The sequence below is a fragment of the Nostoc sp. CCY 9925 genome (assembly GCF_963920935.1).
GTDB lineage: Bacteria > Cyanobacteriota > Cyanobacteriia > Cyanobacteriales > Nostocaceae > Nostoc.
This window is the reverse complement of record NZ_CAWUDO010000002.1, coordinates 115,344-230,686: the sequence shown is the minus strand read 5'-3', so window position 1 is coordinate 230,686 and position 115,343 is coordinate 115,344. Positions and strand designations below refer to the sequence as shown.

The following is a 115,343-nucleotide window of genomic DNA, read 5'->3' as shown; positions in this document are numbered from 1 at the left end:
CTGCCCGGATATAGTCCCACAATTACATTCAAACCACTATCTTTTAAGTTGAGAGCGTGGGCATGACCTTGGGAACCATAGCCGATGATAGCAATAGTTTTTCCAGCCAAAAGGTCTAAATTGGCATCTTCGTCATAATACATCCGGGCCATAGAAGCATCTCCTGTCAGCAAGCATCATTAAATTGGCAGGCTTATGATTGTACCTCAAATTGAGTAGCTAAAAACTAGGGATTGGGGATTGGGAATTGAGAAAGTTTTCTCTAGTCTCCAGTCCCTTGATTTTTAAACTTGCATAAATACGCCATCAATCACCGATAAATCTACACAATAAATATTTTCAGTATTTTTAGGAGATGAAAGTTACTTTACTAACAAAATATTTCTTTCCCAGTCCCCATTCACCAGTCCCCAGCGATGCACTGACTTGTACTGAGCGCAGTCGAAGTAGCTTGTCGTACTCCTACGGGGAAGCAAGCTACGCGGAGCGTCTCGTAGAGAAGAGAAGTGTCCCCAGTCCCCATTCACCAGTCCCCATCATTGTAAATGTAAAAAACAATACAAAATTTTTGATGACAAGTTTGAGACAAATTTGTTAAGAATAGTTACAGCACTCGTCATCTAGAGAAATATTTCTTATGGTAAACTCACTTGACAAAAACCCAATCCATCAAGTTGTTATTGTTGGCGGTGGTTTTGGTGGACTTTATGCAGCAAAAACACTCGCCAAGGCAGCAGTAAACGTTACTCTGATCGATAAACGCAACTTCCATCTATTTCAACCCCTCCTGTACCAAGTCGCTACAGGTGCTTTATCACCAGCTGATATTTCCTCACCGTTGCGTTCTGTACTCAGTAAGAGCAAGAATACAAAAGTGCTGCTGGGAGAGGTAAATAATATCGATCCAGAAGCACAAAAAGTGATTGTGGGTGACGAAGCAATACCTTACGATACATTGATTGTTGCCACAGGTGCGAAGCATTCCTATTTTGGCAAAGACAACTGGGAAGAATTCGCCCCTGGGTTGAAAACTGTAGAAGATGCTATAGAAATGCGTCGTCGGATTTTTACGGCATTTGAAGCAGCGGAAAAAGAAACCGACCCAGAAAAACGCCGTGCCTGGTTAACTTTTGTGATTGTTGGCGGTGGCCCCACTGGTGTAGAATTGGCGGGAGCGATCGCAGAACTCGCAAACCAAACTCTCAAAGAAGATTTCCGCAACATCGACACCTCAGAAGCTCAGATTTTGCTATTAGAAGGACTCGATCGGATTCTGCCACCTTTTGCACCAGAGTTATCACAAGAAGCCGAAGCATCTTTGACGCGCTTGGGGGTGGTTGTCCAGACAAAAACATTAGTAACCAATATTGAAAATGATATTGTTACCCTCAAACAAGGGGATGAAGTCAAAGAGATTGCCTCAAAGACGGTATTATGGGCAGCAGGTGTGAAAGCTTCGGCAATGGGAAAAGTGCTAACAGAACGCACAGATGCCGAATGCGATCGCGCTGGACGTGTTATCGTCGAACCTGACTTGAGTATTAAGGGATATCCAAATATTTTTGTAATTGGCGACTTGGCGAATTTCTCTCATCAAAATGGCAAGCCACTACCCGGTGTTGCACCTGTGGCCAAGCAAGAAGGCGAATATGTTGCAGAACTAATTCAACAGCGACTAGTAGGTAAAACTTTGCCAGCCTTTGCTTATGTCGATCGCGGTAGCTTAGCGATGATTGGACAAAATTTGGCTGTGGTAGATTTAGGCTTTCTCAAGCTGAAAGGCTTCTTTGCCTGGGTGTTTTGGCTATTAATTCACATTTATTTCTTAATTGAATTTGATAACAAATTAGTGGTAATAATTCAATGGGCATGGAACTATTTCACCCGTAATCGTGGAGCTAGATTAATTACAGGTCAAGAATCAGTCACGCAGTTAGAAATTAGCGATCGCAACACTTATTACACATCAGAGGCTAATAAACAGCCAGTAAATGTCTAAATCGATCGTTGCATAAAGGGACTGGCAAAGAGATACAGCATATTTTAGATAAATGAAGTACACTCTTAGGGGCGCATGGCTATGCGCCCCTACGATTATTTGTACGTCACGCCTGCTGCAATATGCTGTGTATATATAGCAATACAAACACTTGTAGAGACGCCGATTTATCGCGTCTGGTAAACCCACAATTTTGTAGAATTAACCTTTAACCCAAGCGTATCGATATATAAAGTGGTTGCAACCCTTTGATGGATCGGCAGATAAAGGTTAGGATAATCCATCAATTAGAGGAATATCTCGAAGCAAAGCGCGATTAAGCGCATTGCGACAAGAAATTTGCCCAAATATCAAGTTTGGGCAGGTTATTTGGGGAGGTTGCTACTCTACTATTTTTGTTTTTTAGTTAAAGAAAATTTTCGACTCAGTAAATTAAGCTATAGAGCCTTGAATAAGCTACTCTTTACAGGTAAATCTTTGAAATTTATGGCTTTTGTCCTACCGCTAGTGATGTGGTGGGGATACAAAGAAGTACAAAACCAATTTGTACAGCCGCAAGCAGTTATAGTGTTGGGTGGTTCAACCAGACGTTTAGAGCGAGAGAAGTTTACGGCAGAATTTGTTCGTAAGCATCCAAATATACCAATTTGGATTACAGGAGGTAGTCCACGAACTTATACACAACGCGTGTTTAGTAAAGCTGGCGTCGATCCTAAACGTTTACACTTGGATTATGAAGCAGTTGATACAGTTACTAATTTTACTACGTTGGTAGATGATTTGCAAGCTCGCGGTATCAAGAGTGTTTATTTGATTACTTCAGACTTTCATATGCGCCGGGCTTGCGTCATTGGGGAAATTATTTTGGGTAGTCGGGGTATTTATTTAAAACCAGTGCCAGTTCCCTCAGAAAACCCTCCTGAATCTATTGAAAAATCTATTCGAGATGGGGCTAGAGCCATACTTTGGTTAGTAACTGGTTACACTGGTGTCGATGCTGCTAAAAGTAAATAGTAAATCAAAGCAATTTTGTCATTGGTCATTGGTCATTGGTCATTAGTTATTAGTCAAAGGCAAAGGACAAAGGACAAATGACAAATGACAAATGACACCTATATAATTCGGGAAAAAAACGCCCCAACTTTCCCCACAATTTGATACCCTAGCTTAAACAGATTTGAGAAAAGTTAAAGCGTGGAAATTCAACTTGGGCGGGGAAAAACAGCTCGCAGAGCTTACGGAATAGATGAAATTGCTCTAGTCCCGGGTAACAGAACACTAGACCCCAGTTTGGCAGATACTAAATGGAGTATTGGCAATATTGAGCGAGAAATCCCGATAATTGCCAGTGCGATGGATGGCGTAGTAGATGTTCGTATGGCTGTACGTTTGTCGCAGTTAGGAGCATTAGGTGTCCTCAACCTAGAGGGGATTCAAACTCGCTATGCTGACCCAGACCCAATATTAGATCGGATTGCTTCTGTGGGGAAAGATGAATTCGTTGCCCTGATGCAAGAACTCTATGCCGAACCAATAAAGCCGGAATTAATTGAAAAACGTATTCAGGAAATTAAACAACAAGGTGGCATTGCGGCGGTGAGTGCGACTCCAGCAGGAGCAAGCAAATATGGTGAGGCTGTGGCAAAAGCCGGGGCAGATTTATTTTTTGTGCAAGCTACGGTGGTTTCTACAGCACATTTGTCACCAGAGTCTTTAGTGCCACTTGATTTAGCAGAATTTTGTCGTTCAATGCCTATTCCCGTGGTGTTGGGGAATTGCGTAACTTACGAAGTCACTTTAAATTTGTTAAAAGCTGGGGCAGCTGGGGTACTAGTCGGAATTGGACCTGGTGCTGCTTGTACCTCTCGTGGAGTGTTGGGTGTGGGTGTGCCACAAGCAACTGCGATCGCTGATTGTGCTGCGGCACGAGATGATTATTACAAGGAAACAGGTAACTATATCCCCGTCATCGCTGATGGTGGTTTAATCACTGGTGGCGACATTTGCAAATGTATCGCCTGTGGTGCCGATGGTGTGATGATTGGTTCCCCGTTTGCCAGAGCCGCCGAAGCCCCAGGACGGGGTTATCATTGGGGTATGGCGACTCCCAGCCCTGTCTTACCTCGTGGCACTCGCATTCGCGTTGCCACCACTGGCAGCCTAGAGCAAATACTCGTTGGTCCAGCAGGACTAGATGATGGCACTCACAATCTTTTAGGTGCCTTAAAGACCAGTATGGGCACCTTAGGAGCAAAAAATATTAAAGAAATGCAGCAAGTTGAAGTTGTGATTGCTCCTTCCCTATTAACCGAAGGTAAAGTTTATCAAAAAGCTCAACAATTAGGGATGGGGAAATAGAATTGGGGACTGGGGACTGGGACAGAGGGGAGAGAGGGGGGATGGGGGAGTGTGGGGAGTGTGGGGAGAGAGGGGGGAAAGATTTCTTCCCCATCCTCCCACATCTCCCACACCTCCCACACCTCCCACACCTCCCACACTCCCTTCTTGCCCAATGCCCAACAAATTATTAAAAAAATTTTCCAGGCCCCTAAACAATTCCTGGAAAAATTCTATATGTCGCCTACAATAGAAATAGCGGAGACGCATGTTTCCGTTCACTCCTCACACCACACTCCGCCCGGACTACTGTTCGGGCGGTTCCTTATGTTTATGAATAAATTCTAAAGCTTCTTTGCAAATGTACATCCTCTACTCCGAAGCAGATGTTTTTGCTATGGTAGAATTTTCACGAAGCTCAGATATATTTGGCGAAGGTTTTAGGCATGTCAGCAGCCGCACAAGTTACGGATTCTACTTTTAAGCAAGAAGTACTCGACAGCGAAGTACCCGTTTTAGTTGACTTTTGGGCACCCTGGTGCGGACCATGCCGTATGGTAGCTCCTGTTGTCGATGAAATCTCCGAACAGTACAAAGGTCAAATAAAGGTCGTAAAGGTCAACACAGATGAAAATCCTAATGTTGCCAGTCAGTACGGCATCCGCAGTATTCCGACATTAATGATTTTTAAGGGTGGGCAAAAAGTGGATATGGTGGTCGGCGCCGTGCCTAAAACTACATTAGCTACCACTCTGGAAAAGTATCTTTGAAACTCAATTGGCAACAAAATCCTCTTGAGTTATTTATGGTGTTGTAACTTTAAGTTAATTTTTGCAAACAAGTTTGAAAGGCTTAAATTCCTAGTCTTTCAAACTTGTTTATATTTGTAGATAATTTAAGCATCTTTTAATATTTAGTGGACTAATTCCGACATCGCGTCCTTCAATAATCGGCCTATCTAATTCTCCCTGAAGCATTTGCAAAACAATTAACGGTAAATAATCCTCCTGCTACTTGCAAAGATCCGATACTGATTTCGAGATAATTCAAAATTATTTGCCAAGCATTGGCAAACAGCAAAAGAACTGCGATCACCACGATAGTTGCTTTATCTATGACCTTGTTTCTTTCTTCTGGCATCATGCCCTTAGTCAAAACTAAAACAATCGGTATATTGCCTACAGCATCTGCCAAAACAAACACAGCGATAAATGTCTGAACCAGAACAGAAATATCCACAGCAGGTAGCTTTATATCAGGGTTTGCTCACAACCTAATCCCAATCCTGCTCAGTTTGCTACAACCTAGAGGAAGATTAAAATAAGCAATGGGAATAATAAGCTTGTTCAATAAAAGCAACAAGTCATGCATTTCTAATTAAGTTCCACAGATGCTGAAGTAGCGATATATTTTGATAATCTATTTCCCATAAATCAACTATTCGTTGTTGAATCTATGAAGTCTTATTTAGCCGCCGCTATTCAATTAACCAGTGTGCCGGATCTCCAAAAAAATTTGGCACAGGCAGAAGAATTAATAGATCTTGCCGTGCGTCAAGGTGCTGAATTGGTAGGTTTGCCAGAAAACTTTTCCTTTATGGGAGAAGAAAAAGACAGACTTGCACAAGGGGATGCCATCGCTATTGAAAGTGAAAAATTCCTCAAAAAAATGGCTCAACGCTTTCAAATTACTATCTTGGGTGGCAGCTTTCCACTTCCGGTAGATAATACAGGCAAAGTTTATAATACCACTCTCCTCATTGACCCAAGTGGTCAAGAACTTGCCCGCTACTATAAAGTACACTTATTTGATGTTGATGTCCCCGACGGCAACACCTATCGTGAATCGAATACTGTTGTAGCTGGTACGCAACTACCCCCCGTCCATTTTTCCGAAAAACTCGGCAATTTAGGACTTTCTATTTGTTATGATGTCCGCTTCCCAGAACTGTACCGTCATCTAGCAGATAAAGGAGCCGATGTGTTATTTGTTCCTGCTGCCTTTACCGCCTTCACTGGCAAAGACCACTGGCAAGTATTATTACAAGCCAGAGCCATAGAAAATACCGCCTACGTCATTGCACCCGCCCAAACCGGCAACAACTACGGCCGCCGTCTAACCCACGGACACGCTGTAGTTATCGACCCTTGGGGAGTAATTTTAGCCGATGCTGGGGAAAAGCCGGGAATTGCGATCGCAGAAATCAAACCCACTAGGCTTGAACAAGTCCGCCGTCAAATGCCTTCTTTACAGCATCGGGTATTTTAGGGGCTGGGGATTGGGGAGATGAGGAAGGGGCAGAGGAAATGGGGGAGTGTGGGGAGTGTGGGAAGAGACGGGGGAAAGATTTCTTCTCCACCCTCCCCATACCCAATGCCCAATTTCCAATTCCCAATTGTGATGAATAAAACAAAAACTGGGTGACCTCAATGCCACCCAGTTTATTTATCTCAATATTAAAATTCTCACTTTTCTTGGAGCATAGGAGTACTTTTGCCCCTATCTGTAAATGAAAGGAATTAGGAATTAGGAAAATTCTAGTAAAGGTTATTTTACCCAGTCCCTAGTCCCCAATCCCCAGTCCCTTTTATTGATTAAACTTTGGCAGCTGATTTGGTAACAACGTTGAGTTCACCTTTAGCATACTTAGCAGCAAAATCTTCCAAAGAAATTTGCTTAATCTTGCTTGCGTTGCCAGCCGTGCCAAATTGCTGATAGCGTTCAGCACAAACCTTCTGCATGTATGTAATCGAAGGCTTGAGGAAATGACGGGGGTCAAACTCCTCTGGTTTTTTAGCCAAAGCTTCACGTACAGCAGCAGTAATAGCCAAACGGTTATCGGTGTCGATGTTTACTTTGCGTACACCGCTCTTGATACCTTTTTGGATTTCTTCTACAGGTACACCGTAGGTTTCAGGAATTGCACCACCATACTGGTTAATCAGTGCAAGCAAATCTTCAGGCACAGAGGAGGAACCGTGCATTACCAAGTGGGTGTTAGGCAGGCGGCGGTGAATTTCTTCAATGCGGCTGATTGCCAAAATTTCGCCAGTCGGCTTACGGGTAAACTTGTAAGCACCGTGGCTTGTGCCAATGGCAACAGCCAAAGCATCTACTTGGGTTGCTTCTACGAATTCAACAGCTTCATCGGGGTCGGTGAGCAGTTGTGAGTGGTCGAGTGTACCTTCAAACCCGTGACCATCTTCAGCTTCACCAGCACCAGTTTCTAGAGAACCCAAACAACCGAGTTCTCCTTCAACGCTGACACCCAAAGCATGAGCTACGTTTACAACTTCGCGGGTAACACTGACGTTGTATTCAAAGCTAGCGGGAGTTTTAGCATCAGCTTCTAAAGAACCATCCATCATCACGCTGGTGAAGTTGTTCTTAATTGCTGAGTAGCAGGTAGCAGGCGCATTACCATGATCTTGGTGCATGACAATGGGGATGTGAGGATAGGTTTCTACCGCTGCCAAAATCAGGTGGCGGAGGAAGTTTTCTCCTGCATAATTACGAGCGCCACGAGAAGCTTGCAAAATTACGGGGCTATCTGTCTCGACAGCAGCCTTCAGGATTGCCTGAATCTGCTCCAAATTGTTAACGTTGAAAGCTGGGATGCCGTAACCGTTTTCAGCCGCGTGATCCAACAGCAGCCGCAGTGGTACAAGCGCCATAGATAGTCCTCCTAATGTGGTTGTCAGCTAGTCGGTGTGAGAGAAGCGTAATAATCACGCTAAATCTTAAGAGTTTTTTCAACTTATAGGAAATTATAACTACTGTCGTGTGCTTATGTTGAAAAAGTTTAAGCTAAAGTTACTATAAATATGCCCTATAGTACTGTGCAGTCAGCTACCTCAAGACTAAAGGCTTTGGTAGCGTTGTATGCCAAATAATCGATTAAAGGCGATCGCCTCAGCCTAAATCTGCTAATTTTTCTATAAATGCTGCAGGGTAAGTTTGTCGCCATTTTCCAACAAGGGAATTGTCCGATGCTGTGGAGGTGTTTTTACCATAACGGTGGTTTTTGGGATTAGCCTACGCCTATACTACCGAATTGGAGAAATTCTATTGTATGTGTTGTGCGATCGCCCTGGCTGCAATTAATCAACAAATGGGTAGGCATCGCTTTTGTGTTATTAGCTAAAAAAGCGATCGCTTTTGGAATTTTTCTAGTTAGAAGCTTTTTTTGTGCAACTCAAATAAAAAGCGATCGCCTGGCTCTAATAAAAAGAGGGGCGATCGCTCTTTTGGTTTGATAACACTGCGATCGTCCCTCTAAATTTTTTAAGCAAATTATCCTCAGCAGCCAATCAAGCGATCGCTATTTCATCTTTTTTCTTAACTAGATCAAACCAGCTTCAAGCACGATAACCGTTTCGCAGCATACCTTGTAACCATTTCAGAGCCTGCTTAACTTCACCGTGGGCAGGGTAAAGCAACTGCTGACTCAGGGCATTTCGATAAGCCTCCATCGCCCCTAACTCATTTCCCAATTGTTCTAAGGCTCTGCCTTGCCAGTAATAAGCTGTAGCTGGGTCGAATTCCATCAATTCTTCAGCTTGCAGACAAGCTTCTTGCCAATACCGCCGACTAGCCGCATTATTACCTAGCATTCGATAACTCTCTCCCAGCCAAACTAACCCAGGTACAGATTGCAGATAATCCCCTTTTTCTGGGAAGAACTGCCATCCTTGTACTAAAACCTCCACCGCATCTTGATGTTTTCCCGCCAGTGCCAATACCCGTCCATGACAAAACCAAGCATCAGGTAACTGAGGTTGCAGTTGCGTTCCTCGAACAGAGACTTTACATCCGCGTTCGATATCTTTAAAGCTTTCTACCAGCACTCGCCCCGCAGCCGCCCAAACACTCCAGCGTTCGGGAAAACGCTCAAGCATCTCGTCTACTAAGGGACGCAGTTGATTTAATCTGCCAGCAGCTGGCAAAATCTCACACAATGCTCGGTAAATTTCACAATCATGGGGATACAGGTGATAAGCTTTCAAAATTGCCTCAGCTGCGGTTTCGTTTTCACCTGTGTCGGCCAAGCACCGCCCATAGTAATACCAACCGCTAGGATTATTGGGGTGTTTCTGAGTAAACTGTGCTAACACTCCTACTCCTTGCGCCCAATCTCCTCGCAAAATGTGATAATATGCCAGGATTTTGTGGAATTCAGGTGCATTTGGAGCCTGTTGCAAAGCAGAGCCAATCATCTTTTTAGTCTGCTTGCCTTGTTCGCCAGATACCAATCTCATTCGGCAACGCTCATCCAACTGTCGTTGGAGTACCTGGAAATCATCGGGGGCTAACTCTATAACTCTGCTCAATTTTTGCCCAGCTGCTTGAAAGTTCCCCATAGCCATCAGGGCGTCATAGCTGAGAATCAAAGCAACAATATCATTTGGGTTGAGTGACAAAACTGCATCAAAGGCTTGCAAGGCTGCAACAGTATTCTCTATTCCCATCTGCACCTGTCCCAAAGCCAGCCAGTGAACTAGTTTGTCAGGTTCTAAGGAAGCAGCAGACTCAAAAGCGATGATTGCCGCTTGAGTGTCACCTTTACAAGCTTCAATTAATCCACTTAGATGCTGCCGAGTCGCTTCATTGCGGGACAAGGGCAAGGCATTTTCATAAACTTCTATTGCCTCTGCTTCTCGTCTCATCAGGTCCAAGATTTTTCCGAGTTGCAGCTGCACGTCAATCAATCGGGGCTGACGCTCAATGACTTGGCGATACTCGTCAATAGCCTCCTCCCATCGCCCCATTTGATAAAACAATTCAGCTAATTCCAGCCGTTTCTTCCATCCTTGTGGATACTGCTGCATGTACTTACTTAATGTTTTCAGTTTTTGGTATTGTCTAGTTGGTTTTTCATCTAAAAGTAAGTAAGCATTCATCTCCACCCCAGAGGGTTGGGAGAACTGTACCAAGAATGTGGCAAGGTTGTTAGACATATAGCAGTTAGTTTGTAATTTATTTGTTCGACAATGCTTTGGGTTGCGATCGCCGCTTCCCAGTCAGATATGATTGTTTCATCGGGTTTAGACTCTTGTACCGACGGAATCACCCATTTGCGGGGTTGTCGGTAATCCAGAGAAGTGCCATCTTCCCCCACCAGATACTTGTTTAACTGCTTTCGCAGAATGGTTCGTGCCTGTTGAACTCGTTTGTAAACGTTCTCTTCAGAGAGGACTAGTTGGTTGGCAATGTCTTTGTAAGGCTTGTCTTTGCAGTAGTGTAGGATAAAAGGATACCGTAGTCTGGGAGGCAAAGCCTCGATGGTATCGTAGAGGTATGCTCTCATTTCACGACGGCAAATGTCTGATTCAGGTGATTCGATGCTGGAAGTGACTTCTAGACCATCTGCAAATTTAATGTCTTCAATATTTTCAATGCTTTGCTCGCTTCGCTTGCGTTTTCGATGTATATCCATGCAGAGATTATGAATAAGTTGGGTCAACCAAGCTTTAGGATTGGTCATTTTCCCGGCATAGTCTGGCCATTTCTTCCAAGCTTTCAGCATTGCTAGACTTAGAGAGTCTTCTGCATCATTGCGATCGCCCCCCATCCACTGGAGACAGCGACTGTAATGGTAATCTCGATATTGCTGCCATAACAGCCAAAAGTCTGTGCGTAGGCGTAGCCCGTCGTAGACATCGCATTGAGGTGTTTGTCTCAATTGAATTGTCTCTTCCAATACGTTATGCAAAACATTTGTAGGAGCAATGCTATGGTTAATCGATGCATCAGGCATGTCTAACCCTGCATCATTAAATTGGAGGCTCGTAGAACAATTTTTCATAGGTGAAATTTAGCTTTTATTCTATAATCTTTGCTGAAGATATAGCCGTAGTCACACAGGTTAAGACATTTTGAAAGCATGAAAGCTAGGAATAGTAATACTTTTACCTCCTGCCTTCTACCTCCTGCTATAGATTTTATTGAATATTGGCAAGTTTGAATTCTAGTTAGAATCCAGTCAGATCCAAAGATTTATTTAATAGATACTCTCTAGGGTTAACTGTTTTTAATTTAGTCGTTCATTTCAGAAAATAAAACCTATAAATCTCATATAGATTTCATATATTTTTGCTAAACCTCATATTGAATTTTTCTACTCGCCCTTGTTCATCCATTTCTGAATACATCATTTTGAGCGATCGCCTTCTGTAGACTGTTTCTGAGAAAAATAGACATCATCGGCAGAAACCGATAGCCGTCTATCCTTATATATCCAAATACTTATACGTTTTTATACTATGTATAAAAATAACGCTGAATTTCAAAAGGCTGCTTATATCAAGATTTATAACTGATATTGAGAATCAGCCTCATTTATAAAAAATGGTTCAAAGTCTTTTTAATTAAAGCTTACGCATTTTTATATCAAAAAAAATATTAAATAATTTTAAATTATTCGTTAATTTTAATATTTTAAAAATTATGAGTACTAAAAAAAACGGTAATGTATGATTAATTTTGAAAAATCCACGATAGTTAGGGAAAAAAGCTCATTGTATTGGTTTTGCAAACTCTGGTTTTTTCATCACCCATTTTTATTAACTCAGAATTCTTAAGAACTAGCCTGTAAAAAAACATACAGAAACAATAGTTAAATAACTAGGAGAACCTATGATAAATAAATATATTAATTATACAAAACTCCTTACAAATTTTCAATTCTGACTCCTGAGTGTTGAATTATTACAAAATCACAGTGTTTATTAGCTTAAAAATTTATCGTCAATACTCAGATTATTCTTCGTGAATAAGATGTTTTTTGAAATAGATATTCAGGTGTAATTCCCCACAAATAGTGCATGAAAATCAAGAGCATCTCAGCTTGATAAAAATATCTAGGAATAAAGTCGGAAAAGCAACAACTTAAGTTTGTAGATTCCTCTATACCGACAAAAGTGAGATACACCCAAAAATCTCTCTTTTCCAATCTCCAGTTCTGCTTTTCAAAAAAGAAACTTATCTGTAAACTTTTATGACAATAGATTTGATCCTTGATATTATTAATCGCAATCTAGTGGAAATCCAAGATGATCCGCTCCATTCTACAGAAATTCTAGTTTTACAGGGAATCTGGCAGGATAAAACCTATGAGGAAATAGCTCAAGAAGAAAAATATAGCTGCGGCTACATTACTAATGTTGTTGCTCCGCGATTATACCAAAAACTCTCTTTGGTCTTTGGCAAGCGCGTGACAAAAAAAAATTGTCGAGTGGTGCTGGAATCTTATACAGCAGTACAAGCTACATCAGATGTCAAATCGCCGAAATTAAACTCTGGAGATTTCGATCTAGGTATTGAACAAAATACATTTCCTTGTTACCCCAGTGGTTCAGTTTCTCTTAACTCACCCTTTTACATTGAACATCCTAATATTCAGAAATCAGTTTATGCAGAAATTACAAAGCTAGGAGCATTAGTGCGGATTAAAGCTCCGAGGGAAATGGGCAAAACTTCTTTAATGGTGAGGCTTCTAGATTATGCTGAGCATATGGGCTACCGCACAGTTAGCTTGAACCTTGAGCAAGTTGACCAGACAATTTTAAGCGATCCAAATCTATTTTTACGTTGGCTCTGTGCCAATATTACTCAACAGCTTCAAATGGAGCAAAAACTAGACGAATTTTGGAATAAAGATTTCGGCAGCAAACTGAGTTGTACTTTCTATTTACGAAACTATGTACTAAAGCAAATTGATACTCCTCTGGTTTTAGCATTAGATGAGGTGAACTATATTTTTGAGCATCCGGAAGTAGCAAAAGATTTTTTCCCCCTATTACGTTCGTGGTTTGAAGAAGCTAAAAGATGCAAAATCTGGCAAAAGCTACGCTTAGTTGTGGTGCATTCAACGGAAATTTATGTTCCTTTACAACTTCAGCAGTCACCTTTCAATATTGGGTTACCAATTCAGTTACCTGACTTTAATTTAGACCAGGTGCAGCAATTAGCTCAACGTTACGATCTGAAGTGGTCTGATGGCGAAGAAGCAAAGCAATTGATGGCATTAATTGGAGGACATCCAGGACTAATACATATAGCGATCTATTACCTTAGTTGTAAGAAGATAACTTTAGCGCAACTACTGGAAACTGCTACTACATCCACTGGAATTTATGCTCATCATTTGCAGCGTCATTTAACAATGTTGCAAGAACAGCCAAAATTAGCGATCGCTCTTTACAATGTGATGAATTCTAGTGAACCTGTGCCATTAGAACCCATTATTGCTTACAAGTTAAACAGTATGGGACTGATTAAGTTAGATAACAATAAAGCAATACCTAGTTCTCAACTATATCGGCAGTACTTTCAATCAGCATCCTTAGGTGAAAAAAGACAGATAGTGAGTTTAAACTAATAGTTAAGGTAATTTTTTATGTTTCATTTTGGATTTTTATTGAGATTATTCTGTCTAGTTTCAAGAGAAATTTTTTAATAAAAAATATATCTAAAAATATGTATTTAAAATTGAGGAAAATGTTTGCGATCGCTCGATTTTAAAGTTAAATTTTTAGTTGATAATAGACTCTATTTTTTTAGTTATATTTAGTGATATAAATTCAAGTTAATAGTCAAAAAAATGCTGAATATACCGATTTTTAAACATTGTTACTCCGTTGAAACGATACAACCAGATTTGGTATTTTTATTATCTGAGAAAGATGTAACTTGGTTTAGCGATCGCATCTTTTATTGTCTAGCAACTTTAATCGATGGGCATCACGATATTGACGAAATTATCGACATAATTCAATTAGAACTACTGCCAGATGACAAATTATTTCCAGACCAGAATTCCTTTTTTAAAAACGTTCTTGATACCAGTATAAAAGCCCAACATGCTCTATTTCAAATGGAAAGGCAGGGCTATATTTTGGAACAAGATGAGGAATTGCCATCGCACTTAGCTATCTTCTGCAATCATCTTCATATCAAGCCTAGTGAAGCTCATCGAAGATTAAAATCAATTAAAGTAGCAGTAAAAGCCTTCGGTTCCGTTGACGCTGACGATTTTATTGCCATTCTCAAATCACTTCAAATTCAAGTAGCCGAGAAAGGAAATTTTACAGTAGTCTTAACTGATGATTATCTCCACCCAAATCTAGATGAATTCAATCAACAGGCGTTACATTCCCAATCTCCCTGGATGTTAGTCAACCCCTTGGGAACAATGGTTTGGATAGGCCCTCTATTTCAAGGTAACAAAACCATTTGTTGGGAATGTCTAGCCCACCGATTACGAGATAATAAACCAGTTCAAGCATTTATTCAAAGACATAAAAACATTTCTACTCCTTTATCCCCACCTTTAGGCTTCCTACCATCTACAGTGCAAACCGCTTTAGGAATAGCAGCCACAGAGTTATTCAAGTGGATTGTTCAAGGAGAAAATAAAGGTCTAGAAGAAACTTTATTGACCTATGATACTCTCACTTTACAAACCCAACACCATAACATAGTTAAGCGTCCTCAATGTCCTAGCTGTGGAGAAATATCCAATGGTTTGATAAGTAAACCCTTACCGATTGTTCTAGAACACTGCAAAAAAACATTTACCGCAGATGGTGGACACCGTTCTTGTTCACCCCAAGAAACGCTGATAAAATATCAACATCTTATTAGTCCGATTACGGGTATAGTTCGAGAACTGAATAAGATACCAGGAAATCAATTTACCCATACTTATGTTGCCAAGCATCACTTTCTGAGTATTTTTGATGATTTAAATAGCCTACGCCAAAATATTGGAGGTAGAAGTTCAGGAAAAGGTAGAACAGATATCCAAGCTAAAGCAAGTGGTTTTTGTGAAGCCGTTGAGCGATATTCTGGGGTTTTTCAGGGAGATGAAATCAGAAAAAAAGGCAGTTATCACCAACTGAAAGACAAAGCGATTCATCCCAATGGTTGTATGAATTTCAGCCAACAACAATACGAAAATCGAGAACAATGGAATACTGAATGTAAAGGTTGGTTTCAAAAAGTTCCAGAACCTTTTGATGTGCAAAGAGAAATTGACTGGACACCAGTTTGGTCATTAACTCACGAAGAATTTAAATATCTACCAACTGCTTATTGTTATTATGGCTATCCTTCATCTTTGCAACCTGATTGTTGGGCAGACTCCAATGGGTGTGCAGCCGGTAATACTCTTGAAGAAGCTATTCTTCAGGGGTTTATGGAATTAGTAGAACGCGATTCTGTGGCTTTGTGGTGGTATAATCGCCTCCAAAAACCCCTGGTAGATTTAGAAAGTTTCAATGAACCCTATTTTCTCACCCTGAAACAGTATTACCAGAGCATTGAGCGAGAACTATGGGTATTGGATCTGACCAGTGATTTTAATATCCCCACATTTGCTGCCATTACTCGCAGAATGAATCGAGAGGTAGAAGATATTATATTAGGCTATGGAACCCATTTTGATGCCAAAATTGCCCTGAGCCGAGCTTTGACTGAAGTTAACCAAATTTTGCCTAATCTTTTATCTATAAAAAATGATGGTAGTACTCAATATCCGGCATCTGGCGATCGCCTAGCAATAGATTGGTGGAAAACTGCAACTTTAGTTAATCAACCTTATCTCATTCCCGATAATAAAATTCCTGCCAAAGCCTATACAGATTATCCCCAGTTTGCCAATGAGGATTTGCTAGAAGATGTCAAACTATGTCAACAAATCGTTGAAAAAAATGATCTAGAAATGCTCGTTTTAGACCAGACTCGTCCCGACGTGGGACTGAGAGTAGCTAAAGTAATAGTTCCAGGAATGCGCCACATGTGGAGGCGTTTAGGTTCAGGAAGATTGTATGACGTTCCTGTGAAAATGGGATGGTTGAAACAGCCGTTAGCAGAAAATCAACTTAATCCTTTCCCCATGTGGATGTGAGTGTTACAGTCAAATATTTTGAGTTTTAGATTGAAATCATGCCTTTTGCCCCAGCGTTTATGCTTTCTTAAGCATTGGCTCTGGGGAAGAAACTTTCATTGTATTCAACATAAAATTTCATATTTGAAATTAGGAATTTTACACCATCTTAAGTTTATAATTTTGAGATTAATTAATCTCAAAGCTCAAATATAAATTCATTCCAATAGAATAGATTTTTCTATGCTTAAAGGATATCAAATTATTGATGCTGATTCCCATGTTATTGAGCCTCCAACTTTGTGGGCTAAATATTTAGAACCAAAATTTAAGCACTTTGCTCCTGCCGCAGATATGAAAATTCAAGGAGAAGAGATTGTTAAAAAAATTTCACAACAAGTTCGTTACCAAGGAAATCAGCAAATGATGGAGGCTCACCCCAATGCTTATTTCAAGGGTTACGATGCTGAATCTCATATCCAAGCAATGGTACAGATGGGAGTTGATATCGCATTCATTTATCCAACCTATGGGTTATGGCTTTGGGCAATTGATGATATGGCAACGGAAGTAGCGGGAGCTTTTACTCGTGCTTACAACACTTGGTTATATGAAGAATTTTGCAGCTATGCTCCAGATAAATTAAAAGGTGTAGGAGCGATTAATTTTCATGCACCTGAAGAGATGGTGGCAGAATTAAATCGCATAGCTGAGTTTGGTTGGAAGGCTGTGTTATTACGCCCTAACCCAGTTAAAGGAAGAATATTGAGTCACCCTGCTTATGAGCAATTTTGGACAGAATGCGAAGAAATGGGCATAGCAGTGGGAATTCATGAAGGAACTCATAGTCGGTTAGCAACCACAGGAGCAGAGCGGTTTAATACTCGTTTTGCTCTCCACGCCTGCTCTCATCCGATGGAACAGATGATGGCACTTTTAGCCCTCATTGAAGGGGGTGTTTTAGAGCGTCATCCGCGCTTGAAAGTAGGTTTTCTAGAGTCTGGTTGTGGTTGGTTACCTTACTGGCTATGGCGACTAGATGAAGAGTACGAAAACTTATATTGGGAGGTAAAAGATAATGTCAAAATGAAGCCCTCAGAGTATTTTCAGCGTCAGTGTTTTATTGCGATCGCACCTACTGAACCTTACTTAGCTCAAATTATCGAATATATTGGTGCCGATAACTTAATCTTCGGTTCTGATTACCCTCACATGGATCATCAACCGAACATTGTGAAAACAGTTCTAGAGCTTGAAGCACAATTATCTCAAGAAATAGTGCAAAAAATTGTTTGGGATAATCCTCGCAATTTTTATAGTTTGGCTTGACAACTTCCCAATTTTATTAACACTCAATAAGAGGACATATCATCATGGTCAATCTAGAAAAACCAAGAACTATAGATCCACTGGAACCAGGACAGTGGTATAACAACAATACTTATTATCAGATACTATTAGTTGCTCCTCGTCAACATAAGACAGAAGGACAATACATAGAAACCACAATAGTAACTAAAACTAGAGGAGAGTTTAAAGAATATGTGATTGACCAAAATACCCATGATAAACTTTTAGCTTATCCCCAACATAACTCTTCTGAACCGTCTAATAATATAGGCTCATATTTGCCCTCTCCTGGTGCAGTTTTAGCAAAAGATTTTGTTAGGGATACTTTACTTAAAAATGGATCTTTTTTACCACAATCATCAATTGAAATAAATAATTTTTATCATCCAACTCAAACTCTGCTGCAAACCCGCAAAATATCCCAGTTAATTGCCAAAACATGGCATAGTTATTTGAAAGCAAATGAAGATAATCGCCTGTGGCATAACTTCGTTAATGGTCAATGGGACGAGATTGACTCTGATATGTTAGATGGTCTCATAGCCAGAGAAATTTTCTTTTTCGATCAGATATCTTCTCCTGGGCATCTTGAACCAGATAAACTAGACATTTATTATCCACTACATAGTAAATTTGAATATAATGAAAACGCCAGATTTTTGATTTTGCCTAGCAGTGAAGCTTGGCAGGGAATTACTTTAAGCCTTTTGATGGCAGGGCAAGCATATTATCGATTAAAAATAGATGAAGAAATATACTATCACCAAATTTGTCAACCTATTTTGAGTACGGGTGATATAACTTTCAGATATGGGCTAGAAGTAGATTGGCATAGATTTAAAGGTGATATCCAAGAGAAGCAGCTAGTTCCAGGAAAGTATTCTGTTTCTAGTAAAGCTATTGTTCCCTATCCTCCCATACCTTCTGAACTAAATCTACCCCGCGAGAACATTAAAAAATGGGCTGAGGCTGAAGATGAAGAAGGAGAACTTCCATTTTATTATAAGCAACCAGACGGAAAATATTCAGTAGATGTACAATATTTTTCGCCTCCATATCCCTATTTACCGCTTAGTACCTGTTAGAAAAATTAGAAACATACTCATACCAATTCTCTGTAAAACTGCAAAAAATAAACCTGTTTATTTAGCAAGGTATACATAATTTTTAGTTTGTGTATGTTTCTATAGCTTCAGTAAACAGGAACTAAATCAATAACACTAACGATAGTGTCTCAATTATGAAGGAGAAAATTCTTATGACACAGGATGTAAGACCATTACGTGTTTGGCGACAAGGTAAACAACTTTCTCAAATTATTGCCTATATATGGCGATGGGCTGATGACGAATCAGAACCAAAGAAAAGGAAAAATGCACTAAAATTAAATACATATTTTATGAAAGATGACTCCAAATTGAGTGTCGAAGAACTTTTAAAAAGACTTGGAAATCAAACTCACAACAAATGTGATACAAATTTAAAGAAGTTGTTCAGAGCCGATCCTAGAAAATGGCTTCATGATGGTAAACCAGACTCTGATGAAGCAGCAGAATTACTAGTAGCTGTCTTTGGTGAAAAGCGGATTAACAATCCAGACAAATATCTTTCTCCTATGTTTAATAGTGTTGAACTTGGAGATGAGAAAGATATTATTAGCCCTTATTATGAGTTTCATATCGATCCAAGTTCCTTTATTGGTGAGCTTCGCGATCCCGATCTAGAAACCCCTTTTGCTTTTAGATATTACGTTTCTTTTCCTCCTCGCCCAGAATTGGGAGAAGCAACAGTTACTAAAAAGCAGTTGGAAGATTGGATAAAGGATGACAAAAACGAAGATGTTTATCCTTCCGTCCCATTTATTCCAGTGACTACTACTTAATGCTCAAGCTCATAACTGAGAGTTAAGAATAATTTTAGGTTGGGTTAAACGAAGTTAAACCCAAAAAATGCTTGAAAATGTTAGATTTTGTTCCTGAATCCAACCTACAAAATTTTTGATTTTGTTCAAATTCGCGATGCCCAGATCCCCGACTTCTCAAAGAAGTCGGGGATCTAACTTTTCACAAATGATTTAGGATTGCTATAGGGCATGAAAATATTTCTTTCCCAGTCCCCAACCCCTATTTTTAAGACAGTGAATCACTAGAAAATCCCACAACTAAACATAAAAAAAGTTTCCTCTACTCCCCACTCCCTATTTTCACGACAAGTCTAATAATGATTATCAAAGATACTCAAAAACTTTTACCAAAGCAAATTCAAGTTGACTGGGAAATGCCAGATATGGTGCTAGAGATACCACCTCATGGCATTCCGTTACATCCAAAAAGTATAAAAAGACTTATAGCAACAGCTAAATCTGCAAACAGACCAGTTGCTTTTAAACCTACCCTGTCGATTTTAGCAGAATTAGGTTTACCCCCATATCCCACTCTCGCGTATTTATATCGCCAAGAGTTAAGTAATAGTTTGAAGCAGCCATTGTGGAGACTAGAAACTAAAAATCAAGTTAATTTTTCGGGAATAATACCATTCACCTTTATTTCCCAAATTGATATTGATGAGCAAATACATTATTTTGCTGACTACTATGGAACAGCTGTGAAACCATTATATTTGAGGGCAATTCTTGGCAATAGCTGTAATCTCAAATGCATGATGTGCCCTTATCACAGTCCTTTGCTAAAGCCAACACATACAACAAACTTTTTCAAAGAAAAGAAGATGATGTCTTGGGAAATGATGGCAAAGTTAGCAAAAGAATGCGGAGAAGCAAGAGTTACAATTACTGTTGGTAGTGTTGAAGAACCAATCCTTCATCCCAAGCTTGTTGATTTTATTCAACTTTGTAGGCAATCTGGAGTTCCCAAATTTCATATAACTACTAACGGTCAATTACTAGATGAAAGTAAGGCTAAAGCTTTATTAAAAGCCGGATTAACTAGTCTTGATGTTAGCGTTGATGCTGCTGAACAAGAGACATATTTTAGAATTAGAGGAGGTAATCTTAACACAGTTGAATCTAATATTTTTAATTTTATGAGAATACGCGATCGCTTGGGTATTTCTTGTGAAGTTAGGACATCTTTGGTCCGCAATCAAAATGTTACCGCCGAAGAAGAACAAAAATTTAAAGAACGTTGGTTAGCTAAAGCTGATAGTGTATTAATTATTAATTTAGCTCAATACCAAGAGACTAATATGCGTTTAAAAAATACTAACAATACAATAGAGAATTCACTCCAATATTACATTAATAAAGCTCAAGGACGTTGGCCTTGTCTATTTCCGTTTACAGAAATGGCCGTTTTACCAGATGGTAGAATCTACTACTGTATTGAAACCCTATTTCGGCTTGGTTTTGATGGCAGTATCGAAAGCTTAGGAGATTATAATCAACAAAGTCTACAAGAAATTTGGTCTGGAAATCTATTTCAGAAGCTCAGAGGTGATTTAATACTCAATCAGTTATCTAAGCGTTCAGCTTGTCAAAACTGTGATATGTGGAAATCACAGTTTTTTTCCAGTTCTTCTAGCAATAACATCCAGGCGATAACAACAACAGTAACTGAGATTTACCAAAAAATTAAGTCTGATAAAGTTTAAACTATCTTCAAAATTGAGTAGTCAGAATACTTAACTGCTCGCCATTTTTTACTTTCTATTTTCAAAACAATATTTACAAATCATGAACGCAATCAAAAACTATCAGATTCTTGAACAAATTTATGAAAGTGATAATTCATTAGTCTATCGAGGTATCCTCAAGCCCGATCGCCAACCGATTATCTTGAAGATTCTCAAAGAAAACTATCCTAATTCCTCAGAACTCAACCGTTATAAGCAAGAATATGAAATTACGCGCTCAATTAATGCTGATGGAATTATTAAAGCATATAGCTTAGAGCGATATCAGAATAGTTTAGTGATGTTTTTGGAGGATTTTGGCGGTAGCTCTTTAAAAATTTTAATCTCAGAAGGGCAGTTTATCTTAGAAGAATTTCTGACTATTGCCTTGAAAATAACTGAGAGTTTAGCTGCTATTCACAATGCCAATATTATTCACAAAGATATTAATCCCTCGAATATTGTCTACAACCCAGAAACTGGGCAGGTAAAGATTATTGACTTTGGAATTTCTACTCGTTTATCTAGAGAAAATCAGACGATTCGCAATCTAAATCAATTAGAAGGAACTTTAGCTTACATTGCCCCAGAACAAACTGGTCGAATGAACCGGGGAATAGATTACCGCAGTGATTTTTATTCTTTGGGTATCACATTCTATCAGTTGTTAACCAATCAGTTACCCTTTGAAACAACCGATGCAATGGAATTAGTCCATTGCCACATTGCACAACAACCTGATGCACCTCACCAGCGAATTCCCTCAATTCCTTTGATGGTTTCTAACATTGTGATGAAATTATTAGCAAAAATTCAAGAGGAACGATATCAAAGTGCTAGAGGATTAAAGGTTGATTTAGAAAACTGTCTTTATCAGTTACAAACTTCAGGACAAATTCAACACTTTTCTTTAGGTCGTGAGGATATTTCTGATAAATTCCAGATTCCTGAAAAACTTTATGGACGAAATCAGGAAGTAAACCAACTATTGAATACCTTTGATAGAGTTAGCCAAGGCACAACTGAGATGATGCTGGTTTCTGGTTACTCAGGTATTGGCAAATCTGCTTTAGTCAATGAAATTCAAAGAACTATACTACAACAACACGGAAACTTTATCAGCGGCAAATTCGACCAACTAAGGCGGAATATTCCATATTCAGCAATCAGTCAAGCTTTTCAAAGCTTAATACGGCAGATATTAAGTGAATCTGAATCTGCACTACAAACCTGGAAAGAAGAAATTTTAATAGCCTTAGGAACTAATGGCCAGGTGATAATTGATATCATTCCAGAAGTAGAACAAATAATTGGTAAACAGCCATTACTTGAACATCTAGAAGCTACTCAAACTCAAAATCGGTTTAACTCATTATTTCAAAGATTTATTAGCGTATTTAGCAAAAAAGAACATCCCTTAGTTATCTTTTTAGATGATTTACAGTGGGCAGATTTATCATCTTTGAAGTTGCTTGAAGTCTTAATGTCGGCTTCTGAGAGTCAAACTCTATTGATTATAGGAGCTTATCGAGACAATGAAGTTAATTTTACTCATCCTCTAATCCAAACTATAGAGCAAATCAAAAAGGCGGGCACGGCAGTAAATCAAATCGAGCTTAAACCCTTAGAAATCAACCACATTAACCAACTTATTGCTAATACTATAAACTGTTCAGAATCAGAGTCAAAACCTCTAGCAGAGTTACTAACTGCTAAAACTCAAGGCAATCCTTTTTTCTTAACTCAATTACTCCAATCACTGTATCAAGAAAAATTATTGTTATTTGATAAAAATGCCGGATGTTGGCAGTGGAGCTTAAAACAAATTCAAACAATTCAAATAACTGATAATGTAATTGATTTAATGAGTAAGAAAATTGAAAAACTAGATAGTCAAACTCAAAAAGTTATCAGATTAGCTGCCTGTATTGGAAATCAATTTAATCTAGATTTTCTCTCAATCGTCAATAACAAATCTCAAGCATTGACATCTCAAGAACTTCAGCCAGCACTACAGGAAGGTTTGATTGTACCGCTAAATAATAATTACAAGATACCCCTACTTTGGAGTCAGGATGAAACATCGACTGATACTTCTGAAATATCTGCTGTTTTTATTCCCAAATATCCAGAATTAATCCCATATAAATTTTTACACGATCGCGTTCAACAAGCTGCCTATTCTCTAATTCCAGAAGCAGAGAAAAAAAAGGTGCATTTACAAATCGGTTACTTTTTATTAGAAAATTTTACAGAATATCAAATAAAGGAAAATATTTTTAAAATTGTTAATCAACTCAATGAAGGAGCTGAATTAATTACTAAACAGTTACAAAGAAACAAAATTGCTAAATTAAATCTTGAAGCTGGGAAAAAAGCAAAAGCATCAACAGCCTATGAAGCATCTCTCAGGTATTTAGAAACCGGGCTGAAATTATTGGGTAAAAATAGCTGGAAGTCTCACTATAGGTTAACCTTAGAAATCTATACAGAAACCATAGAAGCTTTTTACTTAAACGTCAAATACGAACAAGCCGAAGAGTTGTCTGTTATTGTTCTACAACAGGCTAAAACTATTCTTGATAAAGTCAGAGTATATCAAACAAAAATTCTTTTGCATAATGCTAAACTTCAGGAAGAAATAGCGATAGATATTGCAGTTAAAGCTTTAGCAGAACTAGGGATAAATATTGCTCAACATCCCAATGAAATATTCAATAAAATTATCGAAGAACAGGAATTTTTAAAATCTTTTTTAAAAGGAACTTCGGTTCAGGCTCTTTTGAATCTTCCCCAAATGACCGATCCATATAAGCTTGCAGCTATGTCAATATTGCAGCAAATTATGGCTTCTACAATAGTGACAAATTTTCTGTTATATCTTGAGGCTGTATTAATACAAGTTAATCTTTGCATTCAATATGGTAATTCTCCTCATGCACCTTGCCCTTATTCTCTTTACGGAACATTTATATGTAAGGGAATGAAAGGACTTAATATAGATAGAAATATTCAATTAGGATATGAATTTGGTCAACTCTCTATTAATTTAGTAGAAAAATTTAATCTTGTTAAACTAAAAGCCTTAGTGATGCATGATTATTATGGCTTTATATGGCATTGGAATTATTTAATTCGGGATAGCATTGCACAAGAAAATTTACTAGATGCTTTTCAAACAGGAATTGATATTGGCGATTATGAATATGCTTTCTTTGCTTCTGTCAGTTATTGCTTAATCAGGTTTTTTGGTGGATATCCTCTCGAAGAGGTTGAAAATAATTTTACTAATTTTATTCAATTAATGGAAAAGGGAATGCAAGAGCATTCTACCTTTTATGCTAAAAAATGCCGCCGGATGATAATTAATTTAATAAACAATTCATTAGATATTGATAAGACAGTTGAACAAAGCCATGATTTAATCAATCTCAATACTTGGTTATTATTCATTAATTATTTTACAAACTTAATTAATTTTTATATTTTTAAAGACTTTAAGCAAGCTTCACAAAACGGAATTCAAGCCGGAGAATATGTTGAAAATATTAGTTCGCATATAACTTTACCACATTATATTTTTTATTCTTCCCTCGCTTTGCTTGCTGCTTATAAAAATTCTTCTAAAAAAGAGCAAATATCAGCAATCAGACAAGTTAAAATTAATCAAAATAATTTGAAAAAATGGGTTAAAGATTGTCCAAAAAACTTTCAACATAAATATGCTTTAGTCGAAGCGGAAAAAGCGCGATCGCTAGGACAAAATTGGCAAGCTGAAGAACTTTACGAACAAGCTATTCAAGGCGCTAAAAAATACGAATTCATTCATGAAGAAGCTCTAGCCTACGAACGCGCAGCCGAATTTTATATTGCAACTGGTAGAGAAGAAATTGGTCAATTTTACTTAAAAAATGCTCACTATTGTTATGTACAATGGGGAGCAACAGCCAAAGTTAAAAGTCTCGAATCTGAATATCCGCAATTGTTGGTAAATGTAAACAGCCAAACAGGAAATAATAAAATTAGTACTACTATCTCTACAAGTAACAATGATAGCAAAAAACTTGATTTTATAACTGTTGTCAAAGCATCACAAACCATAGCTGGTGAAATCACTCTTGATAAATTACTAAAAAAACTGATGAAAATCTGCATTGAAAATGCAGGCGCTCAAAGAGGTTTTTTGATTCTTGAGAAGGACAAAAATTGGGTCATTGAAGCTGAAGGAGCAATGGATGATGATAATGTTACGGTTTTACAATCTATCGCCATAGATTCTGTAGATACTGTTCGCCATTTACCTCTTCTCTCGGCTGCTATTGTTAACTACGTTGTTCATAGCCAGGAAAATGTGGTTTTAAATGATGCAGAACATGAGGGGCAATTTATCAGCGATCCTTATGTTAGCACTGTGCAACCTAAATCGATTCTTTGTATTCCTTTACTTCATCAAGGGAAATTAAGCGGCATTTTATATTTAGAAAATAATTTAATCACACATGCATTTACTCCAGAACGCATTGAAATCTTAAAAATTCTTTCTGCTCAAGCTGCCATCTCCATTGAAAATTCCCGTTTATACGAGCAATTAGAAGAGTACAACCGCACTTTAGAACAAAAAGTTGAAGAACGAAATCAAGAACTGTTAAAAACACTAGAAGAACTCAAAATTACTCAAGAAAAACTTAGATTTGAAAACGACCTACTTAAAAGCTCAGAACAACTCTCAAGTTATGATTATCAAATTGGTGGTAGTTTGCCAATGGATGCTCCCACCTATGTAGTGCGTTCCGCAGACCGTCACTTTTATGAAGCACTCAGGCATAGTGATTTCTGTTACATACTAAATGCAAGGCAGATGGGTAAATCAAGCTTGATGGTACGCATGATGCACCATCTTCAGCAAGAAGGATTTAGTTGTACAGCAATTGATTTAACACGCATTGGTAGTGATAACATTACCCCTGCTCAATGGTATTTGGGGTTAGCAGTGGAATTATGGCAGAATTTTGATTTGTTAGACAAAGTAAATCTTCCACTTTGGTGGAATGAATACAAAGATTTGTCATCCACCCAAAAATTGAGCCAATTTATTGAAAATATTTTACTCAAGCAAGTTCAGAGTGAAAAAATTTATATCTTTGTCGATGAAATTGATAGCGTCTTAGGCTTAAATTTTTCTGTTAATGACTTTTTTGCTTTGGTACGCTTCTGTTATAACCAGCGTAGTATCAACTTAGAATATCGGCGTTTAACTTTTGCTTTCTTTGGCGTAGCAACTCCCTCAGATTTAATTTCAGACCACAAGCGAACACCGTTTAATATTGGTCAATCAATTCAACTAGAGGGTTTTAAAGAAGATGAAGTTTATCCTTTAGGCGAAGGATTAAAAGAGAAAGTTAGCGACGCGATCGCCATTCGCAAAGTCATCAGAGAAGTACTACACTGGACTAATGGACAGCCTTTCCTCACTCAAAAGCTCTGTAAGCTCATTCATAACTCTTCATCTGTGATTCCGGCAAATACTGAAGCTGAATGGATAGAAAATTTGGTAGTAACAAATGTGATAGAGAATTGGGAATCCCAGGATGAGCCGGAGCATTTGAGAACTATTCGCGATCGCATTCTCAATAGCGATTTACAAGTTAACAAACTTCTAGAGCTTTATCGACAAATTTTACACCAAGGAGAAATACTGTCCGTTGATAGTTCAGAAGAAAAAGAATTGCTCTTGTCAGGCCTAATTATTAAGCAACAAGGTTCTCTCAAAGTCCAAAACCGTATTTACCAATTAATATTCAATGGAGATTGGATTGAGCGCCATATTCAGTAGTGCTGAGTGAAAAGTTAAGAATTTTCCCCTCTGCCCCTTTGCTCCTCTGCCCATCATCTCTACGCGTCCCCGCGTCAACCTGAATCATAACTTTATGGGTCGCCCGGGATTCGAACCCGGAACTAATCGGTTAAAAGCCGAGTACTCTACCGTTGAGTTAGCGACCCTTTCGTTTATTTCGCAACTTTGCCATCATAGCATAGACATCTATAGATTTGTAAAGGGGTTCAGAAAAAATTTGCTGTTAAGCGTACAGATGCTGTGTAACTGCCCCCTGGATCTAATATAGTTAGATGTTCGCCAGTGTTTAGAGAGTTGCGAGGAGCGCTCCACGGTTCTAGACAGTAGAAGTCTTTGCCTTTGAGTGTCCAAAATACCAAAATGGGATATTCATCGCCATAATCTAGAGTCAGCTTTAGCTTACGGCTATTGTCCGTCACAGTTGCTGATTTACTAGTTAGCCGCTTAAAGGCAACATCAATTTCATCCTGGTTGAAGTCAAAATTACCGTTAAACGGGTGAACTTCTTTGGTTCTCTGGTCTTGATACTCCTGAGAGGGAATTTCAAACTCTAGCCCAGTTTTATCATGGGTCAGAAAATAGGGATGAAATCCTGAAGAAAAGGGCAATGATGCGGATGAAAGATTTTTATACTCTTGGCGAACTTCTAAGGTATTACCTTGGAGTTCGTAAGTGAAAATCACCTGAAAGTCAAAAGGATAAACAGCCCGTGTTTGCTCGTTACTGTTGAGGACGAGGGTCAGGCTAACTTTATCTTGAGTTACTTGGTCAGTGACTTGCCAAGGTAAATCACGGGCAAAGCCATGTTGTTTGAGAGTGTATTGTTTCCCGTCATAAGTGTAAGCGTTATCCGGTAAATTGCCACAGATGGGAAACAAAATCGGATTTCCGCCCCTGACACTCAAATCAGGATTAGTAAAGCGTTCAGTGTCCAGATAGAAAATTTCTTGCCCCTGTATCCGCCAACGGGTAATAATACCACCGCGTTCTGGGACAACTTCCAGTTGAGAACCAGCGGCTTCATCTGAAAGGATGTAGGTTTTGTACTGTTGCTGTTGAACTGCAATGGTAAACACAGGTTTTAGTCCTAATGGGGCATTGGGGAGCCACTGCGTTGGGCGGCTTTGCCGACTTGAAGCAAGTGGCGTCATTGGGCATTGGGCATTGGAATGGGGAAAGGGAAAGGGGTAAGGGGGAAAGGGGAAAGATTAAATTTATTCGTTTTCCCTTTAACCTTTAACCTTTTCCCCTGCCTCTCCTGCTTCCCCTGCTTCCTTATCCCCATGCGCCATGCCCAAAAATTACTCGTCTTCTGCAAAAACGAAACGATACAATTCGCTGGGGTCTGGTTCGGGGCTGCTTTCAGCGAATTTTACTGCTTCGTCGATTAGTTCTTGAATTTTACGGTCGATGCCTTTGAGTTCTTGCTCATCAGCCAGGTTTTGCTCTAGCAAATAAGCTGCCAACTTCTTAATTGGGTCACGAGCAAACCAAAATTCTTTCTCAGCTTTGCTACGTAATTCATCGGGGTCTGCTAAGGAGTGACCCCGGAAACGGTAGGTCAGCGCCTCAATTAACGTTGGGCCTTCCCCAGCACGGGCGCGGGCTACGGCTTCTTGGGCAACAGCATGTACAGCCAACACGTCCATGCCGTCTACTTCCACACCCGCCATGTTAAATACGCTGGCTTTTTTGTAAATCTCTGGTTGGGAAGTTGCGCGATCGTGAGCCATACCAATTGCCCACTTATTATTTTCTACCACAAACAGAATCGGCAGTTTCCAAAGAGCGGCCATGTTTAACGTCTCGAAAAACTGACCGTTGTTTGCTGCACCGTCACCAAAAAAGCAAGCTGTCACTTGGTCGGCACTTTCGTCTTTTAAGACTTCGCGGCGGTATTTGCTTTGAAAAGCGGCTCCGGCTGCCACAGGAATTCCCTCTGCCACAAACGCATAGCCACCCAACAAGCGATGTTCGGCAGAAAACATGTGCATAGAACCACCGCGCCCTTTGCTGCAACCTGTGGCTTTACCAAATAACTCTGCCATGACTTCCTTTGCTGGTACTCCCGCACTCAAAGCGTGAACGTGGTCGCGGTAAGTACTGCAAACGTAATCTTCACCCGGCCGCATTGCCTGGATGACGCCGCTGGACACAGCTTCTTGACCGTTGTACAAATGGACAAAACCAAACATTTTGCCCCGATAATACATTTCAGCGCATTTATCTTCAAACAAGCGCCCTAGTACCATGTCTTCATATAACCGTAACCCAACTTCATTAGTGATGCGGGTAGTGGCAGCATTAAATGTGGGTAAAGTACGCTCTTGAACCATTATTTTTGAGTATCCCTGTTGTACAACTTAAAGTTACGGTCTTAAATAAGTTGGTCTGATAACGTCTGAGCCAATAATTAGGTTAGCGTTTGCAAGAGTCAACAATCAAACTTTATTTATGCACCAAAAAAGGACTTTAGGGAATAGGTGGATTTTTAATTTTTGGGAGAGTGGGTGGTGTCGGTTTCGATGCCGCTCAACTTTCCCAGACGAAATTTTAACTTTTGCGCCTATAACCCTGTGGGGATGTGACTCAAAATGCGACATCTGCCGTTTGGGGTTTTTTTATCTGACCATTCCCCTTGATAGACTACCAATCAAGATAGACTGGTTTCTGCATATCCATTAACAATTTAAAAAAAAATGACGCAAAAGTTTCTATACCTAAATGGGTAATTGTAATTAAAAGTTAAATATGATATGATTTTTGTCTCCTGTTATCAGGGTCAACCCCTAAAAGTGGTAGTTTACTAACTGCATACTAGGGAAAGTCCCGAAAAAATCAATAGACTTCTGTAACCACAACATTTATTCCGTGACAACATTGGTAGTTGTGGTTTATGGTATCGAAGGTTGTATTAAACCAAAAATACTAAGAATTAAGACAAAAATCTAAAGCTTTCTAGGCGAAGGCAAAAAATTAGTACTAGAATGTGACTCAAAATTTCGGGAAGGTACAAAACAAGTAGTTGCAATATACACTTGTAGAGTAAGTTCTATACGGTATTATTATGGCACGGTTTTACTGGCCTGGAACGCTCTAGGTGAATTATGTCGATCGCGGTGCAGGGGAAGTGGGCTGTGCGAATTCCGCTAGATTACTACCGAATTTTAGGACTACCGTTAGCGGCAAGTGACGAACAATTGCGGCAAGCATACAGCGATCGCATTGTACAGTTGCCAAGACGTGAGTATTCTCAAGCAGCAATTTCTTCTCGCAAACAACTTATAGAAGAAGCTTACGTGGTTTTATCAGATCCAAAACAACGCAGTACTTACGATCACCTTTATCTTGCCCACGCCTATGACCCTGATAACGTTGCTGCTGGCACAGTACCAGCAGGAAATCCCAGAGAAAACCACAAAAGGGGTGTTGACACCCAAAATTTGGGCATCGATGTTTCCCAAGAGGAATTAGTTGGTGCTTTGTTGATTTTGCAAGAGTTAGGGGAATACGAACTTGTACTCAAACTAGGTCGTCCGTACCTGGTGAATAAAAACGCTGTTTCCAGTAACAGCAAAGGCAATAATCTTGCAGACGAACAAATCACCGAAAGTGCCGAACGTCCAGATGTCGTTCTTACTGTTGCTCTTGCTTGTTTGGAACTAGGACGCGAACAGTGGCAGCAAGGTCACTACGAAAATGCCGCCGTATCCTTAGAAACTGGCGAGGAATTGCTAGTTCGGGAAGGGTTATTTCTCAGCGTACAGGCAGAAATTCAGGCAGATCTTTATAAATTGCGGCCGTATCGAATTTTAGAGTTACTGGCACTACCTCAAGAAAAGACTGCCGAACGACGCCAAGGTTTGGAATTATTGCAAAATCTTTTAGAAGATCGTGGCGGGATTGATGGCACAAATAGCGATCGCTCTGGTTTAAACATAGATGATTTTCTGCGTTTTATCCAGCAACTACGTAACCACTTAACAGTCGCAGAACAACACAAGTTATTTGAAGCCGAAAGTAAACGTCCTTCTGCTGTGGCGATTTACTTGGCTGTTTATGCTTTGATAGCCAGAGGATTTGCTCAACGACAACCTGCTTTAATTCGTCAAGCAAGGCAGATGCTAGTGCGTCTGGGCAATCGCCAAGATGTACATTTAGAACAGTCCCTATGTGCATTACTCTTGGGACAAACCGAAGAAGCAACTCGTGTTTTAGAACTGAGTCAAGAGTACGAAGCTTTAGTCTTTATTCGTGAAAAATCTCAAGACTCTCCAGATTTGTTACCAGGGCTGTGTTTATATACAGAACAGTGGTTGCAACACGAAGTATTTCCCCATTTTCGAGATTTGGCAAACCAGCAAGCTTCTCTCAAAGAGTACTTTGCTAACCCACAAGTGCAAGGTTATTTAGAAGCATTGCCAAACGATGCCCAAACAACAAATGAATCTGGTGTAATTAATCCCCAGCTTTTTCAACAGCCACAAACAAATAATCCACGTTTCCCCAACAATTCAACTAGGACTTTTCGACAATTCGATCGCAATCCAACATCCGACCCAGATTTACCAGAAACACCAACAAAAGAAACACCGGAATATTCAAACTTCTCACCACCCAGATGGAATTCATCTGAAAGTGCCAAACCAGAAGTAACTGCTGCACCGCCTCCGACTGCTGAACGCATGACCAGACCTAATAATCAGCATTGGAATGGTTCAGGTAGGACTAATGCACCAAGTCAAAACCAAAAGCGTAGGCGAAGAAAACCTACTCAACCCGTTAGCCGAGAACGTATGCCCGATAATCGTCCTCGTCCTCGTCCTCGGCGCCGGCGGCGAACTTTTGCTAACACCATAGAAGGGAAAACACGGCTGGTGTGGAGAGTGTTTATTTCCCTAGTGATTATATTAGTTTTCTGGGTGTTAGCTACAACAGCTTTTGGATGGATAAAAAACCTATTTTTCCCGACACCACCTAAGCCTGATTTACAGTTGTTTGTACAGATAAATCAACCACCAGTATTTATTCCTGAACCAAGTAAACCACAATCACCAGAAGGCGCTTTAACAAATGCAACGGCACAGGAAGTAATTCAAACTTGGCTATCTACCAAAGCCGCAGCTTTAGGACCTAATCATCAAATTAATAATTTAGAACAGATTTTAACTGGTTCGGCTTTGTCTCAATGGCGGCTGATTGCTCAACAAGATCGGTCAGATAACCGCTATCGGAAGTACGATCATAGTCTGAAGATTGAATCTGTAGAAAAACCTGAATTATTTAGTGATCGCGCCGCTGTGGAAGCTACAGTCAAAGAAGCCACACAGTTATATGAAAATGGTCAGTTTAAAAGTTCTTCTAATGAGAATTTGCGAGTCCGATATGATTTAGTTCGATACGGAACTAAATGGCGTATTCAGAGTATATCGGTTGTCGATCAAATAAGTTAGAATTTTTAGGTAATATCTACGATTTTCCTTGTTATTTAAGGGTTTGAGGCTAAAGATATCATAAATTCTAAGAATCCTTTTAGAGGAAGCATTTGAACTTACTTACTTATTTGGCTTACTTAACTTAAATAAATTGTGCTTCTACTGTATCAGTATTAATTTAATGGAAGCTTTACCCGATAATTGGGCAAATATTCAACCTGATACTATATATCTTTCAATCAGTGGCCTGCTAGTTTCGTTTGCAAACGAACAAATAAAGCTGGCATTAAAATACGATCGTAAAGGGAAACATTTAAAAGCTATTGATAAAGGACAAGTCTCTCCTCGTGGTAATGTTGGCTTGGTAACTTCCCAAGAATCAGGCTACGATTTAAAATCTAAAGTCTTAGGTAAAGGTGGCGACCGCCGATTTCATGCAAAATTCATTGATGGTATATTACACTTTCCTGGTTTGGTAACAGAACATTAAAGCCATATCTATGACAAGACTCGAATTAAAAAATCATCAAGTTTGGCAAGATTTAACTGAAATATTAGAAGATTTAGATAGCAATAGACTTGTTCAAGAACATTTGGAACAATGTGAGTATAAAGTATCTGGCTACTGGGATGAGCAAGATGAATATTATGAAACAATTATTTTGCCTCGTGGCTTAGACGCAGAATTAGTCAGCAGTTCTATTGGCCTTAGTCAACAAGAACGCTTTTTACAGCTAAAGTTTTTCCTCATAGCTTATAGTGCTGATACCGCACAACCACCGGATAATCACAGTCAAAAAATTGGTGAGTTAGTTCTTGTTTACAATGAAAATTTGGAGTTTGTTGATGAAAATTGGCTTTTAGATATCGATTCTCCAATGCTTAGCTGTTTATTTTGTTGATTAGTAAGGGTATACTGTGTAACTAAATGTCCCTGTATTATCTGTCCATTTGATGTTAAAAGCTCTGGAATCAAAGCTTGTAAATGATTCAGATAAAAATAATTTGAGCTAGTGTTGTTTATACTGATGGCGAATTTAATTGGAGCATTAATTCCAATTTTTTTGTTGGGAATGGGATATCCTACTGTGGGAAAGAGTATTGTGTTAGGATTAATAATTTCTATATGTATGCCATCTGTTTTAGAAGTATTTAGACCATTCGTTCCACTCGATGTCATATTGACTTTAAACCCACATAACTATGGCAAGACTAGAATTCAAAAATCATCAATTCTTGTTTTAATTAACCAACCAAAATTCTACCAAGGGTGTAGTAACTTTACCTGCCCAAAGGTTTTCTATAACTATAGGAAGAAACAATTTATTCAATTCAGATTGTGTTGAGTTTCTATAAGTAAAGCTAATTCTATAATTTCCTAAACTAAGATTGTGAAAATACCAATAGCCACCGATATTATCCTGTCCTTGCATTACAAGTTCATTATTGTGTAAGTACCAACGTAATTCACCATCTACAAAGCTAGTCAAGCTTTCTCCAGGTAGAACTCTAAAAAAATGGGACTCATCAAGTCCAACTGTTGCGTTTGCGTGATAAATTCGCTTTAACAATCTTTCCTGACTGTTTCTACTTCCGGCTTCAATCCAAATAACTTGAAACTATATGGGTTAGATGAAAAATTAGTGATACGCAAACCAAACTGTACAAAAGTTGTTACATTTTCTTTTTTGAGAGGAATAATTAATCTTTGCTGTGGCACAAGTGTTTCAAAACGAACATGATTCACTTCAACAGCATTTATTCCATTTGATTCAAAAGATGTCATGGCAATTAGAGGTTATTCCCCAGAACTTTCTAACACCTCTAACAAACTTTTCAACATCAAATAAGCAGAAGTTCCTCCCGGATCTTGATGTCCAACACTTCTTTCTCCCAAATAACTAGCCCGTCCTTTTTTCGCCTGCATTGGTATAGTTTCCTCCAACCCTTTTTGGGCAGCCACTACAGCCTGTTGCATAGCTTCCACAGTGCTTTGATTTTCTTCTACAGCCTGCCTAAAAGCCGCCACCGCTGGAAATAACACATCTACTATTGTCTTATCGCCTAGTTGGGCTTTACCACGTTGCAGCACGCCGTCTAAACCTGCTTGCAGTAGCTCTAACATATCTTTTTCTGTTAGTTGCTGCTTAAGAACTACTACTGCACTAGCTCGCAAAAACCAAGTGCCGTAAAGAGGACCACTAGCACCGCCAATAGAAGAAATCAACGTCATACTCACGGTTTTGAGAATGCTGCCAATGTCTTTGTCTGCAACATTGGGTAACTGAGCGCTTACCTTTTTAAACCCACGATCCATATTTATCCCGTGGTCAGCATCTCCGATCGCTGCATCTAATTCTGTTAAATATGTTTTATTCTGCTCTATTTCCGATGCAAATGCCTGCAACCATTGTAATATCTGCGCCTGAGTCACCATATCAAATTCCCCACCTCCAACTCGGCGTTTTTACTGGTGCATCCCATAACCCGATCATTTCATCATCTAATTTCAGCAGGGTAATGGAACAACCTTGCATTTCCAAAGATGTAATATAAGACCCGATTAAGTTTCGTACAATCTGCAATCCTTGTTGTTGGCAGATTTCGGCAAGTTTGCGGTAAACAAGATACAATTCTGAAACTGGAGTTCCACCCATACCATTGACAAAAGCTAACAAGCGATCGCCTTTTACAAGTGGTGGGTCGATGAGTTCCACATCTGTCCATTCTCCTTTGTCTTCATTCCACTCGCGCACTGTGCGAGTGTAAGCTGTATCTTCAATGAGCGATCGCGTCAAAATTTCGGTAATCTCATCTACTGTTTTGATAGTTGTGCGTTCTGTTCCTGGTTCACCGTGAATACCGATACCTAGTTCAATTTCGCGATCGGCTAATTCAAATGTCGGCGTTCCTTTGGCTGGTGTTGTACAAGATGTCAGAGCAATTCCCATACTCCGCCCATGCAAATTTACCCGACGACACAAATTTGCTAATTGTGATAAATTGTACCCTTGTTCGGCTGCTGCACCACAAATTTTTTCTGCCAGTACTGTTGTTCCTACACCTCGTCGTCCTTGGGTATACAGACTGTCCTTGACTGCTACATCGTCATCAATCAAAATATTTAATACTCGGATGCCCTCAGCATGGGCTAATTCCATTGCCATTTCAAAGTTCATCACATCGCCACTGTAATTCTTGACGATATAAAGAATACCAGCCCCTCCATTTACTTGCTTGGCTGCTTCTAGCATTTGGTCAGGGGTAGGTGAAGTGAAAACTTCTCCAGGACAAGCTGCATCGAGCATTCCTCGGCCTACAAAGCCAGCGTGCATCGGTTCGTGACCGCTACCTCCACCAGAAATAATTGCTACCTTACCTTGTAGAGGTGCATCAGCTCGATAGACAAAAGCAGGGTCATAGTTGACTTTAATTAGATCAGAATGAGCGACTGCCATACCTTCTAGACTTTCGCGTATAAAGTCTTCTGGCTTATTAATCAGCTTTTTCATGGTTTGGTCACTTCTGACAAAGAGGATTTAAAATCAGTCAACAGTTACCATCTCTCAGAGCGTATGCTGCGATCGTAGTGCGAAGCAAAGCATTACCCAACGGACGAAACTGACAACTGATAATCAAGATATAGCAGGGAACAGACTTGAAAGTCTCTTCTTGCCAGGATTTTACGAGCGGTTTATGTCCTAAACTATGCTTCAACTGCTGCTATAGGACTAGTATTTGATTTCTGAAAAAATCTAAGTATGTGTAGGGTGTGTTACGGCTTCCGTAACGCACCACCCGAAGGTTTTGGTGCGTTAGCCTACGGCATAACGCACCCTACGTATATTTCAAAAATCAAATATGATTCCTATATACATAATAAGAGATCATTTATAAAGTAAATCTGTTGCTATAACTCTGGAATAGTAACCAACTGGTTATCCTATAGTAATTTGATTTTTACTTTATAAACGATCTCTAACTGATAACTAGGAAAACAAAGACCGAGGACTATTGCAAAATTTCCCGTAGTTTACAATTTTAGTTGATAGATTAATGAGCGATTAGCTGGATTCTCTGAGCGTTTTTCAGGATCAGTCCATAGTGTAGTGTTATAAAATTGTACCGATTTAGCTTGCTCGATATTGGGGGCACTACGGCTGATTGCTCGCCAGAGAGCGCTCAACTTTTGCTCTTTCTCAATTGTGTTTTTGCTGCGATGTAAAATATTCGCAGCTAATCCTTTAAACCTTTCCGATCCCATTTTTTTCTTGAAGTCTAGTAGTTTATAACTAACAGGTACACCTATTGCATTTACAGGAACAACTTCCAGAGTTTGTACTTGCGGGCCTAAAATTTCTGAAAATGTGGGATAGCAGGCAAGCGGCCAACCCCCCCTTTTCTCAACCAAACCCAATAGGATATTGCCAATCAGTAATAAACTAGCAATAACAGTCAGTGCTTGTGAATAAGTTCGTGGTTGGTAGTTTCGTTTTGTAGTTTCAGGAATCTCAGCTTGAGGCAGACTACAAGTACGAGAATCAGCAACACGCCGATAAATATTTTTGCCAATTTCTGGTATTGGCCATACGTACAGCAAAGGTAAAATCAGCCAAAAAATGGGTATACGTACTGCTAAGACACGATAGGCTTGGAAACCCTTCCATGACTTTCTTTGCAGAACTGCGTGCATATCAGCTAAGAGCGCTTGGGAGTCTAACCACAGAAGATTGTGGGAAGTAAGGGCTTGTTCGTCTAGAGCGTTAACAAATGTTAACCGACCAAAAATATCAAAGACTTTTAAAGTTGCAATAGTACGACGACAGAGTTGGCAATTTCCGTCATATACAACGTACATATCGTTAGCAAAAAGTCGATATCCAATCCAATGAAAAATAGCATTCCAATCAAAAAATGCTACGTAGCAACGTTGGAGAGATAAGAATTGAATATACATTACTGCGGCGATCATATTATGTAAAAGCAGCCCTCCAAAAGCCGCTATATATCGAGTTGCAGGTAAAAACACTAGAAAAATAAAAGACAACTCAAAACAAATTGAGCCAATCGCTGAGAGGTGATATAAAATCGGATACTGATCTATTCTTAACAGCGGCATCCAACCTTGTATTTCATTCCGTTCCAGCCATATTGAATATATTTGATACTTGAGATTGTCAGTAAATGCCCAATCAAAACCAGGTTTCCATACTTTATGAAGTCCTGGAAAAAAGTAAATGACACCAAATAAAAGCCAGACAAAACGTAACGGTAATGCATAGATTCTAGAAATACCAGGAGGTTCTATTTGGCCGCGATCTGCTCGTTTCCACGCCATGAAAATAGCATCTAATGACAAGACATCAGCACACCTACTAAGGGCTAAAATTGCAGCAAACCATAATAAGTGATGGTCATGGTTGACTTTTCCATAAAACTGGGGAATGCCCATAACGTAGAAACTGAGGATTACAGTTAGCCATGCTGAGGTACGAGTAAAAAGCCCAATCATGGCTGTAAAGGAACAAATAAGTAATAGCCAACTAGCTGTCTGAGCTAATGTCGCATTGATGGGAATCAAACCAGGAAATACCCACTTTGCACCAAAAGGTGGAATTATAAGTTCTTTAGGGAGTTGACTGAACCATACAACTTTAGAAAAAATTTGATTGACTTGCAGGAATATAGTGCCAAATAAAAATATCCGAAATATAGCTAGGTTGACCGGATATGTTTTTCCTGTGAAAAATTCCCTAACTATTTTTCTGACATAATGGCGTTTTTGAATTCCTAAAACCAATACTTGGATGCCAATGCTGATGAAGATAATTCTTGAAACTTGGATGCGAGTTGCCTGCTGATTTGGAAATAGAACATACATCAACCAAATAGCGATCGCCCACACAATAGCAAACAAGGCATGAACAAATAGAGTTTTATAGTCTTTATAGGATTTCTCTGTTTGTTTTTGGAAAGATCCATTGGACACCATGAGATTCTCTCCTTCAGTGTTGAAGTTTTGCGTTTTTTTGCTGATGCGTTTTCATTTAGCGTCAGCTTCCAACGAACAGGATTAGTTCTGCCTCAAAAGAAACAATCTAATGTACTATAGCGGTCTTAAATCATTTGTGAGAATTTGAAATCTTGGCTACCCCGGTGTAATCCGTCCTTGGTTAGGGGTGTGAATTTTCTTACAACTCATTTACGACTGCTATAGGAGTCGAATAAAACCTCTATTGAGAGGCTTTATTGAACGTTAATTTAATTAACTAGGACAAGTTTTAGTTCTTTTGAACTATTTATGAGAGTCAGAGCTAACTTTTCAGAAACCTTTATAACCAACTAAGATTTTAGAATAATATATGACTCATTTTCATAGACTTTATTCCAGGTTATTTTCTTTTCTGGGAAAATATAAGGAGACTGAAACTCGAATGTTGATTTGGTTTGGTCTTTTGCACTTAAATACTTTCGGATATAGTTTCTTCCAAATCCTACTGCATCTTTGATTCTAGGAAAATTTTCTATTTTTTTGTATAAAGAATCACTTGCTATCACCAAATAGCTAGGCTGCTTAGCATAAATATAGGCATGAAAAATAGCGGTTCTTCCCTCAACTGTTGATTGAGGTACAGGAACCTGGAATTTTTTAGGTAATAACGATGTAATCTCTGAATCAACTTCTCGCGGAAAAGCAGTCCATACAAGCGAAAACTGTGTAGCAACTGTCTCCAATTCGGGATCTAGCAAGTATGCCGCCATTCCATATTCTTGCCACTCTAAAAAATCAAATGCTATTCGAGTCTTTGGAGGCTTATTTAGAGAAATGAAATTAATAACTTCCTTAATTGAGGATGGTGCTTTTTGAGTTTTTACAGTACCACTTGCATAGGCAAAACTAAATGTACTAGAAAATACTATTACCAACGTAAGAGTTGCAATAGCTAACTGCTTTGCTAGGGTTTTATTAATTACTGAAAAAGCATCAACAGTTTGAGCAATAACGAGAGCAATCACAGTGGTTATAAAAATATTGGCTAAGTATAAATATCGTGATAATGGGTCGATCGCACCTTTCAGAGCTAAAAGTATTGGTAGTGTTAATGCAATTAGAAAGAAAATTACCCAGATAGTAATAGGATTATTTACTAATAATAAATTAAAGTTATTATAAAGATTAATAATATAATTTTTTAGATTTTCTTCGGTCTTTGTAACATTCTGAAAATTGAGATATTTACGCTCTCTGAACTTTAAATAAATCAAAGGAATAATCCAGAGCAAAGAAAAAACAAAAACCTTTTTACTAGCATTTAAAAAATAAAAAAGCAGCATTTTAGCATATTTTAATCTATCTAATCCTTTTCCTCCCCATAAGTCTCTGTCATAAAGATGTGTTCCTTCTATTAAAAAACTCGCTCCTAAGATTTGAGAAACTGCAACTAATATTGTCGTAGATACAAGCAATATAGCTGATTTCCATTTTTTATGTCCTAGAAGCAAGACTCCAGCAAATAATGAGAAAAATAGGCTTTCTGTGCGACAGAAATATGCTAAACTGAACGACAAAATTGAAATTATAATATAACTAAAATTTTTCTCGTCTTTAATGTAATAAAATACATTATAAATAGCAAATGCAATAAAGAAAAAAGCATATGCTTCAGCCATAGGAGTATGGGCTAAGTTCATCATTAAAGGCGTGCAAAAACACATTAAAAAAGCTAAAAGTCCTGTCATTTCATTCGTTTGCACAGCCACAGAACGACCAATAAAAAAGAAACCTAGCAAAACAAAAGCAACGCTAGTTAATTCAACAGCTTTGATACCTATACTAATATCCGAGGTTACTGAAAAAAGAACCAAGCGTAGAAGAAAAGACTGAATTATAAACGGAACTGGCGGCCACGCTGATACCCAATATTTTAGATCTAAAGCTTTGCTTGGCTCATGAGCAAACTGCATTGCTATCGAAAAGCGACCTCCTTTATCGCCCTCTCCTAAAAATAATTTATCTGAGAATATTGAATAGCTATAAATGTAAAAAATAACTAATAGAATAACAATCGATATAAAATAGGGCCAATTATGGAGGAACTTTGAATTGTGATGTTGAGATGTGGACATAGTTTTTTATAAATCAAGTCTAGTGCTTTTAAATAACCAAAAATCAGAAGTGAGAATGAAACTAGTCAAAACTCAGAAGCTTAGGTTTCCTTGGGGTTATTAACTTCTAATCCTCAGTGGAATTTGAAACTGCTATCTCATTCTTCACCTTTGGTATTGTCGTAAGGTAGACTAATAAATGATTGATTTATTAGCAGTCCCTTAAAGCCATTTATTTATTAACATCAATTCCTGTTTCTTAAATAAAATATTACATTGCGTAGATCGCGTGTATGAATTTGCTGTGTAATAGATCAATATCGGCAAGTTTCTCTTAATATTGACGCATAACACGAGCTAAGTCAGGAAACAAGTATAGCAAAGTACTGAAGCGTGGTATAAACGCAGTAACTTCAAAGCTATGAGAAATTAACAGTGTCTTAACCTATATGGCAGCACTGTATACTTTGACGCTATCGAATTAGGTGGCGGTCTGCTATGCTTCTAGCTTACTAGCTCATATTTTAATGCAGTCATTAAGAGTATTTACTGATACAATAGTTATCTATAACATAGTTCCGGTAACATGAATTGTATAATTTTCAATCTTTAAAAATTCTTTATCTATTATTTGTATAGTAATAAGCCCGTAATCACTTAAATTGTATCCTCGCGTCTCTCTAAGACTAGAGATTATGCAAGTTAAAGGCAGGTTAGCTTACCTTCCCCAAAGCGAAAGATACCTCGATTAGTAAGTTGGGTAGCCACTGCATTGAGCGGCTGTGCCAACTTGTTTACCCTTGGCGTTTCCGAAGAGTAGCAAGTCTTGTTTGAGGCAAAAAACCCAACAAATACGTTGGCTGATCACAAAATAAGGCAAAGTTAAAAAGTTAAAAGGCACTCATAAATAAAAAAAGGAAAAGAGTCTCTTCTCTTGCGCTTCTCTTATGAAGTTGAGACAGTCTATTGACAAGGTTCCCCTGCTTAAATGAACTGCTATCAGATGAGATGCCTCTGTTTTGTTGCCAAGTGTCTAGGTCGGAAGCCTCACCTCGAATTTATCTCTAAATTTATTTATGATGATTATCTTTTTACTTTTTACTTCTTAAAAGATGCGATCGCCCTGCTTATGCCCCTAGCCATTTATAGTAAAATCGAATGATTTTGGAGAAAACTTTCACAGTTTCTCGCAAAATATTTAGCTCACTTATTACTTGTTGATTGTGGTTTACTGACGCCATGCAGCTTAATAAAACTATCAAAGGCGTACCACGCCAACACATACCAGGGAATAATTTCAAATTGCAAACCCTTAGCTAGTAACTGTCTCACAGCAAGGATACTCAATCCTAAGGGAAAAATAACTCGCAAGTCAATTTCGCCTTTCGTTGCAAGTTCGACTTTTTTGTTTAAGTTAAAAACTGCATTTGTAATGCCCACAGCTGCCTCCGAGTTACCCTCAGTAATATCGGCGAAAATAACTCCTAAATCTGTTAGTGTCGCAACTACATTTTTCAAAGTATCATCTTTAGCATCATGCTCGATCGCAATACTACCGTGATGAATATTAGTCCGCACCTGATTAATGTGAGGTTGCGCTGCGAGTGCATTAGCAATGCGTTGGATTTCACCGTTTTGACGATGGGGTAGAGCAACTCTCAAGCGCAGCCGTCCTGGGGTATTGCTGACAATTTTTGCGGATATTAGTTTGGATAAATTGCTTAAAGCTTTTTGCTCAATAATTTTGGGCATCTCAGTCAGATTACCATGACTATTTGTCAACACACAACTGCCGTCCTCATTTGGAGTTGGATTTTAAAGAAGGGAGTGGGGAGTGGGGGCGGAGCGGGGGAGGGGATAAATAATAACTCCTAACTCCTGACTCCTAACTCCTAACTTCCAATGCCCAATGCCCCATACCTGTTTGTGCAGTTTTAGACACCATTATCTGAGGTGTTATCAACAGGACTACTTGCAGCTTCAAATACTGGAGTTTCCTTGTCTTCAGCTAGTTCTGCCCTAGCTTCGGCTACAATATCTTCCCAGGTTTCACCAAGTTCTGCAAAGGCTCCTTTGCTTTTTTCGTAGGCAACAAGTCCGCCTTTGATTACAGACTTAGCTATGGGTTTACCAATTCCAGCAACGATGGGAATCAGAACGGGAGCCAGTATAACTGCGCCAATTCCAGCTACAATTCCTACAGGGCCGGCGTCTTCAATGAAATCAGTAATTTTAGGTGCCATAAGTAAAATTCCTCCTGTTTGATTGAAAAATTGTTGTAAAGCGTTCTAGCGTACTCTACTTAAAAGAGTTGTATCATCTTGCTCATGGTAGAGCTTTTTTGGGTGAAGGTTTGAGAATTGGGCGCAAACCGTTGACTCCGGCAACTACTGTTGAGCCGTTGTTGACTACTGTCGCTGCTAAGGGGTTAAGACCAAAGAACACAGCAACGAACATTGCTGCTATGTTAGGCAGAGCAACAATACTGGTGTTTTGATGAATTATTTGCTTGGCTTTACGAGCGATGGCGATCGCTTCTAATAAACCATGCAAGTCATTTTGCATTAACACCACGTCTGCTGTTTCCCGCGCAATTTCTGAACCGTTAGCGAAGGATACAGAAACATCAGCGTAAGCTAAAGCAGGCGAATCGTTGATTCCGTCGCCTACAAATGCAACTGTTTTGCCTTGTTCGTGTAGTTGGCGGACAACTGCCGCTTTTTGTTCCGGAAAAGCCTCGGCGTGGGTATGTTTTGGCGCGATCCCCAGTTGAGCAGCCACAGCATTAGCTGTACGCTTGTTATCTCCGGTGAGCATATGAACTTCTACGCCATCGACTGTCAATAACTGGGTAATTACTTCCTGACTTTCGGGACGCAGAATATCACTATAGATTATTTTACCCTGAAGTTGATTGTTACTAGCAACGTAAATTACTGAGTCTGCTGGCTTATGACCATTAAGATATTCCATATCGACGCCTTGCTGACGCAAAAAGCGTTCGCTACCTACGTAAACAGTCTCGCCGTCAATCTCAGCTTGCACGCCTAAACCTAATTGATAGTCCCACTTACTGCGGTTGGGGATCGCTACTTGCTGCGCTTCGGCATACCGAATCACGGCTTCTGCTACAGGGTGCGTCAGCCGTTGTTCAGCCGCAGCAGCTAGTTCCAACACCCGCAAGTCTGATGTTGCAGGATTGAGACTCTCGACTCCCACAACTGACACTTCGCCTTTTGTGAGAGTGCCAGTCTTATCAAACACAAGTGTATCAACTGCTGCTAGTTGTTCTAATGCTCGTCCGCTACGAATGAGGATGCCGTGTTTGGCTGCATAAGTTAGTGCTGCTAAAACTGTTGTCGGAATTGAGACTCTAATTCCTGTGCATAAATCGAGGGTAAGGACACTGGCTACTCGTGCTGGGTTGCGAGTTGCGGCAAATACCCCCGCCCCAAGTAACAAAGTTGGCACAACAGCTTTTTCGGCAATTTTGATGGCATAGTTTTCCATGCGGGTATCATGGACGGGTGCTTCTTGCATTAACTTGATGCTTTGTCCGGCACGGGTGTCATTACCTACCCATTCTGCCAAGATATAAATTCGTCCCTCACGCATCAACGTTGAGGCAAAAACTGGTTGTCCTTTTCTTTTGAGGACAGGCATGGATTCACCGGTGAGTTTCTGCTCATCTAACAACGCTTTACCCCGGAGGATAGTACCATCAACTGGAACCTGTTCGCCAGGATAGACAATGACTGTATCACCACGTTGTACATCTTGAATGGGGATTTGTTCTTTGATCCCATTGCGTTCAACCCAGACGAATTGGCCTAAGGAACTGAGTAAATCTAGAGTTTGCAATTTAGAAGAACGGGCAGTCCGATCGCGGATATTTTCACCGATTTCAATTAAGCTCAACATCAACGATGGCGTGAGAAATTGACCTTGGATGGTAGTAATGGCGATCGCCAAAAAATCCAAAAAGTCAATGTTCAATTTGCGTTGCTTGACGATCCCTTCCACTGCTCTTTGGAAGACCGGTAACGTGGCTATAACAATGGTTCCCGCCACTATTAAAGGGGGGATCGGTAGTCCTAACGGCCCTCCTAGCACAGCTAAACCGGTAGCCATAGCCGAAAGTTGCATCCCAGGCCAGGAATTCTCTGCATCCTCTGTTGGTTGGGTAGCTAATGAATTGTTGGCTTTGGGTACAATGATTGCGACTTCATTGGCCGCCCCAATCAGATAACTCAAACGCGATCGCACCTTCGTATCTGCAACTGAACTAGATTTATAATTCACAACCAACGCCGCCGCCGTCGGTTTGATTCGGACATTAGTAATGTGGGGATCGGCTTCGAGTAAAGCTAAAAGACGTTGAGCATAGTCGGCATCGTAACGTAATCGAGGCACGCGCAACCGTATCCTTCCCCGAATTTGATGCACAACACTGTAGGAAACTTGAGCAGTATGTGTGCGGCAATGTCCATTCCTATCAGCCAGAGAAACTTTGCCATTCTTTTGGACTAAAGGAATTATCTGAGTCTGTTTCTCTACAATCTCCTGGGATGCTTGAACTCGTAGGGATGGTGGTTGAACTGTGACTTGTGCCATTCGTTATATCTCGTATAGGTTTACAAAGTTAGTTGTTCAGCAGACTCTTGATTACCATAGGAAACTATTTCGCAATTTCATACAGTTCATACCATTTTGGATTTGAGATTGTGAAATAGTTATGAGTAATCGCTTTTGACTATCGAATTATCACAATCGTTTTTTCAATTGGTATGTTGATTCCTCAAACATCCCCCTAACCCTCCTGACAAACAGAGGCTAGTTTCTCCCCCTGATAAAGTAGAGGAGATCGAGACTGAAACGAACTGTATTGACCTCCAATCTAGCTGCATTGGTTAGTGGACTGGAGATTTGTTGATGCCTTAAATTCTGCTAAAGGCGATCGCACTTGCCATATCTGCCATTAGATCGGTGGCAGATTGAATCACACCGGCTATGTGCGATATTGCCGCTTCAAAGACGCTTTATTTGCAATAACTCGATCAGACGTTGCTGATATTCTAAATTCTCAACCATCCCAAGCACGCATAATCGGACTTGGGCAGGAAGTCTATGGGTAATGCTATGAACTACATTTACAGATTGTCTGTAAGTGCGAGTACTTGAATCTAGTTGTGAGCTAGAACCCTCCATTGTTGTCCTCCAGTGTTCCTAAGTGTGGAACCGTCTATAACGGAAAGTTCGCCATCATGGCTAAGGAATAAGACAAAGTTGCAGGCTTCAAATCAGCCCATAAACTTGATAAATCTAGAGTTGTGTTCTCTACCTGTGTCGTCCGACTCTCTTGTTGAGTTGTGTCTTCTAACACGTTTGTGTTGTCTGATTGTGCCGTATGACTCACGTTTAAAGTTGTGTCCTCAAACACAGTTGTAGTCTGTGCTTGTGTCGTCTGACTCACTTGTTCTAAATCTATTTGTGGTTGTGAAACTTTGATGGCATCGCTAGGCGGATTAGTTTGCAAAGCCAACTCCATGAGATTTACCCAATGGGTGACGCTAATCTGGCTAGGCTGATAAGCGATCGCGATCGATGCTGCACCACTATTCACACGCACATTGAGCGTCTGGGGATCATTGTCGATCAACCTCTCTAGCCTCTTTCTATATGCACTATCCTCAGCTAGTCGAGGCAGATGAAATCGGATACGTCCGGGAATTGCATGGACTACACTGTAAGCAATTTTTGCTGGTGTTGTTAAATTCTGACCCTTCAAATCTTGCACCTCTGGGCTGTGACCACAAGAATTTGCTTTATTTGTGGGGTGGGCGTCTCGCCCGCCCTTTAACTGTTGTGAATTTTCCGATCCCGAAGCTTCTGGCTCAAAACAATCAATCACCCTACGAGTTGCCTCTGCGGTGAGCATATAGACTGGGATCGAAACCAAGCCGCTGATCCCCAGCCCACCTGTGACAGCTAACCCTGTCATTAAAGGAATCAAAGAAATAGACTGTTCTTTCCAAAAATCAAGGGACTTCCATGCAGCAAAGGGATCTGTCTGACTGTTTGAGGTTGGCGAAACTTGAGCTTGGTGAATATTAAATTGTTCAAGTAGTCCCAAGACTTGCGGTAGTGACAGCTTTTTTTCATCGAAAGCGACAACCATACTGCCTGTTTGCTCATTAGCAGCAACTTCCTTGACTCCATACTGCTGCCGTAAGCCTTGGGATATATTTTTGATTGTTGATTTGGAAATACCCTCACTAGCACGGATTCTTACCCGCCCAGTAGTCGCATGAACAATTTCCAATCTCTCCGAAGGCAGTTGCGCTTGTAACTGTGCAGCTACACCGCTTGTACCCGTATTTAATTTTACTTCATCACTCTGACGATGAGCGGAGATTAAGTCAGGAGACATACTCATCTGCGAACTTAACCTCTCGTGACTACTAATAATATTGGTCATTTACCCGATAACTAGACCCAACCAAAGGTTAACGTTAGGTTAAGTATACCTTAAACTTTCCTTTAACTATACATTTTGAAGAATTATTTACGATTAAGTCTTATTAACTACTCTTTGTTGGTATTCTTGCTCAGTAATCATATTGAGAGTATTTTCTAAGCGGTCTACAAATACGATGCCATCGAGGTGGTCATATTCGTGTTGAAAGATACGAGCAACGAAATCGGCTAATTGTTGCTTTTGTAGATTGCCTTGGCGATTGCTGTATTCCACTTTGATAGTTTTATACCGAGGAACTAACCCTCTAATACCTGGAACACTCAGACAACCTTCCCAATCTTTAACAACTTCAGTTGAGTGAGCAATGATTCTAGGATTAATCATAGCAGTAGGTTCCATTTCTGGCGCATTTGGATACCTGGGATTAGGGCGAGAAGCCACAATAAATAAACGATAAGATTGTGCAACTTGAGGCGCAGCAATTCCTACGCCGTTAGCCTTGGCAACAGTAGCCATTAAGTCATCGATTAATTTTTGGATACCTGGATCTTGAATATTATCAACCCAAGCAGCTTTTTGGCGCAGTGTAGGATTGCCTAATTGAATGATTGGTTCAGACATCAGAAAAACTCCTTTGGGAATTGGGCATTGGGTATGGGGGGATTGGGCATTGGGAGTGTTGACTGGTGACTGGAAACTGGTGACTGAGGAGTTATTATTCTCCTTCATCCCCCTCATCTCCCCATGCCCCATGCCCCAATAACATTTATCCTTCACGTCTTACAGGTAAAGGAGCAGGTCGGACTGCTAGTTGGACAATTTTTCCATTACGCTCTACTTCTACTGGTAGAGTAGTACCGATTTTGCTATTTTCTACTAGCTTCTGTACTTCTTCAATTTTAGTAACAGGCTGGTTATTAATGCTTTTAATCACATCACCTGCTCGGAGTCCAGCTGAGGATGCGGGCGATCGCGGGACAATTTCCACGAGTAAAACGCCTTCATCTGCTGTAAGATTTAGGCGATCGCCTGCGATATTTTTGATTCTTTCTTTGTTTTCTGGTGTGAGTGTCACCATTTGCACACCCAAATAAGGATGATCGACTTTGCCTTTAGCGATTAATTCTTGGGCAATTCTTTGCGCGGTGTTAATGGGAATCGCAAATCCCAAGCCTTGAGCGCCTCGGATAATGGCTGTGTTCATGGCAATTACTTGACCACGAGTATTTAGTAGTGGGCCGCCAGAATTACCAGGGTTAATGGCAGCATCGGTTTGGATGTAATCAACGCGCTTATCACTAGCGCCAATATCGCTACCAGAACGACCTGTAGCACTAATAATCCCAGAAGTGACGGTATTATTCAAGCCTAAGGGGTTGCCGATGGCAATTACTGGCTCTCCTGGTTGCAAAATATCTGAGTTCCCTACAGCTAGGGTTGGTAGGTTATTGGCGTCAATTTTGATTACAGCTACATCTGTTACCGCGTCTTCACCCAAGACTTTACCGTCAAAAGTCCGACCATCTTTGAGTGTAACAGTCACTCTATCAGCACCATCTACTACGTGGGAATTGGTCAAAATTTGACCCGAGGAATTAATGATAAATCCAGAACCACTACCCCGTTCTACCCGTTGTCTCGGCTGTGGTACTGCGTCTCCAAAAAACCGCCGAAATAAAGGATCGTTAAATTCTTCTGGGACACGAGAAGTAATTGTTCTGGAAGAATCAATCCTAACGACCGCAGGCCCCACATTTTGCACGACTTTTACCACAAAATTAGGATCTCCAGACGATGAGATAATTGGTGGAGGAGCAATTAACGGATTGGGATCGTTTGTCTTTTGAGCTTGAGGATCGTTTTGTTGACTCTCAAAGGTTTTGGCAGGTAGAAGAGAGCAGCTCCCTAGCAACACCACGATTGAGAGCATCCACAACCTGTGGGGCAAACCCTTGGTATTAATATTTTTAAGCGCTAAGTCATGGTTTGTTGTCTTCATGTGTCGTTGCTTCTCCCTTGTCAGTCAGTGGGTGTTAGGATCTTGCCTACCGGGTATGTCCCAAAATGATTACAACTTAAAAGCTGGTTCTAGATCTAGGGTGTCTGGATGCTAAATTGGTGCTTTCTCTTCTATTGTGACGATTAGCAGCAAAGGTGGTGGATCGTGGAAATTTCGATAGAAAGTCTGTGGAGTCAGGTACTAGAGCGCCTACAGCTTGAGCTATCCCGGCCTACCTTTGAAACTTGGATTAAAACTGCTAGTGCTGAACGATTAGAAAATAATTGCTTGGTGATACGTACTCCTAACCCATTTGCTCGTAATTGGTTACAGAAGTATTATGTCAACACCATTGCTCATGTCGTACAAGATATTTTGGGTCATCATGTGGAAATTTACATTACCGTTGCTCAAGGTGATGAAGTTTCTCATGTTAATGAACAAGACGTTTCTTGGGAATCACCAAATCCTAGCAGTATTTCTGAACCCGTTTCTCATAATGTCCAAAAAACTACGGATTTAAACTCTAAATATATTTTTTCACGTTTTGTAGTTGGTGCGAACAATCGCATGGCTCATGCGGCTTCTTTGGCAGTTGCCGAATCTCCTGGAAGAGAGTTTAATCCTTTATTTTTATGTGGTGGCGTCGGTTTGGGAAAAACTCATCTCATGCAAGCGATTGGTCACTATCGTTGGGAAATTTCTCCTGGTTGTAAAATATTTTATGTTTCGACTGAGCAGTTTACTAATGATTTAATTACAGCGATTCGTAAGGATAGTATGCAAAGTTTTCGAGAGCATTATCGAGCCGCTGATGTTTTATTAGTTGACGATATTCAGTTTCTGGAAGGTAAGGAATACACTCAAGAAGAATTTTTTCATACTTTTAATACTTTACATGAAGCAGGGAAACAAGTTGTGATTGCTTCTGACCGTCCCCCTAACCAAATTCCTAGTTTACAAGAACGTCTTTGTTCTCGGTTTTCTATGGGGTTAATCGCAGATGTTCAAACGCCAGATTTAGAAACAAGAATGGCGATTCTCCAGAAAAAAGCCGAGTATGAAAATATTCGTCTGCCTCGTGATGTGGTTGAGTATATTGCTTCTAACTATACTTCTAATATTCGAGAATTAGAAGGAGCGTTAATTCGGGCTGTGGCTTATATTTCTATTTGGGGTTTACCGATGACGGTGGAAAATATCGCTCCAGTTTTAGAGCCACCTAATGAAAAAGTAGTAGCTACCCCAGAAGCAATTTTGACAGTTGTAGCTGAGAATTTTGATATTCCAATCGATGAACTCAAAGGTAATTCACGACGTCGGGAAATTAGCTGGGCCCGTCAAATTGGAATGTATCTCATGCGTCAACACACGCCTTTGAGTTTGCCGAGAATTGGGGAGGAGTTTGGTGGTAAAGACCATACAACGGTGATTTACAGCTGTGACAAAATTGCTCAACTTCAGGAGAGCGATCGCACTTTAGCACAAACACTGCGCCAACTGAGCGATCGCATTAATATGAAAAGCCGCCCCCAAAAATCTTCGTAACAATTGAGAATTCTGACTTTAAAGTTTTCCACAGCCTGCGCCTTAATCATTAACCATCAAAGCTAAACAATTGGTCAAAAATATTAAGTAACGTATAAAGATTGATTAAATTTTAGTTAGATTGTGGAAAAAATCTTACTTTTTGGGGAAAAATCTGTGGAAAACTTGAGATTTATTTGATAAAACTTAATTAAGTATAATTACCTTGTGGAAAAACATGGTAGTTTTTCCACAAGTTTTCCACAGGTATTTAACTTATTGAATTCCGATAACCATACAAATTGTGACAGGTTTTCCACACTTTCCACAATAATGGCGATCGCTAGTAGCACTACGCTCCAAGTCAGAAAACTTACATGATCAGCTTTTTCGCTGTTTGCAAACAAAAACAAATAATTTGCGTTAATTCACAATCTAAAATTAGGTTAACAAAAGGTTATGTGATCTTAGCTACTATTTTAGTATTATTTAAGAGATTGTGGCGATGTCTAACGACTAGAAGTAAAGCTTCTACGCACTTTCTATTAACCAACTGCGATCGCACTCACTGAGTAGATAAAAGTTTACAACCTAAAATTTTTACCAATGATTTAGGACTACTATATATATATTTAATAGGTACATTTAAAGCCGATAATTCTGTAACATGACTTACGCAAAAATAACGTAATTTCGTCATTACGAGCGATAGCGAAGTAATCCCCCCTGACGCTGGGATTGCTTCCCTAGACTCAGTTTCGGTCGCAATGACAATATCGGCGTTGCGTAAGTCCTATGTAATTATCCGATTTCCCAGTAAAAATTTATGATCTCTAGGCAGACGATTTAAAATTGGTACATACCACTTGATTAAATCGTATGTTTTCTGTATGGTTGGCAAATCACTCATTCAAAAATAGCTCAAAAAATTTGATCCCGGAGAGCGCGAGAAAATTAAAGAAAGGAAAAGAAAAAAGCGAAGAGTGCAAAAGTACAAGAGTGTAAAGGGCTACTAAGTCGTGATGAAAACAGTAACCGCAACCCGAAAACCTAAGCGGTCGTTCCGAACAACACTCGCCCACTTACCCCGAAACGCTGAACGGCAGATCCAAGGATTACTGTTCCACGAACCACCACGCAGTAGCCGTTCTTTACTATCGCTTATCCAAGGGCTAGCGTCTGTTGGGGCTGCGTTGTAATAATTTTCGTGCCAAGTATCTTGACACCATTCCCATACATTACCATGCATATCAAATAAGCCAAAAGGATTTGGTGGAAATTTTCCAACATACGTTGTTTGCTCACGAAATTCACCCATTGACCCAGAATTATAGGTGTACTTTCCGTTATAATTTGCCAAATCAGTCGTAATAGTCTCACCACAATAAAATGGGGTAGTCGTTCCCGCACGACAAGCATATTCCCATTCTGCTTCACTAGGCAAGCGATAGATTTTCCCAGTCTTGTTAGACAATCTGGCACAAAACTCAATCACATCATCCCAGGATACATTCTCAACAGGTCGATTAGCGCCTTTGAAGTATGAGGGGTCGGGATTTAAATCAATATTTACCTTTTCCACCGCAGCTACAATAGCCCATTGCCTTTGTGTAACTGGAAATTTGCCCATGAAAAAGGGCTGAACGGTAACACTATGGTGTGGACTTTCAGAATAGTTTCGTTCTAGCTCATATTGTGGGGAACCCATCAAGAATTGACCACCAGGAATTTTAACCATTTCCAGAACTACGCCATTACCCAAATTTTCTGTAAAAAGCTTTGCTTCTTGTTCTTTTCTTAAGCGAACTACTTCCAAAACTACGCCATCACCCAAATTTTCTGTAAAAAGCTTTGCTTCTTGTTCTTTCCTGATGCGAACTACATCTTCATCTTTAAGCTTATAGTGTTGTTGGAATTCCTTTAATTCAGTTTCAGCGTTTTCATCTAATGGATATCCTTGTTCATCTATAAAATTTATCAAGAATAACCTGTATGTCTCTATCTTTTCTTTATATATTCTGTAAAATTCTAATGCATTCTTTCGGATTGCACTGGCTTCTGAATCTAGTAATCCTAACTTTTTCTGTAAATCGTTCAATATGTCCAATTCCAGAAAAGAAATCTTCCCATCAGACGCAAAATATTCAGCCTTCTGACGATACTGAGCTATAGCGGCTTCCCTAATTGCCTGTTTTTGTTGACGCTCCCTAATTAGTTTCTCAGCAGCAGACTTAATTCCCTGAGCTACATTTGTGAATGCATCGTCTTGATTATTCCAAGACCTAATAGGTAGGGCATTTTTGGGCAGAGCTTGTAGTTTACCAAATGGCGCGTTATCCCAATCAACGCTTCGCAGAATAATTGGAATGACGCAAGCCTCTCCAGCTTCGTGACGTTGTATTGCTGTGGTAACTTCAACATCCCAGCAGTATTCAGAATGTATAAAGTCTGCACTTACGAGCAATAGAATGATGTCGGCTGCGTTCAAATTCTCATTAATCAGCTGATTCCATTCTCCTCCAGGTGGTATCTGGCGATCGTCCCAGGTTAAAATTACACCTTGCCGTTTCAAGATACCCAAGTGTTTAACTAGTTCATTCTTTAGGGGTTCGTCGGCGTGGGAGTAGGAAAAGAATACTTTGAGCGACACCAACGATGCCTCCGTCATTTTGCGTCTTTAGGAGTAGGATAAATTAGGCTTTTCACAAATTATAGTATTTTTGCCTGATTTCACGGAGAATCCAGATGTAGAGACGTTCCATTGCAACGTCTCTACAAGGATTTTGATATCATACACAATCGGTTTCATACATGAAATCAACAATGCCTAATATTTTTGACAAATTCTAATCGTTTTGTTGCTAAAGCGATCGCATCTCAAAAAACACAAAGAATAGTAAGTAGGGTATGTTGCAATACTTGTCGGGTTTTGGGGAAAAGGGGGAAGGGGAAAGAAAAAACCTTTAACCTTTACCCGGTTGGTGAGCTTGTCGAACCATTAACCTTTTCCCCAAATCCAATTCCGAGTTAAAAATCTACAAAGTGAGCAGTATTGGGGTATGTTGTCGCCAAGCGCCGCACCGTCAAAAATTGAAGGTGCGTTAGCCTTCGGCATAACACACCCTACATCTTAATTACGGATTATTACGGGACTGGTGCGACTTGAACGCACGACCTAGCGCTTCAGATTTGTGTGAGTTTCCCCACTCTCTGGACTATACCTTCACCATAGGCTGTTCGCCTTTAGGTGGTGGCTACCTAGTCTCTACACCTTCTTGAATTTAATCAAGCTTGGCTCGGTATTCCCGTGGAGTGTCAACACTGTGGTAAACACACAACCACTCCTACTTTCTATCAATAGCTCTTGTGATACTTTTTACAATCAGGCAAGCATTTTGAAAGAAGGAAATTTTCACTCTTTAGGGTTCACCGAATTCAACCACATTCACTCATAAGGTTTCCCTTATGATGCCCGATTATTCAGGAGGCGCTCGCTCTATCCAGCTGAGCTACAGCCCCAAAAAAATGCCATGTTGGTGATTATAGCATTTTTACTGAGACTGCCAACTATTATCCCAGGGCTGACCGCCCACTTCTAAACCACAAAGAAAACTTTTTGCTTTTAAGATTATTTGAGATTTCGTCCCATTTAGTTTTCGTAATTCTAAATTTAGCTTTCCTTGCATGGTGTCCCGACAACAATATCTCAAGCCTTCGGCTGTGGGCGCACGTAGGGGTGTACCAGGTAAATCGGTGGTTCCTGTCAATTCAATTTCGTAATTGGAATTAGTAGCTTTCATTTGCCATTTACCCCAAGGCTGAATTTCCCATTCTACCTGGGAATTCCAGGGAACGAATTCATAAAACTTGCCTTGATAGTGCAAACCAATCATCGCTACAGATTCCATCCACCACAATACACCGCGCCGTCCGCCGCCAGCGGTTAAGGCTAAGTCTGGTTCGCCTTCGAAGCAGTTACAATTTAGCCAAAACCATTTTTGGGGAAAAGCACCACCCCAATTTTTCTCGCCGTAGGCTGGGGCGTTGGTGAATTCATAAATTTTGCCATTCCAGTCAATTTTGCCGCTGGCTAAACCGTGAGCCATCAAAATTTGCCATCCAGGTTCAAAAATCTGCAAAAATGACAGCCAGCCTGCGGTTGACTGTTGAATGCTATCTCGATCGCCCCACCCATATACTGGTTGAATTTCATACTCCCAACGGCAATAATTATTAGTGGCGCGATCGCGAATAATTCCCTGATTTAATGTCGCTGTGGCTTGATAGCCTTCTTGGACATAATGCTCAAACTCTGTTGGTAGCAGGTACAGGGGAGAAATTTGCAAATCATTCTTACCCCAATGTCCTAAACCCAAAACATCACGGCTACCCCAGAATTTCTTCACATCCGGAAAAGTACGGCATAAATACTCATCATCCGGACCGAGGATTTGGGCTGCACCGCCACTGTAAGGTTTATCGCCAATGGGATCTTCGATGGAGTACATAAAAGCGAATGTTTGTCCAATTTCCGGTAAGGTGATGCGATAATACCAACCTTCAAAAAAGCGGCGACTACTTCCATCCCAGTGATAACCAGAATGGGGCGTTTGGGTTGACGGAAGGAAATTTGGGGGAATAGTTAACATGGATTTACATAGTTGCTGATTTTTTCAGTATGCGCGACGATTTCGATATCAATCATGCTTATGAAATTTTGGAGTTGGAACCCGGTGCTTCGCCAGCACAGCTGAAGCGAGCTTACCGTAAACTGGTAAAAGTTTGGCATCCCGATCGCTTTTTTAATCAAAAGCAAAAACAGGAAGCAGAAGAAAAAATCAAAAAAATCAACGCAGCTTACAATAAGCTCAAGTCTGAATATTCATTCGAGCCTCCCACAACTGTAAATCCATCCTCATCTTCGCCCAAAAATCCCCCAAAAGTATCTGTCAAACGTTGGGATGCAGAAGCTTTTTATACTTTAGGGGTAGAGAATGCTACTCAAGGAAGATATGAAGATGCGATCGCCGATTTTACCCATGCGATTCGTCTGAATCCTCACTATATTGACGCATATAAATATCGCGGGTTAATTTGCTCTCAACTAGGATACGAATATAGAGCGGCTTCAGATTTAAATAAAGCTACACAGTTAGAACAAGAGTTAATAAATCCAGGTGCTGCGCGTAGATCCTCATCAGCAAGACGTGTATCAAAACCTAAACCTTTGCTAACTAGATTTTGTCAGGGAATCAAATCTTTACTGCGCCTAAATCGGCGTTGGATATGAGATTAGTAATTCAAATAGCGACACCATGCTTGGAGTTAGTTAATACTTATGCTTGGGAATACTAAGTAGAGTGAGATTTGCTGCTGATTTCTGAGTATGAGCGATCGCTTCGATATAAATCATGTTTACAGACATGACAATCAAAATTTCGCGCTGCGATGTCTAACAACAAATTAAAAATTGAGATGATTTCAGCAAATTACTAAATTTTTGAAAATCAAATTGCACTTCAATATCAGATGACAGCATAATAACATCCATCTGTAGAATACTCTTTCTTTAGATTAAGTATTAACTCACTGGAGATAGAGCCAGTTGTTTAAACACAGAGGTTATTCTGAGAATTACCAACGGTTGGGTAGCAAATAAAACTCAATTTTTATCAGCAACATACATTTTTCACATCATCAAAACCTCTTGTTTTGACAAAGCTTTAGTTTCTAAATATTGAATTTGAGGAGTTAAATCAACAGTTATGTCTATGCCCAATGAGCGCGAAATAAAAAACAGTGAAGTTAGGCAAGAATCTTACACTGATACTAATGGTAATACTCACACACACCTGACACGAACCACTGAAACAGCTAACAACAGTACCAATCCCAACTCTTACCAAAAAGGTTACGTGCAAGGTCGAAATTCTGAGTTTAGATACCAACAAGCAAATTTAGCCGAACGCGATGAGAAAAACGCTAGTAATGGTTTGCTGTTAGGTATTATCATTACATCCTTAGCTAGCCTGATTATCGGTGGGGTTTGGTACTTCAACCAGCGCGGTAACACAGCAGTTGACAGTACTGTGCCGGTCTTGGTTCCTTTACCGAGTGATAGCAGTCCTACCCCTAGTGCTTCTCCTCAACCACAAACGACAATCATTGAAAGAACCAGAGAAGTACCTGTTCCTGTTCCACAACAACAGGTTACACCTCCATCTGCACCTTCCCAACCGAATATTAATATTACCGTTCCACCCCAGCAACCTCCGGTGGAAAAAGCGCCTTCTACAACCCAGCCAACTTCCAATGGGACACAAGGCCAAACCACTAGTCCAAGTACTAATACTCCGACTTCCCAGAACGATAGTTCTACTAGTACTGTCACTCCAGGAACTGAAAGTAATACCTCTAAAACCACTCCACCTCAAGAAATAGATAAGTCAAATACTACATCTAATGGCGGTTCTTCTAACACAGGAGGTAGTACTACTGGGGATTCTGCTCAATAACGGCTTTTGAAGTTTTAACCCACTTGATAATGCTGGCATTAACGCCAACATATAACAAGTGGGACAAATCTTTAAGGAATATCTCAGAATTATTGCGATAAATTAATGCTATTCAAGTTTAGTAAACTGACATAGTAACTAAACAAACATAGTGCTAGATTAAGAGCAAGGTACAAACAGGTTAAAAGTTAAGTAAAAACTTTTAAGTTAGAGCCTGTACCTCCTGCTCTAATTTCATGGCGATCGCTCTTAGGTTGTGGCATCCGTTGAATGTGTTTTAGCCTTGTGTTCATCGAGTTATTTGGAGGTTTTAGAACGCACAGCCAGAAAATGCCTGCCTAGTTGGAATATATATTAAGGATGTGCAACTTTTTGTAAAGCGATCGTGAATAGCGTCCACCTTTAGTTAAATTAATTAGCTCTGAATTATCCAACCTTTAAGAAACCGCCCAAGCTATCGATATCTATCCATCGTAGCTTCAGGCGGTTTCTGTTTTGAGTATTATGCATTCAAATTGCACTATGACCAGTAAGCACCGTTCTTTGCCCTTGTCATTTACCGTTTATTTAAATTAATGACTAATGACCAATGACCAATGACCAATGACTAATGACCAATGACTAATGACTAATGACCAATGACTAATGACTAATTAACGTAATAACAGTCACTTCTGGCGGACAAAATAAACGTCCTGGTTTATAAGTTCCTAAACCACGATTGACATATAATTGATTTTCTTCCACATTGTGAAATCCTTGCGCCCATTCCCAATAGCGCACGACTTTCGAGCAGTCTCCTAGTAAAAGCGTTACCCAACGCCGTAATTTTTTGGGAATTTTTTTGAGCAGCTTTTTATAATAAAATACCACAGGCCCAATGCCCGGAATTACGATGTGACCACCATGGGTATGACCAGATAATTGCAAATCTACGCGCCATTGTTGTAATATCTTGGCTGTATCTGGGTTATGGGATAGAACGATGCGGGGTGTAACAGTATCTAATCGATTCATCACTGGTGCAGGGTGAAATTCCCGCGACCAATAATCAGCTAGTCCTACTAGTGGTAATTCCTTTCCTAGTGGATAAGCGATTTCATTCCAAAGCACATGCACCCCAATGCTAGTTAACGCTTTTGTAACTTCTGCTTGGGAGTGGCTGTAATAGATATCGTGATTACCCAAGACGGCGTAAATACCACAACGACTTTGCAGATGTTTTAATCGCAGTACCAATTGATTAATCGGCGTTGGGTCGTCAGTCACGTAGTCACCAGTTAATACAATTAAATCTGGTTCAGCTTCGTTAGTCAGTGCGATCGCTTTTGCTAACATATCTTCCGATAAGCGCAAACCATCATAGTGGAAATCTGACAACTGCACCAGCTTTGTACCTTGTAAAGATGTCGGAAGTTCCGCAATCTTAACCGTTACTTTATCTACTCTTAAATGTCCTGTAAACAACCAATGCATAAGCCAACCGATACTCCTCATACCAGCGCTTACAGCTTACCAAAAATCAAAATGCAACTTGATAAATTGCAATAATTTATGTCATCTACTCCAAATATAATTAACTAATGAGTTGAAATTGTCAGACAAAACTAAGTGTCTCCAGTCCCTATTTTCAAGGCACGTCTACTCGCCTTGTAGCGTAATTATAGTAACTTCTGGACGGCAAAATAAGCGTCCTGGGAGGTAAGTTCCCAAGCCACGATTGACGTATAGCTGATTTTTTCCTAAGCGATGGAAACCCTTGGCCCATTCCCAATGGCTGACTACAGAAGCATTTTCTTCCACAAATCGCGCTCGACGCCTCACTTTCATGGGTATTTTTTTGGCAATCTTGCTGTAAACTAAGGCTGCTGGCCCAAGTCCAGGAATCCAGATTTGACCACCGTGAGTATGACCAGATAGTTGTAAATCAACTCGCCACCTTTGTAATATCTCCGCAGTATCCGGGTTATGGGATAAAACAATGCAGGGTGTGTTCGGGTTTAGCTGGTTCATAACTAACCCAGGATTAAATTCCCGTGACCAAGCGTCAGCCAGTCCAACAAGCGGTAATTCTTCTCCTAGTGGATAAGCAATTTCGTTCCACAAGACGTGAATTCCAATGCTAGTTAACGCGTTGGTGATTTCTGCTTTTGCGTCTTTGTGATGTATATCGTGGTTACCCAGACTAGCATAGATCCCGCAGTGACTTTGCAGATGTTTGAGTCGAAGTATTAATTGGTGAATTGGTTCGGGGTCGTCAGTTACGTAGTCGCCTGTCAATAAAACTAAATCTGGTTCAGCTTCGTTGCTAACAGCGATCGCTTTTTCTAGCATACCTTCCGAAAGCCGCAAACCATCGTAGTGAAAATCTGACAACTGCACCAACTTCTTACCTTCTAACGGTGCAGGCAACCCTGCAATCTTAACCGTCAATTTTTCTGTACTCAACGGCCCAGATAAAAACCAATGCATAAGACGTTCAATAAACCATAATTATAGAGCTTATAGCTTAGCGAAACATCGTCGAATTGTGTGTAGGAACCAAGGCAACTTGTTGAAAATTTTATGAAACTCGCTAATATTAGCGTATTTTTATTTGAACGAATTACGTAGCTAGGGTAGCACAGCTAGCTGTGCCACCCTACCAAATTCATCTATGGTTAACTAGCTGAATCCTCTAGGGTAGCTAACAGCTCGCCCTAGAGTGTTGTTTACTTGGTAGTACTTTCTACAGATGACTTACCAATCAACATTGCAGCATTTTCTTCACTTTCAAGGACACCAAATTCAATCAACAACTCTTCTAGCTCCTCCATTTCAATAGGTGTAGGAATGCTGAGATTGTGGTTGTTGATGATTTTTGTAGCCAATGTCCGATATTCGTTACTTTGATTGCTCTCAGGTGCATACTCATTGACAGTCATCCGGCGTAACTCAGCATGTTGCACAATATTGTCACGTGGTACGTAGTGAATCATTTGGGTGTTCAAACGTTTTGCGAGGGTTTCGATGAGTTCGATTTCCCGGTCAACGTTACGGCTGTTACAAATCAGTCCACCTAAGCGCACGCCGCCAGTGTGAGCATATTTGAGAACACCACGAGCGATGTTGTTAGCTGCATACATCGCCATCATTTCGCCGGAGGTAACGATGTAGATTTCTTGTGCTTTACCTTCACGGATAGGCATAGCAAAACCACCGCACACAACGTCACCCAATACGTCGTAGCTTACGAAGTCAACATCTTTGTATGCACCGTTTTCTTCTAAGAAGTTAATGGCGGTGATGATACCACGACCGGCGCAACCTACGCCGGGTTCTGGACCGCCAGATTCCACACAACGCACATTCCGAAAGCCAGTAAGCATCACTTCTTCGAGTTCTATGTCTTCCACAGCGCCTCGTTCAGCAGCCAATTGCAGAACGCTAGTTTGGGCTTTACTGTGTAACATCAAACGAGTAGAGTCAGCTTTTGGGTCACAACCAACGATTAAGATGCGCTGACCCATTTCTGCCATAGCTGCAAGGGTATTTTGAGAAGTGGTAGACTTACCAATACCACCTTTACCGTAGAAAGCTATTTGTCTAATTTTATCGTCAGTCATGGTGAGCGTTTTCCTACAATTGTTTTGTCTATGGATCTGAAGGTTTATCTGAGATGTTGTTCGCTTGGGCAATAGAATGGGCGGTAGACTACAGTTGCTTGAAGTTTATTTACAAGAAATCTAGGTCTCACAATGACGAAGCCTTTAAGACTTGACTGAAGCATTGCCGATTGTTGTAACAGAATTCCATAGGTTGCTCAAGCCCTAAGAGTGGTTACAGAAGAAATTCAATTTCACGCAAAGTTTTTTCCTTAGACCACACAACCAACCAAAAATGCAATCCACACTAAATGGTCGTTACAACTTTCTTGATTTTGCTGATGTCATAGCCGCCGAGAACTTCTAATTGCTGAGCAACCTGCCAATTTCCCAAACTATTGAGCAACTGCTGTACTTGTGACTTTTCCAGGCATTCCCTGAAAATCACTAAATCGCACTGCAATCATTGGCTGAGAATACATCTCGCCTAAAGGTAGCAGCTACACAACCCCTGCTATGTCTGCATCTGCAAACTTTGATGCTATTACTTTGGAGCATCCTAAGAACTTTTAGCAATGTGGAACAGTACTTGCTCTTGGTAAAGTTTACATTCCAAAAGTAAGCAAGTTACTGCTGAAACTATAGTTCACAGATGAAAATAGTTGCTTTCGCTTGCACTCAATTAGTTAGGACTTACGCAAAAATCTCTAAAAAGCTTATTTTATCCTAGACGTTTTGCAGCTTGCGGAACGCTACCGTCAAGACGCTAAGAACGCCAATAATCCTAGAGTGTGCGTAAGTCCTATTAGTAACTGTTATGATTGCTATCGGTTTGCCAGACTGTGCTAAGGGTCTTTCTTCCCAGGCTCCAAAGCTAATCGCATCTGGTGTGTAATGCTAGCTAGGCTAGTGAACTTTTGCTTGCTAATACTTAGGCAAGTTTTAATTCATTCAAGTTGTTACGAAGAACACTATTCTAGTTGATCTGGCTTAATCTCTTCGTTAGAAAAAGCTGTAGATAATGAAGCAGATTTACCAGAACAAAACAACTTTATTGAGCTTGCCTCAATTTCTTTGGAAGTTTTTTGTACTTTGACTTTTTTGATTCCTATTACAACAATAACATACCTTTCTCTAATTTATTCATCTATTATCAAATTAATTTTTTAGTCGATTATATTGAAATAGAAGCTGGTATAGAAATTCTTCGATGCTATCTTTTGAAGCATTAAAAAATTTGCTTAATACCCTATAAATAGCTTAAAAATGCGGGAAGTCATCTAAAATTAAGCCTTTTAAAGGGGTATGTAGGGAGAAGTTCAAGTGTGCAATACGATATCAACCAGTTTTCAGCTATGTTCTTAGAGCTAACTAAGCCTTTTAAAATAAATCTAAACTTAGCGATCGCTAATCTTTTTATAGAATTATTTAATAATAGTTGAAAATTAAAATAGCCAAAGGTTACCGGAGTTTGGCCAATAAAAATAATTGAAGAAAGGCAGGTGGTCGCTTCGGCTAGGCTCAGTAACCACCTGCCTTCTACCTTGTCCGAAGGGCGTTAAAAAATAGCGCCACCTTCTCAGGAAGATGACGCTATTATTTTGATTTAATTCACAGATAAAATATTTAAATGATTTTCCTAAATCTTTTTGGTTGATTGACTGCAATTTTGCTCCTATACAGCACTGCGACGAGTTAATAGGTTCCACAAGAAAACCGCTACAATTGCACCCAAAACAGCTACTGCGATACCTGGAATACTCAGAGTAGGAGCCGCTAGAGTTAACGTTCCCGTACTGAAAAAGATACCCAAACTACCACCAACAAAAGCACCTATAATTCCTAACACAATTGTTCCGAGAATTCCGCCACCTTGATGACCAGGGTAGATAGCTTTGGCGATCGCACCAGCAATTAGACCTAAAACAATCCAAGCAAGAATATTCATGGTTATTAATTTGGTAAACGTTTTTTACTTACAAAGCTATATTAGCAATCTGACTCCTGGACTCCATCCATCATGCGAATTAATTATTAATATCCATAAGTAGTAGTTAAATAGGAGCTAAATTATTTGATATATCCTCCTATTGAAGTAGATAATCAAGCAAAAAAAGCTCCTAGTAGGTCTTTAACTAGGAGCTATTAAACTATTGCTTGGTAATTGTAGTATAAGCATTTTCAATTTGCTATCTCCTCTACTAGAAGTGTCATTAGTCATTAGTCATTAGTAGTCATTTAGCTTGTTTCCTTGTAGCGGTAGGGGATAGCACAGCCAGAAGCTAGACATATAGCTGCAAAGCAAGGCTGGTGACTTGTTTGTCCTGTGTTACTGACTAATGACCAATGCAACCACTCTTACTTAGTACTACTAACCTTCCATTCATCTCGATGCATCAGAACTCGCAGTAGCTTGCTCAAAGACCGATGGATTATCAAATAAATTAAACTGGTCAGAGTTAATAACATCACACTCAATATTGTCCAATAGGCGTGAATATACCAGTAAAATACCTTGACTTCTTTTGTAGCTAGTCGCACAAAATTGAGGAAAATCGATATATTGATGCTCTTGGAATCATGAAACGATGCTGCCGTGTTTTGCCGTGCAATTGTCATTGGAATTACTCCTTTAGTCCTAATCACTGAAGTATTTAACCTTAACTACGGTAAGTCGATAGATTTAATGTTATTTGTATGCAATATCTCATAGCTTGATGCAACAAGCAAGTATTGGGAATTGGGAATTGGGCATTGGGTATGGGGCATTGGGCATTAGGAGTGTGGGAGGTGTGGGAGGATGGAGAAGAAATCTTTCCCCCCACACTCCCAACACTCCCCCATCTGCCATCTCCCTCATCCCCATGCCCATACTTCTCTACGAGAAGCTGCGCTCAGTACAAGTGCCCCATGCCCAATCAAATTTGGTTATCACAGTTGCAAAAACATCGAGCGATCGCAGTTATCCGCGCTCCTAAAATGGAATGGGGGTGGGAAATGGCTATGGCTGTAGCATCTGGGGGAATGCAGCTAATTGAGATTACCTGGAATAGCGATCACGCTGGGGAATTAATCAGTCAACTACGTTCGGAATTACCAGGTTGTACTATTGGCACTGGTACGCTGTTGAATGTGCAGCAGCTACAAGAAGCGATCGCTTCTGGGGCAGAATTTCTCTTCACACCCCACGTTGACTCAGCAATGATTCAAGCAGCACAAGAAAAACATGTGCCCATTATCCCAGGAGCGCTGACTCCTACAGAGATTGTTACCGCTTGGAGTCTAGGTGCTAGTTGTGTAAAAGTGTTTCCCGTGCAAGCGGTGGGTGGGGCTGATTATATTAAAAGTCTACAAGGGCCTTTGGGTGAGATTCCGTTAATTCCTACTGGCGGTGTGACCGTGGAAAATGCCAAAGAATTTTTACAAGCAGGAGCGATCGCTGTAGGTTTGAGCGGTGAATTATTTCCCAAAAAGCTTGTCAGCGAAGGGAATTGGCAGGCGATCGCAACTAAGGCAAGAAAGCTAATGCAAGAGTTAGGTTAACTTAGAATCAAATCATCAAAAATTCATGTCTATTAAAGTAATAGATATGGAAAGAAAGGTGAAAAGTCATAACTTTCCTAAGAACAGAAAACTTGAGTGTGAGTGTATCTAGTATGAAAAGACTGATTTATCCTGACTTAGTGCGTCATTTAAAAATACTACTTGCTGGTACAGCACTGTCTTTAAGTGTTTTTACTACTACCGGAACGAGTGAAGTTTGGGCAAATTCTAAAAATCAAGTGATTGCACAAACAATCCAGAAATTACAAAAATCCGACAAGCGTTGGATTCAAATTAATCTTTCAAAACAACGATTAATAGCTTGGGAAGGTGACAGAGTTGTTTATGGAAGTGCCATTTCCTCTGGAAAAAAATCCACTCCCACCCTCGTCGGTACTTTTAATATTCAATCAAAATTCAAGTCTACACGGATGAGGGGAAGAGACTACGACGTTCCCAACGTTCCTCATGCAATGTTTTATCAAGGGAACTATGGCATTCACGGTGCTTACTGGCATAAGAGATTTGGCACTCCAGTAAGCCACGGCTGCGTAAATCTTGCACCTAAACATGCTAAATGGCTATTTGGATGGGCATCAGTAGGGACACCAGTAGTCATCCATAAATAGTACGTGGAGCAGCAAAAAGCCAATTTAGGCAAAATTATAAATAACTGCAAATCAAGACAATTGAGAGATTCCCAGCAATATTTTATGCTGGGAATCTGCGGAATCGGAATCACTCCACTTCAAGTAAAATATAGAGTAGGGCATTAGTACAAATTTGGGATTTTAGACTTCGGCTTGCTTCTCTACAAGAGGCTGCGCCAACGACTCCGCTCAGCACAAGCCGCTCAGTCGAACGATTTGGGATTTTGGATTAAAAACAGGTTCGATAAATGTCCAAAATACTATCTATCCCATTTGGATATAATACAAATTCCCTAAAAAACTAAGCGTAAATCCTCAAATATTGTATATAGACTTAACAAATGCAAATATGAACTTGGGGAAAGTTTGCATTTCTTGTTTCAACTACAGATTTTTTGTCAATGTTGTCATCAGTCATTGCTAATTCACAAAGGACAAATGACAAATCTCCAACATTAGCGGATAAATTGCGTAAATCCTCCACAGTCAGCTAGAAGTTTTTCTGGAAATTTGTAGTGTTCTAGAAAATTACTTCACTTCATGATTTTTGCGTAGTTTAGAAGGTGAGGCATAATGCAATCCTGGATTCGCAGTGGTGGAATTCGTTCCTCAAAAACTTTTTGTACAGGCGTGGCGCTGATGGTGGCGACTTTATGTTCTTGGTCACCGCCATTAGCAGGTACCCCCAATTTTGCTACAGCCAAAGCCACGTCAGGCCATGAAAACAGCATCACTGTATCTAGTATCAGCCAAATATCCCAACCTCGCTGGATTGAAATTGACTTGTCAGAGCAACGCTTACGTACATGGGAAGGTAAAAAACTCGTTCATTCATACCGAATTTCCGCAGGAAAGCGATCGACCCCCACACCCATAGGTAGATTCCGGATTAATTCTAAGTATCGCACTCACCGGATGCGAGGCAGGGGCTACAATATTCCTGACGTTCCCTACACAATGTATTTCTATGGAGGCTACGCCATCCACGGAGCTTACTGGCATAATCGTTTTGGCACTCCAGTCAGCCACGGTTGCGTGAATTTACCTGTTAAGCAAGCTCGCAATCTTTACAACTGGGCTTCAACGGGAACTCTAGTAGTCGTGCATAAATAATTCGTGATTCGTAAGTAAGAGTTGCAATTACGAAACCCCAATTTTTACGTTGATGTATGAACAGGTGCGTTTAGGGAGTTAAGCATCTGTCCATACATCTTGCTAGACTAAAAAGACATTTTCGAGGAATTCAGGAGCTATGAGGGTCACAACTACTCAACCTCTCACCTTAGAAGAGTTTCTGAAGCTCCCAGAAACAAAGCCTGCTAGCGAATATATTAACGGTGAGATTATTCCTAAGCCAATGCCAAGAGGAAGACACAGCCGCTTACAAGGCAAACTCTGTGCTGTTGTCAACGAAGTAACGGAGAATCAGAAGATTGCCTATGCATTTCCAGAATTACGTTGTAGCTTTGGAGAGCGCTCAATTGTACCCGATGTGGCTGTCTTTCAGTGGGAGCGTATACCCTTCACCGTTGACAATCGAGTACCTGATAACTTTGAACTTCCACCAGACTGGACGATTGAAATTCTCTCACCAGAACAAAAACCTAAGCAAAGCATTTAAACGTTGGTCTGGCGTTGCTCCCAGTTTCATCGTCAGGATTATTCTGCATCAGAGCTTTGACCACCTTAATTTACTTTTTTAGGCTAAAAATAGCCAGCCTCCAAATTACAACCAATTGCCAATCAACACATAGGAAGACCAAAAGCTTGGTGCTTTATAATTAGGATGATTGAGTAGTTTTAGCTGGGCACGATGGACTGCTTCAGCTTTAGTGATTTTGCCACTCTTGAGTTGTTGATAAAAGGCACTAACAAACATTGCAGTTGATTTATCATCAATTTGCCAGAGGGAGGCGATGGTGCTGCGTGCCCCAGCTCGTACAGCTGCTCCTGCCAGACCAAGTGCAGCACGGTTGTCTCCTGTCGCTGTCTGGCAAGCACTCAAGACTAATAGTTCTACTATGCTTTTACTCTGAGTGCGGAAGAGAGTATCGAAATCTTTGACGTTAATCTCACCATCAAAATCCAAAATAAAAGTGTCCTCAAGGCGAGAACTAAACTGACCGTGGGTTGCCAAATGCACTATGTTGAATGAAGTCTCAGAAATTTCACTTTCTAAATTCTTTTTCTTAAAATCCCCATCCAGCAGACTAGTTGTCGAAACTCCTGCTTTGTTGATGCCATCGAATTCAGATTTGATCCCAAGTAATGGGGCAAACTTGGAAAATCCTGGTGGGGGCTGAGTCAATCCTGCGGTGAGAGCTACTAATTTCTGTTCCACTAGGGGCTTCGGGTCTAGGAGTTGCAGACCTACACTCAAAGCAACTGCATATTTCTCCACTAAGTATTGCTTGCCATCGTAGAGCGCTGACATTGGTATATTGCGTAACGAACCGTCGAGAACGAACACTAGGGTATTTACGTCACTTTTTTGCAATTCTGACTCAATGGGTTTGAGCAGCCAATTATAAACTTTCTGTGACTGGGTTTCAACAGTTTTGGTAGCAGTGGGATTAACAAGATTTCTTCGCAGTTCTACTAAGAGGTTCTCTACTTCTGTTTGGGAAATCTTGGTACTGTAGTTTTGCAGGGGTTGGTTGGGAATTTTGACAATTACCTGGAGTTCTTGGGGAAGAATTATTGGATAAAGAATGGCAGCGCTGGTATTATCTCGCTCTACCACTTGATCGAGGGCTATTCTCTGACCTTGCAGACAAGCCTCGCGGAAGAAGTCGTCCAATTCTGCTAGCTGGAGTGCTTCAATTCGCTGGCGTGCTTTATCCAATATTTTCTCATCTGCTTTTCCTTGTTGGGATTGCAGCAATAATTCTACTGACTGTCGGTAAACAGGTTCTACGCTGTCCCGAAAGTTGAATTGTACATCTTGATTAACTACGTCGTTATTTACTACTAAATCTCTGCGGAGAGACTCGAGAGTGTCCACAGCAGCATCATAAGCAGCGATCGCACCATTAATATCTTTTTTTGCCCAAAGTAATCTACCTAACTGCCACTCTAATGCATAGGTAATTTCTGGTGCATTGCTGCTCTGTGCTATGGCTAATCCTTGCAAAGTTATGTCTTGCGCTTCTGACCACTGTTTGGCTTGTTCGTACAAACTACCCAAACTTTTAAAGGCATAGGCCTCTGCCCGTTTGTCACCTAAACTACGGGATTCTTCAATAGCGCGACCGAGTAATTCTGCTGAGTTTTGAGTGGAAAGTGGAGAAGAAAAATTTTTAGTCGATACTTGTAAATAATCAATCTTGACTTTTGATAAACTTTGTGCATAATTTACACGGGCATAGATGCTAGCACGGCTGAGGGGGAGTTGGTCGAGTTGAGATTGAATCGATGGTAAAAGAGTTTGAACTTCTCCCCATTGTTGGCCTTCAATGACTAAGCCCAGGTGATTGAGTTGCGCTTGGACTTTTGTCAGGGGTGAGTGAGATGCTGCAACTGTTTGTTGATAATAGGCGATCGCGTTGAGTTTATCCTGTTGTTTGAGGGCATTATTGCCCAAGCTGAACAGACTTGCGCCAATATCTGCGTTTGATTGCAGATTCCGAGCAATTTTGAGACTTTTTTCTAAGATTTCGTGTGACCTTTTCAAATCGCCTATTACCAAAAGTGCATCACCAAGCGATCGCAAACTCACTGTTTTTTCTATAGAATCTGGTTGAGATTCTAACGTCCGACTGAGTTTATCGAGTGTTTTGATGGCACGAGGGTAAAATCCTTGGGCTTGCCATGCTTGTGCTTGATTGATTAGCGATCGCACTACACCATTTTTATTATCTATTTGTTGATAAATTTCTTCCGTCTGCTGCCAAGTTGTTAAAGCTGCGTCCGGTCGTCCCGTTGCCAATTGCAGACGACCTTGAATGTCTAGTGATTGGGCCAATATTTGCAGATTTGGATTTTTATCCTGTGCTTTGAGTAAATTTAGGCTTTGTGTGATTGCCTGCTGCGCCTGACTCCATTTACCGAGCTGCTGATAAGCTAGGGAAAGATTACTCAATGTCGCTGCTAATCTGAGATTCTCTCCTTGCTGCTGATATGCCTGGACAGCTTTTTGCAAAACTTCTATCGCCTCGGCAAAGTTTCCGGCATCGTATAAAATTTTGCCTTGTTCTATGAGTGAGGCGGGGTCAGTAACTACAACCACCGACGTAGTACTATTAACTGGCAGTTGGGCTGAAGAATTGATTGAACCAGGAACTTTTGCCAACACGGGTGAACCGAGAATGCATAGTAAAGCCATTACAAAGTAGAAAGGCAAACGTATTGCTTTTTGCCTTTTAACTTTGAGAAAATTTGTGCCAAAAGTCCTAGTTTTTTTAGTCATGAGTATGACAAGAGGTAGATGATAACCAGGAAAGGTCAGGATTTGTTGGAGCTTGCGCTACCAGGGTAATGGTACCATTTGCATCTATTGTCTATGACTAAGCTTTTACAATCTTATTTATTACCACCTTAAACTGCCTTGAGCTTTAGGACAGCCTTAGGACAAGTTAAGGTACTTTAGGATTGCTAAATATCTCTGCAAAAAGCCCGTGACGAGGATTGAACTCGTGACCTCACCCTTACCAAGGGTGTGCTCTACCACTGAGCCACACGGGCGAAAAATAGTTTTTGTTTCTTAAAGTTATAACGCTGGGATTTTTACTAATACCCAGCTATTATAACTTATTAATTCGTAAGAGGTGGGCCGGGCTGGATTTGAACCAGCGTAGGCGCTAGCCAACGGATTTACAGTCCGTCTCCATTAACCACTCGGACACCGACCCATTTGTCTCACGATTTAAAATCATAGCACCAGTTTTTATAAATTTCAAGTGGTTAGAAAAAATAAATTTTGGTAGAGACGCAATAAAACCACGTCTCTACAATTTGTAGAAACTTATTCTAACTACACACTCATCTCCAACATTCGTTGCATTGGTCGGAGTGCAGCAAGGCGGATATCTTCGGACATGGTAATTTCGGGAGTGCGATTTTTCATTGCCCAGTAGAGCTTTTCTAGGGTGTTTAGCCGCATAAATGGACATTCGTTGCAAGCACAGTTATTCATCGGCGGGGCGGGAATGAAGCGCTTTTGGGGAGCTAGTTTTTGCATTTGGTGAATGATTCCAGGCTCCGTTGCAACTATAAATTCCTGGGCGGGACTGTTTTGACAATGTTTGAGTAAAGCTGCTGTGGAACCGATAAAACTGGCGTGGCGCAATACACTAGTTTCACATTCTGGATGAGCGATCGCCTCTGCTTGTGGGTGGGCAATCTTTAACTCGACAATTTTCTTTTCTGAAAAGGTCTCATGGACAACACAGCTACCTTGCCACAACAGCAAGTCACGTCCAGTTTGTTCCATAACGTAGCGCCCTAAATTTCGATCTGGGGCAAAAATAATCGGCTGGTCTTTCGGTATTTGCTGTACAATCTTCACAGCATTGGAACTAGTACAAATAATATCGCTCATTGCCTTAATGTCAGCAGAGCAGTTGATATAAGACACCACCAGGTGATCTGGATGCGCTGCTTTAAAAGCTGCAAATTCCTTTGGTGGACAACTATCTGCTAAAGAGCAACCAGCATTCAAATCTGGTAAAAGTACCAATTTATCTGGATTAAGTATCTTTGCTGTTTCTGCCATGAAGTGGACACCAGCAAAGACAATTACATCTGCACTGGTCTTTTCTGCTGCTTTGGCCAGCTGTAATGAATCGCCAATAAAGTCTGCAATATCCTGAATATCCGGCTCTTGATAGTAATGCGCCAGAATCACCGCGTTAAGTTCTTTTTTGAGACTCTCAATGGCGCTAAACAAATCTAATGGTAGTTCGCCCGGTTGGGTTTTTTCTCGTTGAGCTAGTGCAGTCGTAAACACAATTAGGGGTTGCTCTTAGTTGCAATTTGTAGTCTTGTTGATTAATTATAGTAGTTTTTACCAAAAATAGTGGACGGTCGATTTTACGGAGATTATGTCCAAATCCCGCTGAGTTTCCTATGCTGGAGATAGACGGCAAGGAAAGTGGCATGACCAGTCAGAAAACTCATTCGATAACCCTCAAAATTGCTGTAGTTGGAGATGTTCACGACCAATGGGAAGTAGAAGATGGCATTGCACTCAAGCATCTGGGTGTTGATTTAGTGCTGTTTGTTGGGGATTTTGGTAACGAGTCGGTGGAAGTGGTGAAAGCGATCGCTTCCCTCGACATTCCCAAAGCAGCAGTCATGGGCAACCACGATGCCTGGTTCACAGCTACAGAATGGGGACGCAAAAAGTGTCCCTACGACCGCTCCAAGGAAGACTGGGTACAGGAACAACTCGATTTATTAGGCCCTGCCCATGTCGGTTATGGAAAATTAGATTTTCCGGCTTGGGAATTAACTGTAGTGGGAGGTCGTCCCTTTACTTGGGGTGGCCCGGAATGGAAATTTGCGGAAATCTGTCGCGAACGTTACGGTATTACAGATTTGGAAGAATCTGCCGATCGCATCGTCAAAGCGGTGAAAAGCGCTGCCTACAAGACGATTATTTTTCTCGGTCATAATGGGCCTAGTGGGTTAGGCGATCGGCCAGAAGACCCCTGCGGCAAAGACTGGCATCCTATTGGTGGCGACTTTGGCGATCCAGATTTTGGTGAGGCGATTTCTCAGGCTGTTACTGCTGGTAAGACTATTCCCTTGGTGACATTTGGTCATATGCACCGAACTTTACGGCACACCAAGAAAGAACTGCGAAAGCCCGTTTTTAGAAGTCCAGAGGGAACAATTTACTTGAATGCGGCTACTGTGCCCAGGATTGTGGAGAATGACGGCAAGAAGCTGCGTAATTTTTCCTTGGTTTCTTTAGAGGGAGGTGTGGTTACTCAAGCTTCCTTGGTGTGGGTGGGGAATGACTTTCAGGTGGAGTCAGAGGAAATTTTCTATGAGCGATCGCATTCAGTAGTGCAACCTGCGTAGATCATAGGATATAGTATTATCTGTCAGCTTTGGTGCTAACCGACAAATGCGGCTAGCTACTAGCTCGACAGTTTATTGGAGAGGTGGCAGAGTGGTCGATTGCGTCCGACTTGAAATCGGATGAACCGAAAGGTTCCGGGAGTTCGAATCTCCCCTTCTCCGTTGAATAAATCTTCAAATTAACAAGTGTTTTTGAACACACAAGTAATTTCGGATCTAATAATCTGATTATTAATTGACTATATTAATCTGATTTATTACTATGACATGAATATTTTAGTAGCTGAATTTATGAGCCAAATTACGCGTATACTTCCTGATGGAGAAAAGTTAGAAATTGACTTAAGCCACTTTAAACAACTTCTATATAAAGCAACTAGTAAAACACTTGATTTACTTAAATCAGTCAGTGTCAATGATAAAATACGAGTTATTTGGCGTATAGATGAAAAATCATATTATGCAGATAATGTTGCATTTCCTAACTATAGAGATCAAAAGGTTTGGCAACGAATAGAAAACATTTGGGATAGTAATGAGGTTATTGCGCTGACTGATTATCTTTGGGAGCATAATGCAGTCAAGAAGAGTATAACAGGACCAGATCAGAGTGAAATAGAGTGGAAAAAATCCTGGGCACGTTTTATCTTCGGTGACTTTGTACATAGACTATTACTATCGGCTTTGGAAAATGCTGGTATTTGTGATTTTGTTGATGGTAAAGAAATTATTCCTTGGTCACTGAAAGAATTAGATTTACAGTCAGCATTAGAAAAATTTGTTGAAGAATATAAAGAACTTAATCAAGGTAAAGAAAAATTCACTGCATATTGCTTGTTTTCAGCTATTAATCTTCCAGATGGGATAACAGAAGTAGAACTTGCTGAAGGTATTAAAGTAAGAAGTTGGTCACAAAGAGAGCGTTTAATTTTTAATTCACTACATCATCATGAGTTTTTATGGGATGATTTCAAACAACCAACCTTGTTAGATGTAATAGTTGAGATTAAAGTAACGTTGAATTCTGGAGAATCTCCATTGTCTCCTGTTGAAGATTTAATAGACCTTGTGAAATGGGGTTTAATAACTGTTTCTCAATCAGATACTCATCTACCAGAAGGGGTCTGTCTTATCTTTAATAGGACAAGTAGTAGGTTATATAAACTTCGTAGAGATGATAATTTAGGATCAAGCCAAATGTCTCTGAGTGCAGAGCAGATAACATTATGCAAAAAAATTATAGGTCAGTTTTTAAGTTGCGCTAAAGTTAACCCTGATATTAAGAATGCGTTATGGCACTTTGGTCGCTCATGCACTTCAGTATTGGACAGAGATATTTTACTGGAAGCAGCAATTGGAATTGATTCACTAACAACACAGAGGGGTGGAGATTCTAGATACAAATTTTGTCTTCATAGCGCTGCTTTAATAGCTACTGTTAAACAAGCACACAAAAAAGTAGACTATCAAAAGCTTAAGAAAATATATGATCAAAGATCATGTGCTGCTCATGGGGGAAAACAAAATAATCTTAATCAGCTTAAAATATTAGCTCTTGATGCAAGAAAAGCTCTTGCTCTCATCATTCTCGCAATCATTGACCTTACCTCAAATGGCATAATCAATTTAAAAAGTGAAAGAAATAGTGAAAATACGATAGCATCAGCTGTTGAAAAATACGTGATTAGCAAAGTAACAATAGTTACTCGTTATCAGCCAGATATACTTAATAACTGATATGCAAGACTAGAAGCTTTAGCCATAGCTAATAATTTTTCAATCAGCAAGCAGATGATTATTCTTTTACAGCAAGTATTGGCAAGCGAGACATAAAAACCAGAAAGTAAAAAATCAAATTTCTTCCTTTCAACTAAAAAGAATACCTAAATTTTTGAACTAACTGCAAAGTATACAAAGAGCACAAAGGAAGAGATAAGTAATGTTATGGCTAGAAGAGAATAATAACAGATGACTACTTTTAATGTGCAGTTACCTGTTTTTTACTATATATGCACTGAAAAACAGCTAACGGTCATTTTTATCAGATGCTATTGGTCTAGTAATAGTGTATTAAATCATTAATCCTCTGTAGCATCATTGGAATTTTCTAACTTATTTAGCGCATCTGAAATTGCTTGCCTGATAAATTCAGGGTAGTTATCTAGACCTTTTAATTTTTCCAGCATCGATGGGGCAAGTCTGAGAGTTATTTTTGCGGTTAATGGTTCTTCCCTATTAGTCGTAAATTGATGCTTTTTTAAATAAGGTTTTTCTTCGTAATTAGGCATAAAAATATTTTTTAGATGTTGATATTATCGCAAGACTTCATGCGATAATTTAATTGGCAGCTAGCCGAGCCTCACGAGTTGGGATAGCTGCCACACCCAATTACAAAATTAGGCATTTCTATGTTTACACGTTCTGAACTTGAAAGCAAAACCCTTAAAGAATTGAAAGATTTAGCTGCACGGTACGGAATCAAGCCAGTGGGAAATCCAGGGTATAAAATAAGCTGGATTACTCAGTTATTGGCTTTTCCTGTGCAAGCTATTGGGCAGTTTCAAGACCACAAAACAGGTTTAAGAAATCCTAGTTGGAGAAGTACTGAAGCGCTCGGCACGATGCTTTGTGAAATTGGAGAACCTACTGATGAACAAGCCGCGCTGATTCGCGCAACGCTAGAGGGGAAGTTACTTCCACTCCCTGAACGCTACGACCAAACTAGGCTGCTAAATCTTCACAAGACTAAGCAATTGATTCAAGAAGCGATTGAAACACTGAATAAATAGATGACTGTTGACTGTTGACGGTTAACAGTCATCAGTCAACAGTTAACAGTTTTGTCCCGAAAGTCTCTCCTTGCTTGCATCGTGCTACCATTAGCAATAAATTCTTTTGGGAGGTCAATCAATGGCTACCCTTCATGCACTAAATATACCCGATGAGTTATACGCACAACTGCAAGAGTTAGCTAAAGCTGAAAATAATTCAGTTGATGCTCAAGTTATTACAATCTTGCAGAGTGCTTTGCAGGCAAAAACACAGCCTACGGAAGACGAAAGGCGAAAAAATGTCCCAAAACTTCTAGAGGAAATTCGTCTTCGTCGTGAGAGTCGTCGGACTGATGTGGAATGGCCTGATAGTACTGCATTAATTCGAGAAGATCGAGACAGATGACTATTCCTCTTAGATGCGTCGTAGATGCTAGTGTAGCGATTAAGCAATTTATACCTGACGATCCACTAACGCCGAAAGTTAATCAACTGTTTGCTCATCTTAGCAATCCCCAGACAGAAATCTTTGTACCTGACCTATTTTACATTGAGTGTGGCAACATCATTTGGAAGTATGTCCGCGCCAGACTTTATGCTGTTGCTGATGTACCAGGAGATTTAGCAACTCTCAAAAGCTTTCCCTTGCGTGTTGTCTCCACGGCTGATTTGATGGCAGATGCAGTTAGTATTGCCTTAACTGATGGAATCTCCGCCTATGATGGTTCTTATGTTGCGCTTTCACAGCAGGTAACACTACTTTGCTAACTCTCGACGGTAAGCTGCTGAAAGCTTTAAGTACTTCGTTTTACAATTTTTGCTTGCTTAACGATCTTCAGGTTACATAGTTGCGGTTAATATAGAAGCGATCGCCAAATTAAGCAAAGCAGGTTTATTGCCTACTTTTTTTTCTTTTTGAATATCAAATTATCAAAAATGGCTTTTACTTATAACCGCACGGTTCGCTTCCAAGATACTGATGCTGCTGGGGTAGTGTATTTTGCCAATGTTTTGGGTATTTGTCATGAAGCTTATGAAGAATCCCTAGAAGCATCAAGTATGAATCTCAAAGATTTCTTTAATAATCCATCAGTGGCTTTCCCTATTGTTCATGCTAATGTGGATTTTTTGCGTCCTATGTTTGTAGGGGATAAGTTGTCGATTAATTTAATTCCCCAAAAACTAGGTGTTGATAAGTTTGAAATTACCTATGAAATTACTGTGGGTGAGGTGGTAGTTTCTAAGGCTATTACTCGGCATGTTTGTATTGATGTAAGTAGTAGAGTTAAGCAGGAATTACCTGATGAGATAACTCAGTGGTTGGAAACTAACCGCAGAGGCGCTGAGGACGCCGAGAGAAGAAGGGCCAGAGAGGTTATTTGAGGGAGTTTTGTAGGTATTCGATCGCTATTTTTTCTAACTGTTGGCGGTTAATTTTACCCTGGGCGTTACGGGGTAAGTTTTGCTGGGGAATCCAATATTTTGGGATTTTAAATTTGCTGAGTTTGTCTTTGAGTAGGGTCTGGATTTTTAAGCTACAGATATTTGATTTTTGGGGAATATAAATTGCTGTTAAGGCTTGTCCCCAGTGTTTATCTGGAATGCCAATGACACAAATATCAGTAACGAGTTGAGTTGCTCGTATTGCTGATTCAATTTCTGCTGGGTAAATATTTTCTCCGCCTGTAATAATTTTTTCGCTGCTACGTCCGACAATATTTAAATAACTTTGGTCGTCTAAAAAGCCTAAATCATCTACTTGGAAATTATCCTGATTTTCTTGAATTATAGGATAGTAACCAAGGGCTAGAGATTGAGCTTTAATAGTGATATTTCCTATTTGATTGGAATTTAAAATTTCGCCTTGCTGATTATGAATAGTTACCTGGGCATGAGGGAGAATCTGACCATTGCTGATTTTACCATTGAGAAAATCATCTGGTTTGAGGGTAGCAATTTGAGAGGCTGTTTCTGTCATGCCGTATGTTGGTGCTAATCGAATGCGATGGAATCTCGCTTTTTCTAATAGTTCGTTCCATGCTGGTGCACCTCCTAAAAGGACGGTGTTAAATTGGGTTAGCCATTCTGTTAATTCAGGATTTTGTAGGAGTCTTTGTAACTGTGTTGGTACTAATGATATAAAAAATTCTGATTGTTTAATATTTAATATTTGACCAGATTCTAAGGCTTTAAATGGCAGAATAGCTAGTTTACCTCTGGTGGTAAAAGAACGGATAAATTGCATTAAACCGCTGACGTGATATAGCGGCAATACGCAAAAAGAATTGACTTGGTTAAGCTGAAAGTATTCTGTAAATCCTTTTACAGATGCTATGAGAGTTTCCCAAGTATGGATAGCAAATTTAATTTGTCCTGATGAACCACCTGTGGGAATCATGATTAGTGGGCATTGGGGAGCCACTGCGTTGGGCGGCTTTGCCGACTTGAAGCAAGTGGCGTCATTGGGCATTGGGCATGGGGCATGGGAAGGGGACAAGGGGAAAGATTTAATGTAAGTTCTCTTCATCTCTCTATCTCCCCATCTCCCCATTCCCAAAACAATATCTGGCTGTACTAAATCAAGGACTTGTTGCCATTCTTGTGTTCCCCAATCGGGGTTGCAGAGAAAAACTGGGTAGTTAGCTGCACAGGCGGCAAGGAAACTTGCTAAAAATCGTAATGGTTCGCGTTCGGCTAAGATGACTTTTGGTGGAGTTTCAGATACTGGTAACTGTGTTAGTTCTAGATATAATTCTTGAGCTAGTTGATTAAATTGACGACTGTCGTAACCAATCAACCAATCATTTTCAGCGAGGTTATTAAGGTAGTCTAAAGGTTTTTCCATAGACTTTGAAGCCAGGTATCATCTTGTTCAAAAAAATGGTCGATGCCAAAACCAACTGCCCTATTATTTCGAGATAGTTCTGCTGCTAGTTGGAGTGCTGCTTGTCTGGCGATCGCAGTTTCAAATACTGATGAAAATACAACATCAATTTCATGTTGTTGACAAAACTTTCTCAACCGAGATGGCGATCCAATTATCCCAGGTTTAATGACAAAAATTTCTCGCCAACCTTGTTGATAACAAGCGAGAAGTTGCGCTAGTGTGGCGACAGATTCATCTAAAGCGATCGCTGTTCCATAACACATACTCAATTCCAACATTCCTTGAAATTGTTCAACGGGTAGCGGTTGTTCGATAAATTCAATTTCTGGGGCTGGTTCTCGATTCGCCTGGAGATTGTCACAAGTCCACAGCCACAAGTTAGCTTCTTCATAGCTGAGTCCACCGTTAGCATCTAATCGCAATTTGCTAGTAGCTGGTAAAGTCTGTGTTAATAACTCAAAAATTTTAAGTTCATTAGCGATCGCATCTACACCAATTTTCCATTTAAACGTGCGATATCCCTGCTGCCATAAACTTTCCCATTGATTTAAAGCGGCTTCCCCAGCAGGTAGTAAGGCGCTGTAGGACAGGAAAGAGGACACGGGGACGCGGGGATGCGGGGACGCGGGGAATTCATGAATTTCATTCTCCGTGTCCCCGCGTCTCTCACTCTTTGCGTTCTCTTTACACATCTCCCACGCTGACTCAAAGCCAAATTGACAAGCTGGTAACTCATCTGAGATCGAGAAAATCGTTTCGTCTGTAATTTCTGCTGGGAGTTGGCGACAAAAATCTAATGCTTGTTCTATGGTTTCCGAACCAAACCAGCTAATGGGCGCGATTTCTCCCCAGCCAACTCTACCTGATTCGTCGGTAAGATACAGAATAATTCCATCCCGAATATCCCATTTACCATGACTTGTACTAACTGTTCGCACAAATCTTCGCCGATAAGGACGAAATTTAAATCTGTAAATCACTATCCAAAAATTAATCTCCAACGGAGTTGTCATTAGCTATTTGTAAAGGACAAAGGACAAATGACTAATGACTAATGACTAAAACACAAACCCCAACCCCAACAGCAAGCAACTCCAAAAATGCACGGCGACGGCGATGAATTTACAGTTACTAACTTTGTCTGGTTGATGATGATTTTCTTGGACGTGGCGGCATAATTTGACGGCAAAGGGTAAACTCAACCAACTTAGCAGTGTCCAAACTGGAAAAATCCCCGACAACACAAACAATAAAGTCAGGGGATAAATGCTGCCAGTGAACCAAAATAGGAGTTGGGCACCTTTTTGGGTTCCGAGACGGACGATGGGCGATCGCTTGCCTGCGGCTATGTCATCCTTAACTTGGTGAAAGTGTGAGCAAAATAAAATCAGAGTTGTGGCAATGCCGACAATCACTGAGGCTGCTAAACTCGTCATTGACCAAGTTTGAGTTTGGCTGTAGTATGCTGCCTCCACTGCTAAGGGGCCAAAGGCAAAAAAGCAAAGAATTTCGCCTAAACCCTGATATCCTAAGCGAAAGGGAGGCCCTTGGTACATATAGCCCAAACCGCAGCACAGCAGAATTATGCCGATCACAGTTAGGTCTTGTTGCCAAAAAGCGATCGCTACTATCCCCAGCAACCCCAAACCCAAGCACAAATTTCCTAACCAAAATATTAATCGCTTATTACGAGTTAAATTCACCAGAGAATGGTGTTTATTTTGATCTATACCTGTTTCCGAATCAAAAACATCATTACTGATATTTTCCCAGGCAAGAATTAAAATTGCCGCAACCACAAAAGTAGAAAATATTGCCCAATTGAAAATTTTGGTTTCGGCAAATGCTACTGCTGTTCCTACCCAAATGGGCATGATGGCAACGCTGTACATCGGCGGTTTAATTGCTGCCATCCATAACTTAGTGTTCGGATATAAAATCTGCTTGGTAGTCATCAGTCGTGATTAATTAAATTCCCACAATATCACTTTCACAAAATATTTTTAGTTTCTGAATTCTCCGTTTCAGGAGAACATTTGATGAATGAATATACTAATCATACTAGACTCCTTATCAATTATGACTTCTGACTCTTGGATACCCAATTTTACCTTTTGGCCGTGGTGTTGGACTCCCGACTCCGATGCTGAAGTTGCAGTCTTGACTACAACTGGCTTCTTAGGCTCTAGGAACACCACCAAAAAGCAAATCTTACGCTGGTGAAATGTCAACTTAATATGTTACCTGTAAAAATACGACCACGATTAATTACACTTTAGGAAGTTAACTTAAAAAAAATTTACTATCGATAGATCCATGACAGTTTCACCATGTCCTAGCAACTTGTTTGTACAGCACAAAGATTTATATCAATTTCTCTTAGCAGTGCAAAAAAAGTGCATCAAAAATAATTCCAGGCAAATTGTCAGTGTCTCCCAAGAGATCGATTTAGTTGACCCTTTACTTGTATTGGATCGACTTACACAAGCAAATGAAATAAATTTTTACTTTGAGGATAAAGGCAAAGCAGAAGCGATCGCGGCAATTGATTCTGTAGAAAAGTTACAAGTTGATGGCAAAGACCGTTTCACTAAAGCCGAATATTTTATCAAATCTTGTCTAAAAAATATAATTAATTTTGGTAACTCTAACCTACCTTTTTCTGGGCCTCATTTTTTTTGTTATTTCAGCTTTTTCGATCAAAATTCCCAAGTTGATTATCCATTTCCATCAGCTACCATTTTTCTGCCACGTTGGCAAGTAGCTGTCAAAAATCAACGCTGTATATTAGTAACAAATTTAACGATCAATGCTGATGTCAATATTCAAAAAATATTGCACAGTTTACAAACAAAAATTGAATTTCTCCAATCTTTAGAAGATTACTCTTCAGATATCCATTTTCCGACAAATTTTTACCAAAAATCCATCACCAATGCCCAGCTATTTAAATATTCTGTAGCTTCGGTTTTAGAAAAAATCCAGTCTAGTTATTTAAGTAAGATTGTCCTAGCAGATATACTAGATGTAAAATCAAGCAATCATTTTGACTTAGTTAAATCATTAAACAATCTCAGAAAAATACATGCTAATTGTTATATTTTTTCTACAAGTAATGGCAAAGGACAAAATTTTATTGGCGCAAGTCCTGAACGATTAATTAGTATTAATAACCAGCAGTTAATCACTGATGCTTTAGCTGGTTCTGCACCACGAGGGAAAACTCCTGCTGAAGATGCAGCTAAGGCCAATCGCTTACTCAATAGTGAAAAAGAAAGGCACGAACATTCGCTGGTACTTAATTTCATAACTCAACGCCTATGCCAGCTAGGTTTGTTACCCCAAATATTAGCACCTCGTCTGCGACAATTATCCAACATCCAGCATTTATGGACACCAATCAGTGCTGTAGTTCCTGCTAACATTCATCCATTAAAGATTGTCGCCCAATTGCATCCTACACCAGCGGTTGCTGGTGCAGCACGAGATGTTGCTTGTGCCGAAATCCGTCGTTATGAAAGCTTTGAAAGGGGTTTATATGCTGCACCTCTGGGTTGGATAGATGCTAACGGAAATTGCGAGTTTATTGTGGGAATTCGCTCAGCATTAATAGATGGCGATCGCGCGAGATTGTATGCTGGTGCTGGTATTGTTGCCGGTTCCGACCCTGAGAAGGAATTTGCAGAAGTGCAACTTAAACTTCAGGCTTTGTTGAAAGCATTAGTTTAAACTTAATTACTGATTTAGTGTTGAATATCCTCTGCATCTGTCATTTGCTATTCAGAAATAAGATTGGTATAAAATTCACTCCTGTTTTAAGATTTACCCAAAAACTGATTCATTTGAATTTGTAGTTTTTCTCGTAATTGTTGCGCTTGTTGATAAGCTGCTGTACGTCCTTTATTTGAGTGGGTATTTTCTCCTGCTACTTCCAAAGGCTGGATAAAATAACGAAGACGAGTTTTCATCGCCCAAACTCCCATTGAGGGAAACAGAAGTAAGGCAAGCATCAAAGGCGAGAACGGTAAGAATGGTAATTTGACTAGTCGTTGTAATTTGGTGAAATTAGCAGTCCAAGGATGGAGAAATTCACTACCGATGCAAACTACTGGAAGAATGGGAATATGATAGCGATCGCTCAGTTGCATAAAGCTGACATCAAACTTTTGTATTTGATAGCGTTTTCTCCAACCTTTCGCAGGCCCCCGTATCCCTTCGGGTGCATATAAAAGAATTTTACCTTGGGCAATGGCAGCCTCAAAATCATTTAGTTCTGCTCGCACACCACCTAAAACTTGTGGCCATTTGGATGGTAACCACCACATCACCCAAGGATGGTCAAATAATGCTGGACTTGCTAGGGGTTGCACTCTCCATCCTCTAGCTTCACCTAATAAATAAGCTAAAGTCAAAAAGTCCCAAGGAAAACACATTCCTGCGTGATTCATCGCCACAATTAATGGTCCTCTTTGTGGCAAGTTTTCGATTTGCTGCAATTCTCCCCGAAAATAATATTTCACGATGGGGTCGAGAACTTCTTGGCGAAAAGCTTGTTGATAATTGGGATCGAATTCACCAACTTCTTGACGTGGTAAACGACAACCCAAACGCAACCAACGACTCAGCATTGCTAAATAAAATCCACCAGGAATTAAAAATAATCCATATTCGAGCCAATTCCAACCATCTGGATCTTGATAATAGTGTTGCCAGTGGCGGTTAAATAAAATCAGCCAGCCTGGAGGATACCAAAGACAAAACCAATCGAACCAGCTAAATTTATAGCCTTGGACTGGTGCTTTTTTCAGTTGAGTGTTGAGAAGATTTTCTGAGTGTTGATTAATCAAAATAGCAATAAAAATTAGGCAACAATCGGCTTAACGATATATTATAGCTTTACAAATTTACCATTGACATCTTACTCCAGAAGTAAAATTAACGACACTTTTTTACTAAACAATATTTCCAACTTATTTAAGAATTCGCGGATTTGAGCGTCACGATTTGATTTATAAATAAAATATAAACAAAAGCATGAAGTACGATAATTTTAAATGTTACGCACCGATTTTTAGTCCTGCATAGTCTTACAAAAATATTGAATAGCCAACAATATTACTATTGGTTTTCACATAAAAGAGAAAATTTTATTTTTATTTTATAAATACTTTTGCCGTTCTTTACGTCTCAACAAGTTTTTATTTGCGTGAATTACACCAATTACTAGGGACAGAGCATTGCTGTGCTACCACCTTCCACAGTCAACAACAAAGGCTAATAACTGATGTTCGGGTTTGGCTAAAAGATGCAATTTATCTGCGGGTACATAATATCTAATGATTATTAAAATTCTTCCTCAAGTTGGAGACAAATGAGACGACATCTGTCTTAATCTGCTGACTATGGAACTAGGAAAGTCTCTAAAAATTGCAGATTTAATCCGCGAACTTCGGCAGCAACTCCATCTGTCTCAGAAACAGTTTGCAGCTAATTTGGGAGTTTCCCTGCGAACAGTCAATCGCTGGGAAAACGGATCTGCGGTGCCTTCACAGATGGCACTAAAGCTAATTGAAGAAATGTTAGAGAAGATGGGCGAACCAGGGAAAAGATTACTAAGCGAGTATCTCTCAAAAACACAGCAAGGGGAGGACTCTTGAGATGAGCGTGAAATTACTTGAAAAATTCTTGATGACGCGCTCTGGCTCGCTAACTTATGGCGTGATGATTTTGGTAGTAGTAGCGGCTTTACTAATGGCGCGACTGTTATTGCCACTATTCGATCCGAGTGTGTTTACCTTTTTTTATGCTGCCGTGGCCGTTAGTGCGTGGTATGGTGGCATGGAAGTGGGAATGCTAGCGATCGCTTTATCTGCCATAGTCGCCCTCTACTTTCTCATTGAGCCAGTCTACTCCTTCGAGATCCTTAGCTTGAGGGCTTTGGTGCGATTAAGCACCTTCTCACTAGTCTCTTTACTAATTACTGCCCTTTTCTCAGAATTACAAACTGCTAAACGCAAAGCAGAGTCAAGCTTGAAGCTGTTAGAAAATAGCGAAATGCGATTTAGCCGACTCGCAGAATCTAACATCATAGGAGTCATCGTCAGCGACCTCAACGGCTGCGTCATCGAAGCCAACGATGCTTTTCTGAAGATGGTCGGTTACACGCGAGAAGATTTATCTGCTAAGCAAATCGACTGGCGGGAGATCACCACGCCTGAGTCTCTGATTTTAAGTGAACATTGCGTTGAAGAACTGAGAACCAGCGGAGTTTGTAAACCTTTTGAGAAAGAATATCTTCGCCAAGATGGTTCTCGCGTTCCTGTTCTGCTTGGTTCTGTCCTCGTAGAAGATGGTCAAGAAACAGTTATTGGCTTTGTTGTTGATTTGAGCGAACGCAAACAAGCAGAAGCCGCATTACAGCAAGCTAATGAGCGGGTGACACGCACCCTAGAAAGCATGAGCGATGCATTTGTAAGTTTAGATCGAGATTGGCGAATCATCTACCAAAATGCTGAAGCAGAGCGAATTAACGGCAAATCCCGTACAGAAGTCGTTGGTAAGTCGCACTGGGAAGAGTGGCCGGCATCAGTAGGCACAAATGTAGAACGCCAATACCGACGAGCGATGGCAGAACAAATTGCCGTCCACTTTGAACATCATTATTACTTGCCATGCGAGTATGACTTGTGGATGGAGATTCACGCGTACCCTTGTGAAGATGGTCTTGACATTTTCTTTCGTGACATTAGCGATCGCAAACAAGTAGAACGAACCTTGCGTGAAAATGAAGAACGCTTGAGGTTAGCTAACGAGCGTTTCGAGTTAGCCGCTACTGCCGTCAATTGTCTCATATACGACTGGGACATAGAGCAGGATCGGGTTGAAAGAACTGAAGCTTTAACCAGAATTTTAGGTTATTCCGTTGATATTGCTCAAAAAAATGGTAATTGGTGGCGTCAGCTTGTCCATCCAGACGATTTGCAACGTGTAGAGCAGGAAGCAGGGGTTGTGTGGGAAAATGGCGATCGCTACACTGCTGAGTATCGAATTCGCAACCAAGATAATCAGTATATCTATGTCCTAGACCAAGGAATAGTCGTCAAGCGAGATGCTCATGGCAACCCGGTGCGCGTAGTTGGCAGCACTACAGATATCAGCCAACGTAAGCAGATAGAAGAGGCACTGCAAGAACAGGAGAGAAAATACCGCTATATTTTTGAAGCCGCAGGCGTGTCAATTTTTGAAGAAGATTTTTCCCTTGTCAAAGCAGCGCTTGATGAATTAAAAGCCCAAGGTGTCGAGAATTTTCGCGACTTTTTTGCCGAACACCCTGAGTTTATTCAACAAGCGGTTGACATGGTGAAAATTGTCAACGTGAATAATGCAGCTGTGCGGATGTTTGGCGCTCAAAATAAAAATGAACTCCTGGTTCCAGTTCACCAAATATTCCTACCGGAAACCCTAGAGGTATTTGTCGAAGAATTACTGGCAATTACTGATGGGGAAACTTACTTAGAATCAGAAACAATTCTCAAAACTCTCCAGGGAGAACGTCTCAACATCCTGTTTACAATTACCTTTCCACCAGCAAATGCTAAATTTGACAGCGTATTGGTGAGCATCATGAATATCACCGCCCGCAAGCAGGCAGAAGCCGCAGTTAAAGCTAGTGAGGAACGGTTGAGGAGTTTTGTGGAAGCGAATGTAGTCGGCATTATCTTTGGCGATGTGGAAGGTAACATCAGTGAAGCCAATGATGAGTTTCTGCGAATTGTCGGTTACACCCAAGAGGATCTGCAAGCAGGTAAACTACGCTGGACTGAGATCACTCCACGGGAATATTTTTATTTAGATGAACTGGCAGTTGCTGAGGCCAAGTCCAAAGGAGCTTGTACTCCATATGAAAAAGAATACATTCGCAAAGATGGTTCTCGTGTACCGATTGTAATTGGCTACTCTTTATTAGGAGAAGCTCGGCACAAATCAGTGGCATTTATTCTTGATATTAGCGAACAGCAAGCTGCGCTGCGCGAACGCCAGCAAATAGAACAAGCCTTGCACCAGAGTGAAGAACGCTTCCAGGCTTTTATGGACAATAGTCCCGCAGCAGCATGGATTACCGATGCAGACGGACGCGTACTTTATCTCAGCCCAACTTATTTCCGCACATTTGATTTAGCAACAAACAACGCGATTAATAAAAACATTTTTGAGCTATATCCGCCTGAAATTGCTCAGCTATTTCTCAAGAATATTAAAATGGTTGCCGAGACGAATCAGGTTGTGGAAGCCATTGAGTCTGCCCCGCGCACAGATGGCAGCCTTGGGGAATTTTTGGTGTACAAATTTCCCATTGCAGATGTGCCTGGACAATGCTTGGTAGGCGGAGTTGCAGTTGATATTACCGAACGCGAACGCGCTCTGCGGGAACGTCAACAAGCCCAAAAAGCCTTGCAAGAGCGCAGTGAAGGACTGAAGCTGCTTTTTGAAACAGCCAGCGATTTGCTTTCAACCGAGCGCCCCTTGGATTTGATGAACACTTTGTTTACCAAACTCTCGGCACAGATGGATTTGGATTTTTACTTCCACTATCTGATTGAGACACACCAAAATAAACAAAAACTTCGCTTGGTAGCGTGGAACGGCATCACTGAAGAAGTATTTCAAGCAATTGAATACCTAGAATTTAATCAAGGAATGTGCGGATTAGTAGCCCAAGAACGCCGTCAAATTATCGTCAACGATGTGCCGCACTCAACCCATGCCAATGCAGGCATCCTTTGTGATTTGGGAATCACAGCCTATGCAGGTCAACCGTTAATTGTTCGCGGAAAGCTCTTAGGTGTACTTGCCTTTGGCAGCCGTACCCATATTCACTTCACCCCAGAGGAAACTGCTTTACTGCAAGCAACCTCCGATCAGGTGGCGGTTGCTCTGGAACGTTTTGAATTGATGGCTTCATTACAGCGACGAAAAGAGGAATTAATTCAAGCTAACCGCATCAAAGATGAGTTTTTAGCAGTTCTCTCCCACGAACTTCGCACGCCACTAAATCCCATCCTGGGATGGTCAAAGATGCTGCAAACCAAAAAGTATGACGAAGCAACTACCGCTCGTGCGCTAGAAACCATTGAGCGTAATGCGAAGCTGCAAACTCAACTAATTGAAGATTTGCTGGATGTTTCTCGCATTTTACAAGGCAAACTCAGTCTGAATATTGCTCCTGTAAATTTGGTAAGTGCGATCGCCGCAGCTTTAGAAACAGTGCGTTTAGCTGCCCAAGCCAAATCTATCAATTTGCGATTTGTGATTTTAGATTTGGAATCAGAAAATATTAACAGAAATTTAGCATCCATTGAGTTTAATCAACAACCCGACAATCTCAAATCCCAAATTCAAGTTGTGCTGTCAGCGCACCAAGGCTGCGACTCAAAATTTCTAGTAGCGGGTGATTCAGTCCGCTTACAACAAGTGATTTGGAATCTGCTTTCCAATGCCATTAAGTTTACACCGCAAGGTGGACAAGTAGAAATCAGCTTAGCCTGTGTTAATTCTCAGTCTCAACTGCAAGTGCGTGATACAGGTAAAGGAATTAGCCCCGACTTTTTACCATTCGTCTTTGACTACTTCCGACAAGCTGACGGCGCAACCACCAGAAAATTTGGTGGATTGGGTTTAGGATTGGCGATTGTTCGTCATCTTGTCGAACTACATGGCGGTACAGTTCAGGCAGAAAGTTTGGGCGAAGAACAGGGAGCAACCTTTACAGTTATGCTTCCCTTGATAAAAATTTATCTTAATAACCGCGAGATTGATAGCCAATCAGATGATTCGCCCGATTTAAATGGGCTGAAAATTCTGTTGGTGGATGATGAGCGTGATACGCGAGAGTTGATTGCTTTTATTTTGGAGCAGTCTGGAGCGATTGTAACCCAGCTAGGATCGGCTGTGGAAGCACTACAAGTTCTACCTGTGTTTCAGCCAAATCTGCTCTTAAGTGACATTGGAATGCCGGAAGTAGACGGCTATATGTTGATCCGTCAAATCAGAGATATGCCAGCAGAACTGGGAGGAAAAATTCCAGCGATCGCTTTAACTGCTTATGCGGCTGAAATTGATTATCAACAGGCAATTGCCGCTGGATTCCAACAGCATATCACCAAACCAGTGGAACCAGGGAAGCTAGTTCGAGCGATCGCTAACCTGATTTTGTGATTCCAACCCATACATTGAAGAGAACATTTTGGTAAGTAGCAATTTGAGGTATCTACGATCTGTCTTGTGTAGTGAATGCTATTCCTACCATAAGTAGAGATATTCATATCCATTGATTCGTTAAGTTTAATGAAGAATTGAGATTAAGTTTTCTCAATCACTTGGGCAATCGAGAGCAACTTTAACTTCTTTGGAATTTTGTATGACTTACACAGTTGACGAAAAAACAAGACCAGCTTTAGAAATTTTTCGACGCTTTGATGTAGATACTCAACTAGGTATACTTTGGTTTGGTTACCTAGATATTAAAGACCAGCTACAACCAGCACCTCCTGAAAGTGTAGAAGTTCCTGGAAAAGCAGTATTTGACCAAATTCAAGCTTTGCCTCAGCAAGAACAACTGCAAGCACAACGCGACCTACTTACAGGTGCAAATGATATCGGCCGAGGCTATAAGCAGCTGATTCCTAACTCTAGATTGGTAGTTTGGCTGTTGTTGTCAAAAGGTATAGAAAATGGAACTATCATCGGAGTACCAGAAGACTATCAACTACCAAGTGAAACTGATGAATTTATAGCACAAATTAAACAGCTAGACTTTGAGCAACGCATTAGTTTCTTGCTGAGTGCCGTATAACCAATAGGTTAACTCATACCATTTTGAATGTTGGATTTGTGTTAATCTATCTATGACATTCATTTTTCAAATTGGTATCAACCCAACAATTTTTAAAAGCTTTGAATCATTGGGAATAACAGAAACGAGCAACTTTAGCTAGGTCTAGTTTGTTTCGTTTTAGTTAAGAATAATGCAGAGATGATACCCTCCTGTGTTATGCCAATTCGCAATCATATAGAGACGTTGCAATGCAACGTCTCTAATTTGCATTTTTCAGATATCAAATAGAATTACCTTAGCTGATGTTTCTTTGTCAGACAAAGTTAATTTAGAGAATCAATTAGCTTTAAAACTCGTTCTTTAACTTCATCGCGAACGCGGCGAAAAACTTCAATTGATTGTCCTTCTGGATCGTCAAGTTGCCAATCTTCAAAGACATCTCTTAACGCCCATTCTTCAGGTAAGTTAACACCACAGCCACATAATGAAATCACGGCATCATAATCTTCAGCCTGAAAATTACTTAAAGACTTTGAGGTTTGATTGCTAATATCAATGCCAATTTCTGACATAATATCAACAGTTTTTGGATCTACATGACTTGCTTCCAACCCCGAACTACTAACAGAAATTTTACCTGCTCCTAAAGTTCGAGCGAAACCTTCTGCCATTTGCGATCGCCGAGAATTTTTCTTACAAACAAACATCACCTTTTTCATCACTTATTACCCACAACAAGACTTATTCACACCCTGCCCCACCGCCACATTTTTTTCCGGCGCTGTATCTCCCAGCTTCACCACAAACACTTCCCAACGGTTCCCATCAGGATCTGTTACCCAAACTTTATCTTGCAAAGCGTAGCAACAGTCAGTATTATCCTCAGTAAATAATGCCAATCCTGCTGCTGTAAATCGCTGCACAGCTGCTTCAACTTCTTGTGTACTTTCAACTTGTACGCCCAAATGAGATAATGCACCACCAGACTGCACATTATTAGCTAAATTCAATGTTAAATTTAACGCTGGATTAGAAATATCAAACTTAGCGTAGTCAACCTTATATTTAATAGGCTCTACGCCAAACATTGCCTGATAAAATGCTACAGACTTTTCAATATTGGTAACATTCAAAGCTACATGAGTTTTCAAAATTGCCATAAATTTTGCTCCTTTATTCTTTGAAATCACGAAATCCATGAGAAAGCTGTCGATATACTATCACTGCTAATTGCGCTCCTAAAATGGGCGCAACCCAATAAACCCAATGATGCTGCCAAACTCCTCCCACCAAAGCCGGGCCTAAAGAACGCGCCGGATTCATACTTGCACCGGTAATCGGCCCCATAAACGCTGCTTCCATCCCCACCGTCAACCCGATCGCTAATCCAGCAAAACCAATGTGTGCGCGGCGATCTAGTCCGGAACCCAAAATTACAAACATCAATATAAAGGTGAGAACAAATTCCAACACTAAAGATTGCAACCAGTTGCCATTTAGTGGTACTGTCGCCCCCAGATTAGCAACTCGCCCTAAGCTAATTAGCAGTAAAGTTGAAGCAGCGATCGCACCTACTAACTGTCCTAAAATATACGGTAAAACTCGCTTTTTAGAGAAAAAACCACTAGTCCAAAATGCCAATGTGACCGCTGGATTGAAGTGTGCATCGCTAATATGCCCTAAAGAGTAAATCAAAGCTGCAACAACAGCACCAAAGACAGAACTAATACCAGTATGCCCAATCGCACCTTGGCTGAGGTAGTTCACCATCACTGCACCAGTACCTGCAAACACTAAAATAAAGGTGCCAATTCCTTCTGCTAAAGCCTCTCGCCAGCAAGACACCAGCGATTTAGCTAGCCAAATCTGTAAACTTGACTCTATGCCTCTTGCAGGCATATCAACGCCTTACATTTCAAAAAAAGTTGATGTATTAGATATTATTTCAAAAAAAGTTGATATGTCAAGTGGTATAGTTGCAAACCAGATGACGGTAATTAATCTTTAGTGAGGGTAGACTAATCGCAGCAGGAACGCACAGACGAAATTAGACAATTATGGTGAAAATTTGAAAGATATTGTTCTAAAACAGTAAATTGTGGCAAATTTAAACTGTAATAAATCCAGCGTCCTTCCTGACGGGAGTTAACTAAGCCAGCTTCCTTGAGGGTTTTCAGATGAAAAGATAATTTCGACTGACTTACCCCCAAAGTCTCGCACAAATCACACACACATAATTCTCGATGTCGTAGCAATTCCAGCACGCTAATCCTAAGTGGATCTGAAAGGGCATGAAAGCCAGAAGCAATTAAATGAGGAATAGTGGCAGCTGAGGAATTTGGCATCAATGATATTGATATTATGAGGATATATGGTTACACGCTAAAACATGGGTTCGACGTTTTTGTGCATTGATTCCTTGTTTCTCTGATTCAAAGTGAATGTTTGAGTGGTTTATCCGAAACACCACTTTTGAATTTATTACTCTTGAGATGTACGGAGCTTTTTCAAAGAAGCTAGTTTCCTATTAGACTTTTTAGACTTTTATACTGTGAGCATTCTCTCGTAGTCTTGTTCAAAAATCAAATAGGAGTCCCATAGCATTACTTACAGCACTTACGCACTCAGATCCCCCAACCCCTTTTTAAGGGGGTTTTAGACGTTTCCTCCTTGAAAAGGGGGGTTAGGGGGGATCAGGGTTTCAAGCTTCAGTGCGTAAGTCCTGACTCAATACTACTCGCTTTGTGCATTTTGAACTCAGAATTTGGTTTGGGGAAAAGGTTAATGGTTCGACAAGCTCACCAACCGGGTAAGGGTTAAAGGTTTTTTCTTTCCCTTTTCCCCTTCCCCTTTTCCCCAAAACCCGACAAGTATTGAGTCCTGACTTAGTTTTTTCTTACTGCGGCTAAATTCCATAAAGAAAACCCTCATAGTGTTTATGAGGGTTGTCATTTATATCTATGTCAGTTCTCAAGTGCGGAAACGTCTTTTACCCTGCTTTTGTAAAGCAAGTTTTTTGCGCTTAGATTTTTCAATAGGCGTTTCAAAGTGACGATGCTTCCTCATATCTGGAAAAATTCCAGCCTTGGAAACTTCTCGCTTAAATCGGCGTAACGCTGACTCAAGGTGTTCATTTTCGCCCACTATTATTTGGGTCATTATCTCTCCTACTAAATTGAACTCATCAATGGTCTAAAAATTGGCTCTCTCAAATTTGCGGTTTCAAAATTTAGTAGCGGTTACGTCCACCGCCACCGCCGCCGTATCCCCCCCGATTGCCACCAGACGGGCCTCTGTCTTCTCTGGGCTTGGCTTTGTTAACTTTCAAGTCACGACCCATCCATTCAGCACCATCAAGAGCTTCAATGGCAGCAGTTTCTTCGGCATCTGTTCCCATTTCCACGAAAGCGAAGCCGCGCAGACGGCCTGTTTCGCGGTCTGTAGGTAATTGAACCCGCTTGACCGTACCATATTCAGCAAAAACACCCTTAATATCATCTTCTGAAACTTGGTAAGAGAGATTGCCTACATAAATTGACATTGATTTTCTCCAAAATTCTTAGTGTGTAGAGATTTAAATTTCGGAGAAAACTCTGTAAATACCAAAAGGGAAAAACCTGTCAATACTAAAAACAAAAATACTCACCGAATTAACTCTCCTTTTCTAGGATGACACAAAAGCCAATTTTCTGCACCCTATAAAAGGTTAATAGATGGTTAATTATTCATGTCATGAGGCTGCGATCGCTTATGCAAGACACGAGCGAAGCAGCTACAGACACCAGTAAAGTGGCTACAAGACCGAAGCCGCTACCGTTGTAACTTCCTGGTCTAGTGGCTTTTTCAATTCAACTTAACTATGAAATATTACAGTCACTAAAGGTAGAAAAGCTAACATAAATCCATGCCAGGAATGCAATTGAGCTTCTGGGGTTGGTTCTGGTGGTGCTAATAAAGCTTCTACTCTTTGTTCTAAACGATCGCCTGCGTTAGGTGAACCCAATGCAGCACAGCAAATTTCTGATGATAGGGGGCTGCTACTGACCACTAACAGCAGTGATTCCGCTAGCACCAGAGGGTCTACTTGCAATGCTGCATAACTGTCGGCGCGGAGTTCGCGCAAAACTAACAGTTCTTGCCACAAAGGTTCTGTATTTGGCAACCAGGCGGTACAAGAACGCACCCAACCCAGCCAGAAAAACCAGAATGTATCCCTGTATTGGTAATGCCCTTGCTCGTGTGCTAAGACGCTTTGCAAATGATTTGGTGAAAGAGTTTGCAGTAATCCTTCGCTAACGACTAATTCCGGATGCCAAAAACCAATTTGCCCTGCAAACATCGCTTCTGTTTGCAGTAGTCTGGCTCGTCTGTCTCCCAAATTCACTAGGGGACAGTTGCGGGCAGATTCTACAGACTGCCAACCTTGAAAAGCAAGTTTAATGCATAAAATGGCAAAAATTCCTAAATAAATTAATGCCAGGAGATAACTGATTGAGCCTGAGTACATCCCGCCCATGTTTCCTTGAGGTCCCATGAACAAAACAGCGATCGCTGTCATAAAAATTAGCAATGGCGGGAAGAGAAACAAAAATAGCGATCGCCGCCACCGCAAACTCCAACTGCCTTGGGGTTCTTTCCAAGAGGATCTTAACCACCAGGCAACTGCCAAAGCAATCAAAATCATCATTAGATGCATCATTTTTCCTCCCTGGCTTGGCGTGCAGATTGTATGCGTTTGGCGATGGCTGCTATTTGTTCGCTGGCTGCTTCATCGAGACTATCGGCGAAAGCTGCAATCACATCAGGGTTACCCACCGCGAGAAATCGTTGTAACTGCTCGTGGGCTTTAATTACCTGTGATTGTTGCTTACTCAGCAATGGCCGCCAATAAAATGCCCGCCCTTTTTTGTCACAGGCCAACCAACCTTTATCTGTGAGGCGTCGCAGAACAGTGGTTACAGAAGTGTAAGCTAATTCACGGTTGGGATCGGCCAAAATGCGATCGTGGACATCTTTGACTGTGGCTGAACCGAGTTCCCAGATGATATTTAAAATTTCCGCTTCCAAAGGGCCTAAAGATAGCTGTTTAGGGCGGTAATCGGGTAAAGGTGCCATAGTTTTGCAGGGGAAAGGGGAAGGGGGAAGGGGAAAAGGGGAAAGAGGAGGTGTCGCAAGTGTGGGGAGAATAACTCTTAACTCCTGACGGGCTAAACGCCCTGCTACCGCTAACAGCACTCCCCATGACGCCACTTGCTTCAAGTCGGCAAAGCCGCCCAACGCAGTGGCTCCCCAATGCCTAATGACTGTTAGCTTTCTTGTTTTAGATTACAAGATCGTGGAGCAAGTCTGAAAGTCTCAGAACATAAAAATGAGCTTTTTGAGCATTTATTTGAGAAATGAGGGACTGTTAAGATTTGGTTAAAACCCTGCCTTGGTGTCCTCTTTTGCCCGCTCCCATTTATGTATCTAATGAAATACATTGTGTATTCTAATGCTAAAAAAGGTTGAGGGATTAATTGTGACAATAGTTAGTGACACTAACTAGGTAGAATGTTATTTGTTTGCCGCAGTAGTATAAAAGCAGGTGTATCCAGCGCGTGAAGCTATTTGTATACCACACTCCGGAATTAACTCCAACGGATAAAGTGCCAGAATGTGCGATCGCAGTCGATGTCTTGCGAGCCACTAGCACCATAGCGACTGTCTTGGCCGCTGGAGGTGAAGCTGTACAAGTATTCAGCGATTTAGATCGACTAATCGCAGTTAGTGAAGAATGGCCTCCTGAAAAACGTCTACGGGCTGGAGAACGCGGTGGCGCTAAAGTAGCGGGCTTTGAGTTGGGTAACTCTCCCCTCGACTGTACATCAGAATTAGTGCAGGGGCGTCGGTTATTTATCAGCACCACAAATGGCACTCGTGCTTTACAACGTGTACAAGACTCGCCAAATGTATTAGCCGCAGCCTTAATCAACCGAGCAGCAGTGGTGCAATTTCTTTTAGAAAAGCAACCAGAGACAGTGTGGATTGTCGGCTCAGGCTGGGAAGGTAGTTTTTCTCTAGAGGATACAGTTTGTGCGGGTGCGATCGCCCATAGTATTTTAGAGCAAACCAAGTTATCACCAGAAGAATTAGCTGGTAACGATGAAGTAATTAGTGCGATCGCTCTTTACTCTCAATGGCAAAATAATTTATTGGGATTATTACACCAAGCTAGTCACGGTCAACGCCTATTGCGTCTTGAATGTCAAGAAGATTTAAAATATTGTTCCCAAACTGATGTTTTAGATGTCTTGCCAATACAAAAAGAAATAGGAGTTTTAAAAAGGGGATAGCCAATAGGGCATAGGGCATAGGTTATTTTTTCCATCTCCCAATCTACCTCATCTGCCCATTTCCTATGCCCTATGAACTTCTCTTTATGTCTTCTGCGCTTTGTTATTCTCTAACTCGAATGAATGATTATAGTATTTACTGCCATAAATAATTACCCAGACTTGATATAGTTACTGATTTGTTGGCGATCGCCAACTTGCTAACGCTGAATGTAAATACTTTGCCCATTCCGCCGCTAAAGGGATTTCTGTAAACGGAACGCGCACTGAGTCACCGGATTCGCAAAATACAAATTCTAACTCTATAGAACGACCTTTGTCAGGTGGAATCTCTACATTTACTGATTTGCCATCTATCAAAAGAGATATTTCTTTGACATCAACTAAAGAAAATGTTTCTAGTTTAACGGGCCCTTGAGGTGTCGGTTTACCCCAAGTTATAGAGTTTCCTTTTTGACCTAATACTGAATAAATATCATATTTAGCCCGTTCAAATTGCTCCGCCCAGACACGGTAGGCTTCGACTTTTTGATACTCCTTTGAGCCTTGCCAAGCTAGCCAGAAAAACATTGCTAGCAGAGGTAACCACAAAAGACCATGTTCCATTGTTTCAACAGTCCTGAGTAATGAAGTGAAGGTAAACTAAAGTGCCAAATCCACCAACAAGGTATCCAGATAAGTTATGGTAGTGAGCAAACTGGCAAAAAGCGGTGATGAGTTAATATGAGAAAGCTTATATTATTGTGCTTGTTTGTCATTGGGTTGGGATCTGCCGTATTTGGTTTCCTGAATTTCCAGGGACTGGCAGCTAAAGGTGATTTTGAGACGATTTTGCTTGATTTTCGTGAAGATATCCCATCAACTGTGGTGGAACAGAATTTACAAGCGATCGCCAAACAATACAACGTTACACCCCAATTAGACAACAAGTTTTCGGCCAAGGATAATGTGTATATTATCAAGGGCGATCGGCAACGACTCCAAGAACTGAAAAAATCTCAGTTTGCCCAAGCTACAGAATTCATAGAGCCAAATTATATTTACAAAAAGATTCCACAACCAGGTGAAGCCGCTTGGCTAGGAGAATTTTTGCAACCGCAAGAAAATGATGAGCTAAATCTCTCATTAACTGGTCCCAATGACCAATATTACAGCAAGCAGTGGAACTTGCACAAAATCGGCATTGAAGGCGCGTGGAGTCAAACCAAAGGTAGCGGCGTCACCGTTGCAGTAATTGACACTGGGATTACGAAGGTGCGCGACTTGTATGAGACAAAATTCGTCAAAGGCTATGATTTTGTCAACGACAAAGAACAAGCCAATGACGATAACGGTCATGGTACTCACGTTGCTGGAACCATTGCTCAAGCCACAAATAACAAATATGGCGTCGCTGGAATTGCTTATGAAGCTAGTCTGATGCCGCTGAAGGTACTGAGTGCCTATGGTGGCGGTACCGTAGCCGATATTGCCGAAGCGATTAAATTTGCTGCTGATAAAGGCGCAGATGTGATTAATATGAGCTTGGGCGGTGGTGGTGAAAGCAAGTTGATGAAAGAAGCGATCGAATATGCCCATAGAAAAGGTGTAGTCATCGTTGCCGCAGCTGGTAATGAAAGCGCCAATGGCGCAAGCTATCCAGCCCGCTATCCTCACGTCATCGGCGTTTCAGCAATCGGCCCAGACGGTGAAAAAGCACCCTATTCTAACTTTGGTGCAGGGGTCGATATCTCAGCTCCTGGTGGTAGTGAAGCTGGTAAGATTCTTCAAGAAACTATCAACGAAAAAGGCGAAGGCGTATTTCTTGGTTTCCAAGGTACAAGCATGGCTTCCCCCCACGTTGCTGGTGTTGCGGCATTAATCAGAGCTAGTGGTATTAAAGAACCAGATGAAGTTTTAAAAGTCCTCAAACAGTCAGCACGAGTTATCCAGGATGATGGTTTGAACTACTATGGCGCTGGACAACTCAATGCAGAAGCAGCAGTCAAACTAGCTGTTGGAGGGCAAATCAGTTTCCAAGATTTCTTCCGGTGGTTACGGGATAATGGCTACCTGAATCCAGGTTTTTGGATTGACGGTGGTGCAGTAGCACTGTTACCCAAGATTTTAATGGTAATTGGTTCCTATCTGTTGGCTTGGTTTTTACGGGTTTACTTCCCCTTCACCTGGAGTTGGTCTTTATCTGGCGGTTTAATTGCTGGCAGTTCTGGGTTATTCTTCCTCAAGGGAATTTATATCTTTGACCTTCCCCAATGGCCTTTCCGAGTTTTGGGCAGTTCAATTCCGGAACTTGGCAATACCCTCCAAGGAAGTGATGCATTCAATCCCCTGTTTGCCAGCGTATTGATTCCCATTGTATTAATGGCATTACTGTTAGGCCATCCTAGTTGGAAATGGTTTGCCATAGGTTCAACGCTAGGAGTAGCAGCCTGCTTGATAGTAAGTGCTGTTTACGACCCAGCAGTTTGGGGATTTGGAAATCTTAACTTAGCACGTCTGTTCCTGATCACCAACGCCATACTTTGTTATGGACTTGCTCGTTTAGCATTGCAAAACGAAGAAAAAGCAGCATAAATGGGCATGGGGCATTGAGAGGTGTGGCAGGTGTGGGAAGTGTGGGAGGATGGGGAAGAAATGTTTCCCCCCAGACTACCGAGACTCCCCACACTTACCCATCTCCCCCTGCCTCCCTTGCCCCCTGCCCCATCTCCCCACTCCCTACTCCCCCACTCCCCATTCAGCACTCAGCACTATTTATGAGCATTACAGTTACAGGTACAATTCAACGCCGTGATATTGGCCCAGGCGCATGGGCGTTAGTTACAGAAGATGGCGTTACTTACGAAATCCTCAGAGGGGCTGACAAAGACTTACTCAAAGCTGGACAAAGAGCAAAAGTTAAAGGACAGGTGCGTGAAGATGTGATGACATCTGCCATGATTGGCCCTGTCCTAGAGGTTAAATCTTTTGAGGTAATTAATTCTGACTAGTTGTAGAATCGAGAACCTGCTGGAGACGACTTCTAAATTCACCTTTGGGATGACCTCCTTTTACCTCACCCACAATCTCAAATTCTCCTTCTGGAGAATTGCAAACAATGTAAGTAGGCCATCCCATTTCTGATTTATCAGGATACTGAGTCAATAAAATCTTGCGATACTTGCGGTAAGCAGCTGTATCCTGCATTTTCACATCGATAAATTCTAAACCTAGTTCTTCAGCCACCTTTTTGTCATAAAAAGACATTTTGTGGCAGATGCCGCACTCTTCAGAAGAAAACTTAATTACAGCTAAACTCATCGGTTGGCAACTCTTTGGTTTTAGGCTAGATATCCTAGCATAACGCCATGGAATATACCATATAGCAGGTTGTTAATGTCAACAAAAAGAGATGAGGGAGTAGAAGAGAAGTTGTAGTAAGTCTTTTCCCTCCGCCCCTTTGCCCCTTGCCCAATTTTTTAGGAAGCAGCAGTCGAAGAACGAGAAAGTAGGAATCTAGAAAAAAACTTAAGAATGTGATTAAATATCATAGCAATCATTTTAGAGTCACCTATCTAGCTAAAAATAAAAAGAAAGCGATACAGGGATTGGGTGACTAGGTTTTGCTCTAAGCTGGCTATAAGGGTATATTGAAGGTCTACCAGCAGTAGTAAGAAGGTGCATTCTGGGTATGTGGCAATTTATGGAGGCTCATGATGTCTAACAACAAGCTAATGTACCTCTAGGCATAAAAAAACCCCCAGTGGGTGTTAGCCAACCAGGGGAGTTAGTTATCAGGGTGCATCTACCAATTAAATGTTCTGAGGTTGAACACCATACTCCGGATAAATTTGTACAAAGGTCAATTATTTTTTAAAATAAAAAAACCCCAGTTGGTGTTAGCCTACTAGGGGAGTGAGTTATCAGGGTGCATCTACCAATAATGTTTTCTAGGGGCAGCCAGCATGTTCCGGAGAAAATGCTCAAACTCCAACAAGATTTGGAATTGCTGATAGGGTAGCGTTAGCAAGCCCGCGAGCCTGTTTTAGATTCATCCCAATCACAAGGTTACTGGGCTTCGGTTTGAGATTTGTTTTGTCTACAAAAGAGTTTGGTCTGAACCGAAAAACCCTAATCCAAAATCTAAAATCTAAAATTCTTCAATGGTTCCAAACAAAAAAAACCCCCAGTGGGTCTTAGCCAACCAGGGGAGTTGAGTTATCAGGGTGCATCTACCAATTCTTTTTTCTCAAGTTAATGGCTATCCACCGGATAAATTATGCAGAAGTTGAGGTTATTGTTGTTTACTCACCAGAAAAAAAACTCTCAACAAGTGTTAGCCAATCAGAGGGGTTAGTTATCAGGTCAACCAATTTTGGATTTTGCCAAAAGTTCAGCCAATCGCTGGGACGGGTTTCCCGACTTGTGGGTAGACGCCCAAAGAGTGGCTTTTCGTAGGGTGCTTACGTGACCTAAGGCTTGCGGCAATAGAGTAGCAATTCTCCGTATCTGCGAGCCTCTGGCTACACCAATACCAAGGGTGAAGAACAAGGCTTTTCAAGCTAGATTGCCGATTTTAGATTAAAGACGACAGAAGGTTACAGGGCTTGATAGCGCAGCGTTAGCGAGTCATAAAGCGTCGGATTTTAAATTTTGGATTTGTTTTGCCCACTACGGGCGGCATGAACTCAAATAATTTTTAATCTAAAATCTAAAATTGGCACAGTCAAACCTACCAATTATTCAATGATTAGTGCGCTACCTGAAAAATAGGTGTGTGATGAGCAAAAAAAACCCCCAGTGGCTATTAGCTTACCAGGGGAGCTAGTTATCAGGGTGCATCTACCAATTAAATGTTCTAGCTTTAACCATCATGTTCCGGATAAATTTCCCAGAAACTTGATTATTTTTGTGTGTCAAACAAAAACTACTATACTTGGCAGAACTTTGCCTATCTTTTTGCCTATCTTATCAAGATAGGGCGCTTAAGCCCCTGGTCTGGTTAATTGAGATGGTCGCTGGGTTTTTGCCGTGCTGTAATAGTGGATATTAAGCGATTTACGGGAGTTAAAGATCGAGGTACATTCATCTGCCAATCAAGTATTCTAAAGTTAAGCATTATTTTATGGTGGAGAATATCTGCGTTATGTCAAGTTAGTTTAATTACTTACAGCATAATTCAGAATTCATAATCCGGAATTTGGCAGCAAAATAAGGCTTATACTTGATTTTTCGAGCTAAGGTTGTGTACTTCACCAAATTTAAATTTGCTGTATAATTCTAAGCTCCCCGCGTAGAGCGTCCTCCCAAGTTGAAATCGGCAAAAGCTGGCGCTCCGAATTCTCTTTGTGTCTGGGTATTAGTTCTAACTTTAACTGTTCACACGAACTTGATATTAGAGGTTGCTGTTGTTTGCCAAAATAAAAAAACCCCCAGTGGGTGTTAGCCTACTAGGGGAGTTGAAGATCAAGGTGCATCTACCAATAAAGTGTTCTAGATCCAAGTAATCCAATCCGGATAAAGTTGTAAAGGTAGAAAAGCCAAAACAACTAAAAATCAGAAACATTCAAGGGCGGGATGCATCTAAGTTATCAGAGGGAGCGAAAAATCGACTTGAAACTTTTGCGTTTCAAACCGAATTTAGGAGGCAAGCAGGAGAAGCTGTGACCCAGGAATTCCACATATCCGTAACCCCAGTAGGGCAAAACGACTACTTGGTGCGGACGGAACAAGTCGCGCCTGGGGTGCCATTGGCAGAAGAATTGGTGACTTGGCCTGTAGCTGATTGGTTGATGGCTGCTGGGCATTTGATGAATGACCCATTGAAGTCGGTGTTACAAGGAGATGCATTCGCATCTAGCGGGCGGGAAAGCGATATTGCGAGAAATTCTGTGAATTTGGTGGCATTGGGTCAACAATTATATAATGCCCTATTTCAAGGCACTCTTAGAGATAGTTGGATTACTGCCCAAGGTATTGCCCAGAATCACCAACAAGTACTCCGCTTACGCTTGGGGCTGAAAGAGACTAGGTTAGCTCGTTTGCCTTGGGAAGTGATGCACGCAGGCGATCGCCCCTTAGCCACTGGCCCTTATGTCGCTTTTTCTCGTTTCCAAAGTGGAATTTTGGGTGCTTCTCGTTTGCGATCCCCAAATAGTTTTACGCCGCTAGAAGAAAGTGGTGTCAAAGTATTGATGGTAATTGCTTCGCCCTTAGATCAAGTCCGCCTTGACCTACTCAAACAGGAAGCAATCAAACTGCAAGCGGAACTTGCGCGTCCAGCAACACGATTTGCTGAAGGTAGCAGTCATCTCCCAGAAATTGAACTCACTGTATTAGACCAACCAGGACGTGAGGAACTCACCCAAGCTTTAGAGCAAGGCAGATATCATGTTCTACACTATTCTGGTCATAGTAACTTAGGCCCCAATGGCGGAGAAATTTATCTTGCCAGCCGCAGAACTGGGTTAACGGAAATTCTCACTGGAGATGATTTGGCAGGTTTGCTCGTCAATAACAACATCCAGATGGCAGTGTTTAATTCCTGCTTGGGAGCTTACACAGCTGCCTTTGGTGCTTCTGGAGATACTGGTGAACGTAACCTGGCAGAAAGTCTTGTGAAACGAGGAATTGCCAGTGTTTTGGCAATGTCAGAGCGTATTCCTGATGAAGTGGCACTGACACTCACGCAATTATTTTACCGCAATTTGAGTCAGGGGTATCCAGTAGATTTATGCGTTAGTCGGGTGCGCCAAGGATTAATTTCTGCCTATGGTTCTCACCAAATGTACTGGGCATTGCCAATTTTGTATCTCCAGCCAGAATTTGACGGTTTTCTGAGCCACGAAACTGGTTTACCTCAAAGTCCGGAGTCGCTCAACCAGTATAGTTCGCCTGTAGGGACAATTCCCAGTTCCATGTATGCTGCGATCGCAGACGATCCGGAAATGCCTTTAGGAATTGAGGAAATGATTCCTGCTGATTTGGGGCGTGATTCTTCTGGCTTGGATTGGCTAGGCGAAGATACTTGGGGCGATCTCGTTGATGAAATCGAGTATGATGACCCAAGTTATGCGGAAGATTCGGCCATCGTTTCGGATTTGTTTCGGCGGTTGGATGAGCAAAAATCCTCTACAGAAATCGAGCAAAAAATCCACGAAAATAGTCTTCCAAATAGGCAGGTTTCAGAAGAAATGACTTCCTCTTTTGAGGAAGCAGATTTGTGGGGAGAAATTCCAGCACCGCCTCCTGAAACTGTTGGAAACTCAGAAAGACATTGGCAAAATTCTGATTTTTCTCGTCGATCGCAGCCAACCCCATCTGCATCTAGAAATCGTACTCGGCGGCGTCATCTGTGGCCGATTTTTGGTGTTATCGGAATAAGTGCGATCGCAATTGCGATCGGTTTAAATTGGTGGTGGCAAAATCGACCGCAAGCAAATCTGTCGAAGATACCAGCAATTCCCACTGAGTCTTTACCCATCGAAAAGCAACCAAATATCGATTTAGAAACAGCACCAACTGGAATCGTTACCGCCACTGCTACTGAAAAATTGAGCCAAGGCGATTTACAAGCTGGGTTGTTTGCTGTGGAAGAATTGCTCAATCGTGGCGCCTTTGCTGCGGCTGAAACTGCTTTGAAACTAGTTACAAATAAGCAAGTTGACGATCCATCTGTCAACTTTTTAAAGGGGCGATTGGCATGGCAATCAATCCAGACCGGAGATGCTAACTATAGCGTTGATGATGCTCGTCGTTACTGGGAAACCGCTGCCAAAGCTAAACCTGATTCGCTTTTGTATAATAACGCTTTAGGATTTGCTTACTACGTAGAAGGTAATCTGAATCGCGCTAATGATTCTTGGTTCAAAGCTTTAAATTTAGCTCTCAAAGCACAGAATACACCTTCTACTACAACATCCACAAAGACGCCACTACCTCAGGATGCTTTAACTTCCTATGCTGGTTTAGCTCTGGGACTGTATAAATCTGCACTAAATGAATCTAGTGGCAAACAAGCACAATATATGAATGAAGCGATAAAGTTGAGACAAATGGTAATGAAATCCGATGGCGTAAATTTCCAGGTAGATAAATTAGCTAAAAATTGGTTATGGACAGAAAAAGCTATTAAAGATTGGCGATCGCTTCTTCAGGAGAAGAGTCGAGAAGAGTAAATATTCATTAAAAATTTTGCACCAGGGAAAAGGTCAACATCAGCTATCTAAAACAGGTTCATCCGTGAGAGATTAAGATTATGAGTCGATGGTTTTAGATCAGGTGAAACTCTGGTGTTGACATTTACCCAACTCAAGCCACCCAATTACGATGCAGCAGTTACCTTAACTCTAGCGCTAACAGCAGAAGAACGCACCCGCAGCCGTCATCGCTTTGAAACCGAAGACGGGAAGGTTGTATTTTTACATTTACCCAGAGGAACTGTCTTACATGATGGCGATATTCTCCAAGAACAAACCGATAACAGTTTAATTAGAATTACCGCTAAACCAGAACTAGTGATGACTGCCTTTGCTAAAACACCACTTTTATTACTCAAAGCAGCATATCATTTAGGAAATCGCCATGTACCTGTAGAAATTACCCCGACTTATTTACGCTTGTCTTCAGATTCAGTTTTAAGCGCAATGTTGGAACAACTGGGATTAGAAGTTAAAGAAGAAATTTTACCGTTTCAGCCAGAATTAGGAGCTTATGGACAACACCATCACGCTCACTGATAGCCATTTTTTAAATATTTTACAGCTGGCTAGTCCTGCTTTACCTGTGGGAGCATATAGCTATTCTGAAGGCTTGGAAACATTAGTAGAAAATGCTAGGATCGCCAACCAGGAAGACCTCAAACATTGGCTAGAAGCACAATTAACTTACGGGGCAATTCGGCTAGAGGCAGCGGTAATAGTACGAGCTGAGAAATCTGCAAAAATGGGTGATGTCGAGTCTTTATGCTCTTGGAATCTCTGGTTTTCGGCTGCTAGGGAAACAGAAGAATTACGCGCCTCTAGTTGGCAAATGGGGCGATCGCTCATCCAATTACTTGGTAAAATAGAACCGCAGATTGTACCCATAACCAATGCTGTAGGTAATCCTTGCAATTATGCGATCGCTTTTGGCATCGCCCTTGCCCATTGGCAAATTAACATCAAAGCCGGATTATTAGCATATCTGCACACTTGGGCAAATAATTTGATTACAGCTGGCGTCAAACTGATTCCCCTGGGACAAACAGCAGGACAGCAGTTATTACTAGATTTACAATTATTAATTAGTAATATGGCATTAGAAATCCTAGCCTTGGAAGACGAACAACTCAGCTGTTGGAGTTGGGGTTTATCTCTGGCAAGTATGCAACATGAAACGCAATATACGAGGTTATTTAGGAGTTAGTCATTTGTCCTTTGTCAGTCGTCTTTTGTTATTTACTGATGACCAATGACCAATGACCAATGACAAATTACCAATAACAAATGACCAATAACAAATAACAAATGACAAAAAACGCATTTAGAGTAGGTGTTGCTGGCCCCGTTGGTTCAGGAAAGACAGCTTTGGTGGATGCTTTGTGCAAGACTTTGCGCGAGCAGTATCAGCTTGCGGTGGTGACGAATGATATTTATACTCAAGAAGATGCTCAATTTTTAGTACGTTCTCAGGCTTTAGCAAGCGATCGCATTTTAGGTGTAGAGACTGGCGGTTGTCCTCATACTGCCATCCGTGAAGATGCTTCTATGAATTTAGCAGCAATTGAAGAATTAGAGGAACGTTTTACCGATTTGGATTTAGTATTTTTAGAAAGTGGCGGTGATAATTTGGCTGCTACCTTTAGTCCAGAATTAGTGGATTTAACTATTTATGTCATCGATGTTGCCGCTGGTGATAAAATTCCCCGCAAGGGTGGTCCTGGCATTACTAAATCTGATTTATTGGTGATTAACAAAACTGACCTAGCACCTTATGTCGGTGCAGATTTAAGTGTCATGGAACGAGATGCTAAAAAAATGCGCGGCAATAAACCTTTTATTTTTACTAATTTAAAAACTCAATCAGGACTTGCGGATGTTGTTAATTTTGTCTGCACAAATATTTGTTAAAGGGCATTGGGCATTTGCTAATGACTAATGACTAATGACAAATGACAAATAAAAAATTTGAGTCACCAAAGTAAAGTTCTTCGGTGACTCAGTACTATTTTGCTAAATTTTTAGAATGTGAAAGTTGTTCTCAACGTACCGATAATTGCATCATCGTTAGCGCTGTTTTGGCCAGGAGAAGTCAACCAAATCACCCCTGGGGTGATTGAGATGTTATCTGACACGCGATATCTATAGAAGCCTTCAAAGTGATAAGGTACGTCATTACCAACAAAGCCTGCTCGGTTACGGGCATAAGGTTCTGCACCAGCAAAAATCCCCAATACGTTACCTTTTTTACCAAAGTCAGGCAAGGCTACCCCAAGACCGTAGCTCCAAGCTTCATAATCATCACCTGCGCCGAAGCCTGTGACATCATGGTAAGAAATGAAGCCACTAACTGAGAGTTTGTCACTGGGTCTAAAGGCTGCTGATATGCCGTAAGAATTACTGGAAGATCCGTTTACGGCAGTTAGGGTGTTAGCTTGACCGGTACCTACGACGCGGTTAGTGCTGCCCAAACCACCACCTAAATCGAATAAATTACCGCCTCCAGCACCATGATAACCGTGAACGTAAGTAGCAGCGATCGCTAAGCTATCGCCAATACTAAAGTTCAACTGTCCCAGAGCTGCATAGTTACCCTCTAACAAACCTTGATTTGGCCCCGGATTATTAGCATTTGACGCCAAATAACCTACGGTCAGTGAACTTGGTTTGAAAATGTTACCACCCTTACCAAAGGGTAAAGTAAATGCTGCACCTGCACCACCACCAATGCGATAGATGGGACTTTCAGAAGCAAAGGTAGACAAGGCACCATTACCACCGTCATAGTCCTCAAAGTAAGGGTTATTAGTGGCAACGTAATCGCTGTGAATACCTCCGGTGGCTGCAATGTAAACTTGGGCTGGGCCGATGGGTACGTAATACGCCAACCAGTCTATACTTACACTATTGTTACCAGTGCTACCAATTTGAAAGGTTTGTGTACCTTCAGCAGTATCAATAGGAAAACCACCATCATCTATTTGACTAAAGGCTGTTGCATTACCAGCTGCCAGACGTGTGTGTAGTACGTCTTTACCTGTGAAGCTGGTTTGCAAGTCTAAACGTACCCTATCTTGGAAGACGGTATTATTAGCATCGCCAGTGTTACCGCCAAATATATCAGTAACGGCAAAAATAGCTTCACCAACTAGTTTGGTGGTAGTAGAAAACTGATTTGCTTCCAGTTCAGCAGTACGCGCTTCTAAAGCATCTACTCGACCACGCAGAGTTGCCAGTTCTGCTGAGAATTCTTCTTGCAAACGCTGGAGAGTTGCCAAATCCTGTTTTGTCACCAAGTCAGCAGTTGCTGTGGCAATCAGTTCATTAACCCGGTCTAAACAAGCATTCAAACCTGCGGCAAACTCATAACGGGTAAGTGCCCGATTGCCACGATAAGTCGAATTGGGGTATCCAGCAATACAACCATAGCGCTCAACCAGAGATTGCAAAGCTTGGAATGCCCAATCAGTCGGCTGTACGTCAGAAAACTGAGAAACAGATGTGACCTGAGACAGTGAATTCTGGTTCTTGCCTTCGCTGCTGTAGCGGTTAACTTGTTCTAAGACTTTATTCTCATCTGTCTTTGCTTGGGCAACCACAAATTGATCGGCAGCTGGTTGCTGTGTTTGCATCGATAGTGAAGCGCCAAAAGCTTCTGGTGCTTGCGTCTGAACAGCTTTTGCCTTTGCATCTTCAGAAGAGCTTGCTATTTCAGTAGCTAAAGCCCTAGCGGAAACCAACACCGTCACTCCCAAAACTACTGGACTTAGTACCAGAGTTTTCCACAATAAATGAGACATTTTTTATTTTCCTTTCCCAAAAAAGACCCAAAATCAGTGGGTTCAAGAAAAAGAGAATAAGCAATTATTCTACTTGGTAGAAATATTATCAGATTGTAGTCACCTCAGCTATGTTTTACAGAATATTTACGGATGAAGAATCGTAAACTTTTGCAGATGGCTTGTTTTTCAAATAAACTGTTGTCAGCATTGGGCACTTGGTAGTCAGAAGTCAAAATCTAGTGCTATCAGCCTATTGATGATTCATCATCCTATTTTCCTAAATTTTGACTTTAACTTCACCAAAGAGTCTTTATGCTGGTATTTCGCTAGGTTTTGACCCATTTCTAGACTTTAGCTTCTTATTTTTGACTCTGATTTGCGGTAGATCTTTTTTATCTTTGTAAAAGTAACAGATTTCCACGAGAGTTGGCCAGATTTCTAGAGAGCCATGAAATTGGCTAATCACATCGTCGATAATTCTGGAGACATTTTGCTGAAAAAAGTCGGGTTCAAACCCATAAAATACTCTCGACAAGTTCGCTGCAAACAACTGGAGAGACTGCTTACGTTCTTCATTTTGGGTAGATACTGAAGCTTTAAGTACCTGAGTGTGTATAGCAAAAATTTTTTGCAGGATTTCCTCAGAATCTTGTAAGGTAACTTCACCAGAGTAATCAAACTTGATTCCCAAGTCGTCAAGATGATAAACGCTGTTTTTAATCTTCTTTTTCAGCAAACTACATATTTCTTCATTAAAGAGTTCGCTAGCCAGAGGATTACGCATGTAATTATTTCTAATATGGTTTTGGACAGCATCAACATGTGCAGCCACAACGCCTTCTTGCTGTATCCAAAGTCTGTAGATATAATCTTCAAATCTCAGGCGAGTTGGGAAAAAGGGTGGTAAACCTAGTTGGTTGTCATATCCAGCCACTCCACAATCCATTCTCCAGTTTTTGTTAGTGATAACAGGTCTAAAATTAGTGAGAATATAAAAATCATTCAGATCGTTTGGACTGATTTGATTTTCATCATTGAGATACATATGAACGAAATCAAGTGTATCAATATCATTAGTTCCAGTGCGAAAAGTTTGGGCAATCTTAACGATCGCATTATTCAATACTCTCCCTTGTTGCAATAAAAGGCTGTTCTCTCGAAAGTAACCTTTGGTAGTATTGGTTTCTAAATCCATTGCTGTATCAATAATCAATTCTCCAGTCTCAAAATTTTTTGGTACGTGGCTGGCTTTTTGACCGAGAACATCACCAAAAGCTGTGAGTAAATCAAAAGATTTATGCACAAAGCCATCTTGTTGGGTGGACTTGATTAGTTTACCTCGACAAATTTCATCGCCTGTTAAAGACTCTGGACTAGTTTCAATCAATGCATCTGGTCGCATATCATCATCTGCACTGACCATTAAATGTCCAAGGGTATACATCAAGGTGAAGTTGCGATTACCGCCATAGCTGGGACGAAATAAGTTTTTGACTAGGGATTCTAGCTTGCGATCGCGCAGTCTTTCATTTAAAAATGTAATAAATTGTTCTTTCTGATGCGGCCCAACATAAAATACATCATTGACTGTTTTAGTTTGTTCTAAAAGTGGGTAATACTTCTCATGATTCACAATGGTAGAATCATCAAAAATGATAATTTTTAAAGCATGACCATTTACCCAGAAATTCTCATCATATTTTTCAATAGTCTCTGCTACATCTCTTAAACGGGGTCGTAAAAAGAGATTCATAAATGTGAACTCAAGCTAAATCAAATAACTCTATCTAGATTTGTAGTCAGAGCAATTGAGTGCTTCTTTAGTTAAAGCAATATCAGGATGCACTGCACACTTGAGATAAGAATTGTTGTTAAAAAAATGGCATTTTTTACAGGGATGTGGCTGTACAGTTTTGATGCTTACTATTTCATCTTTATCCTCTGTTACGTTTTGTCGGGGATCTTCTATTGATTTGCAGAAATATGAAACAAGATAAACAACGATTCCCCAAGCAACCATGAAGCAAACGTGAGCCAAAAATACTGCTATAAAGGGAATATCTCCATCCCGCGCTTTTGTATGATTATGTGTTGTTTCAATCGCTTTAACTTCAATCAAGGTAGACTGATGAACACTCTTTTGGAGAAATAAATTCTGAATCATCTGAATTGAGAGATTGTTTATCTGTTGGTCGAGATTCCAATAAACAATTGTTGAGGGAATAGTAAAGAGAATGGATTTTTTTGAGAGTGACTTTGAGAGCGGGAACCATCATTGGATGAATTGCGATCGCTAAGATATAATCTCCAGCACAAATAATCGGATTATCTGTTGCAGAAATCACTTGACTTTCTCTTAAAATTCCCAAAAAAGCACATTGATCTGGTAACTGAATCTCAGTTAAATGAATGCCACAGTAAATACTATTTGCTTGGATTAAAACACCAAATAGACTTGGTTCTAAAGCTTTTTTGTTTTTTAACACTAAATGCTTTTATTTAACTCTAATAATATTGTCCAACAATCTACAGAAAATTATATTTAGAATGGATATATTTTGTAAGAATGTAAATCCTACTTAAATATATCTACTTAATAGTTAGAAAAGCATATACTTAGAGATATACAAACGCTGTATATTTTTACCACGAACAATTACAGCAGATTGCAAGTTGGTGAGGTACAGATGATAGTAGGGGCGCACAGCTGTGCGCCCCTACCCATATACTTCATTTACCTGAAAAACGCTGTATTCATCCTTTGTAAAAAACAAGCTCCCCAACTTCTTTAAAAATTCGGGGAGCTAAAACTTAAATAGATAAATATTTTAAGCCAATACAGTTCAGTTAAGCATTTCTTTCTTCTCTTTGCGTCCTACCCTGCGGGAAGCCGCTCCGCGTCTATGCGTCCTTTGCGGTTCGTAAAAAAAATTGAATTTTACCAAGAGTTTTAGCCTTAACTGAACCGTATTGTATTTTAAGCACTTTTCATGGTTTTATCCGTTGATTTTATCTAGAGCTAGATTCAACTTCAAAACATTAACTCCAGGCTCACCAAAGATACCAAGAAAGCGACCGTCGGTGTTTTGAGCAATTAAGGTTTCAAGTTCGTTCGGCTGAACTCCCCGCGCTTTAGCTACTCGTGCAATTTGGGCTTTGGCGGCTTCGGGGGTGATGTGGGGGTCAAGGCTAGAACCAGAGGTGTAGACAAGATCCGCTGTCGGCTGGACGCCTGCTGTTTTCAGACGATTGAAGTCACCTTCAACTTTTTTGCTCTTTTCTGGGTCATCTTTGCCTTTGATGCGTTCTAGTAATGCGGGATTACTGGGAGCTAAGTTACTAGCACCGGAAACTCCGGTTTGCAAAACTCCTGCATCATCTTTTTTGGGGTCGGCGGTGCTGTAGCTAGTGGTGCTGGGACGGCTGTTAAAATAGCGATCACTACTAAATGGTTGACCAATCAACGCAGAACCCACAACTTGACCTGTGCTATTTGTTAGTAGACTACCATTGGCTTGAAAGGGAAACACAATCTGCCCAATGGCAATCATCAAAAAAGGATAAATAATCGCTCCAATAACCCAGAGTACCAGGGTAGAACGAATAGCTCTGCTGGCTTCGCGTGCAAAACTCATTAGAATTTCTCCGGTACAAACATTACAAAAAATAAATAAATAGAAAGTCCTACTGTTACCAGTCCTAGCAGTCCTACTCCCCAAGCTTGACTCTTGGAAAGTTGTTCGCTTGTAGCTGCATAAACTACAGGTGCAACCACTAAGTTGAAGCACATCGCTAGGAATAAATACAGTGGCAGTTTTTGTTTACGCCATTGACACCAGATTTCAGTTATTGCTTCAGATAGTTGGGATATGGGGATGGTTGGTCGAATATGAGGGGGTTTCATAAGTAAATTTAGGGTTTTTCAAGATTAAGAAAACCAACCGCAGAGGCGCAGAGGGCACGGAGAGATTAAGAAGAGAGAGGTTTTTTAATTTGGAAGTTTTAAGACAAGGGCAAGATTATATCTATAATTTTGATGGCTATGAAGGGAGCAATGATACCACCAACGCCATAAATGAAGATGTTACGGCGTAGGAGTTGGTCTGCTGAAAGAGGCAAGAATTTTACTCCTTTAAGTGCTAGGGGAATTAGTGCTGGAATAATCAAGGCGTTGTAAATTAGCGCGGAGACGATCGCAGATTGAGCGCTCTTGAGTGCCATGATATTAAGTGCGCCGATTCCAGCCGCAGCAAAGATGGTGGGAATGATGGCAAAATACTTGGCGATATCGTTGGCGATGGAGAATGTTGTTAATGCTCCACGGGTAATGAGCAGCTGTTTACCAATAGTTACTAAGTCAATCAACTTGGTGGGGTCTGAGTCTAAGTCCACCATGTTAGCAGCTTCTTTGGCAGCTTGTGTCCCAGAGTTCATGGCCACACCCACGTTTGCTTGAGCTAAGGCAGGTGCATCGTTGGTGCCATCTCCAGTCATTGCCACCAGTTTACCTTGGGATTGTTCGGAGCGAATCACCTCGATTTTGTCTTCTGGAGTCGCTTCGGCAATGAAATCATCAACTCCAGCTTCTTTGGCAATCACTGAAGCGGTAATTCGATTATCGCCTGTGAGCATGACGGTGCGAACACCCATGCGGCGCAGTTGGTCAAACCGTTCCCGCAAACCAGGTTTGACAATATCTTTGAGGTAAATCACACCATAAATTTTGTCATCCTGGCAAACAGCTAAGGGTGTACCCCCTAACCGGGAAACTCGCTCATAAGCTGCATCTATATCATCGGGAACGTAACCGCCACGAGAACGCACAAATCCCTTAATGGCATCTACCGCACCTTTGCGAAATTGTTTACCATCAGGCAGATTTGTACCACTCATGCGGGTTTTGGCGGAAAATTCCACACCTTCGGCTTTATCGATGTTGAAATCTACCACAATCTGGGACTTTTCTGCTAATGCCACAATTGACTTGCCCTCCGGCGTATCGTCAAATAAGCTAGCAGCTAGGGAAACTCGCGCCACATCTTCTATTGAGTGATTATCCAGGGGAATAAATTCATCAGCCATGCGGTTCCCCAAGGTAATTGTTCCTGTTTTATCTAGCACCAAAGTGTTGATGTCGCCGCAAGCTTCCACCGCTCGACCAGAGGTAGCAATGACGTTAAATTGGGCAACTCTGTCCATACCAGCAATACCGATCGCACTGAGTAAACCACCAATAGTTGTGGGAATCAAAGCTACCAGTAACGATATTAAAATCGCCACGCTAGCACCCGCACGCAAACTATTTGCTGCCTGTTCGCCAAATACAGTACTGATAAAATTGGCGATGTAGCTGACAAATGGCGGCATTGTTGCCACGACAATTAAGAACACCTGTGTCAGCACTGCTAACAATACCGTCAAGGCAATTTCATTGGGAGTCTTGGTGCGTTGTGCCCCTTCTACTAGGGCAATCATCCGGTCAATAAAGCCTTGGCCAGGATCGGCGGTAATCTTAATTGTCAACTCATCGGAGAGTAAGCGTGTACCTCCTGTTACCGAACTGGCAATATCTGTACCTGGTTGCTTCAATACAGGCGCAGATTCCCCAGTAATTGCAGACTCATCTACTGAACCAATGCCTTTAATTACTTCGCCATCGGCGGGAATCATATTATTGGCAATCACTTTTACTAAATCACCCCGCCGCAATTCCGTAGAGTTGACTTTTTCAACTGAACCATCAGGGAGAATTTTATTAGCGATGGTATCCGATCGCGTCGTTCTTAATGAATCAGCCTGAGCTTTGCCCCGTCCTTCAGCCACAGCTTCGGCAAAGTTAGCAAAAACCAGTGTGAAAAACAGAATAAAGGTAATCAACCCATTTAACAAGCGTTGTTGATTCACATCTGCCTGGATTGTGCCAAAAACATTTGGGTTAAGGGTCACAAGGAAGGTAACAATTGTTCCCACCCAAACAACAAACATGACTGGATTTCTAACAGTAATTCGCGGATCGAGCTTGACAAATGACTCACGAATTGCTCTCTGGTAAAGCCCCCGCATATCTGCCTTGGGGGTGTGCTTACGCGAGTCACGAGTTCCCGATGGAACACGCGGTGAAGGAGAATTAGTAGTAATTGGCATAAATTAAATTATGAAAATGGGAGATTGGGCTAAGACTTACGCAAAAACTCTCTAAAATTCTTATTTCTTTGTGTCCTACCCTGCGGGAAGCCGCTCCGCGTCTATGCGTCCTTTGCAGTTCGTTTTTTCATGATTTTGCCTAAATCATGAGGGGATCGAGTATGAGGCATAAGTCTTTGAGGTGGATTAATGAGTATCAAAGACTCATTAACGGAGTTCTGAGGTGGATTAATGAGTATCAAAGATGGATTAACGAGTTTCTATAATTTTCTCTACTCCCCACTCCCTACCCAATACCTTTAGCGATAAAAAACGCTTCACCAATGGGGCCTAATGCAAGCACTGGGAAGAATGTCAGTGCGCCTAGAATTAAAATCACCCCTGCGGTAACCCCTGTAAATAGTCCGGTATCAGTTCGCAATGTCCCACTGGTGTAAGGAACAGCTTGCTTACGAGAAATACTATCTGCTAAGAAGAGTAAACCCAGTATAGGAATATAACGTCCTGCTAGTAAACTAAAGCAGGTACTTAGATTCCACCACAAGGCGGTTGCAGTGGTTTTTGCGCCTGTAGCGATCGCTAATGGTGAAGGTTGAGAATCCCCCAAGCCTTCAAACCCAGAACCGTTGTTAGCAGCAGCCGAGGCGTATTCATAAATCACTTGAGCAAAACCGTGGAAGCCGGGATTGCTAATTCCTGATAATTGGTCAGGAAATGCTAAGGCGATACCTGCGGGAATCATAATAGCGATCGGGTGAACTAGCAAAATCAAGAAACTAGCCAGCACAACTTCCCGTTTCTCAATTTTGCGTCCGAGAAATTCTGGTGTGCGTCCCACCATTAGCCCTGTAGCGAACACAGCCAGAATCAGGTAAGCAAATAAATAAGCCGTTCCTGTACCCTGTCCACCCCAGATAATTTGCAGGAACATGTTGGAAAGGGTAATAAAACCGCCGTTAGGCATGAACGAATCGTGTAAACTGTTGACCGCACCGCACATGGTAGCAGTTGTACTTACCGCGAATAGCACAGATTCTGCCCAACCAAACCGGACTTCTTTACCCTCCAAATTCGGTTGCTGACTTCCCAGCACAGCATTCACAGCCGGATTACCGTTGTATTCGCCAATAGCTGTCACGATAATAAATACTACATAAAGCACACCCACCATGCCGAAGACTAACCAAGCTTGCTTAGTGTTGTTAGCAAACAAGCCATAGGTGTAGATAAAGGAAGTGGGAATTGAAAGCATGGCGACAATTTGAATTAAATTAGAAAATCCGCTGGGATTTTCAAAGGGGTGTGCCGAGTTGATGGCAAAAAAGCCGCCGCCGTTCTCCCCCAATTGTTTGATAATTTCATAATGGGCAACAGGGCCGCGAGCGATCGCCTGACTAATGTTAGGATCTTCCAAAGTGGGGAACACCGCTACACCCGCCAGCGTTTCTGGAACGCCAGCCGCCATCAAAACAATCCCGCCAACAATACAAATAGGCAACAAAATTCGCGTAATTGAGCGAATTAAGTCTACATAAAAGTTGCCCAACGGTCTACCAGTTAAACCCCGAATAAAAGCAATTCCCACAGCCAAACCAGTGGCCGCTGAGGTGAACATGTGATAACCAAGTCCCCACATTTGACTGGCATAGCTCATGTAAGTTTCACCAGAATAATGCTGCTGGTTAGTATTAGTAATAAAGGAAATAGTAGTATGCAGCGCTGTATCCCAAGTTGGGGCATTTATCTTGTTTGGGTTTAATGGTAACCATCCTTGATTCATGATAATCAAGAAAATCAGCAACCCCATTGCAACATTGCTATACAAGATTGCTCGCCCATACTGCCAACCCGTCATATTTTCTTTGGCTTTAACTCCAACCAAGGAATAAAGCACTCGCTCAACGGGATTTAAAATTGGGTCGAGAAAAGTACTTTGTTCTAGGTATACACCCGCCATATAGCGCCCAAAAAACGGAGTAATTGCTACTACAATTACTAGCGTTAATATAATTTGAATCCATCCTTCTAGCATTGGATTAGTCAAACTCCGACATGAATTAGGTTGAAATGATTATTAGATATGCTTCTGTCAACAACCAAAAGATACAGAATTATTTGCTTGTTTATGAATATGTGCTTTTAAAGTCAATCATGAAGCTTCTTGTTAAGGAAAACAAGGTATAAATTAATATTTAAACTTGGATATATGAGTGATATAGTTTTCGAGAAATATAAATTCGTAGAGTGTTTATTTTGATATATACCTGCAAATATAGAAATTTTACATCATTCGTGAAAAGTTAGATTCCTCACTTCTTTGAGACGTAATCGACCACTAGACCACTTCCCACGAGATCATAACAAAGCCTTGTGAGATGAATATCTATTATCAATGTCCTTTGATAACCTGTGCAAACTGCTTTCCGAAAAACATCCCGTCAATTTTGCTAGTTGGGTTTTGGGTACAGCGCAGACTTCTGTGAAAGTCCTCAAAAC

At 40.8% G+C, this 115,343-nt stretch carries 93 protein-coding genes, 4 tRNA genes and 4 pseudogenes (2 of these 101 cut by a window edge); 45 read left to right on the top strand and 56 right to left on the bottom strand.

Annotated elements, in window-relative coordinates; genetic code table 11:
- A protein-coding gene (gene ilvC, locus ACM0OY_RS02180) for a ketol-acid reductoisomerase (protein WP_414567244.1) crosses the window boundary here: on the bottom strand, nt 1-152 show its beginning. It extends 844 nt beyond the left edge of the window; only the first 152 of its 996 coding nucleotides appear in the window; it begins with the start codon at nt 150-152; the stop codon falls past the left edge of the window.
- A 485-nt stretch (nt 153-637) separates the two neighbouring features.
- Between ilvC and ACM0OY_RS02175 the strand changes: the two genes are divergently transcribed.
- The 4 genes from ACM0OY_RS02175 (at nt 638) to trxA (ending at nt 5,106) form a co-directional block, all read left to right on the top strand.
- Nucleotides 638-1,999, top strand: a complete 1,362-nt coding sequence (locus tag ACM0OY_RS02175) for an NAD(P)/FAD-dependent oxidoreductase (RefSeq protein ID WP_414567243.1) — start codon at nt 638-640, stop codon at nt 1,997-1,999.
- A 486-nt stretch (nt 2,000-2,485) separates the two neighbouring features.
- Nucleotides 2,486-3,013, top strand: coding sequence for a YdcF family protein (locus tag ACM0OY_RS02170; RefSeq protein WP_414567270.1), 528 nt, complete (start codon nt 2,486-2,488; stop codon nt 3,011-3,013).
- A 180-nt stretch (nt 3,014-3,193) separates the two neighbouring features.
- Entirely contained in the window at nt 3,194-4,357 is a 1,164-nt protein-coding gene (locus ACM0OY_RS02165; RefSeq protein ID WP_414567242.1) for a GuaB3 family IMP dehydrogenase-related protein, read from the top strand.
- A 425-nt stretch (nt 4,358-4,782) separates the two neighbouring features.
- Nucleotides 4,783-5,106 carry a thioredoxin gene (gene trxA, locus ACM0OY_RS02160; RefSeq protein ID WP_190883587.1) on the top strand — a complete coding sequence of 108 codons (324 nt, stop codon included), beginning with the start codon at nt 4,783-4,785 and terminating at the stop codon, nt 5,104-5,106.
- Between the two features lie 144 nt (nt 5,107-5,250).
- On the opposite strand, the pseudogene ACM0OY_RS02155 reads toward trxA, so the two are convergent.
- Nucleotides 5,251-5,575, bottom strand: a pseudogene (locus tag ACM0OY_RS02155) (MarC family protein); the annotation flags it as partial.
- 216 nt (nt 5,576-5,791) lie between these two features.
- On the opposite strand from ACM0OY_RS02155, the gene ACM0OY_RS02150 reads away from it, so the two are divergent.
- Nucleotides 5,792-6,604 (top strand): carbon-nitrogen hydrolase family protein, encoded by an 813-nt coding sequence (locus ACM0OY_RS02150; protein WP_414567241.1) that lies wholly within the window; start codon nt 5,792-5,794, stop codon nt 6,602-6,604.
- Nucleotides 6,605-6,930: 326 nt separating this feature from the next.
- Here the strand turns inward: ACM0OY_RS02150 and fba are convergent, their stop codons facing one another.
- Entirely contained in the window at nt 6,931-8,010 is a 1,080-nt protein-coding gene (gene fba / locus ACM0OY_RS02145) for a class II fructose-bisphosphate aldolase (RefSeq protein ID WP_322727228.1), read from the bottom strand.
- Nucleotides 8,011-8,415: 405 nt separating this feature from the next.
- Here fba and ACM0OY_RS02140 point away from each other — a divergent pair, with 405 nt between their 5' ends.
- Nucleotides 8,416-8,592: a hypothetical protein gene (locus ACM0OY_RS02140; RefSeq protein WP_414567240.1), complete on the top strand. Its 177-nt coding sequence runs from the start codon at nt 8,416-8,418 to the stop codon at nt 8,590-8,592.
- A 102-nt stretch (nt 8,593-8,694) separates the two neighbouring features.
- Here ACM0OY_RS02140 and ACM0OY_RS02135 read toward each other — a convergent pair whose 3' ends face one another.
- Nucleotides 8,695-10,293: a tetratricopeptide repeat protein gene (locus tag ACM0OY_RS02135; protein WP_414567239.1), complete on the bottom strand. Its 1,599-nt coding sequence runs from the start codon at nt 10,291-10,293 to the stop codon at nt 8,695-8,697.
- On the bottom strand, nt 10,233-11,141 hold the full coding sequence (locus ACM0OY_RS02130) for an RNA polymerase sigma factor (protein ID WP_414567238.1): 909 nt from the start codon (nt 11,139-11,141) through the stop codon (nt 10,233-10,235). The genes ACM0OY_RS02135 and ACM0OY_RS02130 overlap by 61 nt, the downstream gene beginning before the upstream one ends.
- Before the next feature lie 1,191 nt (nt 11,142-12,332).
- Here ACM0OY_RS02130 and ACM0OY_RS02125 point away from each other — a divergent pair.
- The 7 genes from ACM0OY_RS02125 to ACM0OY_RS02095 all read left to right on the top strand — a co-directional run bounded on the left by ACM0OY_RS02125 (nt 12,333) and on the right by ACM0OY_RS02095 (nt 27,036).
- Nucleotides 12,333-13,715: an AAA-like domain-containing protein gene (locus ACM0OY_RS02125; protein ID WP_414567237.1), complete on the top strand. Its 1,383-nt coding sequence runs from the start codon at nt 12,333-12,335 to the stop codon at nt 13,713-13,715.
- A 222-nt stretch (nt 13,716-13,937) separates the two neighbouring features.
- Nucleotides 13,938-16,244 carry a TOMM precursor leader peptide-binding protein gene (locus tag ACM0OY_RS02120; protein ID WP_414567236.1) on the top strand — a complete coding sequence of 769 codons (2,307 nt, stop codon included), beginning with the start codon at nt 13,938-13,940 and terminating at the stop codon, nt 16,242-16,244.
- 222 nt (nt 16,245-16,466) lie between these two features.
- The gene (locus tag ACM0OY_RS02115) at nt 16,467-17,552 is read left to right on the top strand and encodes an amidohydrolase family protein (RefSeq protein ID WP_414567235.1); all 1,086 of its coding nucleotides are present in this window, start codon (nt 16,467-16,469) and stop codon (nt 17,550-17,552) included.
- 44 nt (nt 17,553-17,596) lie between these two features.
- Nucleotides 17,597-18,658 (top strand): hypothetical protein, encoded by a 1,062-nt coding sequence (locus tag ACM0OY_RS02110; protein ID WP_414567234.1) that lies wholly within the window; start codon nt 17,597-17,599, stop codon nt 18,656-18,658.
- Between the two features lie 173 nt (nt 18,659-18,831).
- Nucleotides 18,832-19,455: a hypothetical protein gene (locus ACM0OY_RS02105; RefSeq protein ID WP_414567233.1), complete on the top strand. Its 624-nt coding sequence runs from the start codon at nt 18,832-18,834 to the stop codon at nt 19,453-19,455.
- A 338-nt stretch (nt 19,456-19,793) separates the two neighbouring features.
- Complete coding sequence (locus ACM0OY_RS02100) at nt 19,794-21,182, top strand: radical SAM/SPASM domain-containing protein (RefSeq protein WP_414567232.1); 1,389 nt, start codon at nt 19,794-19,796, stop codon at nt 21,180-21,182.
- 82 nt (nt 21,183-21,264) lie between these two features.
- The gene (locus ACM0OY_RS02095; protein WP_414567231.1) at nt 21,265-27,036 is read left to right on the top strand and encodes an AAA family ATPase; all 5,772 of its coding nucleotides are present in this window, start codon (nt 21,265-21,267) and stop codon (nt 27,034-27,036) included.
- A 95-nt stretch (nt 27,037-27,131) separates the two neighbouring features.
- Here ACM0OY_RS02095 and ACM0OY_RS02090 read toward each other — a convergent pair.
- The 3 genes from ACM0OY_RS02090 to pdhA all read right to left on the bottom strand — a co-directional run bounded on the left by ACM0OY_RS02090 (nt 27,132) and on the right by pdhA (nt 29,393).
- Nucleotides 27,132-27,203, bottom strand: a tRNA-Lys gene (locus tag ACM0OY_RS02090).
- A 60-nt stretch (nt 27,204-27,263) separates the two neighbouring features.
- A complete protein-coding gene (locus tag ACM0OY_RS02085) occupies nt 27,264-28,133 on the bottom strand; it encodes an aldose epimerase (protein WP_414567269.1) in 870 nt (289 codons plus the stop codon).
- Nucleotides 28,134-28,358: 225 nt separating this feature from the next.
- Nucleotides 28,359-29,393 carry a pyruvate dehydrogenase (acetyl-transferring) E1 component subunit alpha gene (gene pdhA / locus ACM0OY_RS02080; RefSeq protein ID WP_414567230.1) on the bottom strand — a complete coding sequence of 345 codons (1,035 nt, stop codon included), beginning with the start codon at nt 29,391-29,393 and terminating at the stop codon, nt 28,359-28,361.
- A gap of 771 nt (nt 29,394-30,164) precedes the next feature.
- Here pdhA and ACM0OY_RS02075 point away from each other — a divergent pair.
- From ACM0OY_RS02075 to ACM0OY_RS02065, 3 genes are all read left to right on the top strand, one after another.
- Nucleotides 30,165-32,510 carry an IMS domain-containing protein gene (locus ACM0OY_RS02075; protein WP_414567229.1) on the top strand — a complete coding sequence of 782 codons (2,346 nt, stop codon included), beginning with the start codon at nt 30,165-30,167 and terminating at the stop codon, nt 32,508-32,510.
- 163 nt (nt 32,511-32,673) lie between these two features.
- Entirely contained in the window at nt 32,674-32,982 is a 309-nt protein-coding gene (locus ACM0OY_RS02070) for a hypothetical protein (protein ID WP_414567228.1), read from the top strand.
- A 10-nt stretch (nt 32,983-32,992) separates the two neighbouring features.
- A complete protein-coding gene (locus ACM0OY_RS02065; protein ID WP_414567227.1) occupies nt 32,993-33,394 on the top strand; it encodes a hypothetical protein in 402 nt (133 codons plus the stop codon).
- A gap of 339 nt (nt 33,395-33,733) precedes the next feature.
- Here ACM0OY_RS02065 and ACM0OY_RS02060 read toward each other — a convergent pair whose 3' ends face one another.
- The 12 genes from ACM0OY_RS02060 to ACM0OY_RS02005 form a co-directional block, all read right to left on the bottom strand.
- Nucleotides 33,734-34,063, bottom strand: coding sequence for a hypothetical protein (locus ACM0OY_RS02060; RefSeq protein WP_414567226.1), 330 nt, complete (start codon nt 34,061-34,063; stop codon nt 33,734-33,736).
- Nucleotides 34,057-34,278, bottom strand: a complete 222-nt coding sequence (locus ACM0OY_RS02055; RefSeq protein WP_414567225.1) for a hypothetical protein — start codon at nt 34,276-34,278, stop codon at nt 34,057-34,059. Before ACM0OY_RS02055 ends, ACM0OY_RS02060 begins: the two co-directional genes overlap by 7 nt.
- A 12-nt stretch (nt 34,279-34,290) precedes the next feature.
- Entirely contained in the window at nt 34,291-34,929 is a 639-nt protein-coding gene (dhaL, locus tag ACM0OY_RS02050; RefSeq protein ID WP_414567224.1) for a dihydroxyacetone kinase subunit DhaL, read from the bottom strand.
- A 1-nt stretch (nt 34,930) separates the two neighbouring features.
- Nucleotides 34,931-36,004: a dihydroxyacetone kinase subunit DhaK gene (gene dhaK, locus ACM0OY_RS02045; RefSeq protein ID WP_414567223.1), complete on the bottom strand. Its 1,074-nt coding sequence runs from the start codon at nt 36,002-36,004 to the stop codon at nt 34,931-34,933.
- Nucleotides 36,005-36,525: 521 nt separating this feature from the next.
- The gene (locus ACM0OY_RS02040; RefSeq protein WP_414567222.1) at nt 36,526-38,484 is read right to left on the bottom strand and encodes a DCC1-like thiol-disulfide oxidoreductase family protein; all 1,959 of its coding nucleotides are present in this window, start codon (nt 38,482-38,484) and stop codon (nt 36,526-36,528) included.
- Nucleotides 38,485-38,834: 350 nt separating this feature from the next.
- On the bottom strand, nt 38,835-40,619 hold the full coding sequence (locus ACM0OY_RS02035; protein WP_414567221.1) for a hypothetical protein: 1,785 nt from the start codon (nt 40,617-40,619) through the stop codon (nt 38,835-38,837).
- Between the two features lie 1,182 nt (nt 40,620-41,801).
- A complete protein-coding gene (locus tag ACM0OY_RS02030; protein ID WP_414567220.1) occupies nt 41,802-42,383 on the bottom strand; it encodes an HMA2 domain-containing protein in 582 nt (193 codons plus the stop codon).
- A gap of 149 nt (nt 42,384-42,532) precedes the next feature.
- A complete protein-coding gene (locus tag ACM0OY_RS02025; protein ID WP_414567219.1) occupies nt 42,533-42,841 on the bottom strand; it encodes a DUF5132 domain-containing protein in 309 nt (102 codons plus the stop codon).
- A gap of 82 nt (nt 42,842-42,923) precedes the next feature.
- Nucleotides 42,924-45,212 (bottom strand): heavy metal translocating P-type ATPase, encoded by a 2,289-nt coding sequence (locus ACM0OY_RS02020; RefSeq protein WP_414567218.1) that lies wholly within the window; start codon nt 45,210-45,212, stop codon nt 42,924-42,926.
- A gap of 628 nt (nt 45,213-45,840) precedes the next feature.
- Nucleotides 45,841-47,028 (bottom strand): hypothetical protein, encoded by a 1,188-nt coding sequence (locus ACM0OY_RS02015; protein ID WP_414567217.1) that lies wholly within the window; start codon nt 47,026-47,028, stop codon nt 45,841-45,843.
- 141 nt (nt 47,029-47,169) lie between these two features.
- On the bottom strand, nt 47,170-47,697 hold the full coding sequence (gene def / locus ACM0OY_RS02010; RefSeq protein ID WP_414567268.1) for a peptide deformylase: 528 nt from the start codon (nt 47,695-47,697) through the stop codon (nt 47,170-47,172).
- Between the two features lie 145 nt (nt 47,698-47,842).
- Nucleotides 47,843-49,075 (bottom strand): HhoA/HhoB/HtrA family serine endopeptidase, encoded by a 1,233-nt coding sequence (locus ACM0OY_RS02005; protein WP_414567216.1) that lies wholly within the window; start codon nt 49,073-49,075, stop codon nt 47,843-47,845.
- A 165-nt stretch (nt 49,076-49,240) separates the two neighbouring features.
- On the opposite strand from ACM0OY_RS02005, the gene dnaA reads away from it, so the two are divergent.
- Nucleotides 49,241-50,623, top strand: coding sequence for a chromosomal replication initiator protein DnaA (dnaA, locus tag ACM0OY_RS02000; protein ID WP_414567215.1), 1,383 nt, complete (start codon nt 49,241-49,243; stop codon nt 50,621-50,623).
- Between the two features lie 778 nt (nt 50,624-51,401).
- On the opposite strand, the pseudogene ACM0OY_RS01995 reads toward dnaA, so the two are convergent.
- The 3 genes and pseudogenes from ACM0OY_RS01995 to ACM0OY_RS01985 all read right to left on the bottom strand — a co-directional run.
- A pseudogene (locus ACM0OY_RS01995) lies at nt 51,402-51,512 on the bottom strand (four helix bundle protein); the annotation flags it as partial.
- A gap of 102 nt (nt 51,513-51,614) precedes the next feature.
- Nucleotides 51,615-53,270, bottom strand: coding sequence for an SUMF1/EgtB/PvdO family nonheme iron enzyme (locus tag ACM0OY_RS01990; protein ID WP_414567214.1), 1,656 nt, complete (start codon nt 53,268-53,270; stop codon nt 51,615-51,617).
- Nucleotides 53,271-54,153: 883 nt separating this feature from the next.
- The gene (locus ACM0OY_RS01985) at nt 54,154-55,251 is read right to left on the bottom strand and encodes a tocopherol cyclase family protein (RefSeq protein ID WP_414567213.1); all 1,098 of its coding nucleotides are present in this window, start codon (nt 55,249-55,251) and stop codon (nt 54,154-54,156) included.
- A gap of 29 nt (nt 55,252-55,280) precedes the next feature.
- On the opposite strand from ACM0OY_RS01985, the gene ACM0OY_RS01980 reads away from it, so the two are divergent.
- Nucleotides 55,281-55,892: a J domain-containing protein gene (locus ACM0OY_RS01980; RefSeq protein ID WP_414567212.1), complete on the top strand. Its 612-nt coding sequence runs from the start codon at nt 55,281-55,283 to the stop codon at nt 55,890-55,892.
- A 475-nt stretch (nt 55,893-56,367) separates the two neighbouring features.
- A complete protein-coding gene (locus ACM0OY_RS01975; RefSeq protein ID WP_414567211.1) occupies nt 56,368-57,117 on the top strand; it encodes a hypothetical protein in 750 nt (249 codons plus the stop codon).
- A 642-nt stretch (nt 57,118-57,759) separates the two neighbouring features.
- Here the strand turns inward: ACM0OY_RS01975 and ACM0OY_RS01970 are convergent.
- From ACM0OY_RS01970 to ACM0OY_RS01945, 6 genes are all read right to left on the bottom strand, one after another.
- Nucleotides 57,760-58,593 carry a metallophosphoesterase gene (locus ACM0OY_RS01970; RefSeq protein ID WP_414567210.1) on the bottom strand — a complete coding sequence of 278 codons (834 nt, stop codon included), beginning with the start codon at nt 58,591-58,593 and terminating at the stop codon, nt 57,760-57,762.
- Nucleotides 58,594-58,758: 165 nt separating this feature from the next.
- Nucleotides 58,759-59,589 carry a metallophosphoesterase gene (locus ACM0OY_RS01965; RefSeq protein WP_414567209.1) on the bottom strand — a complete coding sequence of 277 codons (831 nt, stop codon included), beginning with the start codon at nt 59,587-59,589 and terminating at the stop codon, nt 58,759-58,761.
- Between the two features lie 239 nt (nt 59,590-59,828).
- Nucleotides 59,829-60,722 (bottom strand): nitrogenase iron protein, encoded by an 894-nt coding sequence (gene nifH / locus ACM0OY_RS01960; protein WP_414567208.1) that lies wholly within the window; start codon nt 60,720-60,722, stop codon nt 59,829-59,831.
- A gap of 286 nt (nt 60,723-61,008) precedes the next feature.
- On the bottom strand, nt 61,009-61,149 hold the full coding sequence (locus ACM0OY_RS01955) for a hypothetical protein (RefSeq protein ID WP_414567207.1): 141 nt from the start codon (nt 61,147-61,149) through the stop codon (nt 61,009-61,011).
- A 1,227-nt stretch (nt 61,150-62,376) separates the two neighbouring features.
- A complete protein-coding gene (locus tag ACM0OY_RS01950) occupies nt 62,377-62,649 on the bottom strand; it encodes a GlsB/YeaQ/YmgE family stress response membrane protein (protein ID WP_414567206.1) in 273 nt (90 codons plus the stop codon).
- 410 nt (nt 62,650-63,059) lie between these two features.
- Nucleotides 63,060-63,320: a hypothetical protein gene (locus ACM0OY_RS01945; RefSeq protein WP_414567205.1), complete on the bottom strand. Its 261-nt coding sequence runs from the start codon at nt 63,318-63,320 to the stop codon at nt 63,060-63,062.
- A 98-nt stretch (nt 63,321-63,418) separates the two neighbouring features.
- On the opposite strand from ACM0OY_RS01945, the gene ACM0OY_RS01940 reads away from it, so the two are divergent.
- The 5 genes and pseudogenes from ACM0OY_RS01940 to ACM0OY_RS01920 form a co-directional block, all read left to right on the top strand.
- The gene (locus tag ACM0OY_RS01940; protein WP_414567204.1) at nt 63,419-63,679 is read left to right on the top strand and encodes a hypothetical protein; all 261 of its coding nucleotides are present in this window, start codon (nt 63,419-63,421) and stop codon (nt 63,677-63,679) included.
- Nucleotides 63,612-64,244: a bifunctional 4-hydroxy-2-oxoglutarate aldolase/2-dehydro-3-deoxy-phosphogluconate aldolase gene (locus ACM0OY_RS01935; RefSeq protein WP_414567203.1), complete on the top strand. Its 633-nt coding sequence runs from the start codon at nt 63,612-63,614 to the stop codon at nt 64,242-64,244. Before ACM0OY_RS01940 ends, ACM0OY_RS01935 begins: the two co-directional genes overlap by 68 nt.
- Before the next feature lie 113 nt (nt 64,245-64,357).
- Entirely contained in the window at nt 64,358-64,873 is a 516-nt protein-coding gene (locus ACM0OY_RS01930; protein WP_414567202.1) for a L,D-transpeptidase, read from the top strand.
- Between the two features lie 594 nt (nt 64,874-65,467).
- Nucleotides 65,468-66,007, top strand: a complete 540-nt coding sequence (locus ACM0OY_RS01925) for a L,D-transpeptidase (RefSeq protein ID WP_414567201.1) — start codon at nt 65,468-65,470, stop codon at nt 66,005-66,007.
- 139 nt (nt 66,008-66,146) lie between these two features.
- Nucleotides 66,147-66,512 (top strand): annotated as a pseudogene (locus ACM0OY_RS01920) (Uma2 family endonuclease); the annotation flags it as partial.
- 108 nt (nt 66,513-66,620) lie between these two features.
- On the opposite strand, the gene ACM0OY_RS01915 reads toward ACM0OY_RS01920, so the two are convergent.
- The 4 genes from ACM0OY_RS01915 to nadA all read right to left on the bottom strand — a co-directional run bounded on the left by ACM0OY_RS01915 (nt 66,621) and on the right by nadA (nt 70,841).
- Complete coding sequence (locus ACM0OY_RS01915) at nt 66,621-69,302, bottom strand: CHAT domain-containing protein (protein WP_414567200.1); 2,682 nt, start codon at nt 69,300-69,302, stop codon at nt 66,621-66,623.
- Between the two features lie 203 nt (nt 69,303-69,505).
- A tRNA-Thr gene (locus ACM0OY_RS01910) sits at nt 69,506-69,577 on the bottom strand.
- Between the two features lie 84 nt (nt 69,578-69,661).
- Nucleotides 69,662-69,744: transfer RNA gene (locus ACM0OY_RS01905), tRNA-Tyr, on the bottom strand.
- 122 nt (nt 69,745-69,866) lie between these two features.
- Nucleotides 69,867-70,841, bottom strand: coding sequence for a quinolinate synthase NadA (nadA, locus tag ACM0OY_RS01900; RefSeq protein ID WP_414567199.1), 975 nt, complete (start codon nt 70,839-70,841; stop codon nt 69,867-69,869).
- A gap of 149 nt (nt 70,842-70,990) precedes the next feature.
- Here nadA and ACM0OY_RS01895 point away from each other — a divergent pair, with 149 nt between their 5' ends.
- From ACM0OY_RS01895 to ACM0OY_RS01885, 3 genes are all read left to right on the top strand, one after another.
- Nucleotides 70,991-71,920: a TIGR04168 family protein gene (locus ACM0OY_RS01895; protein ID WP_414567267.1), complete on the top strand. Its 930-nt coding sequence runs from the start codon at nt 70,991-70,993 to the stop codon at nt 71,918-71,920.
- A 77-nt stretch (nt 71,921-71,997) separates the two neighbouring features.
- Nucleotides 71,998-72,082, top strand: a tRNA-Ser gene (locus ACM0OY_RS01890).
- Between the two features lie 105 nt (nt 72,083-72,187).
- Nucleotides 72,188-73,657, top strand: a complete 1,470-nt coding sequence (locus ACM0OY_RS01885) for a hypothetical protein (protein WP_414567198.1) — start codon at nt 72,188-72,190, stop codon at nt 73,655-73,657.
- 341 nt (nt 73,658-73,998) lie between these two features.
- Here the strand turns inward: ACM0OY_RS01885 and ACM0OY_RS01880 are convergent, their stop codons facing one another.
- Nucleotides 73,999-74,208, bottom strand: coding sequence for a hypothetical protein (locus ACM0OY_RS01880; RefSeq protein ID WP_414567197.1), 210 nt, complete (start codon nt 74,206-74,208; stop codon nt 73,999-74,001).
- 120 nt (nt 74,209-74,328) lie between these two features.
- Here ACM0OY_RS01880 and ACM0OY_RS01875 point away from each other — a divergent pair, with 120 nt between their 5' ends.
- The 4 genes from ACM0OY_RS01875 (at nt 74,329) to ACM0OY_RS01860 (ending at nt 76,074) form a co-directional block, all read left to right on the top strand.
- Nucleotides 74,329-74,709, top strand: a complete 381-nt coding sequence (locus ACM0OY_RS01875) for a hypothetical protein (protein ID WP_414567196.1) — start codon at nt 74,329-74,331, stop codon at nt 74,707-74,709.
- 121 nt (nt 74,710-74,830) lie between these two features.
- A complete protein-coding gene (locus ACM0OY_RS01870; RefSeq protein WP_414567195.1) occupies nt 74,831-75,097 on the top strand; it encodes a hypothetical protein in 267 nt (88 codons plus the stop codon).
- Nucleotides 75,094-75,459: a type II toxin-antitoxin system VapC family toxin gene (locus ACM0OY_RS01865; RefSeq protein WP_414567194.1), complete on the top strand. Its 366-nt coding sequence runs from the start codon at nt 75,094-75,096 to the stop codon at nt 75,457-75,459. Before ACM0OY_RS01870 ends, ACM0OY_RS01865 begins: the two co-directional genes overlap by 4 nt.
- 168 nt (nt 75,460-75,627) lie before the next feature.
- Nucleotides 75,628-76,074, top strand: a complete 447-nt coding sequence (locus ACM0OY_RS01860; protein ID WP_414567193.1) for an acyl-CoA thioesterase — start codon at nt 75,628-75,630, stop codon at nt 76,072-76,074.
- Here the strand turns inward: ACM0OY_RS01860 and ACM0OY_RS01855 are convergent.
- From ACM0OY_RS01855 to menA, 3 genes are read right to left on the bottom strand one after another with little or no spacing between them, the layout of a single operon-like run.
- Nucleotides 76,067-77,536 (bottom strand): 2-succinylbenzoate--CoA ligase, encoded by a 1,470-nt coding sequence (locus ACM0OY_RS01855; protein ID WP_414567192.1) that lies wholly within the window; start codon nt 77,534-77,536, stop codon nt 76,067-76,069. The two genes, ACM0OY_RS01860 and ACM0OY_RS01855, sit on opposite strands and share 8 nt — an antisense overlap.
- Nucleotides 77,521-78,591 (bottom strand): o-succinylbenzoate synthase, encoded by a 1,071-nt coding sequence (locus ACM0OY_RS01850; RefSeq protein ID WP_414567191.1) that lies wholly within the window; start codon nt 78,589-78,591, stop codon nt 77,521-77,523. The genes ACM0OY_RS01855 and ACM0OY_RS01850 overlap by 16 nt, the downstream gene beginning before the upstream one ends.
- A 45-nt stretch (nt 78,592-78,636) precedes the next feature.
- Nucleotides 78,637-79,533, bottom strand: a complete 897-nt coding sequence (gene menA / locus ACM0OY_RS01845) for a 2-carboxy-1,4-naphthoquinone phytyltransferase (RefSeq protein WP_414567190.1) — start codon at nt 79,531-79,533, stop codon at nt 78,637-78,639.
- A 124-nt stretch (nt 79,534-79,657) separates the two neighbouring features.
- On the opposite strand from menA, the gene ACM0OY_RS01840 reads away from it, so the two are divergent.
- Complete coding sequence (locus ACM0OY_RS01840; RefSeq protein WP_414567189.1) at nt 79,658-79,801, top strand: hypothetical protein; 144 nt, start codon at nt 79,658-79,660, stop codon at nt 79,799-79,801.
- A 93-nt stretch (nt 79,802-79,894) separates the two neighbouring features.
- On the top strand, nt 79,895-81,307 hold the full coding sequence (locus tag ACM0OY_RS01835) for an isochorismate synthase (protein ID WP_414567188.1): 1,413 nt from the start codon (nt 79,895-79,897) through the stop codon (nt 81,305-81,307).
- 86 nt (nt 81,308-81,393) lie between these two features.
- Here the strand turns inward: ACM0OY_RS01835 and ACM0OY_RS01830 are convergent, their stop codons facing one another.
- Nucleotides 81,394-82,425 carry a 1-acyl-sn-glycerol-3-phosphate acyltransferase gene (locus tag ACM0OY_RS01830; RefSeq protein ID WP_414567187.1) on the bottom strand — a complete coding sequence of 344 codons (1,032 nt, stop codon included), beginning with the start codon at nt 82,423-82,425 and terminating at the stop codon, nt 81,394-81,396.
- Nucleotides 82,426-82,980: 555 nt separating this feature from the next.
- On the opposite strand from ACM0OY_RS01830, the gene ACM0OY_RS01825 reads away from it, so the two are divergent.
- From ACM0OY_RS01825 to ACM0OY_RS01815, 3 genes are all read left to right on the top strand, one after another.
- Complete coding sequence (locus ACM0OY_RS01825; protein ID WP_414567186.1) at nt 82,981-83,235, top strand: helix-turn-helix domain-containing protein; 255 nt, start codon at nt 82,981-82,983, stop codon at nt 83,233-83,235.
- A gap of 1 nt (nt 83,236) precedes the next feature.
- Nucleotides 83,237-87,793 (top strand): PAS domain S-box protein, encoded by a 4,557-nt coding sequence (locus tag ACM0OY_RS01820; RefSeq protein ID WP_414567185.1) that lies wholly within the window; start codon nt 83,237-83,239, stop codon nt 87,791-87,793.
- Between the two features lie 202 nt (nt 87,794-87,995).
- Nucleotides 87,996-88,430: an orange carotenoid protein N-terminal domain-containing protein gene (locus ACM0OY_RS01815; protein ID WP_414567184.1), complete on the top strand. Its 435-nt coding sequence runs from the start codon at nt 87,996-87,998 to the stop codon at nt 88,428-88,430.
- A 305-nt stretch (nt 88,431-88,735) separates the two neighbouring features.
- On the opposite strand, the gene arsC is transcribed toward ACM0OY_RS01815, so the two are convergent.
- The 4 genes from arsC to ACM0OY_RS01795 all read right to left on the bottom strand — a co-directional run bounded on the left by arsC (nt 88,736) and on the right by ACM0OY_RS01795 (nt 90,757).
- Nucleotides 88,736-89,131, bottom strand: coding sequence for an arsenate reductase, glutathione/glutaredoxin type (arsC, locus tag ACM0OY_RS01810; RefSeq protein WP_414567183.1), 396 nt, complete (start codon nt 89,129-89,131; stop codon nt 88,736-88,738).
- A gap of 6 nt (nt 89,132-89,137) precedes the next feature.
- Nucleotides 89,138-89,572: an ArsI/CadI family heavy metal resistance metalloenzyme gene (locus ACM0OY_RS01805; RefSeq protein WP_414567182.1), complete on the bottom strand. Its 435-nt coding sequence runs from the start codon at nt 89,570-89,572 to the stop codon at nt 89,138-89,140.
- A 13-nt stretch (nt 89,573-89,585) separates the two neighbouring features.
- Nucleotides 89,586-90,311 (bottom strand): MIP/aquaporin family protein, encoded by a 726-nt coding sequence (locus ACM0OY_RS01800; protein WP_414567181.1) that lies wholly within the window; start codon nt 90,309-90,311, stop codon nt 89,586-89,588.
- 119 nt (nt 90,312-90,430) lie between these two features.
- Nucleotides 90,431-90,757: an ArsR/SmtB family transcription factor gene (locus ACM0OY_RS01795; protein WP_414567180.1), complete on the bottom strand. Its 327-nt coding sequence runs from the start codon at nt 90,755-90,757 to the stop codon at nt 90,431-90,433.
- An 18-nt stretch (nt 90,758-90,775) separates the two neighbouring features.
- Between ACM0OY_RS01795 and ACM0OY_RS01790 the strand changes: the two are divergent.
- A pseudogene (locus ACM0OY_RS01790) lies at nt 90,776-90,943 on the top strand (IS630 family transposase); the annotation flags it as partial.
- Nucleotides 90,944-91,382: 439 nt separating this feature from the next.
- Here the strand turns inward: ACM0OY_RS01790 and rpsU are convergent.
- The 4 genes from rpsU to ACM0OY_RS01770 form a co-directional block, all read right to left on the bottom strand.
- Nucleotides 91,383-91,571: a 30S ribosomal protein S21 gene (gene rpsU, locus ACM0OY_RS01785; RefSeq protein ID WP_073644812.1), complete on the bottom strand. Its 189-nt coding sequence runs from the start codon at nt 91,569-91,571 to the stop codon at nt 91,383-91,385.
- Between the two features lie 70 nt (nt 91,572-91,641).
- Entirely contained in the window at nt 91,642-91,953 is a 312-nt protein-coding gene (locus tag ACM0OY_RS01780; protein WP_414567179.1) for an RNA recognition motif domain-containing protein, read from the bottom strand.
- Nucleotides 91,954-92,265: 312 nt separating this feature from the next.
- Entirely contained in the window at nt 92,266-93,108 is an 843-nt protein-coding gene (locus ACM0OY_RS01775; protein ID WP_414567266.1) for a M56 family metallopeptidase, read from the bottom strand.
- Nucleotides 93,108-93,527 carry a BlaI/MecI/CopY family transcriptional regulator gene (locus ACM0OY_RS01770; protein WP_096537646.1) on the bottom strand — a complete coding sequence of 140 codons (420 nt, stop codon included), beginning with the start codon at nt 93,525-93,527 and terminating at the stop codon, nt 93,108-93,110. The genes ACM0OY_RS01775 and ACM0OY_RS01770 overlap by 1 nt, the downstream gene beginning before the upstream one ends.
- Before the next feature lie 482 nt (nt 93,528-94,009).
- On the opposite strand from ACM0OY_RS01770, the gene ACM0OY_RS01765 reads away from it, so the two are divergent.
- The gene (locus ACM0OY_RS01765) at nt 94,010-94,744 is read left to right on the top strand and encodes a 2-phosphosulfolactate phosphatase family protein (protein WP_414567178.1); all 735 of its coding nucleotides are present in this window, start codon (nt 94,010-94,012) and stop codon (nt 94,742-94,744) included.
- A gap of 171 nt (nt 94,745-94,915) precedes the next feature.
- Here ACM0OY_RS01765 and ACM0OY_RS01760 read toward each other — a convergent pair whose 3' ends face one another.
- Nucleotides 94,916-95,350, bottom strand: a complete 435-nt coding sequence (locus tag ACM0OY_RS01760) for a hypothetical protein (protein ID WP_414567177.1) — start codon at nt 95,348-95,350, stop codon at nt 94,916-94,918.
- A 117-nt stretch (nt 95,351-95,467) separates the two neighbouring features.
- Between ACM0OY_RS01760 and ACM0OY_RS01755 the strand changes: the two genes are divergently transcribed.
- Together ACM0OY_RS01755 and ACM0OY_RS01750 are read left to right on the top strand one after the other, a co-directional pair.
- Nucleotides 95,468-97,318, top strand: coding sequence for a S8 family peptidase (locus ACM0OY_RS01755; protein WP_414567176.1), 1,851 nt, complete (start codon nt 95,468-95,470; stop codon nt 97,316-97,318).
- Nucleotides 97,319-97,500: 182 nt separating this feature from the next.
- On the top strand, nt 97,501-97,734 hold the full coding sequence (locus ACM0OY_RS01750; protein WP_414567175.1) for a hypothetical protein: 234 nt from the start codon (nt 97,501-97,503) through the stop codon (nt 97,732-97,734).
- On the opposite strand, the gene ACM0OY_RS01745 is transcribed toward ACM0OY_RS01750, so the two are convergent.
- A complete protein-coding gene (locus ACM0OY_RS01745) occupies nt 97,721-98,044 on the bottom strand; it encodes a thioredoxin family protein (RefSeq protein ID WP_099070928.1) in 324 nt (107 codons plus the stop codon). The genes ACM0OY_RS01750 and ACM0OY_RS01745 overlap by 14 nt on opposite strands.
- A gap of 2,342 nt (nt 98,045-100,386) precedes the next feature.
- Here ACM0OY_RS01745 and hetF point away from each other — a divergent pair.
- The 4 genes from hetF to ureG all read left to right on the top strand — a co-directional run bounded on the left by hetF (nt 100,387) and on the right by ureG (nt 104,832).
- Nucleotides 100,387-102,900, top strand: a complete 2,514-nt coding sequence (gene hetF, locus ACM0OY_RS01740; RefSeq protein WP_414567174.1) for a cell division protein HetF — start codon at nt 100,387-100,389, stop codon at nt 102,898-102,900.
- A gap of 114 nt (nt 102,901-103,014) precedes the next feature.
- Nucleotides 103,015-103,461 (top strand): urease accessory protein UreE, encoded by a 447-nt coding sequence (ureE, locus tag ACM0OY_RS01735; protein WP_414567173.1) that lies wholly within the window; start codon nt 103,015-103,017, stop codon nt 103,459-103,461.
- On the top strand, nt 103,436-104,128 hold the full coding sequence (locus ACM0OY_RS01730) for an urease accessory protein UreF (RefSeq protein ID WP_414567172.1): 693 nt from the start codon (nt 103,436-103,438) through the stop codon (nt 104,126-104,128). Before ureE ends, ACM0OY_RS01730 begins: the two co-directional genes overlap by 26 nt.
- 101 nt (nt 104,129-104,229) lie before the next feature.
- Complete coding sequence (gene ureG / locus ACM0OY_RS01725) at nt 104,230-104,832, top strand: urease accessory protein UreG (protein WP_414567171.1); 603 nt, start codon at nt 104,230-104,232, stop codon at nt 104,830-104,832.
- A gap of 110 nt (nt 104,833-104,942) precedes the next feature.
- Here ureG and ACM0OY_RS01720 read toward each other — a convergent pair whose 3' ends face one another.
- From ACM0OY_RS01720 to kdpA, 8 genes are all read right to left on the bottom strand, one after another.
- Nucleotides 104,943-106,721 carry an iron uptake porin gene (locus ACM0OY_RS01720; RefSeq protein ID WP_414567170.1) on the bottom strand — a complete coding sequence of 593 codons (1,779 nt, stop codon included), beginning with the start codon at nt 106,719-106,721 and terminating at the stop codon, nt 104,943-104,945.
- 292 nt (nt 106,722-107,013) lie between these two features.
- Complete coding sequence (locus ACM0OY_RS01715) at nt 107,014-108,456, bottom strand: hypothetical protein (protein WP_414567169.1); 1,443 nt, start codon at nt 108,454-108,456, stop codon at nt 107,014-107,016.
- Between the two features lie 30 nt (nt 108,457-108,486).
- Nucleotides 108,487-108,822 carry a hypothetical protein gene (locus tag ACM0OY_RS01710; protein WP_414567168.1) on the bottom strand — a complete coding sequence of 112 codons (336 nt, stop codon included), beginning with the start codon at nt 108,820-108,822 and terminating at the stop codon, nt 108,487-108,489.
- Nucleotides 108,815-109,189: a TrkA C-terminal domain-containing protein gene (locus tag ACM0OY_RS01705; RefSeq protein WP_414567167.1), complete on the bottom strand. Its 375-nt coding sequence runs from the start codon at nt 109,187-109,189 to the stop codon at nt 108,815-108,817. The genes ACM0OY_RS01710 and ACM0OY_RS01705 overlap by 8 nt, the downstream gene beginning before the upstream one ends.
- A gap of 510 nt (nt 109,190-109,699) precedes the next feature.
- Complete coding sequence (gene kdpC, locus ACM0OY_RS01700) at nt 109,700-110,338, bottom strand: K(+)-transporting ATPase subunit C (RefSeq protein ID WP_414567166.1); 639 nt, start codon at nt 110,336-110,338, stop codon at nt 109,700-109,702.
- Nucleotides 110,338-110,607 carry a potassium-transporting ATPase subunit F gene (locus tag ACM0OY_RS01695; RefSeq protein ID WP_414567165.1) on the bottom strand — a complete coding sequence of 90 codons (270 nt, stop codon included), beginning with the start codon at nt 110,605-110,607 and terminating at the stop codon, nt 110,338-110,340. The genes kdpC and ACM0OY_RS01695 overlap by 1 nt, the downstream gene beginning before the upstream one ends.
- Before the next feature lie 98 nt (nt 110,608-110,705).
- Complete coding sequence (kdpB, locus tag ACM0OY_RS01690; protein WP_414567164.1) at nt 110,706-112,847, bottom strand: potassium-transporting ATPase subunit KdpB; 2,142 nt, start codon at nt 112,845-112,847, stop codon at nt 110,706-110,708.
- A 286-nt stretch (nt 112,848-113,133) separates the two neighbouring features.
- Nucleotides 113,134-114,879 carry a potassium-transporting ATPase subunit KdpA gene (kdpA, locus tag ACM0OY_RS01685; RefSeq protein ID WP_414567163.1) on the bottom strand — a complete coding sequence of 582 codons (1,746 nt, stop codon included), beginning with the start codon at nt 114,877-114,879 and terminating at the stop codon, nt 113,134-113,136.
- A gap of 360 nt (nt 114,880-115,239) precedes the next feature.
- Here kdpA and ACM0OY_RS01680 point away from each other — a divergent pair, with 360 nt between their 5' ends.
- A protein-coding gene (locus ACM0OY_RS01680; protein WP_414567162.1) for an Rpn family recombination-promoting nuclease/putative transposase crosses the window boundary here: on the top strand, nt 115,240-115,343 show its 5' portion. The gene runs 733 nt beyond the window's last position; 104 of the gene's 837 nt are visible here — the first part of the coding sequence; the start codon lies at nt 115,240-115,242; the stop codon falls past the right edge of the window.

Excerpts from the sequence above, each read along its gene's own strand:
- ACM0OY_RS02175 (WP_414567243.1), top strand. The coding sequence starts at position 638 with ATGGTAAACTCACTTGACAAAAACCCAATCCATCAAGTTGTTATTGTT.
- ACM0OY_RS02170 (WP_414567270.1), top strand. The coding sequence starts at position 2,486 with ATGGCTTTTGTCCTACCGCTAGTGATGTGGTGGGGATACAAAGAAGTA.
- trxA (WP_190883587.1), top strand. The coding sequence starts at position 4,783 with ATGTCAGCAGCCGCACAAGTTACGGATTCTACTTTTAAGCAAGAAGTA.
- ACM0OY_RS02150 (WP_414567241.1), top strand. The coding sequence starts at position 5,792 with ATGAAGTCTTATTTAGCCGCCGCTATTCAATTAACCAGTGTGCCGGAT.
- fba (WP_322727228.1), bottom strand. The coding sequence starts at position 8,010 with ATGGCGCTTGTACCACTGCGGCTGCTGTTGGATCACGCGGCTGAAAAC.
- ACM0OY_RS02135 (WP_414567239.1), bottom strand. The coding sequence starts at position 10,293 with ATGTCTAACAACCTTGCCACATTCTTGGTACAGTTCTCCCAACCCTCT.
- ACM0OY_RS02130 (WP_414567238.1), bottom strand. The coding sequence starts at position 11,141 with ATGAAAAATTGTTCTACGAGCCTCCAATTTAATGATGCAGGGTTAGAC.
- ACM0OY_RS02125 (WP_414567237.1), top strand. The coding sequence starts at position 12,333 with ATGACAATAGATTTGATCCTTGATATTATTAATCGCAATCTAGTGGAA.
- ACM0OY_RS02120 (WP_414567236.1), top strand. The coding sequence starts at position 13,938 with ATGCTGAATATACCGATTTTTAAACATTGTTACTCCGTTGAAACGATA.
- ACM0OY_RS02115 (WP_414567235.1), top strand. The coding sequence starts at position 16,467 with ATGCTTAAAGGATATCAAATTATTGATGCTGATTCCCATGTTATTGAG.
- ACM0OY_RS02110 (WP_414567234.1), top strand. The coding sequence starts at position 17,597 with ATGGTCAATCTAGAAAAACCAAGAACTATAGATCCACTGGAACCAGGA.
- ACM0OY_RS02105 (WP_414567233.1), top strand. The coding sequence starts at position 18,832 with ATGACACAGGATGTAAGACCATTACGTGTTTGGCGACAAGGTAAACAA.
- ACM0OY_RS02100 (WP_414567232.1), top strand. The coding sequence starts at position 19,794 with ATGATTATCAAAGATACTCAAAAACTTTTACCAAAGCAAATTCAAGTT.
- ACM0OY_RS02095 (WP_414567231.1), top strand. The coding sequence starts at position 21,265 with ATGAACGCAATCAAAAACTATCAGATTCTTGAACAAATTTATGAAAGT.
- pdhA (WP_414567230.1), bottom strand. The coding sequence starts at position 29,393 with ATGGTTCAAGAGCGTACTTTACCCACATTTAATGCTGCCACTACCCGC.
- ACM0OY_RS02075 (WP_414567229.1), top strand. The coding sequence starts at position 30,165 with ATGTCGATCGCGGTGCAGGGGAAGTGGGCTGTGCGAATTCCGCTAGAT.
- ACM0OY_RS02070 (WP_414567228.1), top strand. The coding sequence starts at position 32,674 with ATGGAAGCTTTACCCGATAATTGGGCAAATATTCAACCTGATACTATA.
- ACM0OY_RS02065 (WP_414567227.1), top strand. The coding sequence starts at position 32,993 with ATGACAAGACTCGAATTAAAAAATCATCAAGTTTGGCAAGATTTAACT.
- ACM0OY_RS02055 (WP_414567225.1), bottom strand. The coding sequence starts at position 34,278 with ATGACATCTTTTGAATCAAATGGAATAAATGCTGTTGAAGTGAATCAT.
- dhaL (WP_414567224.1), bottom strand. The coding sequence starts at position 34,929 with ATGGTGACTCAGGCGCAGATATTACAATGGTTGCAGGCATTTGCATCG.
- dhaK (WP_414567223.1), bottom strand. The coding sequence starts at position 36,004 with ATGAAAAAGCTGATTAATAAGCCAGAAGACTTTATACGCGAAAGTCTA.
- ACM0OY_RS02040 (WP_414567222.1), bottom strand. The coding sequence starts at position 38,484 with ATGGTGTCCAATGGATCTTTCCAAAAACAAACAGAGAAATCCTATAAA.
- ACM0OY_RS02035 (WP_414567221.1), bottom strand. The coding sequence starts at position 40,619 with ATGTCCACATCTCAACATCACAATTCAAAGTTCCTCCATAATTGGCCC.
- ACM0OY_RS02025 (WP_414567219.1), bottom strand. The coding sequence starts at position 42,841 with ATGGCACCTAAAATTACTGATTTCATTGAAGACGCCGGCCCTGTAGGA.
- ACM0OY_RS02020 (WP_414567218.1), bottom strand. The coding sequence starts at position 45,212 with ATGGCACAAGTCACAGTTCAACCACCATCCCTACGAGTTCAAGCATCC.
- ACM0OY_RS02015 (WP_414567217.1), bottom strand. The coding sequence starts at position 47,028 with ATGTCTCCTGACTTAATCTCCGCTCATCGTCAGAGTGATGAAGTAAAA.
- def (WP_414567268.1), bottom strand. The coding sequence starts at position 47,697 with ATGTCTGAACCAATCATTCAATTAGGCAATCCTACACTGCGCCAAAAA.
- ACM0OY_RS02005 (WP_414567216.1), bottom strand. The coding sequence starts at position 49,075 with ATGAAGACAACAAACCATGACTTAGCGCTTAAAAATATTAATACCAAG.
- ACM0OY_RS01990 (WP_414567214.1), bottom strand. The coding sequence starts at position 53,270 with ATGACGGAGGCATCGTTGGTGTCGCTCAAAGTATTCTTTTCCTACTCC.
- ACM0OY_RS01985 (WP_414567213.1), bottom strand. The coding sequence starts at position 55,251 with ATGTTAACTATTCCCCCAAATTTCCTTCCGTCAACCCAAACGCCCCAT.
- ACM0OY_RS01980 (WP_414567212.1), top strand. The coding sequence starts at position 55,281 with ATGCGCGACGATTTCGATATCAATCATGCTTATGAAATTTTGGAGTTG.
- ACM0OY_RS01975 (WP_414567211.1), top strand. The coding sequence starts at position 56,368 with ATGTCTATGCCCAATGAGCGCGAAATAAAAAACAGTGAAGTTAGGCAA.
- ACM0OY_RS01970 (WP_414567210.1), bottom strand. The coding sequence starts at position 58,593 with ATGCATTGGTTGTTTACAGGACATTTAAGAGTAGATAAAGTAACGGTT.
- ACM0OY_RS01965 (WP_414567209.1), bottom strand. The coding sequence starts at position 59,589 with ATGCATTGGTTTTTATCTGGGCCGTTGAGTACAGAAAAATTGACGGTT.
- nifH (WP_414567208.1), bottom strand. The coding sequence starts at position 60,722 with ATGACTGACGATAAAATTAGACAAATAGCTTTCTACGGTAAAGGTGGT.
- ACM0OY_RS01950 (WP_414567206.1), bottom strand. The coding sequence starts at position 62,649 with ATGAATATTCTTGCTTGGATTGTTTTAGGTCTAATTGCTGGTGCGATC.
- ACM0OY_RS01945 (WP_414567205.1), bottom strand. The coding sequence starts at position 63,320 with ATGACAATTGCACGGCAAAACACGGCAGCATCGTTTCATGATTCCAAG.
- ACM0OY_RS01940 (WP_414567204.1), top strand. The coding sequence starts at position 63,419 with ATGCAACAAGCAAGTATTGGGAATTGGGAATTGGGCATTGGGTATGGG.
- ACM0OY_RS01935 (WP_414567203.1), top strand. The coding sequence starts at position 63,612 with ATGCCCAATCAAATTTGGTTATCACAGTTGCAAAAACATCGAGCGATC.
- ACM0OY_RS01930 (WP_414567202.1), top strand. The coding sequence starts at position 64,358 with ATGAAAAGACTGATTTATCCTGACTTAGTGCGTCATTTAAAAATACTA.
- ACM0OY_RS01925 (WP_414567201.1), top strand. The coding sequence starts at position 65,468 with ATGCAATCCTGGATTCGCAGTGGTGGAATTCGTTCCTCAAAAACTTTT.
- ACM0OY_RS01915 (WP_414567200.1), bottom strand. The coding sequence starts at position 69,302 with ATGACTAAAAAAACTAGGACTTTTGGCACAAATTTTCTCAAAGTTAAA.
- ACM0OY_RS01895 (WP_414567267.1), top strand. The coding sequence starts at position 70,991 with ATGACCAGTCAGAAAACTCATTCGATAACCCTCAAAATTGCTGTAGTT.
- ACM0OY_RS01885 (WP_414567198.1), top strand. The coding sequence starts at position 72,188 with ATGAATATTTTAGTAGCTGAATTTATGAGCCAAATTACGCGTATACTT.
- ACM0OY_RS01880 (WP_414567197.1), bottom strand. The coding sequence starts at position 74,208 with ATGCCTAATTACGAAGAAAAACCTTATTTAAAAAAGCATCAATTTACG.
- ACM0OY_RS01875 (WP_414567196.1), top strand. The coding sequence starts at position 74,329 with ATGTTTACACGTTCTGAACTTGAAAGCAAAACCCTTAAAGAATTGAAA.
- ACM0OY_RS01870 (WP_414567195.1), top strand. The coding sequence starts at position 74,831 with ATGGCTACCCTTCATGCACTAAATATACCCGATGAGTTATACGCACAA.
- ACM0OY_RS01865 (WP_414567194.1), top strand. The coding sequence starts at position 75,094 with ATGACTATTCCTCTTAGATGCGTCGTAGATGCTAGTGTAGCGATTAAG.
- ACM0OY_RS01860 (WP_414567193.1), top strand. The coding sequence starts at position 75,628 with ATGGCTTTTACTTATAACCGCACGGTTCGCTTCCAAGATACTGATGCT.
- ACM0OY_RS01855 (WP_414567192.1), bottom strand. The coding sequence starts at position 77,536 with ATGGAAAAACCTTTAGACTACCTTAATAACCTCGCTGAAAATGATTGG.
- ACM0OY_RS01850 (WP_414567191.1), bottom strand. The coding sequence starts at position 78,591 with ATGACAACTCCGTTGGAGATTAATTTTTGGATAGTGATTTACAGATTT.
- menA (WP_414567190.1), bottom strand. The coding sequence starts at position 79,533 with ATGACTACCAAGCAGATTTTATATCCGAACACTAAGTTATGGATGGCA.
- ACM0OY_RS01840 (WP_414567189.1), top strand. The coding sequence starts at position 79,658 with ATGACTTCTGACTCTTGGATACCCAATTTTACCTTTTGGCCGTGGTGT.
- ACM0OY_RS01835 (WP_414567188.1), top strand. The coding sequence starts at position 79,895 with ATGACAGTTTCACCATGTCCTAGCAACTTGTTTGTACAGCACAAAGAT.
- ACM0OY_RS01825 (WP_414567186.1), top strand. The coding sequence starts at position 82,981 with ATGGAACTAGGAAAGTCTCTAAAAATTGCAGATTTAATCCGCGAACTT.
- ACM0OY_RS01820 (WP_414567185.1), top strand. The coding sequence starts at position 83,237 with ATGAGCGTGAAATTACTTGAAAAATTCTTGATGACGCGCTCTGGCTCG.
- ACM0OY_RS01815 (WP_414567184.1), top strand. The coding sequence starts at position 87,996 with ATGACTTACACAGTTGACGAAAAAACAAGACCAGCTTTAGAAATTTTT.
- arsC (WP_414567183.1), bottom strand. The coding sequence starts at position 89,131 with ATGAAAAAGGTGATGTTTGTTTGTAAGAAAAATTCTCGGCGATCGCAA.
- ACM0OY_RS01805 (WP_414567182.1), bottom strand. The coding sequence starts at position 89,572 with ATGGCAATTTTGAAAACTCATGTAGCTTTGAATGTTACCAATATTGAA.
- ACM0OY_RS01800 (WP_414567181.1), bottom strand. The coding sequence starts at position 90,311 with ATGCCTGCAAGAGGCATAGAGTCAAGTTTACAGATTTGGCTAGCTAAA.
- ACM0OY_RS01795 (WP_414567180.1), bottom strand. The coding sequence starts at position 90,757 with ATGCCAAATTCCTCAGCTGCCACTATTCCTCATTTAATTGCTTCTGGC.
- rpsU (WP_073644812.1), bottom strand. The coding sequence starts at position 91,571 with ATGACCCAAATAATAGTGGGCGAAAATGAACACCTTGAGTCAGCGTTA.
- ACM0OY_RS01780 (WP_414567179.1), bottom strand. The coding sequence starts at position 91,953 with ATGTCAATTTATGTAGGCAATCTCTCTTACCAAGTTTCAGAAGATGAT.
- ACM0OY_RS01775 (WP_414567266.1), bottom strand. The coding sequence starts at position 93,108 with ATGCATCTAATGATGATTTTGATTGCTTTGGCAGTTGCCTGGTGGTTA.
- ACM0OY_RS01770 (WP_096537646.1), bottom strand. The coding sequence starts at position 93,527 with ATGGCACCTTTACCCGATTACCGCCCTAAACAGCTATCTTTAGGCCCT.
- ACM0OY_RS01760 (WP_414567177.1), bottom strand. The coding sequence starts at position 95,350 with ATGGAACATGGTCTTTTGTGGTTACCTCTGCTAGCAATGTTTTTCTGG.
- ACM0OY_RS01755 (WP_414567176.1), top strand. The coding sequence starts at position 95,468 with ATGAGAAAGCTTATATTATTGTGCTTGTTTGTCATTGGGTTGGGATCT.
- ACM0OY_RS01750 (WP_414567175.1), top strand. The coding sequence starts at position 97,501 with ATGAGCATTACAGTTACAGGTACAATTCAACGCCGTGATATTGGCCCA.
- ACM0OY_RS01745 (WP_099070928.1), bottom strand. The coding sequence starts at position 98,044 with ATGAGTTTAGCTGTAATTAAGTTTTCTTCTGAAGAGTGCGGCATCTGC.
- ACM0OY_RS01730 (WP_414567172.1), top strand. The coding sequence starts at position 103,436 with ATGGACAACACCATCACGCTCACTGATAGCCATTTTTTAAATATTTTA.
- ureG (WP_414567171.1), top strand. The coding sequence starts at position 104,230 with ATGACAAAAAACGCATTTAGAGTAGGTGTTGCTGGCCCCGTTGGTTCA.
- ACM0OY_RS01720 (WP_414567170.1), bottom strand. The coding sequence starts at position 106,721 with ATGTCTCATTTATTGTGGAAAACTCTGGTACTAAGTCCAGTAGTTTTG.
- ACM0OY_RS01715 (WP_414567169.1), bottom strand. The coding sequence starts at position 108,456 with ATGAATCTCTTTTTACGACCCCGTTTAAGAGATGTAGCAGAGACTATT.
- kdpC (WP_414567166.1), bottom strand. The coding sequence starts at position 110,338 with ATGAGTTTTGCACGCGAAGCCAGCAGAGCTATTCGTTCTACCCTGGTA.
- ACM0OY_RS01695 (WP_414567165.1), bottom strand. The coding sequence starts at position 110,607 with ATGAAACCCCCTCATATTCGACCAACCATCCCCATATCCCAACTATCT.
- kdpB (WP_414567164.1), bottom strand. The coding sequence starts at position 112,847 with ATGCCAATTACTACTAATTCTCCTTCACCGCGTGTTCCATCGGGAACT.
- kdpA (WP_414567163.1), bottom strand. The coding sequence starts at position 114,879 with ATGCTAGAAGGATGGATTCAAATTATATTAACGCTAGTAATTGTAGTA.